Below are 113962 nucleotides of genomic sequence, written 5' to 3' on the forward strand. Positions count from 1 at the left end.
CCGCTCGACTTGCATGTGTTAAGCACGCCGCCAGCGTTCGTCCTGAGCCAGGATCAAACTCTCCAAACAATGTCTGGATTATTCATCCGAGCAAATCCATCAAGAAACAATTCTTGACGAGGTGTTGCATGAAAATCATGCACTGGCTTTTAACACACTGTTGAGTTCTCAAGAAACGGACGCGTACTTCCGGCTCGGACTCAGTTCCCTGAACCCTAGCGCGGAGGCGCTATCTCGCTCGTCTCAACCTTATCAGATCGCTCGTTTCCGTGTCAAATCCTGCGACTTGACTGGAAGCGGTTCGATCTTCCAAGATTGCGTGCCCCGGCTCCGAGGCAACCCTCGTAACTTACCGTGGCATCCGGCTCGTGTCGAATCAACCGATTTTCCGATGATCCACGCACGCCCAGAAGCCGCCCATGCTGAGGCACGCCGAAGCAGCTCTGCCGGGTTGGCTCGTTTGTTTCAAGGGGCTTGCCCTGGGGCCCGTCCGCCTGACCGGCGTCCGGCTCACTCCCGGGGCGAAGTGAAAGATTAGGTCGCGATCCGCGAGACGTCAAATCGCCCCGCGAGGGATCCGGCCGGCCCGCCGTAGATGCGTGATCTCAAAGGACGCCGCTCTCGGTGTCCCGCTGATGCCGAAGGCAGCACAAGCAAGGCCGTTCCGCGCCGGGGCACGTCCGCAATCAGCCGGTCGGAGGTCCGAGGTCTGACGCACTGCTCCGCCCCCAGCCCTGCTCAGTAACCTCACAAGTGGCTGAACGATCACATTCGCCATCTATCCGGCGCCCGGCGCGTATCCTGCCCCGGTGACCACTGCCGCCACACTGGCTCCCCCAGTTCGCCGCCCGGCCGAACGTCTGCGCTCCTCGTCTCCCTGGTGGATGGCGCTGGTGGGCGCGGTGGCCGGGTTCTCCGGGACGGGTTCCGCCACGCTGAACGGCGACGAGCTCGCGACGATCAGCGCCGCCTCGCGTTCACTGTCCGGGATGTTCGAGCTGGCCCGCCACATCGACGGCCATTTCCTGCCCTACTACCTGTTCATGCACTTCTGGGCGAAGGCCGGCACGTCGGAGCTGTGGTTGCGGTTGCCGTCAGCGGTGGCGATCGGGGTGGCGGCGTGGTTCCTGGTCGACCTGGGCCGGCGGTTGCACAGCACGCGGGCGGGGGTGATCGGCGCCGGTGTCTTCGCCGTCCTGCCGTCGGTTTCCTACTACGGGGCGTTCGCCAGGTCGTACGCGTTCGCGGCGGCCGCGGTCGTGCTCTCGTTCTGGGCGCTGCACCGCGCCGTCGAGCGGCCGGGGGCGGCGCGGCGGTGGGTGCTGTACGGGGTGGCGGTGGCGCTCGTGTGCTCCACGCACCTGTTCGCGGTGCTCGTCCTGCCCGCCCAGCTCCTGCTGCTGCGGTGGGCGGTGGCGGTGCGGATGCTGAGCGCGCTGGCCGTCGGATGTGTGCCCGCCGCCGTGCTGGGGTTGATCGGGTACGGGGAACGGCACGCGATCAGCTGGATCCCGGAGCGAGGGCCGGAGGTGTGGCTGAAGTTCCCGAAGATGGCGGCGGGGTCCGCCACGCTCGGGGTCGTGCTGTTCGCGATGGCGCTGGCGGGAGCGGTGGTGATGTGGCGGGCGGCAGGCAAGGGCCAGGGGCAAGGGCAGGGGCAGGGCGACAAGGTGTGGGCGTCGGTGCTGGTGGGCTGGCTGGTGCTGCCTCCGGTGCTGCTGCTCGCGGTGTCGGTGCTGGTCACACCGGCTTACGTGGATCGGTATCTGTTCGTGACCGCTCCCGCGCTGGCGCTGCTGGCCGGGCTGGCGGTGGCGGGGCTGCCCCGGTTCCAGGTGGTGACGGCGGTGCTGGTCGTGGTCGTCGGGTTCGGGCTGGCGTTCTCCGAGCACGCGGAGGTGCGGGAGGAGAACGGGCGGTTCGAGAACATTCCGTGGGCGCTTCGGGTGATCAAGGCCGAGCCCGAGGACGCGATCGTCTACGGGCAGAGCCAGTTGCGCGCGGGGTTCGACTACTACGCCGACTCGCTCATGCCGGTGGACGTGCTGCTGGCGGGGAGCGCGCCTGATCCCGATGGATTCGGTTATCCGGAGGGGTCCGATGTCTCGGGGGCCTTGGAGGGGCGCGAGCGGGTTTGGGTCGTGTGGCGGGGGACGAAGCAGTCGGGGCTGGAGGCGGGCTCCATCGCTCGGGTCGCGGAGGTGGAGAAGGCCGGGTTCGAGCTCAGTGTGGCCAAGCACTCCGGTGATCTGCCCGGGCTGACGGTGGCGTTGTTCACGCGTTCATCAGCCAGCCAGTGAGGCGGCTGACGAACCAGCCAGTGGACCGCTCTCTCCGCTTGGTTTGGCCGCCCCGCATCGTCCAGATGCCCGGGGCCAACGCGAAAGCGGGCCCTCCGCACTACGAAGGACCCGCTCGGCCGAAGACGGTCAGCCGACCGCGACGCCGCCGATCGACTTCTTGCCGCGCCGCAGCACCATGAAGCGCCCGGCCAGCAGGTCGTCGGCCACCGGCACGTACGCCTCGTCGGTGATCTTGCGGTTGTTGAGGTACGCCCCGCCCTCCTTGACCGCCCGCCGGGCAGCCGACTTCGACTCGACCAGCCCGCTGTCGGCCAGCAGGTCGACGAACGAGGCACCGAGGGCGGGCACGGTGGCCTTGGGCACCTCGGCCAGCGCGGCCTCGAGGGTCGAGGCGGGAAGTTCCTCCAGAGCGCCCTGGCCAAACAGCGCCTTGGAGGCGGCCAGCACAGCGTCCAGCTCCTGCCGCCCGTGCAGCAGCTCGGTGAGGTCCTCGGCCAGCGTGCGCTGGGCCTCGCGGGCGAAGGGCCGCTCGGCGACGGCCTTCTCCAACTCCTCGATCTCCTCGCGGGAGCGGAACGTGAACACCTTGAGGTAGTGGATCACGTCGCGGTCGTCGGAGTTGAGGAAGTACTGGTAGAAGGCGTACGGCGAGGTCATGGCGGGGTCGAGCCAGAGCGCGCCGCCCGCCGTCTTGCCGAACTTGGTGCCGTCGGCCTTGGTGATCAGCGGCAGCGTGACGACGTGGACGTGCGCACCCTCGACACGGCGGATCAGGTCGGCGCCGGCGGTGATGTTGCCCCACTGGTCGCTGCCGCCGACCTGGAGGGTGCAGTTGTAGCGGCGGTACAGCTCCAGGAAGTCGTTGGACTGCAGGATCTGGTAGCTGAACTCGGTGTAGCTGAGCCCTTCGCCCGCCAGGCGGGCGGAGACCGACTCCCTGGCCAGCATGCGGTTGACCGGGAAGTGCTTGCCGATGTCGCGCAGGAACTCGATCGCGCTCAGCTCGCCGGTCCAGTCGAGGTTGCTGACCAGGCGGGCCGGGTTGGGGCGCGACTCGTCGAAGTCGAGGAACCTGCCGACCTGGCCGCGCAGGCGCTCCACCCACTCGGCGACGACCTCGGTGGAGTTGAGCGAGCGCTCGGTGTTACGGCCGCTCGGGTCACCGATCAGGCCGGTGGCGCCGCCGACCAGGCCGATCGCGTTGTGACCGGCGAGCTGGAAGCGGCGCAGCGTCAGCAGCGGCACGAAGTGTCCGACGTGCAGGGACGCCGCCGTCGGGTCGAAGCCGCAATAGACCGTGATCGGCGCCTTGGCCATGGACGCGCGCAGCGCGTCGAGGTCGGTGGACTGGGCGATCAGGCCTCGCCACGCGAGGTCGTCAAGGATGTCGGTCACGGTGATCTGGCTTTCCTGTTCGGATGCGGATGCCTTTAGCCTGCCCGATCGGTGCGCATGCGCGCCACTTGGATACGCTGGGTGTCCATGTGGAGGGTCCGTCGCGAGCTGGCCGTTTTCAAGATCTTAGGGGCTCTGGTGTGTGCCGGGCTCGCCGTTTACTGGTGGTTCGAGGGGGATTTCCGGGGTGTGATCCTGGCCGTGCCCGCGGCCGTGCTGGTGGGTGCGATGGGGTTGCGTGACGTGCTCGTCCCCGTACGGCTGGCGGCCGACCCGAGCGGCATCACCGTGGTGCACGGGTTCGCGGGCAGGCGGCACGTGCCGTGGGAGTCGATCTGGGACATCAAGGTCGACGTGCGCAGGCGCTGGGGGCTGCGCAGCGAGATGCTGGAGATCGACACCGGCGACAACCTGCACATCTTCAGCGCTCACGACCTGGGCACCTCCCCCACGGAGGTGGCGGCGGCGCTGCGGCGGCGGGGCACGTGAGCGCGGTACGGCGAGACGGTCTCGTCGCCGTCGATCCAGAACCGCCAGGGCGTGTCCTTGGCCGTCGAGATGCCGGTGCGCGGGCCTGACCTGATCTGGCCGGGGTCGGCGGGCCGGCCTTCGAGCATGGTGGCCGACGCGTGCGGTCTGCCGGCGGGCGAGCCTTCGAGGATGGCGTCGAGGCCGTTGTGCTCGCGCTCCAGGCCGAGCGCGACGGCCAGCCGGGCGGGCCCCCGCGCCAGGTCCCGGAAGGCGACCGGCTTGGCCGCCGTGCGCCGGGCGCGGGCCTCCGCCTCGCCGGCCACCACCTCACCCGCCCGCAGCAGCACGGCCGAGCCCGAGCCGTCGGGCAGGCAGACGAGGTTGGCGCAGAAGTGCATGCCGTAGGTGAAGTACACGTACAGGTGCCCGGGCGGGCCGAACATGACCGCGTTGCGGGGTGTCCTGCCCCGGTACGTGTGCGCCGCCGGGTCCTCGCCTGGGCCGCCGTACGCCTCGACCTCGGTCAGGCGTACGGCGACGGGCCCGTGCACGAGCACGCGCCCGAGCAGGTCGGGCGCCACCTCGTGGGACGGCCGGTCGAAGAAGCCGCGCGGCAGCGGCACCGGGCTCAGCTCGCCGCCGCGCTCGAAGCTCAGCTCCCCGCGGCCCATGCCGCCTGCGCGTCGACCGCCTCGCGCAGCGCGACGAGCTGGTCGCGGACGCGGTCGGGTGCGGTGCCGCCGTGGGCCTTTCTGGCGGCCAGGGCGCCGGGGACGCTGAGCACGTCGCGGACGTCGGGCGTCAGGTGGGAGGAGACCTTGGCCAGCTCGTCGTCGGTCAGCTCGCCGAGGTCCTTGTCGTTGACCTGGCACCACACGACGAGGTGGCCGACGGCCTCGTGCGCGTCGCGGAACGGCACCCCGCGCCGGACGAGCAGCTCGGCCAGGTCGGTGGCCAGGGCGTAACCGTCGGGGGCGGAGGCCTCCATGCGCGCGGTGTTGACCCGCATGGTGGCGACCAGGCCGGCCATCGCGGGCAGGACGAGCAGCAGCGTGTCGACCGCGTCGAACACCGGCTCCTTGTCCTCCTGCAGGTCGCGGTTGTAGGTCAGCGGCAGGCCCTTGAGCGTGGTGAGCAGCGACATCAGGTTGCCGATCAGCCGCCCTGACTTGCCGCGGGCCAGCTCGGCCACGTCGGGGTTCTTCTTCTGCGGCATGATCGACGAGCCGGTGGAGTAGGCGTCGTCCATCTCGATCCAGCGGAACTCCTGCGAGGCCCACAGGACGATCTCCTCGCCCAGCCGCGACAGGTGCACGCCGATCATGGCCGCGTCGAACAGGAACTCGGCGGCGAAGTCGCGGTCGGCGACGGCGTCCATCGAGTTGGGCGCGGCGGCGGCGAAGCCCAGCTCCTCCGCGACGGCCTGCGGGTCGAGCGGCAGCGAGGAGCCCGCGAGGGCGCCGGAGCCGAGCGGGGAGATCGCGGCGCGCTTGTCCCAGTCGGTGATCCGGTCGATGTCGCGCGCGAAGGCGTGCACGTGGGCCAGGAGCTGGTGGCCGAAGGAGACGGGCTGCGCGTGCTGCAGGTGCGTCATGCCGGGCGCGGCCGTCTCGGCGTGCTGCTCGGCCTGGGCCATGAGCGCCGTCTCCAGCTCGACCAGCCGGGAGACGACCGAACGGGCGTGGTCGCGGAGGTACAGGCGCAGGTCGGTGGCGATCTGGTCGTTGCGCGAGCGGCCGGCGCGGAGCTTGCCGCCGAGCGAGCCCAGCCGCTCCAGCAGGCCGCGCTCCAGCGCGGTGTGCACGTCCTCGTCGGCGACCGTCGGCCGGAACTCGCCCGCCTTGCAGGCCTGCTCCAGGTCGTCGAGCGCGCCGATCATGCGCTCGAGCTCCTCGGCGGTCAGCAGCCCCGCTCTGTGCAGCACGCGGGCGTGCGCCCTGGACGCCGCCAGGTCGTACGGCACCAGCCGCCAGTCGAAGTGCACACTCACCGACAGCCGGGCCAGCGCGTCGGACGGGCCGCTCTCGAAGCGTCCGCCCCACAGCCGCATCGGCTTGCCATCACTCACCGTCATCTCCTTCGCGTCCCCCGAGACCATAGTGCAACTCAGCCCTTCCTCGCGTCCCGGGCCGCCGCGATCTTAGCGGGGAGGGAGAACAGCTGGACGAAGCCCTTGGCCAGGGACTGGTCGAAGGTGTCGCCCGTGTCGTAGGTGGCGAGTGAGAAGTCGTACAGGGAGTCGTGCGAGCGGCGCCCTGTCACGGTCGCCCTGCCGCCGTGCAGGGTCATCCTGATGTCGCCGTTGACGTGCTTCTGCGCGTCGGCGATGAGCGCGTCGAGCGCGCTCTTGAGCGGCGAGAACCACAGGCCGTCGTAGACGAGCTCGCTCCAGCGCTGGTCGACGCCGCGCTTGAAGCGGGCCAGGTCGCGCTCGACGGTGACGTTCTCCAGCTCCATGTGGGCGGCGATGAGGGCGATCGCGCCGGGCGCCTCGTACACCTCGCGCGACTTGATGCCCACCAGGCGGTCCTCGACCATGTCGATGCGGCCCACGCCCTGCGCGCCGGCGCGCCGGTTGAGCTCCTCGACGACCTGGTACGGCGTGAGCGAGCGCCCGTCGAGCTTGACGGGGACGCCCTGCTCGAAGGTGATCACGACCTCGTCGGGCTCGCGCTGCTGCGCCGGGTCGGCGGTGTAGGAGTAGACCTCTTCGGTGGGGCCGTTCCAGATGTCCTCCAGGAAGCCGGTCTCGACGGCGCGGCCCCAGAGGTTCTGGTCGATGGAGAACGGGTTCTTCTTCGAGGTCTCGATGGGCAGGCCCTTGGCCTCGGCGTACTCGATGGCCTTGTCGCGTGTCCAGGCGAAGTCCCTGGCGGGGGCGATGACCTGCAGGTCGGGGGCCAGGGCGGCCAGGCCGGCCTCGAAGCGGACCTGGTCGTTGCCCTTGCCGGTGCAGCCGTGGGAGACGATCGTGCCGCCGAACCGCTTGGCCGCCGACACCAGGTGCTTGACGATCAGCGGGCGCGACAGCGAGGAGACCAGCGGGTAGCGGTCCATGTAGAGCGCGTTGGCCTGCAGGGCCGGCACGCAGAAGTCGGCGGCGAACTCCTCCTTGGCGTCCACCACGACAGATTCGACGGCGCCGCAGTCGACGGCGCGCTTCTGGATGACGTCCATCTCCTCGCCGCCCTGGCCGAGGTCCACGGCGACGGCGACGACCTCGGCGTTCATCTTCTCGGCGAGGTACGGGATGGCGACCGAGGTGTCGAGGCCGCCTGAATAGGCGAGCACTACTCTGTCGGGCATTTTCCAATCTCCAAAGTCTTCTAGCTTCGCCGGTCGGCGGCCTTCAGCAGCGCCTCGGCGAGGGCCTGGCCGCCCGCCGGGTCGCGGCTGATCACGAGGATGGTGTCGTCGCCGGCGACCGTGCCGAGGATGGACTCCCAGTCGGCGTGGTCGATGGCTGAGGCGAGGAACTGCGCCGCGCCCGGCGGGGTCCGCACGATGACCAGGTTGGCCGAGGCCTCCGCGCCGACGAGCAGCTCCTCCGCGATGCGGTGCAGGCGGGCGGCGGGGCTCTCGCCGCTGCCCAGCCGGGTGAGCGGGATGCGGCCGCCGCCCTCGCCGGGCAGCGCGTAGACGAGGGAGCCGTCGTCGGCCCGCAGCTTGAGCGCGCCGAGCTCGTCGAGGTCACGCGAGAGCGTGGCCTGGGTGACCTCCACGCCGCTCTCGGCGAGCAGCTTGGCCAGCTCGGGCTGGGAGCGCACGGCCTTCCGCTGCAGCAGGTCGGTGATCTTCGCCTGCCGCGCGGCCTTGGTCATCGGGATCATCATGTGCGGGAGACTAGCCAGTGCAGCAGGGCCTTCTGGGCGTGCAGCCGGTTCTCCGCCTGGTCCCACACCACGCTCTGCGGCCCGTCGAGCACCTCGGGGGTGATCTCGTAGCCTCGGTAGGCGGGCAGGCAGTGCAGCACGACGGCGTCGGGCGCGGCGTGCCGCAGCAGCTCGGAGTTCACCTGGTACGGCATGAGAGCGGCCACCCGTTCCTCCTTGCCGTCCTGGCCCATCGAAACCCACGTGTCGGTGGCGATCACGTGCGCCCCCTGGGCGGCGGCCGCCGGGTCGGACAGCGCCAACACCGAGCCGCCCGTCCTGGCGGCGATGGCCGCGGCCTGGTCGAGGATGACCGCGTCGGGCTGGTAGCCGGGCGGGGCGGCGATGCGCACGTGCATGCCGGCCGTGGCCCCGCCGAGCAGGTAGGAGTGGGCCATGTTGTTGGCGCCGTCGCCGACGTAGGTGAGCGTGAGCCCGGCGGTGCGGCCGAGGTGCTCCTGGACGGTCTGCAGGTCGGCCAGGATCTGGCAGGGGTGGAAGTCGTCGGTGAGCGCGTTGACGACCGGCACCCGCGAGTGCGCGGCCATCTCGTCGATCAGCTCCTGGCCGGTGGTGCGCCAGACGATGGCGGCCACCTGCCGGTCGAGCACCCGGGCGATGTCGGCGGTCGGCTCGCCGCGGCCCATGAGGACCGAGACGTTGTCGACGATCAGCGGCAGGCCGCCGAGCTCGCCGATGCCGGTGTGGAAGGAGACGCGGGTCCTGGCCGACGGCTTGTCGAACAGGACGGCGACGGTCTGCGGGCCCTCGAAGGGGCGGTAGCCGAACCGGTCCTTCTTCATGGCGGCGGCGAGGTCGAGCACCTCCGCCTGCTCGGCGGGGGTCAGATCGTCATCACGCAGGAAATGCCTGGTCACTGGGAAGCCTCCGCCAGGATCGCGGGGAACGCGGCAACGAACGCGTCCACCTCGTCGGCCGTCACGATCAGCGGGGGCGCGATGCGTACGGCGTCGGGCTGCAGGGCGTTGACCAGGAAGCCGGCGTTCGCGGCGGCCTTTTGCACCTCGGCCGAGCGGGGCTCGGCCAGCACGGCGGCCAGCCACAGGCCGCGGCCGCGCACGCCCTTGAGCAGCGGCTCCCGGACGGCCTCCAGCCCGGTACGCAGCCGCGCGGCCACCGACCTGACGTGGTCGAGGTCGAGGGTGTCGAGCACGGCCAGCGCCGCGGCGCACGAGACCGGGTTGCCGCCGAACGTCGAGCCGTGGTCGCCCTTCTCGAACAGCTTGCCCACGTCGCCGAACCCGATGCAGGCGCCGATCGGCAGCCCGCCGCCCAGGCCCTTGGCCAGGGTGAGGATGTCGGGGACGACGCCGTCGGCCTGGTGGGCGAACCAGTGGCCGCTGCGGCCGATGGCCGACTGGATCTCGTCGGCCACCAGCAGCGCGCCGGTCGAGTCGCAGATCTCGCGGGCCGCCTCGAAGTAGCCGTCGGGCGGCGGCACGACGCCGGCCTCGCCCTGGGTGGGCTCGAGGAAGACGGCGATGCAGTCGCCGGTCACGGCTTCCTTGAGCGCGTCGGCGTCGCCGTAGGGGACGAACCGGACGGGCACGGGGAACGGTCCGAACTGGTCGCGGATCGCCTTCTTGCCCGTCAGGGACAGGGCGCCGATCGTGCGGCCGTGGAAACCGTTCTCGGCGGCCACGAAGTAGGAGCGGCCCTCGCGCCTGCCGTACTTGAGCGCGAGCTTGTAGGCCGCCTCGTTGGCCTCGGTGCCGGAGTTGGCGAGGAAGACCCGGACGGGGGCGTCGAGCAGGGCGCGCAGCCGCTCGGCCAGCAGCACCTCGGGCTCGTGCAGGAACAGGTTGCTGGTGTGCGCGATCGTGGCGACCTGCTTGGAGACGGCTTCGACCAGGGCCGGGTGGGCGTGGCCGAGCGAGCTGGTCGCGATGCCGGCGATGAAGTCGAGGTACTGCTTGCCGTCCACGTCCCACACGCGGGAGCCCTCGCCTCGCGCCAGGGCGACCGGGGGGACGCCGTAGTTGGGCATGAAGGCGCTTTCGAACCTTTCGAACAGGCTCATGAGGGCATCACCATCGTTCCGATTCCTTCATTGGTGAAGATCTCCAGCAGCAGGGAGTGCGGCACGCGGCCGTCGAGGACGTGGGCCTGCGGCACCCCGCCCTGCACGGCCGTCAGGCACGCCTCCATCTTCGGCACCATGCCGCTGGACAGTGTGGGCATCATCGCTTCGAGCTCGTCGGCGGTGAGCAGGTCGATCACGTCGGTGTCGTCGGGCCAGCTCGCGTACAGGCCCTCGACGTCGGTCAGCACGATCAGCTTGTGGGCCTGGAGCGCCACGGCCAGCGCGGCGGCGGCGGTGTCGGCGTTGACGTTGTAGATCTCTCCGTCGTCGCCCCTGGCCACGCTGGAGATGACCGGGATGCGGCCGTTGTCGAGCAGGGCGTTCACGGCGCCGGGATCGACCTTGATGATCTCGCCGACCTGGCCGATGTCGACCGGCTGCCCGTCCACGATGGCGTGCTTGCGCACGGCCGTGAACAGGTGGGCGTCCTCGCCGGACATGCCGACCGCGAACGGGCCGTGCCGGTTGACCAGGCCCACGATGTCGCGGTTGACCTGGCCGGTGAGCACCATCCTGACGACCTGCATGGCCTCTGGGGTGGTGACCCGGAGGCCGGCGGTGAACGTGGACGGGATGCCCGCCTTGTCCAGCGCGCTGCTGATCTGCGGGCCGCCGCCGTGCACGACGACCGGGCGCAGGCCGGCCTGGTGCAGGAAGACGACGTCCTCGGCGAAGCCCTCCTTGAGGGCCTCCTCGGTCATGGCGTTGCCGCCGTACTTGATGACGACGGTCGCGCCGTGGAAGCGGGTCAGCCAGGGCAGCGCCTCGATCAGCGCCTCGGCCTTGGTCTGCGCGGTGGTCAGCCTCATGAGGAGTACGCCGAGTTCTCGTGGACGTAGTCGGCCGTCAGGTCGGTGGTGTGCACGGTCGCGGTGTGCGGGCCCGCCGACAGGTCGATGGTGATCGTCACGTCGCGGGGGCGCATGTCCACCTTGGAGCGGTCGTCACCGACCGCGCCGCCGCGGCAGATCCAGATGCCGTTGATGGCCACGTTGAGCCGGTCGGGCTCGAACACCGCGTCGGTGGTGCCGACGGCGGCCAGGACGCGGCCCCAGTTGGGGTCCTCGCCGTGGATGGCGCACTTGAGCAGGTTGGAGCGGGCCACGGAGCGGCCGACCTTGACGGCGTCGTCCTCGGAGGCGGCGCCGACCACCTCGATGGCGATGGCCTTGGAGGCGCCCTCGGCGTCCACCAGGAGCTGCCGGGCCAGGTCGGCGCAGACCTCGATGACCCGCTGCTCGAACTCGGCCAGGTCAGGCTTGACGCCGGCGGCGCCGCTGGCCAGCAGCAGCACGGTGTCGTTGGTGGACATGCAACCGTCGGTGTCGAGCCGGTCGAACGTCACCGACGTGGCCTTGCGCAGCGCGGCGTCGAGCTCCTCGCTGGTCAGGTCGGCGTCGGTGGTGATCACGCAGAGCATGGTGGCCAGGGCGGGGGCGAGCATGCCGGCGCCCTTGGCCATGCCGCCGACCATGTAGCCGGTGCCGCGCTTGAAGGAGATCTTGGAGACGGTGTCGGTGGTGCGGATGGCGTCGGCGGCGGCCAGGCCGCCGTCGCGGGAGAGCTGGCCCGCGGCGGTCTCGACGCCGGACAGCAGCTCGTCCATCGGCAGCCGCTCGCCGATCAGGCCGGTGGAGCAGACCGCGATCTCGCCCGCGGAGTCCTCCAGCGCCTCGGCGACCTTCTCGGCGGTGGCGTGGGTGTCCTGGAAGCCTTCCGGCCCGGTGCAGGCGTTGGCTCCGCCGGAGTTGAGCACCACCGCTCGCAGCCGCCCGCCCGCGAGGACCTGCTGCGACCACAGCACGGGCGCGGCCTTCACGCGGTTGGCGGTGAAGACGCCCGCGGCGGCGCGGCTGGGCCCGTCGTTGACGACGAGGGCCAGGTCGCGGGCGCCGCCGGACTTGATTCCGGCGGCGACACCCGCGGCTCTGAACCCCAGGGGGGCAGTGACACTCATGGAGCAACTCCTGTCGTGGGGAGGCCGAGCTCTTCCGGCAGGCCGAGGGCGAGGTTCACGCTCTGCAGGGCGCCCCCGGCGGTGCCCTTGGTGAGGTTGTCGATGGCGATGACGGCGACCACGCGGTTCGCGCGCGGGTCGAGCGTCACCTGCAGCGCCGCGGTGTTGGCGCCGTACGTCATGGAGGTGGCCGGCCACAGGCCCTCGGGCAGGAGCCGCACGAACGGCTCGTCCTTCAGCGCTACCTCGTAGGCGGCCCGCAGCGACTCACCGGTGACGCCGGGCGCGGCGGGGGCGGAGCAGGTGGCCAGGATGCCGCGGCTCATGGGGGCCAGCGTCGGGGTGAACGACACCCGTACGGGCGTGCCCGCGACGGCCGACAGGCCCTGCTCCATCTCGGGGGTGTGCCGGTGGACGCCGCCCACGCCGTACGCGCTGACCGAGCCCATGACCTCGCTGCCGAGCAGGTTCGGCTTGAGGGACTTGCCGGCGCCGCTGGTGCCGCTGGCGGCCACGACGACCACGTCGGGCCCGGCCAGGCCGGCGGCGAACGCGGGCGCCAGGGCGAGCAGCACGGAGGTCGGGTAGCAGCCGGGCACGGCGATGCGCCTGGCGCCCTTGAGGAGCTCGCGCTGGCCGGGCAGCTCGGGCAGGCCGTAGGGCCAGGTGCCGGCGTGCTCGCCGCCGTAGAACTCCTGCCAGGCGGCCGGGTCGGCGAGCCGGTGGTCGGCCCCGCAGTCGACCACGACCGTCTCCTCGCCCAGTTGCGCGGCGACGGCGGCCGAGTGGCCGTGCGGCAGCGCCAGGAAGACCACGTCGTGGCCGGCGAGCGTGCCGGCCGTGGTGTCCTCGATGACCCGGTCGGCGAGCTGCGGCAGGTGGGGCTGGTGGGCGCCGAGGCGGCTGCCGGCGCTGGAGGCGGCGGTGAGCGCGCCGATCTCGAACTCGGGATGGCCGAGCAGGAGGCGGAGCAGCTCCCCTCCCGCGTAGCCGCTGGCTCCCGCGACCGCTGCTCTCATGCCACCCCTCCCGAATGCATGTTTATGCATCATAGCTCATGACCTTGCTTGTGAAAATAATGCACTCTAGAGGATGAACATGCAAGCCAGAGCGCCCTTGCCGCCCGCATCGTGAGACTTGTCACGTGCAGGTGAGCTCCAAGACGGGGGCGCCAGGATGGAGGCCATGACCGAGTTCTTGTCCGAATCGCCGTCCGGTACACGTGGCAGAGGCCCCGGGCCCTGGGGACGTGGCGTTCTCGTGCTGCTGTGGCTGGGGGTCTGCCTGACGCCGATGGTGCTGGCCACCGGAGAGCTGGAGCTGGCCACGGGGCGGGCGGGCACGCCGGGGACGCTGCGCGTCGTCTCATGTGAGGACCTGGGCGAGGGCCGGTACGACTGCAGGGGGCAGTTCACGCCCGACAACGGGGACGCGGTCGTGGAGGTGGCCGCCTCCCCCGACTCCGAGGCGGGCGACCTGTTGCGGGCCCAGCTCACGCCGGAGGGCGACCGGGCCGTGCCGGCAGGTGCGAAGGGCGTGCTGGCGGCGCTGGCACTGCCGGGAATGGGGCTGGGCGGGCTGGGGTTCCTGCCGTACGTGGTCATGTACTGGCTGGGGGCGCGCAGGGGGCGCCGGGCCGCCGTGACCGGAGGGATCCTGGTCACGGCGGCCGGGGTCGTGCTGATGCTCGCCGGTATGGTGGCGGCCTACTCCTAGCGCCTCCTACCGCAGGAAGGCGGCGGCCACGCCGGCGTCCACCGGGACGTGCAGGCCGGTGGTGTGGCTCAGGTCGCTGGCGGTGAGCGCGAAGACCGCGTTGGCCACGTGCTCGGGCAGGACCTCGCGCTTGAGCAGGGTGCGCTGGGCGTAGAACTCGCCGAGCCTGTCCTCCTCGACCCCGTACACGGCCGCGCGGTTGGCGCCCCAGCCGGAGGCGAAGATGCCGGAGCCGCGCACGACGCCGTCGGGGTTGACGCCGTTCACGCGGATGCCGTGGGCGCCCAGCTCGGCCGCCAGCAGGCGCACCTGGTGGGCCTGGTCGGCCTTGGCGGCGCCGTAGGCGACGTTGTTCGGGCCGGCGAAGACGGAGTTCTTGGAGGAGATGTAGACGATGTCGCCGCCCATGGCCTGGTCGATCATGACCTTGGCCGTCTCGCGGGAGACCAGGAACGAGCCGCGCGCCATCACGTCGTGCTGCAGGTCCCAGTCGGCCAGCGTCGTCTCCAGGAGCGCGCGCGACAGCGACAGGCCGGCGTTGTTGACGACCAGGTCGACGCCGCCGAACGCGAGCACGCCCGCGCGTACCGCGGCGACGATCTGCTCCTCCGACGTGACGTCCACCCCGACCGCCACGGCGACGTCCGGGACGCGGTACGCGCTCGCGCCGATCTCGGCGGCCACCTTCTCCGCCGCGCCCAGGTCGCGGTCGGCCACGATCACGCACGCGCCCTCGGCGGCCAGCCGGCGGGCGGTGGCCGCGCCGATGCCCGAGCCGCCGCCGGTCACCAGCGCGACCCTGGTGGCCAGGGGCTTGGGCTTGGGCATGCGGCGGAGCTTGGCCTCCTCCAGCTCCCAGTACTCGATGCGGAACTTCTCCGACTCGGGGATGGGGGCGTAGGTCGAGACGGACTCGGCGCCGCGCATGACGTTGATGGCGTTGACGTAGAACTCGCCGGCCACGCGGGCGGTCTGCTTGTCCTTGCCGAAGGAGAACATGCCGACGCCCGGCACCAGCACGATCGCCGGGTCCGCGCCCCGGATGGCCGGGGAGTCGGGGGTGGCGTGCCGGTTGTAGTAGGCGGTGTACTCCTCGCGGTAGGCGGCGTGCAGCTCGCGCAGCCGCTCGGCGACCTGCTCCAGGGGCGCGTCCGGCGGCAGGTCCAGCACCAGCGGCGCGACCTTGGTGCGCAGGAAGTGGTCGGGGCAGGACGTGCCCAGCGCGGCGAGCCTCGGGTGCTCGGCGCGGGAGACGAAGTCGAGCACCTCGGGGGTGTCGGTGTAGTGGCCGACCACGCGGATGTCGGTCGAGGCCAGGCCGCGGATCAGCGGGAACAGCGCCGCGGCCCGCTCGTGCCGCTCGGCCTCGGGCAGCGTGTCGTAGATCACCGAGCCGAACGGGTCCTGACGGCCGTGCTCGGCCAGGTACGCCTCCGCGGTGCGGATGATCTCCAGCGAGCGCGCCTCGCACTCCTGCGAGGTGTCGCCCCAGGCCGTGATGCCGTGGCCGCCCAGGACGCAGCCGATGGCCTGCGGGTTCGCCTCCTTGATGGCGGCGATGTCCAGGCCGAGCTGGAAACCGGGCCGGCGCCACGGCACCCACACGACCCTGTCGCCGAAGACGCGCCTGGTCAGCTCCTCGCCGTCGGCGGCGGTGGCGATCGCGATGCCCGCGTCGGGGTGCAGGTGGTCGACGTGGCCGGCCTCGACCAGGCCGTGCATGGCGGTGTCGATGGACGGCGCGGCACCGCCCTTGCCGTGCAGGCAGTAGTCGAAGGCCGCGACCATCTCGTCCTCGCGCTCGACGCCCGGGTAGACGCCCTTGAGCGCGCGCAGCCGGTCGAGGCGGAGCACGGCGAGACCGGCCTGCTTCAGGGTGCCGAGGTCGCCGCCCGAGCCCTTGACCCAGAGCAGCTCGACGTCCTCGCCGGTGACGGGGTCGGGCTCGGTGCCCTTGGCCGAGGTGTTGCCGCCCGCGAAATTGGTGTTACGCGGGTCGGCGCCCAGGCGGTGGGAACGCTCGAGGAGTTCGTTGATGACGTTGGACATGGCGTTGGACATGGTGCTTCAGGCCCCCCAGCCTGCCTGGTTGCCGCCGACGCGCTCGGCGGCGATCTTCTCGAAGTATCCGGACTTGGCGTAGGCGGCCATCGGGTCGGGCGCGAGGCCCTGCTCCTCGCGCAGCTCGGCGAGCAACGGCCGCACGTCGGTGTTGTAGGCGTCCATGAGGACGGCGTTGGCGCCCAGCACGTCGCCCTCGTTCTGCGCGGCGCTCAGCGCGTCGCGGTCCACGAGCAGCGCCTTGGCGGTGGCCTCCTGCACGTTCATGACCGAGCGGATCTGGCCGGGGATCTTGGGCTCGATGTTGTGGCACTGGTCGAGCATGAACGCGACCTCGTCGGTGAACCCGCCGCCCCTGATGACCTCGTACATGATGCGGAAGAGCTGGAACGGGTCCGCCGCGCCCACCATGAGGTCGTCGTCGGCGTAGAAGCGGGAGTTGAAGTCGAAGCCGCCGAGCTTGCCCTCGCGCAGGAGGAAGGCGACGATGAACTCGATGTTGGTGCCCGGGGCGTGGTGGCCGGTGTCCACGACGACCTGTGCCTTGGGGCCGAGCTTGACGCAGTGCGCGTAGGCGGTGCCCCAGTCGGGCACGTCGGTGGCGTAGAAGGCCGGCTCGAACAGCTTGTACTCCAGCAGGAAACGCTGGCCCTCGCCCAGGCGGTCGTAGACCTCGGCCAGCGACTCGGCCAGGCGGTCCTGGCGGGCCCTGATGTCGTCCTGGCCCGGGTAGTTGATGCCGTCGGAGAACCACAGCTTCAGCGTGTCGGAGCCGGTGGCGTCCATGATGTCCACGCACTCGAGCAGGTGGTCGGTGGCCTTGCGGCGCACCCGCGCGTCGGGGTGGGTGACGCTGCCCAGCTTGTAGTCGTCGTCCTGGAAGACGTTGGAGTTGATCGCACCGATCTGCACCCCCGCCTCGCGGGCGTGGCGGGCCAGGTCGGCGTAGTCGTCCACCTTGTCCCACGGGATGTGCAGGGCGACGGTGGGAGCAATCCCGGTGTAGGCGTGCACCTGGGCGGCGTCGGCCAGCTTCTCGTACGGGTCGCGCGGCACGCCCTGCTGGGCGAACACCTTGAACCGCGTGCCGCTGTTGCCGTAGGCCCAGGACGGCGTCTCGATGCGCTGCGACCGCAGCGCGGCCTTGATGTCAGTCATTACTCCCCGATCAATCCAGGTGGAACACTTCGGTCAGCGGGACCATGCCCTCGTCGGGGCGGCCGTCGAGGCCCTCGAAGAACGGCGCCATCTCGGCCTGCCAGCGGGCGTTGACCTCGGTCCCGGCCATCGCCTTCTGTGCGGCCTCGAAGTCCTCGGTCTCCAGGTATCCCACCAGGAGGCCGTCGTCCCTGAGGAAGAGCGAGTAGTTGTGCCAGCCGGTGCGCGACAGCGCCTCTCGCATCTCCGGCCAGACGTCGCGGTGGCGTTCGCGGTACTCCGCCAGCCGCTCTGGGCGGACTTTCAGCAGGAAGCAGACGCGTTGCACTGACACTCCCTTCAAAACGTTTTAATCCGTCGTGCAGGAAACTATGATTACTGGTGCTCGCTGTCAATGGACCAGCGACCCCCGATGCGGCGGCGGAACCCGCTCCGGGGGGTGACACGTTTTAACGCACCTCGCAGGCGGGTGAGCGGTCCTTGGGGAAGCTCGCCGCCCGCCTGCGGCCGGGTCGCGGCGGGTCAGCCGGGGATCACCACCGCGTCGCCGGCCGCGACGGTGACGGTGTCGCCACCGGCGGTCGTGACGGTGGCGTCCTCGGTGGTGTGGTTGACGGCGAACAGGAAGGAGCGCCCGTCCGGGTGCGAGCGCCGGACGACCTCGACCCCCGGCACGCTCGTGGCCTCGGGCGACACCCCCGCCTCGCGGCAGGCCGTGGCGAGGACCTCGGCGAGCGCGGCGTCGTCGAGCAGGGTGGTCAGGTAGTGCGCCGAGCCGTCGCCGAACTCGTTGCGGGTCCAGGCGGGCTCCCCGCTCGCGTACGTGTCGAGCACCTTGGCGGTGGTGACCCGGGCCGCCTCGCTCCACACGCCGCCGGTCGCGCCCGACGCCAGCCGGATCGGCGCGTCGAGGGGGAAGAACTCCTCGACGCTCACCCCGAGCAGGTCCCGCCAGGCGCCCGGGTAGCCGCCCAGCCGGACCCGGTCGTGCTCGTCCACGATCCCGCTGTACGGGCCCACGACCACGACCCCGCCCCGCCGGGCGAACTCCTCCAGGCCGGCCGCCCCCGCGTCGCTCACCAGGTAGAGCTGGGGCACCACGACCAGGCGGTAACCGGTCAGGTCGCCCTCGGGGTGGGCCAGGTCGCAGGTGACGCCGGCCCGCCACAGCGCGGCGTGCCAGCGCTTGGCCTCCTCCACCGGGTCCAGCTCCGAGGTGGGCTGGGCGGGGTGGTCCTGCGCCCACACGCTGGAGTGGTCGAGAAGCAGGGCGACGTCGGCCTTGACCGTGCTGCCCGCCACGCCGGAGAGCCCCGCCAGCTCGGCCCCGAGCGCCACCACCTCGCGCCAGATCTTGGTGTCGGTGCCGGCGTGCGGCACCATCGCCGAGTGCCACTTCTCGGCGCCCGCCCTGGACTGGCGCCACTGGAAGAACATGATCCCGTCCGCGCCCCTGGCCAGGTGCTGGAGGGAGTTGCGGCGCAGCTCGCCGGGGGTCTTGGCGAGGTTGCGCGGCTGCCAGTTGACCGCGCTGGTGGAGTGCTCCATGAGCAGCCACGGCCGGCCGCCGCCCAGCGAGCGGGCGTAGTCGGCGGCGAAGGCCAGGTCGATGTGGCGCTCGCGGCGGGCGCCGATCAGGTAGTGGTCGGTGGAGACCACGTCCAGCTCGGCGGCGAAGGCCCAGCAGTCCATGTCCCAGTGCGCGCCGGCCATCAGGTTGGTGGTGGCGGGCACGTCCGGGGTGAGCTGCTTGAGCAGGTCGCGTTCGGCGACGTACAGCTCGACCAGCGCGTCGGAGCTGAACCTGCGGAAGTCGAGCTGCTGGCCCGGGTTGGGGAAGCTGGGGGTGGCGCGGGGCGGCAGGATCTGCGCCCAGTCGCTGTAGCGCTGGGACCAGAACGCGGTCCCCCACGCCTCGTTGAGCGCGTCGAGCGAGGAGTAGCGCGTGCGCAGCCAGGCGCGGAAGGCGGCGGCCGAGGTGTCGCAGTAGCAGCGGGCGTTGTGGCAGCCGTACTCGTTGTGCACGTGCCACAGGGCCAGCGCCGGGTGGTCGCGGTAGCGCAGCGCCACCTGCTCGGCGATGCGCAGGGCCTTCTCGCGGTAGATGGGCGAGCTGGGGCAGAAGCCCTGCCTGCTGCCGTGGTAGAGGCGCCGCCCGTCGGCGTCCACGGGCAGCGCCTCCGGGTAGGCGTCCGAGAACCACGGCGGCGGGGAGGCGGTGGGGGTGGCGAGGTTGGCGCCGATCCCGTTCTCGGCCAGCAGGTCCATCACCCGGTCGAACCAGCCGAAGTCGAACACGCCCTCGACGGGCTCCAGCGACGACCAGGAGAAGATCCCGACGCTGACCCGGTTGACGCCGGCCTCGCGCATCAGCGCGACGTCCTGCTCCCACGTCTCCTCGGGCCACTGCTCGGGATTCCAGTCGCCGCCGTACGCGATGCCATCCGGCATGAATGTCTGCCTTTCGAGATAACTGTTAGCGCTCACAGTCCGTTACGCCTATGTTTACGGGGGATTAAAACGTTCCGGCCGTATTGCGCACAAGACCCGCGCCGCCTGAGCATGCTGTCCGCCCAGGTCAGCACGGGCGTTTCGGTGGCGGCCCGGGATGCTCCCGTGACTCATGGGGTCGCGGCAGCGAAGAACGTTTCAACGCCGCCGTCGAGCCGGTGGTAGAACGGGCTCTCCGCGGTGATCTCCTCGCGCCGCACCGGGCGGCCGGTGAAGGCGGAGGCGTACAGGCCGGTGACGAACTCCATGGCCCGCCTGGCGTCCGCGCCGGAGGCCGGCGGGCGCTCGCCGCGCTCGTAGGCGTCCAGCAGCAGGCCGAGCTGGGTGGCGTGGCTGCTGGGAACGTCCTCGGGCGGGCTCCACAGCGGCGAGGTGGAGGTCCAGTCGGCGTTGCCGTAGCCGTACAGGTGGCGCAGTTCCACCGTGGCGTCGGCGAAGTCGAAGCGCAGGTAGCTCTCCTCCCGCGGCGACAGCACGCTGGTGACGACCGAGCCCATGGCGCCGTTCTCGAAGCGCACCATGGCCAGCGACACGTCCTCGGTCTCGATCGGCCGGTCCAGCCGCCCGGCCATGGCCGTGATCTCCGCCCAGTCGCCGAACACCGACAACATCAGGTCCATCTGGTGCACGCCGTGCAGCACCGTCGTGCCGCCGCCCTCGGCGGCCCACGTGCCGCGGTACGGCGCCGCGTAGTACTCCTCGCCCCGGTGCCAGGTCGTCTGGCACAGCGCCAGCATCGGGCGGCCCAGCGCCCCGCCCAGCGCGCGCAGGTGCTCGGCGCCGGAGCCGAAGCGCTGCTGGTAGACGACCGACAGGTACGGCCCGCCGGGGCCCTCGGCCGCCGCCATCCGGTCGAGCTCGGCCAGCGAGAGCGCGGCCGGCTTCTCGCACCACACCCACGCGCCCGCCGACAGGGCCGCGACGGCCTGCCCGGCGTGCAGGTACGGCGGCGTGCAGACGATCACCAGGTCGGGCCGCTCGGCGGCGAGCAGCTCCTCCAGGTCCGTGTACACCGCCGCCGCGCCGCCGGCCAGCGATCGGGCCCTGGTCTCGTCCACGTCCGCCACGGCCACCAGCTCGACCCGGTCGCCGTGGGCCCGCAGGGCGGGCATGTGGCTGTGCGCGGCGATGGCGCCGGCCCCTACGATGGCAGCGCGGATCACGAGCGCCCCCCCTTATAGAAACGTTTTACTTCCGGCGCGCGAGGTTAGGCGGCGTCTCACGACGATGTCAACGCGGATTTGCGGTCCCACCGGTGCCGCGACTGGCGCGCTGTCCGTTAGTACGTTTTAATTTAGCTTCATGGCCATGGTCAGCATCAAGGACGTCGCCGCGCACGCCGGCGTCTCCCCGGGCACGGTCTCCAACGTACTGAACCGGCCCGGCAAAGTCGCCCCCGCGACGCGCGAGCGGGTGGAGGCGGCCATCAGCGAGCTGGGGTTCGTCCGTCACGGCTCCGCCTCGACGCTGCGCGCGGGGCACAGCAGGACGATCGGCCTGAGCGTGATCGACATCGGCAACCCGTTCTTCACCGAGGTAGCCGCCGGGGTCGAGGACGTCGTCAGCGAGCTGGGGTACGCCGTGATCCTCGGCAACTCCGCCGGGTCGCAGGACAAGGAGGACCGCAACCTGCGGGTGCTGGCCGAGCACCGGGTGCGCGGCGTGCTGATCACTCCCTCGGGCGAGGACCCCGCCAGGCTCGACCGGCTGCGCGAGCACGGCATCAGCGTGGTGCTGGTGGACCATCCCGCGCACCGGCCCGACCAGTGCGCGGTGGCCGTGGACGACGTCGCGGGCGGCCGGGCCGCCGTGGCGCACCTGCTGTCCAAGGGCGCGCGCACCGTCGCGTACGTGACGGGCCCGCTGACCATCCGCCAGTGCGTGGAGCGGCGCGAGGGCGCCAAGGTCGCGATGCGCGCGGCCGGGCTCGACCCCGACGACCTGCGGGTGGCCGAGGCCGCCACGATGACGGCCCGCGCGGGCGAGAAGGCCGCCGCCGACCTGATCGCCGAGGGCCTGCCCGAGGCCGTCTTCTGCGCCAACGACCTGCTCGCGCTGGGCGTGCTGCGCGCCCTGCTCCGCTCGGGGGTGCGGGTGCCCGAGGAGGTGGCGCTGATGGGGTACGACGACATCGACTTCGCCGCCGCCTCCACCGTGTCGCTCAGCTCGATGCGCCAGCCCACGTACCAGCTCGGCCGCATCGCCACCGAGCTGCTGCTGGACGAGTGCGACAACCCCGACACGCACGCGCACCAGCACATCATGTTCCAGCCGGAGCTCGTCGCCAGGGAGTCCACCCAATGAGCCGCCGTTTCGCCGCCGTCGACCTCGGCGCCTCCAGTGGCCGGGTGATGCTGGCCGACCTGTCCGACGGGCTGAGCCTGACCGAGGCGCACCGCTTCCCGAACGGCCCGGTACGCGTCGCCGACCACCTCTACTGGGACATCCTCGGCCTCTACCGCGAGATCCTCACCGGGTTGCGCGCGGCGGGCCCGGTCTCCTCCATCGGCGTGGACTCGTGGGCGGTGGACTACGCGCTGCTCGACGAGTCGGGCGCCATGCTGGGCAACCCCGTGCACTACCGCGACGACCGCACGGCCGGCGTGGCGGAGCGGGTGGCCGGGACGGTCGGCGCGGAGACCCTGTACGACGTGTCCGGGCTGCAGGTCCTGCCGTTCAACACGGTCTACCAGCTCCTGACGGAGCGGCGGCTCGGCGACGCGGCCACGATGCTGCTCGTCCCCGACCTGATCGGCTACTGGCTGACCGGCGAGCTCGGCGCCGAGGTGACCAACGCCTCCACGACGGGCCTGCTCGACGTGCGCACGCGCGAGTGGGCGTTACCGCTGATCAAGCAGCTCGGCCTGCCGGCGGGCCTCTTCCCGCCGCTGCGGCAGCCCGGTGACCTGGTCGGCGGCCTGCGCAGGGACGTGGCCGGGGAGATCGGCTGGTCGGCGCCCGTCCGCGCGGTCGGCTCGCACGACACCGCCTCGGCGGTGGCCGCGGTGCCCGCCACCGGCTCCGCGTTCGCCTACGTCTCGTGCGGCACCTGGTCGCTGGCCGGGGTGGAGCTGCCCGGCCCGGTGCTCACCCGCGGGAGCCGCGCCGCGAACTTCACCAACGAGGCCGGCATCGACGGCACCGTCCGCTACCTGCGCAACGTCATGGGCCTGTGGCTGCTGCAGGAGTGCCTGCGCGCCTGGCCGGGCGCCGACCTGGGCGACCTGCTGAAGGCCGCGGCGGCCGAGCGGCCGTTCGCCGCCGTGGTGAACCCGGACGAGCCCGCCTTCCTGCCGCCGGGCGACATGCCGGCCAGGATCGCCGCCGAGTGCCGCCGCACCGGCCAGCGCCCGCCCGCCTCCCCCGCCGCGTACGTGCGATGCGTGCTGGAGAGCCTGGCGCTCGGGCACCGGCTGGCCGTGCGGCAGGCGATGGAGCTGTCGGGCCGCGACGTCGAGGTCGTCCACCTGGTGGGCGGCGGCTCGCGCAACGAGCTGCTGTGCCAGTTCACCGCCGACGCCTGCGGGCTGCCGGTGGTGGCGGGGCCCGGGGAGGCCACCACGTTCGGCAACGTGCTGGTGCAGGCGCGGGCGGCCGGGCTGGTGTCGGATCTCGGGGAGATGCGCGCGCTGGTCGCCTCCTCGCAGCCGCTGCGCCGCTACGAGCCGTCCGGCGACCGTGCCGCCTGGGACGAGGCGGCCTCCAGGGCGTTCTGACCTGCCGGTTTTCCCCCGGCCTGTCCAGGGCAGGACTCGGGCCGGGGGCATCGGGGGGTGTCATGGAGTTCGGGTGGCCGCTGCTGCGGCAGCTCACGGGGGCGGACCGGACGGCGCGGGGCCCGGCGGCGAGATCGGCGAAGACGGCCGAGCTGCGGGCGCGTACGGCCACGGCCGACCGGGTGGTGAAGTCGGTGTGCCCGTACTGCGCGGTGGGCTGCGCCCAGAACGTGTTCGTGCGGGACGAGAAGGTCGTCCAGATCGAGGGCGACCCCGACTCCCCCATCAGCCGCGGCCGGCTGTGCCCGAAGGGCGCGGCCAGCCTCCAGCTCACCACCGACTCCCGCCGCCAGTACCAGGCGCTCCACCGGCCGCCGGGCGCGGCCGACTGGCACGAGATCGACCTGGCCACGGCGATGGACATGATCGCCGACCGGATCATCGCGACCCGGCGCGAGACGTGGGAGCAGGAGCGGGACGGCCTGCGCACCGCCAGGACCATGGGCATCGCCAGCCTGGGCGGCGCCACGCTGGACAACGAGGAGAACTACCTCATCAAGAAGCTGCTGACAGCGCTCGGCGTGGTGCAGATCGAGAACCAGGCCCGCGTCTGCCACAGCTCGACCGTGGTGGGGCTCGGCACGTCGTTCGGGCGGGGCGGCGCGACCACGTTCATGCAGGACCTCCAGCACGCCGACTGCGTGATCATCGAGGGCTCCAACTTCGCCGAGGCGCATCCCGTGGGCTTCCAGTGGGTGATGGAGGCCAAGGCGCGCGGCGCGGTGGTCATCCACGTGGATCCGCGCTTCACCCGCACGAGCGCGCTGGCCGACCTGCACGTGCCCATCCGGGCCGGCTCCGACGTGGCCTTCCTCGGCGCGATCATCAACCACGTGCTGGAGAACGAGCTGTACTTCCACGAGTACGTGGTCAACTACACCAACGCGGCCACGATCCTGCGCGAGGACTACCGCGACGCCGAGGACCTGGACGGCCTGTTCTCCGGCTTCGACGCCGAGGGCCGCTCGTACGACGTGGGCTCCTGGCAGTACGAGGGCATGACGACGGTCGCCGCCTCGGGCGAGCGGGACCAGGAGTACCGGAAGCGGGCGGGCGGCTCCCCGCCCGGCCGCTCCGAGGTGCAGGGCGGCACCGGGGCGCCGCTGGACGGCCAGGCGCACCGGGACGAGACGCTGCGCCATCCGCGCTGCGTGCTGCAGGTGCTGCGCCGCCACTACGCCCGCTACACGCCGGAGATGGTCGAGCGGGTGTGCGGGGTGCCGCGGCACCTGTTCGAGGAGGTGTGCCGCCACCTGACGGAGAACTCGGGACCGGACAGGACGGCCGAGTTCGTGTACGCGGTCGGCTGGACCCAGCACAGTGACGGCTCCCAGTTCATCCGGGCGGCCTGCATCCTGCAACTGCTCCTGGGCAACATCGGCCGGCCCGGCGGCGGGATCCAGGCGCTGCGCGGCCACGCCAGCATCCAGGGCTCCAGCGACATCCCGACGCTGTTCAACCTGCTGCCCGGCTACATCCCGATGCCGCACGCGCACGAGAACGAGCGGCTGCGCGACTTCCTGCAGGGCGACGCGCCGCACCGGGGCTTCTGGGCCAACATGCCGGCCTACCTGATCAGCCTGCTCAAGGCGTGGTGGGGCGATTCCGCGCAGCCGGACAACGACTACCGGTTCGGCTGGCTGCCGCGCCTGACAGGCTCGCACAGCACGTACGACACGGTGCTGGCACAGCTCGACGGCACCTGCAAGGGCTACCTGCTGCTCGGCGAGAACCCGGCGGTCGGCTCGGCCAACGCGAGGATGCAGCGGCTGGGCATGGCCAACCTCGACTGGCTGGTCGTGCGCGACCTCAACCTGATCGAGAGCGCCACCTGGTGGAAGGACGGCCCGGAGATCGAGACCGGCGAGCTGAGGACCGCCGACATCCGTACCGAGGTGTTCTTCCTGCCCGCGGCCTGCCACACCGAGAAGGACGGCAGCTTCACCAACACCAACCGGCTGCTGCAGTGGCACCACCGGGCCGTCGAGCCGCAGGGCGACGCCCGCAGCGACCTGTGGTTCATGTACCACCTGGGCCGCATCGTCCGCGAGAAGCTGGCCGGCTCGCAGGACCCGATCGACGCGCCCGTGCTCGACCTGACGTGGGACTACCCGGTGAGCGGCGAGACGGCCGAGCCGTCGGCGGAGGCGGTGCTGGCCGAGATCAACGGCTGGGACGCCGGCGGCCGGCCCCTGTCCGGCTACGCGGAGCTGAAGGACGACGGCTCCACGGCCTGCGGCTGCTGGATCTACTGCGGCGTCCGCAAGGACGGCGTCAACCAGGCCGCCCGCCGCAAGCCCGCCGCCGAGCAGGACTGGATTGCCGCCGAGTGGGCGTGGGCGTGGCCGGCGAACCGGCGCATCCTCTACAACCGCGCCTCGGCCAGGCCCGACGGCAGCCCGTGGAGCGAGCGCAAGCGGCTGGTCTGGTGGGACGCCGAGGCGGGCACGTGGACGGGGCACGACGTGCCCGACTTCGAGGCCGGCAAGAGCCCCGGCTACCGGCCGCCGCCCGACGCCTCGGGGGTGGCGGCGCTGTCGGGGATCGACCCGTTCATCATGCAGGCCGACGGCAAGGGCTGGCTGTTCGCGCCCGCAGGGGTGGTGGACGGGCCGCTGCCCACGCACTACGAGCCGCAGGACTCGCCGGTGGCCAACCCGCTGTACGGGCGGCAGCGCAACCCGGTGCGCAAGCTCTACCCGCACGAGCACAACCGGTACCAGCCGAGCGGGGACGAGCCGGGGGCGTCGGTCTACCCGTACGTGGTGACGACGTACCGGCTGACCGAGCACTTCACAGCGGGCGGCATGAGCCGGTTCACGCCGTACCTGGCGGAGCTGCAGCCGGAGATGTTCTGCGAGGTCTCGCCCGCGCTGGCGGCCGAGCGGGGGCTGGTGCACGGCGACTGGGCGACGATCGTCACCGCACGCAACGCCATCGAGGCCAGGGTGCTGGTCACCGACCGCATCCCGTCGCTGCACCTCGACGGGCGCACGCTGCACCAGATCGGGCTGCCGTTCCACTTCGGCCCGAACGGGCTGGCCAGGGGCGACGCGGCCAACGAGCTGTCGTCGATCTCGCTGGACCCGAACTCGCACATCCAGGAGGTCAAGGCCCTGTCGGCGGACATCCGCCCGGGCCGGCGGCCGCGCGGCCCGGCGCTGCCCGAGCTGGTGCGGGCCTACCAGCGGCGCGCCGGCGTGGGCGCCGACACCGGAATGGAGGCGTGATGGCCTTCGACCTGGACGAGCGGCTCGGCGACAGCGGCCGGGTGGGGTTCTTCACCGACACCAGCATCTGCATCGGCTGCAAGGCGTGCGAGGTGGCGTGCAAGGAGTGGAACCACGTCCCCGACGACGGCCTGACCTTCACCGGCTGGTCGTACGACAACACGATGAAGCTGAGCGCCGACACCTGGCGGCACGTGGCGTTCGTCGAGCAGCGGCGGCCCCTGGGTCACCAGGAGCCCGGGGTGGGCGAGCTGGACTTCCGCTGGCTGATGGCCTCCGACGTGTGCAAGCACTGCACGCACGCGGCCTGCCTGGACGTGTGCCCGACGGGGTCGCTGTTCCGCACCGAGTACGGCACGGTCGTGGTGCAGGAGGACATCTGCAACGGCTGCGGCTACTGCGTGCCCGCGTGCCCGTTCGGGGTGATCGGCAAGCGGGAGACCAGCGGCACGGCGGCCAAGTGCACGATGTGCTACGACCGGCTGGGCGCCGGCGAGGAGCCGGCCTGCGCCAAGACGTGCCCGACCGACTCCATCCAGTTCGGCGACCTGGACGAGCTGCGCGAGCGGGCCGAGCGGCGGCTGGAGCAGGTGCGCGCGGCCGGGGTGGGCTCCGCCCGCCTGTACGGGCACGACCCGGACGACGGCGTGGGCGGGATGGGCGCGTTCTTCCTGCTGCTGGACGAGCCCGAGGTGTACGGCCTGCCGCCCGATCCGGTGGTGACGACCAGGGACCTGCCGTCGATGTGGAGGCACGTGGGGGTGGCGGCGGTGGCCCTGCTCGCCGGGGTGGCGGCGACGGCGTGGAGGCGGCGATGAGCCAGACCGATGTGCGGATGGACGGCTCGCCGGAGCTGCGCGGCGAGCGCCAGGCCACGCCGGGCTCGGCGGGCCGCAGGCGCGAGCGGCTCATGGTGCCCAAGGCCACCTTCGACTCCTACTACGGGCGGCCGGTGCTGAACGAGCCGACCTGGCAGGCGCCCGACATCGCCGGTTACCTGTTCCTGGGCGGCCTGGCGGGCGCGTCGTCCACGCTGGCCGCCGCCGCCGAGCTGACCGGCCGCCCGCGCCTGGCCAGGGCGGCCAAGGTGGGGGCGCTGGGCGCGCTGGGCGGCTCGCTCTACGCGCTGATCCACGACCTGGGCCGCCCCGAGCGCTTCGTGAACATGTTGCGGGTGTTCAAGGTGACCTCGCCGATGAGCGTCGGCACGTGGATCCTCAGCGTGTACGGCCCGCACGCCGGCGCCGCCGCGGCCACCGACGTCACGGGGCTGTTCCCCGGCCTCGGCCGCGCCGCCACCGTGGGTGCCGGGATCGCGGGCCCCGCGGTGGCCACGTACACGGCGGCGCTGATCTGCGACACCGCCGTGCCGGTCTGGCACGAGGCGTACCGGGAGATGCCGTTCCTGTTCGCCGGGTCGGCGGCGGCGTCGGCGGGCGGGCTCGGCATGCTGGCCGCGCCGCTGTCGGAGGCGGGCCCGGCGCGGCGGGCGGCGCTGCTGGGCGCGGCGGTGGAGGTGGCGGCGGCGGCCCGGATGGAGCGGCGGCTGGGGCCGCTGGCCGAGCCGCTCAAGCGCAGCAGGCTGCTGCGGCTCGGCGAGGCGCTGTCGCTGGCCGGCGCGCTGGCCGGGGCGAGCGTGGGCCGGCGCAGCAGGGTCGCGGCCGTCGCGGCGGGCGCCGCCCTGCTGGCCGGGTCGGCCTGCACCAGGTTCGGGATCTTCCGGGCCGGCATGGAGTCGGCCAACGACCCCAAGCACACCGTCCAGCCGCAGCGCAGGCGGCTGGCACAGGCGAGAGCGGAGCGTGACCTGACATGAAGCGCAAGATCGTGGAGTATCTGCCGTTCGTCGGCATCGTGCTGTTCATCTGCACGGCGTCCTGGGTGGCCGGGCGCACGCCTCCTGACCGGTCTCTGGCCCACCGCTGACCTCTCGCGCCGTACGATCAGCAGATGACCGAAAAGACCGAAACCACGCCTGCTTGGCTCGCACCGGAAGAACTGGAATCGGTGCGGGGCCGGATGCCGATCCTCTACATCGACGCCGTGCCGGTGCGCGTCGATGACACCGGCGTGGTCACCCGCGTCGGCCTGCTGCTTCGCATGTTGCCGGACGGCACGGTCAGCCGGGCGTTGGTCTCGGGGCGGGTGCTCCACCACGAGCGGATCCGCGACGCGCTGCTGCGGCACCTGGAGAAGGACCTCGGGCCCGTGGCGCTGCCCCGCATCCCGATCTCCCCGCAGCCGTTCACCGTCGCCGAGTACTTCCCCACGCCCGGCGTCACGCCCTACCACGATCCGCGCCAGCATGCCGTCTCGCTGGCCTACATCGTGCCCGTCGCGGGTGACTGCCGGCCCCGGCAGGACGCGCTCGACCTGGTGTGGTTCACGCCGGAGGAGGCGGCCTCGCCGATGGTGCAGGAGGAGATGGCCGGCGGGCAGGGTGTACTGCTGAAGCAGGCCCTGGCGCACGTCGGCTGCCTGCCCTGAGCCGCCCGCCCCTGAGCCGCCCATCCTGAGCCGCCGGTCCTGAGCGCGGGCCGGCGCCCGCGCCGGGGTCAGGGGCGTTCGGCGCCGTCGCGGAGCCAGCGGTAGAGGGGGTCGCCGGGGCAGGAGGTGTCGTAGCCGTCGCGGTGGCCCTTGACCTCGCGGCCCGCGTCGCCGTGCTCGCGGAGGTACTCGATGGCGTCGACCAGGGCGTTGAGCAGGTCGTCGTTCGGCTCCGTCAGCCCCGAGCTGCCGACCAGGGCGAGCACCGCGTAATGGCCGGAGTTGAGGCCCGCGCCGTTGGCGGCCGGCAGGGCGTGGGGGCCGCGGCCCATGAACGTGCGCCGGTGGGGGCAGCACACCATGTTGTAGCCCAGGTCGATGTACTTCTCGCCGCGGCCCCCCGACATGTGCATGCGCTGGATGTCCTGGACCAGGTCGACGCAGCGGTCGTGGTTGCCGGAGTCGGCGAGGTCGGCGGGCACCTTCCCGCCCGTGTAGTGGATCTTGATGCCCTGGGTGGCGGACAGCCGGACGTAGTCGCTGGTCGGCTTCTTGGCGTGCCACTCCGCACGGGTGACCAGATTCATGTGTTCCTCTCCTCGCAGGAATGTCCTCGCTATCAGAGTGTCAACTTTCGGTAGCGATGTCATCACTCTTCGTCACTAGAGTGAGGTGCCGTCGTGGTGAGGGTTCCATGCGGGGCTTCGGTTAACGCCGGGGAAACAGGGGGCCGGGAACGCTCGGAGCATGTTCCGCCGGGTGTTGCGATATTTCCTGATCCTGACCGCTGTGGTGCTGCTGACCATGGCGTTCCTGCTGGCGATGGAGCGGCCCTGGACGCCGCGCTCCGCTCCCGCCGAGGCGCCGCCCAGGTCCGCCGCCGTGACCACCGCCGTGGCCGCCGACGGCTCGGCGACCGGACACAGCGCGCCGCGGCCGGTCGCCTCGCAGGACAGGGCGTGATCAGCCGGTGATCACTGGCTGGTCAGCGTGATCGGCGCCTCCACGTCCCGGTGGGCCTGGCGGAAGACGTGCGAGCGGCCGCTCGCCCGGAAGCCGGCCCGTGCCGTGATCCGCCCGGTGGACGGCGCGGGGAAGCCGACCGAGATGGCCATCCCGGGGTCCACGCGGGCGACCGTGTGCGCCCGCGCCTTGCGTTTGCCGTCGAGGCCGAGCTCGACCTGGGTCCAGGGCACGGCGGAGCCGTTGTGCAGGGTGACCACGACCTGCCCGCCGGTGAGCTCGGTGCGCAGCCCGTACGGCAGGCGCGGGTCCTCCCCGATCGAGCTGTCGAGCAGCTCCATCAGCTCCTGGGTGATCTGGGGCCTGGCGGCGGCGAGGTCGCGGCGCTCCCCCGGGTCCTTGGTCAGGTCGTACAGCTCGATGCGGCCCTCGGGCCCGGCGCCGGCGATGTTCGGGTCGAACCTGACCAGCTTCCACCGGCCCCGGCGGATAGCCTGGGCCTTGCGCGGCCGGTTCCAGACGAGGTGGGTGTGCCTGGGCGCGCCCTCGCCGGTGAGCAGGCCGCGGAAGGACAGGCCGTCGAGGTTGGCGGGGACGGGCGTGTCCGCCAGGTCGGCCAGCGTCGGCAGGATGTCCCAGGACGCCACGGGCTGCCGCTCCACCCGCGGGCGCAGCCCCGGCGACCAGGCGATCAGCGGCACGCGGATGCCGCCCTCGTACACGTCGCGCTTGTCGGCCCGGTAGGGGCCGTTGGAGTCGAACAGCCAGGGCGTGACGCCCTTCTCCCTGTGCGGCCCGTTGTCGCTGGTGAACAGCACGAGGGTGTCCTTGGCCAGGCCCGCGTCACGCAGGGACCTGATCAGCGCGGCGACGTCGGTGTCAAGCCTGGCCACCTGGGCGGCGTGGCGGCGGTTCGGACCGCTCCACGGCTTGTCCTCGTACTCACCGGCGTCGCCGGGGATGACGCTCGGCGAGTGCGGCAGCGTGCTGGCGAAGTAGAGCAGGAACGGCTGGTCGCCGCCGGCGTTGATGAACTCGACGGCCCGCTGCCTGAACAGGTGCGGCGCGTACTGGCTGCCGTCGAGCTGCACCTTCTGCCCGTTGTGCCAGAGGTACTTGGGGTAGTACTGGTGCGCGTGCCTGTGGCCGATGTAGCCGAAGAACTCGTCGAAGCCGCGCATGTTCGGGTGCGAGGCCTGGCCGGGCTCCTCGGGGCCGAAGCCCCACTTGCCGATGCAGGCGGTGCGGTACCCGGACAGTTGCAGCACCTCGGCGAAGGTGAGGTCCGCGTCGGTGAGCGAGTGCTGCGGCCCGCCCTCCGGGTTCTCCCGCACGGTGCTGTGTCCGGCGTGCAGGCCGGTGAGCAGCGAGCAGCGTGACGGCGCGCAGAGCGGCGCCCCCGCGTACGCGGCCTTGAACTGCACGCCCTCGGCCGCCAGCCGGTCCAGGTTCGGGGTGTGGATCATGCGCTGCCCGTTGCTGCCTATCTCCCCCCAGCCCAGGTCGTCGGCCAGGATGAGCAGGATGTTCGGCCGCCTGGGCAGGCTGCCACGACGTGCGGGGGCCTCGGCCTGCGCGGGCAGTGCGGTCGACACCGCCGCGGGCAGGGCGAGGCCGGCGAAGGTACCGGCGAGTAAAGCTCGGCGCGAAGGCCCGTTGATCACGAACGGCAACATATCGGAGCCTTGGGCGAATGGCGGGCAAATCGCAGGCGAACTCTGTCACAGAGTGGCAACCGATGCGGTGAGCCGCCTGTCAGGCGAGATATTCCCATGTCCGGCAGATGTCGTGCAGCTCAACGGGGATCTCGCCGGGGGTCGGCAGGGGCCGGCCGGCGACGACGGTGCCGCTGCGGATCTTGTCGCGCCAGTCGCCGATACCCTTGACGAAGCCGCCGTGGTCCTTCTTGCCGTACTCCAGCATGACGGGCTCGAACTCCACGCCCAGGAACAGGCAGATCCGGCGGAGCTGGCCCTCGGGGTCGGCGGTCAGCTCCTCGTACCGCACGGTCAGCCCCTCCAGGTGGGTACGGGCCTCCTCCAGGTACTTCATGTAGTTGAGCGTGCGCGGCACGGCCTCGCTCATGGGCCGCTTGACCGGGTCGGCCTCGTGCCAGGACTGCACGATCGACATCGGGTGGCGCAGCAGGAAGATGAAGCGCGCGTCCGGCCAGCAGGTGGCGATGCGCCGCCAGACGAAGACGTTGCTGGGCGTCTTCTCGCACATGATCGTCTTGCCGCTGCGGGTCAGCTCGCGGTGCAGCAGCCGGTCCCACACCAGGTGCTCGATGTCGCTGTGGGTGTGGCCGAGCAGCTCCATGGCCTGGCGTACGGGGTCGGTGCCCAGTCCCACCGTCACCCGCCTGAAGTGCGTCTCGATCGGCGAGTGGATCCGGGAGTGGCTGTTGAGCATGACGCGCAGCAGCGTGGAGCCGGACCGTACGGACGACAGCAGGAAGGCCGGCTCGCGCAGCAGCCGGTCGTGCGCGGGATCGGCGGGCGGGCGGACCTTGTCACCCGGCAGCCGCTGCAACTCCAGCGGAACCTTGGGCGGGGGCGGCGGTTTGGGCGGCTCCTTCCGTAGTTTGCGCGACAGCGTGTATCCCGTCAGGCCCTCAAGGGTGGCGTTGGCCCGGTACCTCCAGTTCATGGGGCTACAAGGTAGGGCCGCCCAGTGAACCGCAGGTGAATCCGGCCTGTGAAGATGTTGCGAGGAAGACAGATCATCCGTGCACAAAGACGCAGAGCAGAACAAAGTTCCGGTCCACCATGGAGCAGTCAAAGTTTCAATCTCTCCATGAGGAGGAGTCATGTCCACGCTCAAGCGTCGAGCCATGCACCTTTCGTTACTCGGCGGCCTCGCCATCGGCGCGCTCGCCGCGCTCCCCGCGACCGGTCACGCGGCGGCGGCGGGCACCTCGTCCGCCTCGGTACGGGCGGTCAGCGGCGGCCTGCTCCAGCTCGACTACACCGGCTCGGCCGACGCCAACAGGGTCCTGATCACGCTGGAGCCGGGCACCGACGTGCTGCGGATCAGCGACTCGGTGACCATCACGCCCGGCGCCGGCTGCGTCCCGGCCCCCGGCGACCTCACCACCGTGCGCTGCTCGGCCGGCATCACGCGGATCCTCGCCCGGCTCGGCGAGGGCGCCGACAGGTTCACCTCGCTCGTCCCGCTGCAGGGCTACGTCGAGGGCGACGGCGGCAACGACGTCTTCCGCCCCGGCCAGTCCAAGGGCACCGTGGGCGCGGCGACCAGCCGGATCCTGTACTCCGGCGGCCCCGGCGAGGACACCGCCGACTACCAGGGCGTGCCGGCCACCGGCCCGAACGGGAACGACGGCGTCCGCGTCAGCCTGGACTTCCGTCACAACGACGGGCGCGAGGCCGACGGCGCCCGCCCCGCCGACGAGGACAACGTCCAGACCGAGAACGTCGTCGGCGGCTCCTTCGGCGACACGCTCACCGGCGACGACCTGAACAACAGGCTCACCGGCGGCAACGGCGTGGACACGCTGTCCGCGGGCCGCGGCAACGACGTGATCGACCTGCGGGACGGCACCAGCGACCTGCGGTCCTCCTGCGGCGAGGGCACCGACGTGGCCGTCGTGGACGCCGGGGCGCGCGACAACGTGAACCTCGACTGCGAGACGGTCCAGCGCCCCTAGGGCCGCTTGACCCGCCGGTCGTGCACCACCGCGTACGTGTTGCGCAGCGCCTCCATCGACGCGTCGTAGGAGGCCTGCGCGACCCCGGTGAACAGGCAGTCCACCACCATGAGCTGGGCGATGCGGCTGCCCAGCGCGCCGGAGCGGAACCTGGTCTCCCGCGCCGCCGTCGTGAGCGTCACGTCGGCGGCGCGGGCCAGCGGCGACTCGCGGAAGTTCGTGATCGCCACGGTCGCGGCCCCGGTCTTGCGCGCGATGGCGAGGAACTCGACGGTGTCCACGGTGGCGCCGCTGTGCGAGACGGCCACCGCCACGCAGCCGGGGTCGAGCGTGGCCGCCGAGGTCCACGCCGAGTGGGAGTCGTGCCAGTTGATCGCGGTGCGGCCGATGCGTGACAGCTTCTGCTGCAGGTCGAGCCCGACCAGCGCGCTCGCCCCCACGCCGAAGGTGTCGATCCGGCGCGCGGCCAGCAGCCGGGCCACCGCCTCGCCCAGCGCCTCCATGTCCAGCATGCGGGCCGTGTCGGCGATGGAGAGCGTCTCGTTCATCGCGACCTTGGAGACGATGCCCTCCAGGCTGTCGTTCCTGTCGATGTCGCCCGACACCTCCGGCAGGCTGGCGGCGGCCAGCTCCTCCCTGGCCACGGCCCTGGTCAGGTCGATGCGGAAGTGTTTGTAGTGGGCGTAGCCCATGCGCTGGTAGAAGCGCACCACGGAGGTCGTCGAGGTCTCGCAGCGGGCGGCCAGCTCGGCGATGGACAGGTTGGCGGCGCTCCCCGGGTCGCCGGCGAACAGCTCGGCGATGCGCCGCTCCGACGGCCGCAGGGCGGGCATGGCCGCGCGGATGCGGATCAGCAGCGTCTCGGCGTCCTCGGTCATCGTCACCCCGTCGCTGGAAAGAAAATACCCCGGTGGTAGGGTCTGCGTAATTTTATGACCTACTGCCCGAAGGAGACCACATGCCCCGTGGCGCCTTCTCCGCGGCCGGCCTCGCCGCCGCGTTGTCCCTCGCCCTCACCGCCTGTTCGTCCTCCTCCGGGCCAGCCCCCAGCAGCAACCCGGCCGGTCAGGGGGGCGGCACGCTGGTGGTCGGCGTGACCTCCGACCCCGACACGCTCTTCCCCTGGAAGGCCACCCAGTTCACGGCCGTCAACGTGCTGCAGAACCTGTACGGCACGCTCACCGAGTTCGACAAGGACCTGAACGTGGTCCCCGGCCTCGCCGAGTCCTGGGAGCCCTCGGACGACGGCAAGAAGCTGACGCTCAAGCTCCGGCAGGGCGTCACGTTCGCCGACGGCAGCGCGTTCGACTCCAAGGACGTCAAGTACTCCCTCGACAAGATCATGGACGAGAAGACGGCGGCCGTCGCCCGGGCGTCGCTGGCGTCGGTGAAGTCCGTCGAGGCCCCCGACGCGAGCACGGTGGTGCTGGAGCTGACCGGCCCCGACGCCGCGCTGCCCGCCAACCTCGCCACGGTCAACATGGCCATGCTCTCCTCCGACGACACCGAGGAGAAGCTGAACGCCACGCCCAACGGCACGGGACCGTTCACGCTGGGCAAGCGGGTGGCCAGCCAGTCGATCACGCTCACCAGGAACGACAAGTACTGGGGCGCGGAGAAGCCGAAGTCCGCCGCCGTCGAGTTCCGGGTGATCCCCGACGAATCGTCCATCGTGTCGGCCATGCAGTCGGGCAACGTGCAGCTCGCGGTCTTCAACGACCCGCTCGTCGCGCAGACCGCCGAGGGCGGCGGCACGATCACCGTGGCCAAGACCCCGCAGCTCAACTACCACGTGCTCCAGCTCAACGCGCAGCGCGGCGAGCTCAAGGACGTCAACGTGCGCCTGGCGATGCAGTGCGCGATTGACCGCAAGCAGGTGCTCGACACCGCCGCGCTCGGCGAGGGCGAGGTGACCGGGCCGATCACCGCCCCGGCGTTCAAGTCGGACCCGAACAGGCGCCCCTGCCCGAACCGCGACCTGGCCAAGGCCGCCGAGTACCTCGGCAAGGCCGGCAAGTCCGGCGGCGTGACGGTCAAGACGATCGTGTCCCAGGGCGAGTACGCCACCTCCGTCAACGAGGCCCAGAACCTCAAGGCCCAGCTCGCCGAGGCGAAGATCAACCTGGAGCTGGAGGTGCTCGAGTCGGGCGCGTTCGTGGACCGCTGGGTGGCGGCCGACTTCGACGCGGCCGTCGCGCTCAACGGCGGGCGGCCCGACCCGGACGGCTCCTACGGCCGCTACTTCACCAGCAAGGGCAACCTGAACAAGGTCGCCGGCTACAGCTCCCCCGAGCTGGACGAGCTGTTCGCGCAGGGCAAGGCGACGACCGACCAGGCCGCGCGCAAGGCGATCTACGACAAGGCCGGCGAGCACCTGGAGGCCAACGCCGCCTGGATCTGGCTGTTCTCGGGCTACACCTACACCGCGACGACGGCGAACGTGACCGGCTTCGTGCCGATGGCCAGCGGTTCGCTGCAGTACCTGCGGACCACCTCCGTCGGATGAGGCTGCTGCGCAACCGGCCGCTGCGGCGCGTGGCGGAGACGATCGGCATCCTGTTCGGGGTGGCCGTGGTCGTCTTCGTCATGCTGCGCGCCCTGCCCGGCGACCAGATCACGGCCGGGCTGGGCACGGAGGCCGCCGCGCTCACCCCGGCTCAGCGGCAGGCCCTCGAGCAGTACTACGGGCTGGACCAGCCGCTGGTCACGCAGTTCTTCTCGTGGCTGGGCAACATGTTCACCGGCAACTTCGGCTACTCGGCCCGCTCCCAGCAGAGCGTGCTGGAGCTGACCCTGCACGCGCTGCCGGTGACGTTCGAGCTGGCCGTGCTGTCGATCGTGCTGGCGCTGCTGATCGGCGTGCCGCTCGGCATGCTGGCCGCCTCCCGGACGAACTCCGCCAGGGACGCCGCCGGCCAGGTCGTGAGCCTGGCGGGGCTGTCGATCCCGGCGTTCCTGCTGGCCACGACGCTGCTGTCGATCTTCGCGGCGTCGTTCGGGTTCAACCCCAACGGGCAGGGCTTCGCCACGCTCGCCGAGGACCCGCTGCTCAACCTGCAGCAGATGCTGCTGCCCGCGCTGGTGCTGGGCTTCGGCATCGCGGCGCCGATCCTGCGCACCACCCGCACCGCCGTCCTGGAGGTGCGCTCGAACGACTTCGTGCGCACCGCCCGCGCCAAGGGCGTGCCGGAGCGGCGGCTCCAGGCGCGGCACGTGCTGGGCAACGCGCTCGTGCCGATCGTGACCATGACCGGGCTGCAGTTCGGCTACCTGCTGGGCGGGGCGGTCGTGGTCGAGCAGATCTTCTCCGTGCCCGGCATCGGGCGGCAGGTGCTGCTGGGCATCCAGCAGAAGGAGTACGCGGTGGTGCAGAGCACGGTGCTGGTGATCGCGCTGGCGTTCGTGCTGGTCAACCTGCTGACCGACCTGCTCTACCGGGTGATCGATCCGCGGGTGAGGGCGTCATGAGGCGCAGTCCCGCGGCGGTGACGGGCATCGTGATCCTGGGGCTGCTGGCGGTCGTGGCGGTGCTGTCGTACCTGGGGCTGCTGCCGTACGACCCGATCGCGCAACATCCGCCGTCCCGGTTCCAGGCCCCGTCGGGCGAGCACCTGTTCGGCACCGACCAGTTCGGGCGGGACGTGTTCTCCCGCGTGGCCTCCGGGGTCGGCAACTCGGCGCTGATCGCGGTGGTCGCGGTGGCGTTCGCGACCGTGGTCGGCACGCTCGGCGGGCTGGTGTCCGGCTTCTACCGCGGCCTGGCCGACGGCGCGATCGGCGGGGTGACGAACGTGCTGTTCGCGTTCCCGCCGCTGCTGCTGGCGCTGTCGCTGGCCTCGGTGCTGGACCGCAACTGGTTCACGATCGCGGTGGCCATCGCCATCGTGTACGTGCCGATCTTCATCCGCGTCACGCGCGGCCCGGTGCTCTCGCTCAGAGAGATCGAGTACGTGAAGGCGGCCGTCTCCACCGGCCAGAGCCGCTGGCAGATCATGCTCCGCCACGTGCTGCCGAACATCACCTCGATCATCGTCGTCCAGGTGGCGCTGTCGCTGTCGTGGGCGGTGCTGACCGAGGCGTCGCTGAGCTTCCTGGGCCTGGGCACCCCGCCGCCGGCGCCGTCGCTCGGCTCGATGATCTTCGAGGCGCGCAGTCTGGTGTTCATCGCGCCGTGGACGCTGATCGCGCCAGGCGTGGTCGTCGTGCTGCTGGTGGTGGGGCTGAACCTGCTCGGCGACGGCCTGCGTGACACTCTCGACCCCCGGAACCGAGGTAGCCGGTGAATCTCTCAGAACTGACCACGGAGTCGGCCGATCCGCGCTTCGCCGGCATCGACACGATGAGCGTGGGCGACCTGGCCGCGACCATGAACGCGGCCGACGCCACAGTGCCCGCCGCCGTGGCCGCGACGCTGCCGAGCATCACGGCGGCGATCGAGGCCACGGCCGCGCGCATGGAGGCCGGCGGCCGGCTCGTCTACGTGGGCGCGGGCACGCCGGGACGGCTGGGCGTGCTGGACGCCTCCGAGTGCCCCCCGACGTTCTCCACGCCGCCCGAGCAGGTCTTCGCGATCATCGCGGGCGGCGAGAGCGCGATCGTCTCCCCCTGCGAGGGGGCCGAGGACGACGAGGAGGCCGGGGCCGCCGCGGTGGACGCCGCCCGGATCGGGCCGCTGGACACCGTGGTGGGCGTGGCCTCCAGCGGGCGCACCCCGTACGTGCTGGCCGCCGTGCGGCGGGCGCGCGAGCTCGGCGCGCTGACCGTGGGGCTGTCGTGCAACGCGGGCACGCCGCTCAGCGCGGCGGCCGAGCACGCCGTCGAGGTGCTGGTCGGGCCCGAGGTGATCAGCGGCTCCACCCGGCTCAAGGCGGGCACGGCGCAGAAGCTGGTGCTCAACATGTTCTCGACGATCGTGATGGTGCGGCTGGGCAAGACGTACGGCAACCTCATGGTCGATGTGAAGGCCAGCAACGGCAAGCTGCGCGAGCGGGCCGTGCGCATGGTGCGGACGATCACCGGGAGCGGGCGCGAGGAGGCGCTGGCGGCCCTGGACGCGAACGGGTTCAACGTCAAGCAGGCGGTCGTGGCCGCCCGCTTCGAGCTGTCGCCGCAGGACGCGGAGGCCCGGCTGGCCGCGGCCGGCGGGCGGCTGCGCGCGGCTCTGGGGGAGCTGTCATGAAGGTTCTCGGGATGATCTCCGGCACCTCGCACGACGGGATCGACGTCGCCGTGGTGGACTTCGAGCTGGTCGGGAGCGTGCTCGAAGGCCGGGTCCTGCACACGGCGAGCACGCCGTACCCGGCGGAGCTGCGGGCGCGGCTGATCGCGGCGATGCCGCCCGCGCCGACGACGCTGGCGGAGGTGTGCGAGCTCGACACGCTCATCGGGCAGAGCTTCGCCGGTGCCGCCGCCGTGGCGATCGAGGCGGGCGGGCCCGTCGACCTGGTCGTCTCGCACGGGCAGACCGTCTACCACTGGGTGGAGGGCGCGCACGCGCTCGGCACCCTGCAGATCGGGCAGCCCGCCTGGATCGCCGAGCGGACCGGCGCGCCCGTGCTGTCCGACGTGCGGATCAGGGACATCACGGCCGGCGGGCACGGGGCGCCGCTGGTGTCCGTGCTGGACGGGCTGCTGCTCGGCGCGTACGAGAGCGGGGCCGGGGCGCTCAACCTGGGCGGCATCGCGAACATGACCGTGGTGCGCGGCGACACCCTGTACGCCTACGACATCGGGCCCGCCAACGCGCTGATCGACGCCGTGGTGACGAGCCGCGGGCTGCATCCGCGCGGGTTCGACGAGGACGGGCGGATCGCCGCGTCCGGGCGGGTCCACGAGCGGCTGCTGGAGGTGCTGCTGGACGAGCCGTACTACCGGCTGGCCGCGCCCAAGAGCACGGGCAAGGAGCTGTTCCACCTGGCGTACGTGGAGTCCGCCCTGGCCAGGGCCGGGGTGACGGTCGGGGTGACGGTCGGGGACGCGGACCTGGTGGCGACGCTGACCGAGCTGACCGTACGCACCGTCGCGCACGACGTGCGGGCCGCCGAGGTCGGCGCGCTGGTCGTCTCGGGCGGCGGATGCCGCAACCCCGTCGTCATGGAGGGGCTGCGGGCCGCGCTGCCCGGCGTGAGCGTGTCGCCGTCCGACGACTTCGGCGCGCCCGCCGACGACAAGGAGGCGATCGCGTTCGCGCTGATCGGCTGGCTCACCGCGCACGGCCTGCCCGGCACGGTGCCCGGCGGGACGGGGGCCGCGAGCGCCCGCATCCTGGGCACGCTGACCCCGGGCGCCGGGCCGCTCGTCCTGCCCGCGCCGGTCACCACCCCGCCACGAGCCCTGAGGCTGGCATGAACGCGCCACCCGGCCTGATCATGGCGGCCCGCACCCCGTGGTTCGACCTCGACGAGTGCACCGGCCACCGGACCGTGCCCGGGGAGGGCGGCGGGGCGGCGCCGATGACCATGGACACCTACCACGACCTCGCCTCGGTGACCAAGGTGGTGGCCACCACCACGATGCTCATCCGCCTGGTGTCCGACCGGCTGGTGGACCTGGACGCGCCGCTGAGCGCGTACCTGCCGAAGTCGTACGAGGCGATCACCGTGCGGGACCTGCTGCTGCACCGCGGCGGCCTGTGGGAGTGGTGGCCGCTCTACATCCAGCCGCAGCTCCCCCCGCCCCGCTACCGCCCCGGCCGCGCCCGCCACTACTCCGACCTCGGCTTCATCCTGCTGGGCAGGATCGTCGCGCAGGTGACGGGGTTGCGCCTGGACCGGGCGCTGGCCGAGCTGGTCACCCGGCCGCTGGGCCTGACCTCCACCACCTACGCCCGCCCGGCGGGCTCGGAGGTGGCCATGAGCGCCCTGGACGACCGGGTCGAGATGACCATGCTCGACACCGGCCGCCCGTACCCGGTGCCCTACCGCAGCGGCGACTTCGCCCGCTGGCGCACCGAGCCGGTGCTCGGTGAGGTCGCCGACGGCAACGCCTACCACGCCCTCGACGGCGTCGCGGGGCACGCGGGCCTGTTCTCGACGGTGCCCGACCTGCTGAAGTACGGCCTGGCCCTGTCCAGGTACGAGGAGTACGACCACCTGTGGCGGCCGGAGGTCGTCCGCGAGTTCCTCTCCCCCGGCCCCGACCAGGAGCAGGCGCTGGGCTTCCGCAGGTACGCGCTGGAGCTGCCCGGCGAGACCGTCACCGTCCTCGGCCACCCCGGCCACGTGGGCTGCGCGGTCGGGTTCGTGCCGGGCCGCGACATCGCGCTGGCGCTGGCGAGCAACCGCCTGCTCGTCGAGGGCACGCCCACGCCCACCGACGACCTCTGGACCGCCCTGCTGCAGGACATCGCACACCGATCGGGGACCGCATGAGCCCGCTCCTGGAGATCCGCGACCTCTCGGTCGCCTTCCGCACCCGCAAGCGGGACGTCACCGTCGTCAGGAACGTCTCGATGGAGATCCAGCCGGGCCAGACGGTCGCCGTGGTGGGCGAGTCGGGCTCCGGCAAGTCGACCACGGCCGCCGCGGTGAACCGGCTGCTGCCCGACAACGGCCGCATCACCGGCGGGCAGGTGCTGTTCGAGGGCCGCGACCTGGCCAGGGCGAGCCGGCGCGAGATGACCGCGATCCGCGGCGCCGGCATCGGGCTGGTGCCGCAGGACCCCATGTCGAACCTCAACCCGCTCATGCGCATCGGCGACCAGATCGCCGAGGCGCTGGAGGTGCACGGCGTGGCCACGGGCAGGGCGGCGCGGGCCCGCGTGGTCGAGCTGCTGGACATGGTGGGCATCCCCGACCCGGAGCGGCGCATCGGGCAGTACCCGCACGAGTTCTCCGGCGGCATGCGGCAGCGGGCGCTGATCGCCATGGGCCTCGCCTGCCGGCCCAGGCTGCTCATCGCCGACGAGCCGACCTCGGCCCTGGACGTGACCGTGCAGCGGCGCATCCTCGACCAGCTCGGGCAGCTCACCGCCGAGATGGGCACGGCCGTCTTCCTCATCACGCACGACCTGGCGCTGGCGGCCGAGCGGGCGGACGTGGTGGCCGTCATGTACCAGGGCGAGATCGTCGAGACCGGCCCGGCGGCCGGGATCCTGTCCGACCCGGCGCACGAGTACACCAGGCGGCTGCTCCGGGCCGTGCCGAGCCTGTCGTCCGTACGCGTCAGCGAGCCGCCCCGGCAGGAGCCCGACCTGGTCGTGGTGGAGGGGCTGCGCAAGGTGTTCCCGATCAGGGGCACCGGGGAGGAGTTCACGGCGGTGGACGGGGTGTCGTTCGCCGTCCCGCGCGGCTGTACCGTCTCGATCGTGGGCGAGTCCGGCTCGGGCAAGTCGACGACCGCGAACCTGCTGCTCGGATTGGACGCGCCGACCGCGGGCGGCATCCGCTTCGACGGCACGGACCTGACCGCGCTGGGCAGGAAGGACCTGTTCGCCTTCCGCCGCCGGGTCCAGCCGGTCTTCCAGAACCCGTACGCCTCGCTCGACCCCCGCTACACGGTGGAGAAGTCGATCACCGAGCCGCTGCGCGTGCACCGCGTCGGCACCGCGGCCGAGCGCCGGAAGGCGGCGGCCGAGCTGCTGGAGAAGGTGGCGCTGCCCGCGTCGCTGGCCGGGCGGCTGCCGCACGAGCTGTCCGGCGGACAGCGCCAGCGGGTGGCCATCGCCCGCGCCCTGGCCCTGTCGCCGGAGCTGGTCGTGCTCGACGAGGCCGTCTCCGCGCTGGACGTGCTGGTGCAGGCGCAGATCCTGGAGCTGCTGGCCGAGCTGCAGCGGGAGCTGGGGCTCAGCTACCTGTTCATCAGCCACGACCTGGCCGTCGTCCGGATGATCTCGCACGCGGTGCACGTCATGCGCGGCGGCCGGATCGTGGAGAGCGGCACCGCGCAGGAGATCTTCGACCATCCCTCCGACGACTACACCCGGGAGTTGCTCGCCGCCATCCCCGGCCGGTCACAGTAGAGATGTGAAGATCCTCCTGGTTCAACCCCCGCACTGGTCCCCCGACGGTCACGCGAACTTCGACGCCGTCGAGGAGCTGCTCGGTTCCTCCTCCGGGGATGTGATGCTGCTGCCCGAGCTGGCGGGCTCCAGCCTGCCCCGCGCCGACTACCTGGCCAGGGTCCGGGCGCTGGCCGAGGGCTCGGGCATGACGGTCGTCGGGGGCTCGCACTACGACGGGCCCGTCAACCGGGGCGCGGTGTTCGACGGGCGGGGCACGTTACTGCTGGAGTACGACAAGGTGCATCCGTACGGGCTGGAGCTGCGCTCCGGCGTGCGCCCCGGCCGGCCGAGCGCGGGCTTCGAGCTGGACGGCCGCCGCCTGCACGTGCTGCTCTGCGCCGACCTGTGGTACTCGGCCGGCCTGGCCGGGCACGACGGGCTCGACGCCGTGCTCGTGCCCGCCTTCTCCGTCACCCGCTGGGACGGCCCCGCCCCGGCCCGGGAGCTGTGGCAGCACATGAGCGTGGCGCGGGCGTACGAGTTCATGACGTACGTGGCGGTCAGCGACTGGCACCACGAGACCACCTACCACGGCCATCCCTGCGCCGGGGTCACCGGCTTCGCCAACCCCTGCCCGCGGACGCCCGCGGGCTTCTTCACCGGCCCGCCGGACGCCCCCGTCTCGCTGCACGAGCTGGACTTCGACCGCCTGGACGCCTTCCGCCGCGACCGCGACGATCGCGGCTTCCGGTAGTAGGGCTGTCCCTACCATCCCTTGGGCCGCGCGCAGGATCGAGCGGGCCGGGGCCCGGCCCGTAGCGTCGTCCCCATGACAACCCTCCGGCACCGCCTCGCCACCGACACCCGTTACACCCTGCTCGGCCTGCCGATGGCCGTCCTGCACTTCGCCGTCGTCGTGGCCGGCATCTCGGCCGGGCTGGGCACCGCGGTCGTGTTCGTCGGCCTGCCGATCCTGGCCGCCACCGCCGCCGCGGCCAGGAACCTGGCCGACTTCGAGCGCGTCGCGCTGCCCGGCGTGCTCGGCCGCCCCGTGGCCCGCCCGCCCTACCGGCCCGCGCCGGCCTGGGCGGGCTGGTTCCGCCGCACGATGAACCCGCTGGCCGGCGGGCAGGCCTTGCTCGACCTGCTGTACGGCATCCTCGCCTTCCCGATCTCGCTGGCCGCCTCCGTCGTCGCCGCCGTCTGGTGGATCGGCACGCTGGCCGGCCTGACCTTCCCCCTGTACGGCTGGATCATCGCCGCCATCCCCGGCGTGGACCGGAGCCTGCCCGAGCTGCTCGGCCTGGGCGGCGGCGACACGATGTTCGTCGTCTTCAACACCGCGATCGGCGTGCTGTTCGCGCTGACGCTGGTCCCGGTGGTGCGCGGCGCGGCCCTGGTCAAGGCGAGCCTGGCCCAGGCCATGCTCACCCGGGCCCCGCTGGGCGCCCCCGCGCGGGTGCCGGCCGGCGTAACGGTGGGATGAGCGGCGCCGTTCCCCGGCTCCCCCCTAAGATGTTGATCATCAGGTCGAGCCAAGGCGGTGCCCGTGCGGTCGTGGTCGGAGCTTCCGGTAGGCCGGGTCGTCCGGCTGGACGCGGACGCCGAGACCGTGGCCCTGAGCATCGACCCGCTGCCGCCGGGCGCGCCCGCCATCCTCACCTACTTACCGGGCGAGCCACGATCGGTCGCCGGCATGGTCGCCTCCGTCCTGCGCGAGCTGGACGAGGCGGCCATCGCGCTGTTCCCGGCCTGGCTGCCCGAGGCCGCCGGGATCGAGGGGCCCGGCGGCGCGCACGTGCCGGCCGTCCGCTCGCTGGCGCTGCGCAGGGCGTCCGCCAGCGAGCACTACGGCCCGTTCCTGGCCGAGCTGGCCGAGCGGGCGCTGACCGGCCGCGCGAGCGTGTTCGGGCCGGAGGTACGCGTGACCGGCCTGGCCAGGGTGCTGGCCGAGAGCTTCGGCAGAACCGGGCTGGCCGTCCTGGTCCGCGTCCCTGACGGGCTCGCCCCGGCCGGCCAGGAGGTGCTCGTCGCGGGCTGCGAGTGGCTGGCTCACCGGGCGGCTGCCGGGGTGTGGCTCACGGGCGCCCCACTCGACGCGGTCGTTCATCGCGCCGCGCATCCGGCTGGATGCCAACACCAACAAGGCGCAGCTCGGGCAGGCCGTGCTCAGGAAGGCGCTGGCGCACTACGGCCGCAGCGGCGCGACGAGCCTCAAGGGGCTGGCCGCGCTGCTGTCCGACCTGCCCGACGGCGTGAGCGAGCTGGCCGGCGCCTCCCGCATCGGCGCGGAGCTCGCCCAGTCGCTGACCGCCGCCATGGACAACGATCCGCTGTTCGGCGGCGCGGGCACGCCGGTGGACCCCGGCCTGCTGGTGACCCCGCCGGCGGGCAAGCGGGCCCGGGTGTCGGTGATCAGCCTGGTCGGGCTGCCCGCACTGGAACAGCGGCAGAGCTTCGTGAGCCAGCTGCAGATGGAGCTGTTCGTCTGGTGCAAGCGGCATCCGGCGCAGGACCGGCCGCTGGGCGCGCTGCTGGTGATGGACGAGGCGCAGACGTTCGCGCCTGCGACCGGCGCCTCGGCCTCGACCCGCAGCACCGTGCTGCTCGCCTCCCAGGCCCGCAAGTACGGTCTCGGCCTCGTCTTCGCCACCCAGGCGCCCAAGGGGCTGCACAACCGCATCCCCGGCAACTCGGCCACCCAGTTCTTCGGCCTGCTCAACGCGCCGATCCAGATCACCGCCGCCAGGGAGATGGCCCGGTCGAAGGGCGGCGACGTACCTGACATCTCGCGGCTGCGCTCGGGCGAGTTCTACCTCGCGCGGGAGGGCGGCACGTTCGCCAGGACGCGGGTGCCCATGTGCCTGTCGTGGCATCCCAGCTCCCCGCTGACGACGGAGGAGGTCATCGAGCGGAGCCGGGTCAGCGAGCCACGCTGGGCGTGAGCTCGTCCGCCACCTGGCGGGTGACGCGCCGGCCCAGGAGGGCCACGAGCTTGCGGGGCCGGCGCGGCATCAGGTGGGCCATCGCGAAGTTGCCACGGCCGGGCACCACGTAGCCGCGGTCGCGGTCGAAGGCCCGCAGGGCGGCCGTGACGACGGACTCCGGGGTGGCGGGCGTGGCGCCGATGGCGGCCTTCCTGGTGCCGATCCGGTCGAAGAAGGCCGTCTCGACCGGGCCGGGCGTGACGGCGAGGACCTTCACGCCGCTGCCGCGCAGCTCGCTCCAGAGGGCCAGGCTGAAGTTGAGCACGAACGTCTTGGACGCGGCGTACGTCGCGAAGTACGGCGCCACGTTGAACCCGGCCGTGGAGCCCACGTTGATCACGCCACCGGAGCCGCGGCGGAGCATCGGCGGCAGGAACGCGTGCGTCAGCCCCACCAGCGACACGACGTTGACCATGAGCTCGTCGTGCTCCCGCTCGGCGGCGATCCGGTCGAAGTGGCCCGCCGTGCCGAAGCCGGCGTTGTTGACGAGCAGGTCGACGGTGAGACCGCGGGCGGCGCTCTCCTCGGCGACCCGGGAGGCGGCGTCGGGCGCGGACAGGTCCTGGACGATGACCTCGGCGCGGACGTCGTGGTGGCGGCGCAGCTCGTCCGCCAGCGCTTCGAGGGCCGGCGCGGACCTGGCGACCAGCGCGAGGTCGTGCCCGCGGGCGGCGAGGCTGCGGGCGAACGCGGCGCCGAGGCCGGAGGACGCGCCGGTGACGAGAGCGGTTCCCTGGGTTGTCATGAGCAAGAAAGTAGCAGATCTACATAGAACTGCAACACTTCGTCTCACTTTTAGGCGGTAGTGTTCCTTCCATGGTGAGAATGCGGGCCGACGCCGAGCGCAGCATGCGCGCGATCATGGCGGCGGCGGAGAACGTGCTGAGCGCCAGCCCGGTGGCCACGATGGAGCAGGTCGCCGAGGCGGCGGGCGTCGCCAGGGCCACCGTCCACCGCAGGTTCGCCAGCAGGGAGGCGCTGATCGAGGCCATGGAGGTGACCGCGTGGCGGGAGATACTCCAGGCGGTGCACGACGCCCGCCCGCACACCGCTCCCCCGCTGGTCGCGCTGCACCAGGCCACCGCCGGCATCCTGCAGATCAAGCCCGCCTGGCGCTTCACGCTGGCCCGGCAGGTGCCGCTCAGCGCCGAGGCGCAGGCCGTGCAGGCGGAGGTGATGTCGCTGTGCGAGGAGGTCTTCGGCAAGCTGCTCGGGCCGGACGCCGACCTCGTCTGGGCCCGGCAGGTCTACCTCGCGCTGCTGGGGGAGGCCGCGCACGGCACTCCCCCAGTGGGTCAGGACCCTGACACGATCGCCGCGAAGGTGATCGACACCCTCATGCACGGCGTTCAGCGCAGGGCGTAGGCGCGGATCACCTCCTGCGTCAGCGTGTTGCCGTTCACGTCGGAGGCGTTCAGCCGCAGCGAGACGAAGCCGGAGCGCGACCGGTCGAGCGTCGTCTCGTAGGCCCCCTCGCCCCTGGCCGGGCGCAGCCGGGCCGGCTTCCAGCTCGCGCCGTCGTCGTACGACACCTCCAGCGACACGCGCTCGATCGCACTCTGCTCGGCCCCCTCCTGGTGGCGCAGGGTCAGGCCGAGCCTGCGGGACCCGGCCCGGTTCGTCAGGTCCACGGGCGCGTCGAAGGCGGCCACCAGCAGCGGGACCACGGCGGTCTCCCGCTGGGAGACGAACGTCCACACGCCCCGCGTGCGGGTGGACAGCTTCGCCCACTCCGACTCGTTCGCCACGTCGTACTCGATCCGGTACGAGGCCTTCTCCGGCGCCAGCGTGCCCGACCCGGAAGGCAGGTAGTTCGTCTGCCAGAGCAGGGTGTCGCCCTGGTAGAGCCGGAAGTCGGTCTTCAGCCCGCGCTCGAACTGGCTGGTGTACGCCTCGCCGTAGTTGCCCCCGGCGTCCACGAAGCCCTGCATCGACAGCCGCAGCTTGTCGCCCTCCCTGCGCACCGGGTTGCGCGGGTTGACGCCGGGCAGCAACGGCTGCTTGAACACGGTGCGGCCGACCCGCTCCCCCGCCTCGTACGAGCGCATCTCCGGTGCAGACACCGCCACCCGCACCGTGTCCTGGTGCGGCCACATGTTGTTGTAGGAGCGCTCCGGCGTGGCCGCGGACGTGCTCCACCGCAGGCCGGGGTCGGGGGTGACGTAGTCGACGCGGGTCCGCGGCGCCTTGGCCATGGGGTGGTTCGTCGAGATCGACATGGTGTCCCAGGGCTCGAACACGTAGCGGGCCTCGTTGGCCGTCATGTCGCCGGCCAGCTGGCTGTGGTAGCCGGTCTCGATCCTGGCCTGCGACCTGGCGCGCACCACGTACGTGAGCGAGTCGCGGACCCTGCCCTGCTCGCGCAGGTACAGGTCGTACACGTACGGGCTGGCCACGATGCCCTTGGCCACGATCGGCACCGGGAGGCGGCGCAGCCGTTCGACCAGCTTCAGCCCCTCCTCGTGGGTCAGCCGCACGGTCGGGACGGCCAGCTTGACCCCGTTGCCGCCGGTGGTGACGTCGGAGCCGGGGCGGTCGCTGTAGACGGCCACCATGGCGGCCCCGGCCGCGGCGGCGGCGTTCGACTGCGTGGAGACCGGCACGCCGTCGGTGCGGCGGATGACGGCGAGCTTGCCGCGCAGGTCGCGGGCCTTGATCTCCTCGGCGCTGCCCCGGCCCGCGTCCACGGCCAGGAGCAGGCGGGTGCCGTCGAGGCGCGGGTACTCGGTGGAGAAGTCGCTGAACTGGACCGGGTCCACGTACTCGGGCGCCAGCTTGAGGCCGAGCGTGGAGAAGGCGATCTCCGGTGCCTTGAGCCGCCAGCGGGTGGCGACCACGAACGTGCCCTTGGTGACCTTCCTGGTCGGCTGGACGAACAGGCGCTCCTCGACCTGCCCGCCGGGCGAGATCGTGGTGCCGCCGCGCAGCGCGGTCCCCTGCTCGCCGGCGCGGTACCACATGAGGGCGGCGGCGGCCCCCGTGTTCCGCTTGGTCTCGTGGTCGGGGGTCTCGACCTTGACCTCGACGGCCTTGCGGGCGTCGAGCACGACCTCGGTGTCCCCGGTGATCTCCATCTCCGGGTCGCCGAGCAGGCTCTCGTTGAGCGGTTTGCCGGTGGCGGTGCTGTCCTGCGTGGCGGGCATGGTGAAGATGTGGCCGAGCACCGAGTACGTGCCCGGCTTGACGAGCAGGCAGGTGCCGGAGCCGTACCTGGCGTCGGTGCAGGGCTGGGCGGGGTCGCCGGGGAGCACGCGGCCGACGAGGGTGCCCTCGTCCAGGTTCAGCACGGTGAAGCCGCCGCGGCCCGGGCGGCCGTCCCTGGCGATGCCGCGGACGCGCAGCTCGACCCGCTTGTCGTCCACGCTCGCGGTCAGCAGCGTGCGGGTGCCCGCGGCCGTCAGCTCCTGGCGCAGCGCCCCCGCCTTGCCCGCCTTGATCGTGACCTTCGCCTCGGCGGTGCCGCCCGCGGGGACGGTGAGCGTGGCCGGCTCGACCGTGAACGCGTCGCCGGCCGCCAGCGGCAGCTCGGCGGAGGTCCGGCCGAGGTTGCGGTAGCCGATGGTGAGCGTCTTCTCCTCGCCCGTGGTGAGCCGGCCGAAGTTGAGCGAGCCCGCCGAGGCGACGACCGAGCCCTTGATCGCGGCGGCCACGTCGATCCTGCCCGCGCCCTGCGCGTCCACCGGGATGTCGCCGCCCGCCCTGGCGGTGGCCATGAGCAGGGACTTCAGCTCGTTGCCCGTGATGCCGGGGCGTGCCTGGCGCAGCAGCGCCGCCGCGCCCGCGACGTGCGGGGTGGCCATGGAGGTGCCGGACATGGCGACCCGGCCGCCGCCCGGCCTGGCGGCGGTGATGTCCACGCCCGGCGCGGTGACGTCGGGCTTGACCGCCTGGTCGGCCAGGATCGGGCCCCTGCTGGAGAAGGGGGCGAGCCGGTCCTGCCCGTCCACCGCGCCGACGGTCAGCGCCGCCGGGGCGTCGCCGGGGGCGCCCACGCACGAGTCGCAGCCGTCGTTGCCCGCGGCCACCACGAACAGCGTGCCGTGCTCCTGGGTGAGCCGGGTGACGGCGTCGGTGAGCGGGCCGCCCGCCTCCGGGCTGCCCAGGCTCAGGTTGACGACCTCGGCGTGCTTCTCGGCGGCCGCCCACTCCATGCCGTCGATGATCCAGGAGAGCTGCCCGTAGCCGTCGGCGCCCAGCACCCGGCCGTTGAGCAGCCGCACGCCGGGCGCCACGCCGGAGGCCGTGCCCGCCACGTGGGTGCCGTGACCGTGCGGGTCGCCGGTGGTGTTCTCGCCGGTGAAGTCGCGCTCGCCGGAGACCTTGCCGGTGAGGTCGGGGTGGGTGGCGTCCACGCCGGTGTCGAGCACGGCCACGGTGGTGCCGGTGCCGTCGTACCCGGCGGCCCACGCCTCGGGCGCGCCGATCTGCGGCACGCTGTCCTCCAGCACCGCTCGCACCTCGCGGTCCAGCCAGACCTTCGCCACGCCCGCCAGCGGCGCGGCGGCCCGCGTCTGCGGTGCCGGGGCGGCCAGCTTGGCCAGCTCCGCCCCGAACGCCGCCGCGTCCGCCGCCGCCACCCGCACGCCCGCACCGCCGATGCTCTCCAGCGCGCGCACCTGCTCGACGGCCGGCAGCGCGGCCCTGGTCGCGTTCGGCGACGCGTACGTGAGGATCAGCGGGATGGCGGCGCCGTAGTCCTGCTCGGCCAGCGCCGTCACGTTGAACAGCTCGGTGTCGAGCCGCTCGGGCACCAGGGACGCGACATCGTCCGGGATGACCGTCACCCCGCGCTCGGTCTCCAGCACCTGGAACGCCGGCACGGACCCGTCGGCCCGGGGCGCGGGGGTGACCGTCACCGTGCTGTGCCCGCCGTCGACGGCCCGCACCTGCACCCGGTCACCGGTGATCAGGGTGATCTCGCCGCCCTCGGCCTCCGGCGTGAACGCCGCCGCCGGAGCGGTGGCGGCGTGCGCGCCGGGAGCCGAGAGCGGCGAGGCCGCCATGACGGCCGCGACGGCCACCACCATCCCCCGCCTTAAGCCACGCATGGACGACCTCCAGAGAATCGGTAAGCACGAATACCGAATTCCTAGCCATCCTGAACTGGCGGTGTCCAGGAAATCGGCGTGGCCACATCCCGACTTGTCGTAAAGCCGCCACACCCGAGTTGGCCAACGAACACGCCCCGCTTACAGTGAGCTGACCATGGACACTGGAATGCTCGACGTTCCCGGCGCCAGGCTCTTCTACGAGGTTCGCGGCTCGGGGCCGGTCCTCCTGGTGATGCTCGGCGGCAGCACGGACCCGGCGATGGCCGCCCCGCTGGCCGAGGTCCTGTCCGATCGCTACACGGTCATCACCTACGACCGGCGCGGCTACTCCCGCAGCCCGCTGTCGGAGCCGTTCGGCGAGCGGCCCGTCGAGCTGCACGCCGACGACGCGCTACGCCTCCTGGAGGCCGCAGGCTCCGCGCCCGCCCACGTCTTCGCCACCCACGCGGGCGCGCTGATCGCGCTCGACCTGCTGGCCCGCCACCCCGATCGGGTACGGCGGCTGGTGGCGCACGAGCCGCCCGTCTGCGAGCTGCTGCCCGACGCCGATCGCTGGAGCCGGTTGACCGACGAGGCTCTCGGCCTCTTCGAACGCGAAGGGGCCGGCGCGGCGATGCGCCGGATCGGCGAGGAGACCGGCCTCATGGCCCCCGGCCCGCCGGATCCCGGCCTCCCGGCATGGGTGCGCGACATGCTGACCAGGATGGCGGCCAACGCCGAGCCGAACCTGCGCTACGAGCTGCGCGCCTTCAGCCGCTACGTGCCCGACGCGGCGGCGCTGCGCGGCGCCCCGCTGGTCGTGGCGTACGGGGCGGACGACAGGGGCACGCTCTTCCACCGGGCCGCGCTGGCCGTGGCGGAGCACCTGGGCAGGCAGGCCGTGGAGCTGCCCGGCGACCACGTCGGCTACCTGCGCTCCCCTGCCGCCTTCGCCGAGGCGCTGCACGCCTGCCTGGCGTGATCAACCGTCGAGGTCTTCGTACGGACGTGCCACCCGTACCGGTGCCGCGCTCAGGGCTGTCCGGCCGGCCTGCGCATCAGCTCGGCGTCGATCCGCGGCTGCACCGGCCCCGACACCGGCGTGACGTTGGCCCGCAGCACCAGCCCGAGCACCAGCGACAGCACCGTCACCGTGGCGCCGATCTGGTCCGCGGTGAACTCCAGGCCGAACCCGGCCACCGCCGTCATGAGCGTGGTCACCGCGCCCGTCAGCGCCGACACCACGATGGGCCGGGTCATGAGGGTGACGACGATCGACACGATGGCGCTGGCGATCGTCGAGATCGCCGCGACCTGCACCTGCGACAGGCCCAGCCCGAACGCGACCAGCAGCGCGACCAGCGCGTTCACCATGAACAGGATGACGGCGGGCTCCTGGCCGAGGATGGTGACCTTCTTCACGACGCCTCCTGCCGACGAAAGGATCCGGTAGCACGAGCGTGAACCCATCCCGGTCAGGAGTCCAGGGTGATGCCCTCGCGGCGCAGGTCCTCGACGATGCCGTCCACCAGGCGGGTGGCGACCGTGTGGTGCAGCCGCCCGTGCTCGCGCAGCTCGCGCACGGCGGGCACCGGGTCGGGGTCGGCGAACAGGCGCTCGTCCGCGTAGTCCACCGGCCGGCCCGTCGGGTCGACGGTCCACCAGGAGGCCTCCAGCGCGATGCCGTTCGGGTCGCTGAAGTAGATCGAGCGCAGGAAGCCGTGGTCGATGACGTCGGTCACCTCGCAGCCGTGCGCCTTGAGCCGGTCGCGCAGCCGCAGCAGCGCGTCCTCGTCGGGCAGGTGGAGTGCCAGGTGGTCGAACTGCGCCGCCTTCGCGTACGGCACCCCGGCCGGCTTGGCGAAGCTGTCGAGCTCCTGGTCGGCGTATTCGAAGAAGGCGACGGTGTTGCCCGTGCCCACCTCGAAGAAGTAGTGCCTGAACGCGGGGACGGCGAGGGTGGTGACGAGGCGGGCGTCGAGCACGCCGTGCCAGAAGCGCACGGTGGCGTCCATGTCCGCGGTCACCAGGGCGAGGTGGTGCACGCCGCGCCAGTGCACCGTTTCCGGGGTCGCAGCCATGCGTCAAACGTACGCCTTTCAACTATCCCCGTTAAGGGACATTGCCCTGGCGGCAACAGGATGCCTAACGTGCTGTTGGCCACTGCCTGACTGATGAGGAGCCCCGCCTGATGCATGACGACCGCAATCTGGTCGAAGCCCGGCTGAAGCGCGTTCTGAACGAGCGGATCCGCCCGGCGATCCATCCCGAGTCCGTCCCCCTGGAAGTGGCCGTCTGGCACGCGCCCGACGAGCCCGTGCCGGTGGCGGAGGGCCTGGCGGCCGAGGCCGAGCCGATCGCGGTGGGCCAGGCGTGGGGCAAGCCGTGGGGGACGAGCTGGTTCACCGTCACCGGCACCGTCCCCAGGGAGTGGAGCGGCCGGATCGTGGAGGCGATCCTGGATCTCGGCTTCGACGCGGACAAGCCGGGCTTCCAGTGCGAGGGCCTGGTGTACCGGCCCGACGGCACGCCGGTGAAGGGGCTCAACCCGCGCAACCAGTGGGTCCGCATCGCTTCGTCCGCGGAGGGCGGTGAGGAGGTGCGGCTGCACGTCGAGGCCGCCTCCAACCCGATCATCCTGGGCCACGACGCGTTCCGGCCGACGGCGATGGGCGACAGGGAGACGGCCGGCGGCGACCCGCTGTACCTGCTGACCCGCATGGACCTGGCCGTCTTCGACAAGACGGTGTGGGAGCTCGTCATGGACCTGGAGGTGCTCGGCGAGCTCATGCTGGAGCTGCCGGTCGACAGCGCCCGCCGCTGGGAGCTGCTGCGTGCCGTGGAGCGGGCGCTGGACGCGGTCGACCTGCAAGATGTCGGCGGCACCGCGGCGGCGGCCAGGGCGGAGCTGGCCGGGGTGCTGGCCTCGCCGGCGGCGCCGTCGGCGCACCGGATCAGCGCGGTCGGGCACGCGCACATCGACTCGGCGTGGTTGTGGCCGCTGCGCGAGACCGTGCGCAAGGTGGCCCGCACGACCTCCAACATGACCGCGCTGCTGGAGGACGAGCCGGACTTCGTGTTCGCGATGTCGCAGGCGCAGCAGTGGGCGTGGGTGAAGGAGCACCGGCCCGAGGTGTGGGCGAAGGTGACCAAGGCGGTGGCGGCGGGCAGGTTCGTCCCGGCGGGCGGCATGTGGGTGGAGTCCGACACGAACATGCCCGGCTCGGAGGCCATGGCCCGGCAGTTCGTGCACGGCAAGCGGTTCTTCATCGACGAGTTCGGCGTGGACAACGAGGAGGTGTGGCTGCCGGACACGTTCGGGTTCGCGGCGGGGCTGCCGCAGATCATCAAGGCGGCCGGGTCGAAGCGGCTGCTCACGCAGAAGATCTCGTGGAGCCAGACGAACACGTTCCCGCACCACACGTTCCTGTGGGAGGGCATCGACGGGACGCGGATCTTCACGCACTTCCCGCCGGTCGACACCTACAACTGCTCGATGCAGGGCAGGGAGCTGGCGCACGCGGCCCGCAACTTCAAGGACAAGGGCGTGGCCCGGCACTCGCTGGCCCCGACAGGCTGGGGCGACGGGGGCGGCGGCACGACGCGGGAGATGGTGGCCAAGGCGGCGAGGGTACGCGACCTGGAGGGCTCTCCGGTGGTCACGTGGGAGACGCCGTCGGAGTTCTTCGCCAAGGCCGAGGCCGAGTACCCGCAGCCGCCCGTGTGGGTCGGCGAGCTCTACCTGGAGCTGCATCGCGCCACGCTGACCAGCCAGGCCAAGACCAAGCAGGGCAACCGGCGCAGCGAGTCGCTGCTGCGGGAGGCCGAGCTGTGGGCCGCCACGGCGGCGGTGCGGGCGGACGCGCCCTACCCGTACGAGCGGCTCGACCGGATCTGGAAGACGGTGCTGCTGCACCAGTTCCACGACATCCTGCCGGGGTCGTCGATCGCGTGGGTGCACCGGGAGGCGCGCAGGACGTACGAGCTGGTGGCGCGGGAGCTGAACGAGATCATCGACGGCGCGCAGCGGGCGCTGGCGGGCGAGGGCCAGGAGGAGCTGATCTTCAACGGCGCCCCGCACGCCCGCCACGGCGTCCCCGCCGGCGGTGCCGCGCCCGCCGGCCACGCGCCGGGAACACGGGCGCGCCCCACGGCGGAGGGCGGCTTCGTGCTGGAGGACGAGCTGCTCAGGGTCGAGATCGACGGGCGCGGGCTGGTCGTGTCGGCCCGGGACCTGCGTGGCGGCAGGGAGGCGATCGCGCCGGGGCGCGCGGCCAACCTGCTCCAGCTCCACCAGGACTTCCCCAACAAGTGGGACGCCTGGGACGTGGACGAGTTCTACCGTCACACGGTCACCGACCTCACCGAGGCCGAGGACGTCCGGCTGGACGGCGACGGCGTGGTGGTCAGGCGCTCGTTCGGAGCGTCGGCGGTGACCCAGCGGCTCACGCTCGCCGGCGGGCGGCTGGAGATCGACACCGAGGTCGACTGGCACGAGACGGAGAAGTTCCTCAAGCTGGCCTTCCCGCTGGACGTGCGCGCCGACCGGTACGCCTCCGAGAGCCAGTACGGCCACTCCTTCCGCGCCACCCACACGAACACCAGCTGGGAGGCCGCCAAGTTCGAGGCCTGCAACCACCGCTTCCTGCACGTGGAGGAGCCGGGCTGGGGCGTGGCGGTGGTCAACGACTCCACCTACGGCCACGACGTGACCCGCGAGGTGGACGAGCACGGCACGACCACGACGCTGCGCGTCTCGCTGCTGCGCGCCCCGCGCTTCCCCGACCCCGAGACCGACCAGGGGACGCACCGCTTCCGGCACGCGCTGGTGCCGGGCGCGGGGATCGGTGACGCGGTGCGCGAGGGGTACTTCATCAACCTGCCCGAGCGCCGCGTCGCCGGCGCCGGCCCGGTGGAGCCGCTGGTCACGGTGGACGACGACGCCGTCGTGGTGACGGCGGTGAAGCTGGCCGACGACGAGAGCGGCGACGTGGTCGTACGCTTCCACGAGTCCAGGGGCGGCCGGGCGAAGGCGACCCTGCGGGCCGGCTTCCCCGTCGCCGAGGTGGTCGCGACGGACCTGCTGGAGCGGCCCACGGGCGAGCCGCAGCGCCAAGGAGGCGAGATCCCGGTGACGCTGCGGCCGTTCGAGCTGGTCACGCTCCGCCTGAAGCGCGCGTGAGGTGAAGGGGCGCGCGTGAACCTACTCGCGCACGCTGCCCTCCGTGAGTCCGGCGCGCCAGAACCGCTGCAGCGCGCCGGACAGCACGATCTGCACGAAGATGCGCCACTCGCCGGCGCGGCCGGAACGGGCCGCGTCGAGCACGTCGTCCGGCACGGTGGCGGCGTGGACCCGCGACAGGCACACGCCGAACGGGCTGACCAGGCTGGGCAGCAGGATCAGGAACGGGGCGAGGAACGCCGCCGCCGCACGCTTGCTCATTCGGCTCTCAGCCCCTTCGTCCTGATCTGCTCGACGGGGCGCCGCTCGGCCGCCTTCAGCGCGTCCACCAGCGTGCTCCTGCCGCCGAGCGCCTCCTCGAAGCGGTCGCTGAGGATCTTCACCGTGTCGTCGAACGTCGGCCACCACACCCAGCCCTTGGGCACCTGGTTCGAGGAGTCGGTGAAGAGCTGGGCCGTCTGGTGCCCGCCGGGGAACGCCGACGGCTTGGTGAGCTGCGGGTTCGACATTCCGGAGATGGCCGCGGGCCAGCCGTAGCCGCTCTTGCTCAGCGTCTCGACGCTGCGCGGGTCACGGTTGATCCACAACGCGAACTCCACCGCCTCCTCGGGGTGCTCGCAGCCGCGCAGCAGCGAGGTGGCCGAGCCGCCGTAGCCGGCCGAGGCCTGGCCGCCCGGCTCCCACTGCGGCAGCGGGGCGGCGCGCCACCTGCCCGCCGACCCGGGGGCGTTCGCCTCCATGATCGCTTCGGCCCACTGCGCGACCGGCACGGCCACGACGCCGCCGGTGTTCAGGTCCTTGTACCAGCTCGGGGTGAACTGCGGCGCGACCTTCACCAGGTCGTCCTTGATCATGTCCTGCCAGAACCGGGCGACCTTGGTGGAGGCCGGGCTGGTCAGCTCGGCGTGCCAGACCTCGTCCTTCGTGTCGATCCACGGGGTGCCGGCCTGCCAGGCCAGGCTGATGAAGGGCGCTGTTGAACAGGTCCACCGCCTTGTCCATGCCGGGGACCCAGGCCCAGAAGGTCAGCCGGACTGTGGCCCGGCTCCGCTTCCGCAGGCGCTGAGCAGCAACATCACCACCGCGGCCAGGCCGAGGAGGGGCCCTCAGACGATGTGGCGGGATTTCAGAAAATACGATTTATCGCCATCGGAAGTCGGATGGAAGGGGAGGCGCCGCGTGAGCTATCCACGGCGAGGCATGCACGGTGAGGTTGTCGAAGATCTCGGCCGCCGGATCGTGAGCGGTGCCCCCGAGGCCGAGGGTCATCTCGACCCCGTCGAGCTGGGTCGCCGTTACCACGTCAGCCATACCGTGGTCAGGGAGGCACTCAAGACGCTGGCGGCCAAGGGGCTGGTCGACGCCCGGCCCAAGCGGGGCACGTTCGTCCGGCCGCGGGGCGACTGGTCGCTGCTGGACCCCGACGTGCTGCGCTGGCGCTTCGAGCAGCGGGGCGACACCGACATGCTGCGCGACCTGGCCGAGGTGCGGGCCGTGGTGGAGCCGGCGGGGGCCCGATTGGCGGCGGCGCGGCGGTCGGAGGAGGACGTGGCCGCGCTGGAGGCGGCGCTGGAGCGGATGGCGGCCACGGTGGCCGACCCCGTGGCGCACACCGAGGCGGACGTGGCCTTCCACCGCCTGCTGCTGGCCGCCTCGCGCAACGAGCTGCTGGAATGCCTGGAAGTGGTGATCGCCGCGGCGCTGTCGGCCCGGGACCGGCTCGTTCACTCGACGGGCGAGCGCCCCGGCTTCGCCGCGACGCACCGGGCGGTGCTCGACGCCGTACGCGACGGAGATCCGGACGCGGCCGAGACCGCCATGCGTGCCCTCCTGACCCAGGCCGAACGGGACGAATCTGACCTCAGCCACTGAGCAGGGCACCCAGGCGGGGCGCGTACGTGGCGTGGAAGACCAGCGAGGCCGCCCCGATCGCCGCGGCGTCGGCCGCGATCGGCGAGGTCTCCACCCTGACCGAGTGCAGCCGCCTGGCCAGCGGCCGCTCCGTCACGGCCCGCGCGATCACCTCCCGGTAGATCTCCCCGACCTCTCTCAGCGCGGGCCCGCCGAGCACGAGCAGATCGATGTCCAGCATGTTCACCACGCTCACGGCGGCGTCGGCCAGCCGCTGCGCCACCCGCTCGATCACCCGGCGGGCCTCGGGCTCCCCGCTCGCCGCCGCCGCGCAGATGGCGGCGTGGTCCGCGCCGTTGCCGAACGCGGCCTCGATGGCGCTCGGGCAGCACACGGCCTCCACGCACCCCCGGTTGCCGCAGTAACACTCGGGCCCCTCCGGCTCCACCGTGATGTGCCCGAACTCGGCGGCGTTGAGCGAGCTGCCCCGGTAGACCTGGTTGTCCAGGATGAGCCCGCCCCCGATCCCGGTGCCGAGGTAGAGGTAGGCGAAGCCGGGAGCCGAGCGCGCGATGCCCGCCCAGCGCTCCCCGATCGCCGCCGCCGTGGCGTCGTTGTCCACCGTCACCGGGAAGCGGGTGTACTCCTGGAGCAGGCCCTTGATCGGCACCCGGTCCCAGCCGGGCAGCCGCGGCGGCGAGACCATCACGCCGTCGGCGTCCAGCGGCCCCGGGCAGGCCAGCCCCACGCCGAGCACCTTGCCGTCGGGCACCCCGGCCTCGCGCAGGATCCTGCGGGCCGCCCTGGCCATCCTGCGGATCACCGCGTCGGGGCTGATCGCCGGGCGCAGGGGCAGGTGCAGCCGGGTGACGGGGTTGCCCGCCAGGTCCGCCAGCACGCAGGAGAGCTCCTGCGGGTCGAAGTGCACGCCGACCGCGTAGCCTGCGCGGGCGTCCACGCGCAGGATCGTGCGCGGCTTGCCGCCGCTCGACGGCGCGGAGCCGTCCTCGACGACCAGCCCCTCCTCCAGCAACCTGCGCACGATCACCGACACGGTCTGGGCGGTGAGCCCGGTCACGGCGGCGATCTGCACCCGGCTGATCCCGCCGGACGCCTGGATGGCCTCCAGCACGACGGCGCGGTTGTAGCTGCCTACCTTGGGCAGGTTCGTGCCCTGCTGCATGTGAGCAATGTCACCACAGAGTGTTGACTTAGTAAATCAAAAAGATTTACGTTTCTCCGCAACCCAAGGAAACAAGGGGAGGCCGTGATGAGACGTAGCCTGGCTGGTTCCCTCATGTTGTTGACAGCGCTGACAGCAGCAGGTTGCGGCGGCGACGCCGCCCAGGAATCCGCGTCCGGAGCCAAGGAGCTCGAAGTCCTCTACAAGGTCGAACCGACGTGGCCGCATCTGGAGAAGATGCTGCGCGACGCCAAGAAGCAGTACGAGACCGCCCACCCCGGTGTCACGATCAAGCTGACCCCGGTGCAGGGCAACAACGAGGCCTACTACACCAAACTGGCGCTGCTCAACCGCTCCCCCGACTCGGCGCCCGACCTCTACTACCACGACACCTTCCAGGTCAACGCGGACGTCGCGGCGGGCAAGCTGGCCCCGCTCGACGACCACCTGGCCAAGTGGCCCGACTGGAACACCCAGTTCCCCGACTCGGTCAAGCAGGCCGCCAAGGGCGCCGACGGCAAGATCTACGGCGTGCCCATCAGCACCGACACGCGCGGCCTCTGGTACCACAAGGACGTCTTCGCCAAGGCCGGCCTGCCCGTCCCGTGGGAGCCGAAGACCTGGAACGACGTCCTGACCGCGGCCCGCGCGATCAAGCAGAAGGTCCCGGACGCCGTCCCGTTCAGCATGTACTCCACGAAGATCCACGGCGAGGCTGCCACCATGCAGGGCTTCGAGATGCTCCTGTACGGCACCCCCGGCGGCACCCTGTACGACGACACGCAGCAGAAGTGGGTGGCCGGCGGCAAGAACTTCACCGACGCCCTGACCTTCATCAACACCATCTACCGCGAGGAGCTCGGCCCCAAGCAGGCCGACGCGCACAACGCCAAGCTCGCCGACAAGGTCAACCTGGAGTGGTTCCCGGCAGGCAAGGTCGGCATCTCGCTCGACGGCGCCTGGACGGCGGCCGCGTGGAAGCCGACCAGCACCAAGCCGTGGCCCGAGTGGAAGGACAAGATCGGCTGGACGGCCATGCCGACGCAGAACGGCGAGGCGCCGGGAGCGGTCAGCATGTCGGGCGGCTGGGTGATGGCCATGAGCTCCTACACCAAGCTCAAGCAGGAGGCGTTCGACTTCATCACGGTGGCCACGAACAAGGAGAACTCGATGACGTACTCCGTGAGCACCGGTGACCTGGCCGTCCGCAAGGACGTCGCGGCCGACCCGAAGTACACCGCCGACAACCCGAGCGTGAAGTTCTGGACCGACCTGGCCGCGGTGACGCACTACCGGCCGGCGTACGAGGCGTACCCGAAGGTGTCTGCGCAGGTCCAGGAGGCGATGGAGGCGGTCACCACCGGCTCGCGCACCCCTGAGGAAGCCACCGCCGCCTACGTCAAGGCGCTGCCCACGGCCGTGGGAGGCGCCGACAAGGTCCTGGCCCGATGACGGTCGCCACAGCACCGTCGCCCGCCGTGACGGGCTCGCCGGCAGGCGGCCCGGCACGGCGGCGGCGGGTCCTGCGCTGGCTGCTCCCGATGGCTCCCGCGCTGGCGCTGCTGGCGCTGTTCCTCGCGGGGCCCATCCTGTGGAGCGTCTACATCGCCTTCACCAACGAGACCCTGACCGGCTCGGCCTCGGTGAACTCGCAGTTCGTGGGCTTGGACAACTTCGTCAGGATGTTCGGCGACCCGAACTTCGTCAACTCCTTCCTGCTCACGTTCGTCTTCGTCATCGGCTCGGCCGTGATCGGCCAGAACACGCTGGGCCTGATCATCGCCCTCCTCCAGCGGGGCCGCGGCCGGGTGACGCGCAGCGTGGTCAACGGCGTGGTCATCGGCGCCTGGGTGATGCCCGAGATCGTCGCGGCCGCCTGCTGGTTCTCGTTCCTGGCCGAGGACGGCACGCTCAACACGGTCCTCGGCATCTCGCAGGAGTGGCTCTACACCGCCCCGATGCTCGCCGTCATCCTGGCCAACGTCTGGCGCGGCACGGCGTTCTCGATGCTGGTGTACTCGGCCGCGCTGTCGGAGGTGCCGCCCGACCTGGTGGAGGCGGCGGCGGTGGACGGGGCGAGCCCGGCCCGGCGGCTGCTGCACATCACGCTGCCGCTGATCCGCCGCTCGATCATGTCGAACCTCATGCTGATCACGCTCCAGACGCTGGCCGGCTTCGGCCTCATCTACGCCCTGACCGGCGGCGGCCCGGGCACGGCCAGCCAGACCACCCCGCTCTACATGTACGAGCAGGCCTTCCGCTACTTCGAGATCGGCTACGGCTCGGCCATCGCGCTGGTCATGCTGATCATCGGCGCCCTGTTCTCGCTGGTCTACCTGCGTCTGATCAAGGTGGAGGACACATGACCGAGCTGGTCGAGGGCATCGGGGAGCACAGCACGTCGCTCATGAGGCCGGCGAAGGAGGCCTCATGACCCGCATCGCCGCCAGAGGCGCGGCCCTGCTGTCGCTCCTGGTCATCACGCTGGCCTTCCTGGGCCCGTTCCTGTGGGTGCTGATCGCCTCGGTGCAGCCGGAGGCCTCCCTCTCCGCCGCCCCGACGCTCACGTTCTCCCTGGACAACTTCAAGGCCGTGCTCACCTGGGAGACGATCATCCTGCCGCTGATCAACTCGATCGTCATCTCGGGGTCCACGGCCCTGCTCACGGTCCTGGTGGCGGGGCTGGCCGCGTACCCGCTGTCGCGCTACCAGCTCCGCTACCGCCGCCACTTCATGCTGACCCTGCTGTTCACGACGGGCCTGCCGGTGACGGCGATCCTCGTCCCCGTCTACGCGATGTTCTTCCGGTTCAACCTGTACGGCTCCGTCCCCGCGATGGTGCTGTTCCTGACGGCCAGCTCGCTGCCGTTCTCGATCTGGATGATGAAGAACTTCATGGACGGGGTGCCGGTCAGCCTGGAGGAGGCCGCCTGGGTGGACGGCGCGGGCTGGGTGCAGTCGCTGCGGGCCGTGGTGGGGCCGCTGATGGCGCCGGGGATCGCGGTGGTGGCCATCTTCGTGTTCGTGGGGCAGTGGGGGAACTTCTTCGCGCCGTTCGTCCTGCTGGACACGCCGGAGAAGCAGCCCGCCGCCGTCACCATCTACACGTTCTTCTCGCAGTACGGGCAGGTGGCGTACGGGCAGCTCGCCGCGTTCTCGATCCTGTACACGGCGCCGGCGGTGGTCCTGTACGTGGCGGTCAACAAGTACCTGGCGGGGTCGTTCAACTTCGGCGGCTCGGTGAAGGGCTGACCGTCGCCGAGCGGCCCCGCCCCGGGTCCAGATCCGGAGGAACGCGGGTCCTTGCCCGCGTGCGAGATGGCAGGTCACTGTTCCGGGCGGAGAGAATCCCCTGGGGCGGGTGCCGATGCCGGGCGGGCAGGCGGGCAGGCCCCAGGGGATCCCCGATCAGGCGCAGGTGTAGCCCGAAGGCGTCTGCGTGTCGCCGCTCGGCCGGGTGACCTGGAAGCCGAACGTGGTGCTGCCGTTCGGCGCCAGGTTGCCGTTGTAGCCGGCGTTCCTGGCGGTGATGGTCTGGCCGCTGACGGTCAGGGTGGCGTTCCACGACCCGGCGAGCGTGTGGCCGGCGGGCAGGGTGAACGTGACGGTCCAGCCGCTGATGGCCGACGAGCCGCCGTTGGTGACGGTGACGGGCTGGACGACGTAGCCGTTGTTCCACTGGTTCTGCACGGTGCCGGCCGCGGTGCAGCCGCCGCCCACCGGGCCGGACTGCGTGGTGAACGTGGCCGTCGCCGAGTTGGCGGACAGGTTGCCCGCCCCGTCACGGGCGCGGACGTACACCTGGTACTGGGTGTTGGGGGTCAGCCCGGTGAGGTTGATCGAGTTGGTGGTGCTCTGCCCGAGCTGCGTGTCCGTCGTCCCCTGCTCGCGGTAGACGTTGTAGCCGGCCAGGCCGCTGCCGCCGCTGTCGGTGGAGGCGGTCCACGTCAGCGTGGCGGAGTTGGACGTCACGTTGCTCGAGGTGGGCGTGCCCGGCGTGGTCGGCGGGGTGGGGTCGGTGGTGGTGCCGCCCGCCAGCGCGTCGTGCACGGCGGTGTAGGACGGCTTCTGCTGGTAGTTCTCGTCGTAGATCAGCGCGGCGCCCTCGCCGGAGAACGTGTCCGGCACCCAGGAGTACTTGTCGGTGAACCCCCAGATCGTCACCCCTGCGCAGGCGGTGACGGCGTTGCAGGCGTTGATCACGTTGCGGTAGTAGGTGGCCTGGGTGGTGTCCTTGCTGGAGCTCCTGGGCATCTGCATGCGCACGTCCAGCTCGGTGACCCGGACCTGGACGCCGAGGTCGGCGAAGCGCTGCATGTTCTGCTGGATGTCGCTGGGGAAGCCGTACTGGATGGCCAGGTGGCCCTGGAAGCCCACGCAGTCCACCGGGACGCCCTGCTGGCGCAGCGACGAGACCAGGTTGTACATGGCGGTGCTCTTGGCGTTGATGCCCTCGACGTTGTAGTCGTTGATGCACAGCCGGGCGTTGGGGTCGGCGGCGCGGGCGGCGCGGAAGGCGTCGGCGACGAAGCTCTGGCCGAGCGTGTTGTACCAGAACGAGCTGCGCCAGCCGCCGTTGTCGTCGAAGATCTCGTTCACCACGTCCCACGACACCACGGTGGCGTTGTCGGCGTAGCGGCCGACGAGCTGGCTGATGTGGTTCTGCATCGCCGTACGCATCGCGCTGGCGCCCAGTCCCTGCACCCAGCCGGGGGTCTGGCTGTGCCACACCAGGGTGTGGCCGTGGACCTGCTGGTTGTTCTGCGTGGCGAAGTTGACGATGGCGTCGGCGCCGGAGAAGTTGAACTGGCCCTGGCTGGGCTGGACGGTGTCCCACTTCATCACGTTCTCGGCGGTCACCTGGTTGAACTCGGTGGCCGCGATGTTGCGGTAGGAGGTCTCATTGGACAGCGGGCTGGTGGCGAGCGCCGCACCGATGAACTTGCTCCTGGCGGCGGCGTGCGTGCGCAGCGGCGCTGACGCTTCCGCCGAGGTGGCGGGCAGGAGGAAGGCTGCGAACATCCCCACTAACGTGAGGATTCGCAGGAGCGAGGACGAATGCACGGACATCTACCTCCGGAGGCAGGCACTCGATTCCGAAAGTTTCGGCCCGGTTCAGGCCGCATCGCAGACGGTATTGACATGCGCGTGAGCGGTCAATGGCACGCTCACAGTGTCGCTAAAGCAGCAGTTGGAAAGCAGAAACTATCGGTACGTCAATGAAACTTTCACGCCGACCGGGCGCCCGCGGCACCCTCTAGCGCGACGTACCTACCGGTCGGTACCGTGAAATCTCCGGAATAATCGTCCATTGCGGGAGTTCTGCGTATGTCTCTTTCGCACGCCCAGGTCCAGGCCCAGCTCACCGCCCCCGGCCAGCTCTTCGAGATGGAAGAGATCGGCGACAACGGCGTACGCACGTGGAAGCACGCTCCCGGCCACTTCCGCGCCCTGCTGGAGATGAGCAGGTTCCACGGCGAGAAGGTCTTCCTGGTCTACGAGGACGAGCACATCACGTTCGAGGAGCACTTCCGCCGCGCCGCCACCCTCGCCAACCGCCTGGTCGAGGAGTACGGCGTGGGCAAGGGCGACCGGGTGGCCGTGGCGATGCGCAACTACCCCGAGTGGGTCGTCGCGTTCTCGGCCACGCTGGCGGCGGGGGCGATCGCCGTACCGCTCAACGCCTGGTGGACGGAGGCGGAGCTGGCCTACGGCGTGAGCGACTCCGGAGCCAAGGTGCTGATCGCCGACGGCGAGCGCGCCGTCCGGCTGGCCTCGACGGGCGTGCCGATGATCGTCACCAGGGGCGAGGTGCCGCCGGGGGCGCGCGCGCTCGACGAGGTCCTGGGCGAGGTCATGGCCGACGTGAAGCTCCCCGACGTCGAGCTGGCCCCGGACGACCCGGCCACGATCTTCTACACCTCGGGCACGACCGGCAGCCCCAAGGGCGCGCTGGGCAGCCACCGCAACATCGGCCAGTCCCCCATGACGGTCGCCTACGGCCTCATGCGCGCGGTCGCCATGGCCGGCAAGGACGTCGGCGCGGCGGCCGGCACCCGCAGGATCACGCTCCTGACCGTCCCGCTCTTCCACGTCACCGGCTGCTTCTCGGCCATGACCACGACGATGTTCAGCGGCGGCGGCCTGGTGCTGATGTACAAGTGGGACCCCGAGCAGGCCCTGCGCCTCATCGAGCGGGAACGGGTCACCGCCATGATCGGCGTGCCCACCAACGCCTGGCAGCTCATGTCCCACCCCGACTTCGGCAAGTACGACCTGTCGTCCCTGTCCACCCTCGGCTACGGCGGCGCCCCCGCCCCGCCCAAGCTGCTGGAGCGCATCACCACCAACCTGCCCAACCGCGCCCCCTCCAACGGCTACGGCATGACCGAGACCTCCGCCCTGGCCATCGGCAACGGCGGCGCCGACTACCAGGCCAAGCCCGACAGCATCGGCCTGCCGTCGCCGGTGGTGGACGTGCGCGTGGTGGACCCGATGGGCGACGAGCTGGCGCCCGGCGAGGTCGGCGAGTTGTGCGTACGCGGCCCGAACGTCATCCTCGGCTACTGGAACAAGCCGGAGGCGACCGCGCAGACGTTCGTCGGCGGCTGGCTGCACACCGGCGACCTGGCCAAGATCGACGACGAGGGCTTCGTGTACATCGTGGACCGCGCCAAGGACATGGTGATCAGGGGCGGCGAGAACGTCTACTGCGCCGAGGTGGAGGCGGCCCTGTTCGAGCATCCGGCCGTGGACGACGCCGCCGTCATCGGCGTGCCGCACGACGAGCTGGGCGAGGAGGTCGGGGCGGTCATCCGGCTGGCCCCCGGCAAGACGGTCACGGCCGGGGAGCTGCAGACCTTCCTGGCGGAGCGCATCGCCAAGTTCAAGATCCCGGTACACGTCTGGTTCCGCGAGGGCGAGCTGCCCCGCAACCCCGGCGGCAAGATCCTCAAGACGCACCTGCGCCGGGAGGTCCTCGGCAGCTGACGGACGGCTGATCATCTCCCTGGGGGAACGCCGGGCCTGGGCGCCCCGTCCCCCAGGGGTGCCGGTGCACCCCTGGCGTTCCTGGCTGATCGCGTGTTGCACCTGGCGGCGTCCGGAGCTGGGCCTGGTGGGCGCCCGCCCCCTGCCGGCCAAGCCCCCGGCCTCCTGTGACGGCCCTCACACGACCCGCGTTTCCCCTGCTCGGCGCGGGAATCGCCGCCCCTCATTACCTGGCGCGTAATCGCGGCCCCTACCCCCGGCCTGACATCTTTCAGGTGTCCGAACGACAAGGCCACTCCGAAGGAGCCCGATATGACCGCCGTGACCGTCACCACCGACCGGATGAAGTTCCTGCGCATGGCGCTGGCCGCCGACGCCGTCGTCACGGGCGGCAACGGGCTGGTCTACCTCGCCTTCGCCGGCCCGGTCGGCACCCTGCTCGGCCCGGACACCGGCCTGCTGCGCGGCATCGGCGTCTTCCTCCTCGTGTACGGCGCCGCCGTCGGCTTCCTGGCCACCCGCCGCGACATCAGCCCCGCCGGCACCAAGGCCGTCATCGCCCTGAACGTCATCTGGACCCTCGCCAGCATCGCCGCCGTCGTCACCGGCGCGGCCGGCTTCACCACGATCGGCGCCATCTGGGCCATCGCCCAGGCCCTGGTGGTCGCCGGATTCGCCGAGCTCCAGATCACCGGCCTGCGCAAGAGCCGCACGAACTGACGGCCTGCGCAACAGCCGCACGAACCCACCCCACAAGGAGACATCACCATGAACCTCGTCGACCGCTACATCGCCTGCTGGAACGAGACCGACCCCGAGGCCCGCGCCAAGGCCGTGGCCGCGCTCTGGACCGAGGACGCCACCTACACCGACCCGCTCGCCGACGTCGCCGGCCACACCGGGATCGCCGCGGTGATCGAGGGCGCGCAGGGCATGTTCCCCGGCCTGGTCTTCACCCCCGGCGAGGTCTTCGACACCCACCACCACATCGCCCGCTTCACCTGGCACCTGGGGCCGGAGGGCGGGGAGCCGGTCGCGGTCGGGTTCGACGTGGTCGAGCTGGCCGAAGACGGCAGGATCAGCAAGGTGCTCGGCTTCCTGGACAAGGTCCCCGCCGCCTGAACCCCGGCTCGTGACGGCCCTCCGGACATCCGGAGGGCCGTTCCCGTGCCCGCGAAAACGATTTGCCCAACGCTCCGACGCTGACCGACAATTGCACCTCGTGCTACCTGCCGTGAAACGCCTACTCCGCCACCTGTCGCTCGACCTGAGCCCGCTGCGCGACTCCCGCGACTACCGGCTGCTCTTCGGCTCCGGCGTCATCACGATGTTCGGCACGTTCATCACCATGGTGGCGGTGCCGGTCCAGATGAAGCAGCTGACGGACTCCCCGCTGGCGGTCGGCCTGGTCAGCCTGGCGGAGTTCGTGCCGATGGTGGTGTGCGGCCTGTGGGGCGGGGCCATCGCCGACGCGCTCGACCGCCGCAAGGTCATCGTGCTGAGCGAGCTGGGCCTGATGGGCACCTCCGCGGTCCTCATGGTCAACGCGATGCTGCCCGAGCCGCAGATCTGGGTCCTGTACGTGATCGGCGCCATCACCACCGGCATCGCCTCCCTGCAACGCCCGAGCCTGGAGGCCGTGCTCCAGCAGGTGGTCAAGCACGAGCAGCAGAGCGCCGCCGCCATGCTGTCGAGCCTGCGCTGGAACTTCGGCGCCATCGTCGCCCCCGCGCTCGGCGGCGTGCTGGTGACGTGGAGCACCGCCGCCGCGTACGCCGTCGACACGCTGACCTTCGTGGTGTCGCTGGCCCTGCTCTGGCGCGTCCGCGCGATCCCGCCCGCCGAGGACGCCGCGCCACCCTCCCTGCAGTCGCTGCTCGACGGCGTACGGTACGCGATGCGCCGCAGCGACCTGATGGGCACCTACCTCGTCGACATCGCCGCCATGGTCTTCGCGATGGGCACGACGCTGTTCCCGTTCCTGGCCGACGAGCTGAGAGCACCGCACGCGGTCGGGCTGCTGTACTCGGCCGCCGCGGTCGGCGCCCTGATCGCCTCGCTCACCGGCCGCTGGACGGCGCGGGTGCAACGCCAGGGCCTCGGCGTGATCGTCGCGGCCGTGGTCTGGGGTGTGGGCGTGGCCCTGTCCGGCCTGGCCCCGAACGTGTGGCTGGTCTTCGCCTGCATCGCGCTCGCCGGCGCCGCCGACATGATCAGCGGCATCTTCCGCATGACCATGTGGAACCAGACCATCCCGCCCGAGTACCGCGGCCGCCTGGCCGGCATCGAGCTGCTCTCCTACGCCAGCGGCCCCATGCTGGGCAACGCCCGCGCCGGCCTGATGGCCGACCTGGGCGGCGTCCGCTTCTCCCTCACCAGCGGCGGCGTCCTGTGCGTGGCCGCCGTCGCGGCCCTGGCCGCCGCCCTGCCGAAGTTCCGCCGGTACGACGCCAGGACGGACGAGCACGCGCTGTCGGAGAAGGCCCGCCGGGAGGCGGCGGCAGCGGCCGAGGCCACAGCCTGACACCCGCGCGAGCTCACCGCCCGCCCCGCCGGACACCCGCGCGAGCTCACGGTCTCGTACCCGCGGACACCCGCGCGAGCTCACCGCCCGCTCAGGCTCTCCCCTCCGCCTTGGCGAACGCCCGCAACGCCTCGGCATCGGAGTACACGCTGGTCACGTACTCCCCCACCCACTCCTCGATCCCCTCGAACGTGCTCCCGGCCCGCAGCCGCTCCGCCACCCGCGTGGCGTCGAGCGGCGTGCACCGCAACGTCACCGCGCCGCTCTCCCCGTCGAGCAACGCCCAGTGCGCCCCGTACGTCCCGTACGGCATCCCCACAGACCCGGGATTCACCACCCGCACCCGATCGACCAGCCGCACGAACGGCATGTGCGTGTTCCCCACCACCACGGTTTCGGCCCGCTCACCGGCCAGCACCTCGCCCCACCGCTCCAGCGAGCTGTCGACCAGGATCACCTCCTCGTCGCTGCGCGCCGTCGCATGCACGAACAGGGTCGTCCCCAGCCGCCCGAGCTCCAGCACCTGCCGCGCCGGCAACCCGGCCAGCAACTCGACCTGGCCGTCACGCAGCTGCCCCGCCGCCCACCGGGAGGACGCGTACGGGCTGACCTTCCCTCCGGCCGCCTCCACCAGCTCCCGATCGGCGTTACCGCTCACCCACAGGGCCCGCTCCCCCAGCGAGACCAGCAGGTCGAGCGTCTCCACCGGCATCGGCCCCGCGGCCATGTCCCCGGTCAGCACGACCAGATCGGCCCCGGCCACGTCGGGCTCGGCCAGCACGGCCTCCAGCGCGGGCAGCACCCCATGAATGTCGGAAAGCACGGCAACTCGCATGCCCCCACACTCCCGCGCGAGCCCCGGCGCCGGGCCCGTGTTCGCTGCCCGGCGAACCCCTCAGCCCGCCTCACGCCACCCGTCGTACCGCTCGACCAGCTCATCCACCTTGCCCAGCGCCTCGTGGTCCAGCCCCTCGACCACGACCAGCCACTGGGCGTCCTCGGCGTCGTCCTCCCCGGCCAGCGTCTCCCGCACCACCCGCGGCACACCCAGCCCGGGAAACCACTCCCCGAGCGTCTCGGCGACCTCTTCGGCGTCGTCCCTCTCGCCGAAAACGAGCAACTGAGTCATAGAACGGCCTTCTTAACTTCCCATCCGTGTCTTGACGTTCACGAGGCGTGAGCACAATAGATTGGTAGCGTTGAACCATGACTGCCGAAGCGGTGATCGTTACGATGACGCCTCCCTCGCTCCCCGACTGGGTGTTTCCGCCTCCGCAGGGCTTCGTCGCCGAAGACCTCGATCACCTTCCGGATTTGCCTGCGCACACAGAGTTGATTGATGGAAGCTTGGTCTTCGTGAGTCCCCAGCGACGCTTCCACGAGACCGTCATTCACCGGTTGCACAACGCACTGGAAGCCCTCGTGCCCGCAGATCACGACGTAGTCTCGCATATGACCGTCAAGCTCGGTCCGCGGCAACGCCCAGAGCCCGACCTCCTCGTTCTGGGCCCCCATGCTCCCGTGGACCCGGGCGTCACCTGCTACGACGCCGCTGACGTCATGATCGTGGTCGAAGTGGTCTCGCCGGAGTCAGAGCTGCGGGACAGGTATCGCAAGCCTGTCCTCTACGCCGAGGCGGGGATTCCTCATTTCTGGCGCATCGAGGAGATCCACGAGAAGCCGGCGATCTTTGTATTCGAACTCGACCCGGCCACGAAGTCCTACGCCCCCGCCGGCGTCCACCATGACTGGCTGAAGCTGACGGTTCCGTTCGACATCGACATCGACCTCTCCACGCTGCTCAGGCTCCGCACCCGCTGAGGGGCCGGCACGGCACCCGCCGCACCGGCCCCCAACAGGCGTTCATCCGCGAAGCTGAGCCCCCACGCGATCGGCCGCCATCGCCACCGCCGCGTCCCGCGCCGCCGTCGTCTCCTCGACGGTCAGCGTACGGTCGGCGGCCCTGAACCGCATCGAGTAGGCGAGCGACTTGTTCCCCTCGCCCACCTGCTCCCCGGCGTACACGTCGAACAGCCGGATCGACTCCAGCAGCTCCCCTGCCCCGTCGCGCAGCGCGGCCTCCACATCGGCGACCGGCGTGAAGTCGGGCACGATCAGCGCGACGTCCTGCGTGGCCACCGGATACGCGGACACCGGGGGCGTCTGCGCCGGCCCCGGCATGACGGCCTCCAGCCGCGACAGCTCCAGCTCCATCGCCGCCGTACGCGCCGGCAGCCCGTACGCCTCGATCACCCGCGGGTGCAGCTCACCGGCATGCCCCACCAGCGTGTCGCCCACGTACAGGGCGGCGCACCGGCCGGGGTGCCAGGGCTCGTGCTGGTCGGCGCTGATGGACAGCTCCACCCGCGCTTCGGCCGCCACCAGCCGGGCGGCCTGCACAGCGTCGGCCCAGGAGGCCGCGCGCCCGCCGCCCCACCAGCCGGACCGCTCGAACTCGCCGGCCAGCACCACCGCGACCCGCAGCGGCTGGTCGGGCAGCGCCGCCTCGATGGAGGCGACCTCCTCGGCGGTCGGCCGCCGCTCGACGCCGAGCACGGGCGCCGCCTCCGGCGCGCCCGGGCGAGGCCGGTAGACCGAGCCCGTCTCGAACAGCGCCACGTCGGTGAAGCCGCGCCCGACGTTGCGGACGAGGGTCTTGAGCAGCCCCGGCAGCAGCGTGGTGCGCATCAGCGGCTCGTCCTCGGACAGCGGGTTGGCCAGCCGCACGGCCGCGCGCCGCGCGTCGTCGCCGGGCAGCAGCAGCCGGTCGAAGTCGTCGCCGCTGATGAACGGGTAGCTGAGCACCTCGACGTAGCCGCCCTCGGCCAGCGCCCTGCCGGCCCGCCTGCGCAGCCGCTGGCCCTCGGTGAGCCCGGCGCCGGCCGGGGCGGAGGGCAGCACCGACGGGAGGCTCTCGTAGCCCTCCAGCCGGATGACCTCCTCGGCCAGGTCGTTGGGGTCGGTGAGGTCGGGCCGCCAGGACGGCGGCGTCACCGTGATCATGTCGTCGCCGGTGACGGCCAGCCTGGCCGCCAGCGCGCCGCCGGTCACGACCCCGGTGGGGGCCACGCCGCCCTTGCGCACGGCGGGGTCGTCGCCGTCGGTCACCACGCAGCCGACCTGCTCCAGCCGGGCGACCACGGTGTCCTTGGAGTACTCGACGCCGGCGACCCGGCTCGGGTAGCCGGCCGGGATCGCGATGCGCGCGGGCTCCACCTCGACCTCGGCGTGCGTGACACCGGGCCGCACGGTGGCGCCGCCCAGCTCGGCCAGCAGCTGCACCGCCCGCCACGAGGCGACGAGCGGCAGCTCGCGGTCCACGCCGCGCTCGAACCGCTTGGACGCCTCGGACACGAGCCCGTGCCGGCGCGACTCGCGGGAGATGCCGGTCGCGGAGAAGTGCGCGGCCTCGATGACGATGTCGGTGGAGGCGCCGGAGATCTCGGTCTCCAGGCCGCCCATCGTGCCGGCCATCGAGATCGGCCCCGACTGGTCGGTGATGAGGATGTCGTCGGGGTCGAGCTCGCGCACCACGTGGTCGAGCGTCTCCAGCCGCTCGCCGGCCACGGCCCTGCGCACGACGATCTCGCCGCGCAGCTTGGCCCGGTCGAACGCGTGCAGCGGCTGCCCCAGCTCCAGCATCAGGTAGTTGGTGATGTCGACGGCCAGCGACACGGGACGCATGCCGGCCCGCGTGAGGCGCACGCGCATCCAGAGCGGGCTCTGGGCGTCCGGGTCGAAGCCGCTCACCTCGCGCAGCACGAACCGGTCGCACGCCGTCGGGTCGGCGATCGAGGCGGGCCACGCGGGCGCGCTGTCGGCGGGCAGCTCAACGTCGGCGGGGTCGCGGAAGTCCACCCCGAACGCGGTCGCCGCCTCGCGGGCCACGCCGCGGATCGACAGGGCGTAGCCGATGTCGGGCGTGATCTCCAGCTCGATCACGTCGTCGCGCAGCCCGAGCAGCTCGACCACGTCGGTGCCGATCGGCGTGCCGGCGGGCAGCACCATGATGCCGTTGTGGTCGTCGCCCAGGCCGAGCTCGCGCTCGGAGCAGATCATGCCCTCGGACATGCGCCCGTACGTCTTGCGCGCCCCGACCTCGAACCCGCCGGGCAGCACGCCGCCGGGCAGCACGACGGGCACGCGGTCGCCGGCGACGAAGTTGGTCGCGCCGCAGACGATCTCGCGCGGCGTCGCCTCCCCCACCTCGACCTTGCAGTGCCTGATCGGCTTCTTGAAGCCGGTCAGCTCCTCGATCTCGAGTACCTCGCCGACCACGACGTTCTTGACGTCGTACCCGTGCGAGGTGATCGACTCCAGCTTGAGCCCGGCCGCGGTCAGCTTGTCGGCCACCTCGTGCGCGGTGACCGCCGGGAGATCGACGTACTCCCGCAGCCAGGAGAGCGGGACCTTCATCAGATCTCCATTCCGAACGGGAGGGTGAAGCGGATGTCGCCCTCGACCATGTCGCGCATGTCCTCGGCGTTGTGGCGGAACATCAGCGTGCGCTCGATGCCCATGCCGAACGCGAACCCGGAGTAACGCGTGGGGTCCACGCCGCACGCGATGAGCACGCGCGGGTTGACCATGCCGCAGCCGCCCCACTCGATCCAGCCCTCCGACTTGCACGTGCGGCAGGGCGGGTTGCCCGGCACGGCCGAGGCGCCGCGGCAGACGAAGCACTTGAGGTCCATCTCGGCGGACGGCTCGGTGAACGGGAAGTAGTTGGGCCGGAAGCGGGTCGTGATGCCCTTGCCGAACATCACCTCGGCGAACCGGTCGAGCGTGCCCTTGAGGTGCGCCATCGTCAGGCCCTCGTCGACGGCCAGGCCCTCGGTCTGGTGGAAGACCGGGGTGTGGGTGGCGTCGAGCTCGTCGGTGCGGAACGTCTTGCCCGGCGAGATCACGTACACCGGCAGCTCGCGCTGGAGCAGCGCGCGGATCTGCACCGGCGAGGTCTGCGTGCGCAGCACCATGCCGGACTCGGTGGACCCGACGAAGAACGTGTCGTGGTCGGAGCGGGCCGGGTGGTCCTTGGCGATGTTGAGCGCGTCGAAGTTGAACCACTCGCCTTCGAGCTCGGGACCCTCGGCCACCTCGTAGCCCATCGCGACGAACGCGTCGGCGATGCGTTCCTGCAGCGTGGTCAGCGGGTGGCGGGCGCCGCGCGGGCGACGGTCCCACGGCAGGGTGACGTCGACGGTCTCCTCGACGAGCACCCGCGCGTCGCGCTCGGCCTCGAGCTCGGCCTGGCGCGCGGCCAGGGCCTCGTTGATCGCCTTGCGGGCGCCGCCGACCCGCTTGCCCGCCTCGGCGCGGGCCGCCGGGGGCAGGGCCCCGATCTCGCGGTTGGCCAGGGCGATCGGCGAGCGGTCACCCGCGTGCGCCAGCCTGGCCTGCTTGAGTGCGTCGAGGTCGCCGGCCGCCTTGATCGCCGCGATGGCGTCGGCCTCCATCCGGGACAACTCGTCGGCATGCAACGGTGTCACCTCGACGGGATCGTAGTCAGACAAGAGTGGGCTCCGTATCCAGGGCTTGAGCGGAAAAGAGTCTAGTGGGACCCGCCCACCGGGCCCGAACTCGACGACCTAGACGCTGGCGAAGTCGGGCGTGCCGGTGGGCACGGTAAATCGGAACTCCGCCCCTCCCTCGGGCGCGCGCTGCACCGTGATCGTGCCGCCATGCGCCTCGACCAGGCCCTTCACGATGAACAGGCCCAGCCCGGTGCCGCCGCGGCGGCGGCTGTTGCCGCCCCGCCAGAACTGCCTGAAGACGCGCGGAGCCAGCTCGGGCTCGATGCCCTCGCCCTCATCGCGCACCGACACGGCAACTCCCCATCCGACGGACTCGATCTCGATTGTGACAGTGCCACGCCCATGGCGCAGCGCGTTTTCCACCAGATTACCCAGGATCTGGTCGACTTTGTCCTGGTCGAGCCACATCTCCGGCAGGTCGTCGCCCACGACGAGCCGGAACCGGTCCTCCGCCTCTCCGGCGGCCACCCGGCCCGCGATGAGCCTGCGCGCCCTGGCGGGCAGGTCGACGACCTGGCGGCGCACCTCCAGCCGCCCGGACTCGATGCGCGAGACGTCGAGCAGCTCGGTGATGAGCCGGGTGACGCGGTCGGCGTCGTTGTTGACCGTCTCGAGCATGACGCGCTTCTGCTCGTCGGTGAAGCGGGTCCACTTGGCCAGCAGCGTCGCGGTGAAGCCCTTGACGCTGGTCAGCGGGGAGCGCAGCTCGTGGGCCACGGTCGAGACCAGGTCGGCGCGGCTGCGTTCCAGCCGGGCGCGGGCCCCGCCGTCGCGCAGGGTGATCGTGACGCGCTCGACCTCGCCGGCGCGCTCGGGCTCGCGCACGAGCCTGGCCGCCACGTACAGCTCCTGCCCACCGGGCAGGTGCAGCGGCCGCTCCGGGGCCCGGCTCCTGGTGCGCAGCCCGCCCTCGGGGTCGAGCGCCTTCCACCAGTCGCGCCCGTCGTGGTCGCGGAACGGGAACACGTCGCTCATGTGCCGGCCGACCGCGCGCTCCATCGCGACGCCGGTGAGCCGCGAGGCGGCCCGGTTGACGGCCAGGACGCACCCATATCGGTCGGTCACGATGAGGCCGTCGGGAAGATCGTCGATGGCTATCGTGCACGCGGCGGCCACTACTCGCCCGTCGGTGTCTGCGCCGTGCACGACCTCGCCTCCTCCGCCTACAACGCCGACAATAGCGGGTTTCCCGCCACCTAGGGCACCCGCTGAGCCCTCGCCGAGGAGTAAAGGCATACCGCCGCGGCGGTGGCCAGGTTCAGGCTTTCAGCCTGTCCGTAGATGGGCACTCTGACCACATCGTCCGCCTCGGCGAGTATCTCCTCCGGCAGTCCCCAGGCCTCGTTGCCGAAGATCCACGCGGTGGGTCCCGAAAGATCCACATCGTCGAGCGTGTGCTTGCCCGCGCCGTCGGCCGCCAGCACGCGCAGGCCCCGCTCCCTCAGTTGACGCACGGCGGCGCCCACCGGTGCACCGATCGTGACGGGGAGATGGAAGAGGCTGCCGACGCTCGCGCGCACGCACTTGCCGTTGTACGGGTCCACGGAGGCGTCGGTGAAGATCACCGAGTCGGCCCCGGCGGCGTCGGCGGCCCGCATCACGGTGCCCGCGTTGCCCGGGTCGCGTACGTGCGCGAGCATCGCGACCAGCCGCGGCTCGCCGCTCAGCGCCTCCTCCAGCGGCACGTGCACGAGCCGGCAGACGGCCACCAGCCCCTGCGGCGTCACGGTCTGGGAGAGCTCGGACATGACCTCGCCGCTGGCCCGGTGCACGGGCACGCCCCGGCGCGCGGCCTCGGTGACGATCTCGGGGTGGCGCAGCTCGGCCTCGGCCGTGGTGAACAGCTCCAGCGTCACGTCGTCGAGCCTGAGCGCCTCGCGCACCGCCTGCGGCCCCTCGGCCAGGAACTTCCTGTCCTGCTCGCGGAAGGCGCGCTTGGTGAGCCGCCTGGCGGCCTTCACCCGCGGCGACCTGACGTTGGTCAGCTCGGACCCGGCCAAAACTTCCCCCACTCGTACAGACGGCAACCGTTCAGACAGCAACAAAGGGCCCACCGGCATCGGTGGGCCCCTCGGTCAGATCGACCGCTTCAGCTCGCGGCCGGAGCGTTCACGTTCGCCGGAAGCGCCTTCTTGGCGGCCTCGACGAGCGTGGCGAAGGTCTGGCTGTCGTTCACCGCGAGGTCGGCCAGGATCTTCCTGTCGACCTCGATGTTGGCCAGACGCAGACCCTGGATCAGGCGGTTGTAGGTCATGCCGTTCTGACGAGCGGCGGCGTTGATGCGCTGGATCCACAGACGACGGAAGGCGCCCTTGCGGTCCTTGCGGTCCCGGTAGGCGTACGTCATCGAGTGGAGCATCTGCTCCTTGGCCTTGCGGTAGAGACGCGACCGCTGGCCACGGTAACCGCTCGCCCTCTCGAGGACGACCCTGCGCTTCTTCTTGGCGTTGAGCGCCCGCTTCACGCGTGCCATGTTTCTTCTCCCCGGGGAAAGTTCGCGCTACTTGGCGAGCAGCTTCTTGATCTTCTTGGAATCGGCGTCGGAAAGGACGACCTCGTTCTTGAGACGGCGCGTCAGAGTGGACGACTTCCACTCGTTGTAGTGCGCGCGGTTGGCACGGCGACGCTTGATCTTGCCGGTGCCGGTGAGCCGGAACCGCTTCTTCGCACCGCTGTGCGTCTTCATCTTCGGCATGTCGCCGTCTCTCCTCGTTTCGGTCGTGCCGGTGGCCGGGCCGGTGCTGGCCGACCCGGTCGCGGCGTCTAACGTCTGCCGGTGGCTGCTGGGGTGCCTGTAAGGCTAACCCCAACCGCGGGTCACTCTTCCGGTACGGAAGGCTCCTCGCCGCCACGCTGTGCCTTGGCTGCGGCCTTTTCGGCCTTTGCCTCGGCCTTCTTCTTGTGCGGACCGATCACCATGATCATGTTACGACCGTCCTGCTTGGCGTGGGACTCCACGAAGCCGAGCTCCTGGACGTCGTCCGCCAGCCGCTGCAGCAGCCGGAAGCCGAGCTCCGGCCGGGACTGCTCGCGTCCGCGGAACATGATCGTGACTTTGACCTTGTCCCCCGCCTTGAGGAACCGCACCACGTGACCCTTCTTGGTCTCGTAGTCGTGCGGGTCGATCTTCGGCCGGAGCTTGATCTCCTTGATGATCGTGTGCGCCTGATTCTTGCGCGCCTCGCGCGCCTTCATCGCGGACTCGTACTTGAACTTGCCGTAGTCCATGAGCTTGCACACGGGCGGTCGAGCCGTGGCCGCGACCTCGACGAGGTCGAGGTCGGCCTCCTGGGCGAGCTTCAGGGCGTCGTGAATCGAGACGATGCCTACCTGCTCGCCGTTCGGGCCCACGAGGCGAACCTCGGGAACTCGGATACGCTCGTTGATGCGGGGCTCAGTGCTGATGGGGCCTCCTAGGTTTGCGATCCCTACGTGCTCGTCGTATCGGAGCTTGACGCATTCCCCCGAATGCGAAAAGCCCCGCACGTCGCGCATGCGGGGCCACTGAGCTCTGTGGCTTTCGTGGCCTCGAGCTCCCCGGAGTAGTCCGGCGTGATCCTGGACCCGGCCGCCTTTCGGTGACTCGGGTGGGAGGGAGACCTCCGCTTGCGCGTCCAGCAATGCATGCCGGACCGATCAGAGAGCTACATTACCACAACGCTGAGGCTTGCTCGAATCATCCCCGCTGGCGGGAACCCCTGCACTAGGCTTCTGTCCAGGAAACTAGTCAGAAAGAGGCTATATGACCGCAGAACGGGCCGAAACGGCCACATGGCAGGTTCAAGAAGCCAAGCAGCGCTTCAGCGAGGTTCTCAGACGGGCCCACGATGAGGGACCTCAGGTCGTCAGCAAGCATGGAAGGAATATCGCGGTCATCCTCGACATGGACGAGTACCGCAGGCTCACGAGCACCGAGCCGGAGCCGGACTTCAAGGAGTTCCTGCTCAGCGCCCCTGACTGGCCCGACGACCTGGAGATCCCGCGCAGCAGGGAGCTTCCGCGAGAAGTGGACCTCGGCTGGTGAGCGTCGGTTACGTTCTCGACACCAACATCATCTCGGAGGTGCGGAAGCCGCACGGCAACTCGGACGTCAAGGCGTGGGTGGCGTCCTCGCTCGGGCCGACGCTCTACCTCAGCGTCATGTCGATCGGTGAGATCCGCTGGGGCATCGAACAGCGCAGGCGTCGCGACCCCCAGCAGGCGCTGATCCTCGAACGCTGGCTGGCACGGCTGTATGCCTCCTTCGGGAGCAGGATCGTCCCCGTCACCGAGGACATCGCCGAAGAATGGGGACGCCTGTGCAACCAGCGGCCACGGGGAGCCTCTGACATGCTGATCGCCGCCACGGCCAAGGTCCACGGCTGGAGCGTGGTCACCCGCAACGTGAAGGACTTCGCGGACACGGGCGTGATCGTGATCAACCCGTTCGAACTGCTCGCCTGAGGATCTCGGCCTCCCCAGCGGCACGCATGGCCTCCACCGGCACCTCCGCGAAGCCGGTCATCAGCTGAACCTGCCGCACCGCCTGGTGCAGCAACATCTCGAACCCCCCGACCACGATTCCGCCCGCGGCCGTGACAGCCGCCGCCGCGTCGGTCGGCCACGGTGAGTAGATCACGTCGAAGAGCGCCGGCACCCGCGCCAGCCGGCTCGCGAACGCGTCGGCCGCCCGGCCCGGCAGCGTGGACACCACGAGGTCCACCCCGGTGAACGCGTCGAGCTTGTCGAACGTCTCCACCGCCAGCGCCACCCCCAGCCGCTCGGCCACCGCCGCGGTCTCCCCCGCCCGCGCGCGATCGCGCACCAGCAAGGTGGCCGAGTACAGCCCGAGGTTGCGCAGCGCCGCCAGCGCGGAGGCCGCCGTGGCGCCGCCGCCCAGGATGGTCGCCGAGCGCGGCGCCGGCACCCCCGCCGAGGCCAGCGCCTGCTCGATGCCGTAGACGTCGGTGTTGTCGCCGTGGCGCCGCCCGTCGCGGAAGACCACGGTGTTGGCCCCGCCGACCTCGACGGCCAGCTCGGAGACCGTGTCCAGCAGGGGCAGCACGGCCCGCTTGAGCGGCATCGTGAGCGACAGGCCCGCCCAGGCGTCGTCACCGGCGCCCGCCTGCCCGCGTACGGGCCTCAGCTCAGCCAGCAGCCCCGGCAGCCGCGCCTCGTCGCACTCGAACGCCTCATAGCTCCACCCGTCGAGCCGCATCGCCTGGTAGGCGGCCCTGTGCAGGTAAGGCGAGAGCGAATGGCCGATGGGCGACCCCATCACCGCAGCCCGCATCCCCCACTCCTTCCGAACGGGACGACCCTATCGCCCCGGCCCGCCAGCACGGGCCGGGGCGGGCGCGGGTCAGCCTCCGTTCGCCCGGAGCTTGGCCTCGAGCTGGCGGAACTCGGCCTCCGTCGTGGCGAACTCGGTGACGTTGCTCTTGGGGTCGGTGGCGACGAAGTAGAGCCAGCTCCCCTTGGCAGGGTTCAGCGCCGCCTCGATGGCGTGGTCGCCGGGGTTGGTGATGGCTCCGGGCGGCAGACCGTCGACGTAGTACGTGTTGTACGGGTGCCTGGTCTCCGTCTCGGCGAAGGTCGCCTTGGTGCGGAACTTGCCCAGGGCGTACATCGTCGTGCTGTCCATCTGCAGCTTCATCGGGAGTGCGAGCCGGTTGTAGATGACCCGGGCGATCTTCGCCATGTCCTGCGTCCGGCCGGCCTCGGCCTGCACGATGCTCGCGATGACGATGATCTCCTGCGGCTTGAAGCCGAGCGCCTTGGCGCCGCTTTCCAGGTCCACCGTCTCGGCCGTCTGGTTGAACCGCTTGACCATCGCCGCCAGCATCTCCTTGGGCGTGGTCTTGGGCTGGAACTCGTACGTGGCGGGGAAGGCGTACCCCTCGAGGTTGCCCTTGGCGTACGACGGCAGGTCCAGATCCTCGGCGTCCTTGGCCGCGGCCTGGAACTCCTTGATCGGCTTGCCTGTCTCCTCGGCCAGCTTGACGAGCGTCTGCGACAGCCGCAGCCCCTCCTCCAGCGTCACCTTGGCGAGCAGCCGGTTGGCCGGGACGAGCATCGCGGCGGCGCTGGCGGCCGACATCTTCTTGCGCAGCTTGTACTCGCCGGGCTGCAGGGAGGCGCTCATGTTCGCGTTGGAGATGGCGTTGGTGAACGCCCTGGCGCTGGCGACGACCCCCTGCCGCTCCAGCTCCTGCGCCACCTCCGAGGCGCTCTGACCCGGCTTGATCTCGACGACGACCTCGCCGGTCCCCTGACCGGTGAAGTCGTCGGGCACGAGAGCGTCGTTGAGCCACATGTAGCCGTAGTAGCCGCCGCCGCCGATGATGCCCGCCAGGACGACGAACGCGAGCAGCGGTGCGATGAATCTGCCCCGGTTGCGGCGGCGGCGCCGCCTGCGGCTGCCACGTCGGCCGGAATTCCGGGAGCGGCGCCGGGACGAGCCTTCGTCGTCCTCGGCGCCGAGCAGGGTGTTCAGGTCGAGATCGTTCATAGGTGCGCTGGCCAATCTCCCGGTACCGCCGGTCGGGCGTCAAGCGGAACTGCCCGACCGGCTGGTGTCACCGAGCGAAACTGGGGGAGCCGCCGTGCGCACTGCACCGCACGACGGGGATCACTCTGGGTAGCCATGCTAGGGGACGGAAAGAGGACACACGCCCCACTTTGGGACCTTTGTGCGGGAAGGTAGGGGGTCCCATCGAACATCAGCTCGCCCCGAGGTTCTTGTTCAACTCTTCCCGGTATCTCACGAACTCGCTCTCTTTGCTGGTGAATTTGGTGATTCTATGCGCTGGATCCGTCGTTACAAACCACCGCCAATCACCTTCGGCAGGGTTCAGGGCCGCCATCAGCGCCTTCTCGCCAGGATTGGCGATGGGCCCGGGAGGCAGTCCTTTGTGGCGATAGGTGTTGTAGGGGGAGTTCACCTTGGTGTCACGCTCCGTGACCTTCAGTGTCCTTCTGTTCTGCGCGTACAGGACCGTGCTGTCGATCTCCAGCGGCATGTTCCTCGCCAGCCGGTTGTAGATCACCCGCGAGATCTTCGGATAGTCCGCGTCGGTGCCGCCCTCGGCCTGGATCAGGCTGGCCACCGTGACGACCTGCAGCGGCGTCAGGTTCACCCGCGGCGCCTGCTCCTCCAGGCCCACGTGCCGCGCCGCGGCGGCGAAGCGCTCGGCCATGGCCGCCAGCACGTCCACGGCCGTGTCGCCGGGCTCGATCTCGTACGTGGCCGGGAACAGGAACCCCTCCAGGCCGTTGGCGTACTCGGGCAGGCCGACGAGGGCCGTGTCCACGCCCTTGAGCGCCTGCAGTGACAGCCCGGCCTGCTTGGACAGGCGGGTCAGCACCTCCGACACCCGCATGCCCTCGGGCACGGTCACCCGCCGCACGATCCTGGCGGCCGGGCTGAGCAGCAGGTCGAGCGCCGCCCCCGCCGCCATGCCCTTGCGCAGCCGGTAGTGGCCGGGCCGCAGGCGGTCGCTGACCGCGCGGTCCTCCGTCACGTTCACGAACGACCGCGCGCTGGCCACCACCCCGGCGTCGGCCAGCGCCGAGCCGATCGCCTCCGCGCTGGAGCCCGGCGCGATCCGCACGGTCACCGCGCCGCTGCCGGGCCCGTCGAAGTCGTCGGGGCTCAGGTACGGCTTGAGCACCGCGATGGCCCCCGCGCCCAGGGCCAGCACCCCGGCCAGCAGGCCCGCGGAGAGCAGGCCCACCTTGCGCACGGCCCGCCGGCGGGACGCCGGCAGCGGGATGACCTCCGCGTCGGCGGCGGCCTGCCCGGCCTCGGGCTCCGGCTGCCCCGGCGCGGCCTGGCGGGCTCCTTCGCCCGCCCCCGGCCCGCTCTCCGGCCACTGGCCGTCCGGCGACCCGCCCTCCGGCGACCCGGTCTCCGATGAACGGCCTTCCCTTGGCCGGCCCTCTCCCGACCGCCCCTCCGAGGCCCGGCCCTCTGCCGGCCGGTCCTCCGAGGAGCGGAACGGGATCACGTCGCCGAGGTCGTCCTCGTCCCCAGGTGTCCCGTTCACGAGATCACCTCACGACCGGCGGCGGGCGCACGCCCCGCCTCGCCCGTCCGGTGCGTCCCAGCGGGACGGACCCCCGTCGTCCGCCCGCTCATGAGGCAGGTCCGTCGGCCGCTGTGGGCGGTTCGACGGGCCTGCCTGGTGGTCTTTCCGTGGCGCGCTCGGAGTCGAGCGCGTCCTGCAGCAGCACGACGGCCGCCGCCTGGTCGACGACGCCCCGCTGCTTCTTGGCCCGCACGCCGCTGGCCCGCAGCCCCTGCTGCGCCGCGACCGTCGTCAGCCGCTCGTCGAACAGCCGCACGGGCGTGGGCGCCAGCTTCGCCGCCAGCTTGGCGGCGAACTCGCGCGCCAGCCCCGCGGCCTGCCCCTCGCGCCCCGACAGAGAGGTGGGCAGCCCCACCACGACCTCGATCGCCTCGTGCTCCGCGACGATCGCGGCGATGCGGTCGAGGTCGCCCTTGCCCCGCCTGACGGTCTCGACCGGCGTGGCCAGCAGCCCGCTGGGGTCGCTGCGGGCCACGCCGACACGTACGGAGCCGACGTCCACGCCGATCCGTGAACCGAACCTCATGTCAGCCGAGCTGCCCAGAAATCGCCTCTTCGACCAGGCGCAGCGCGTCGCCGATCGCCTCCGGCCGCGTGCCACCGCCCTGTGCGACATCGTCCTTGCCGCCACCGCCACCCCCAAGAGCCTTGGCGGCGACGCCGACCAGCTGTCCGGCCTTGAGCCCCCGCTCGCGCCCCGCCTCGTTGACCGCGGCAACCACCACCGGCCGGTCGGAGGGGGCACCGGCGATCACGACGACCGCCGGCCTGTCGGCCGGGAACCTGCCACGCACATCAAGCGCGAGCTTACGCAGGTCATCGGCGCCGGTTCCATCAGGCGCGCGGTGTGTCACCACGGAGACACCCTGGAGGTCGCGAGCCTGGGACACCAGCTCGCCCGCCGCCTGGAGCACCTGGGCCGAGCGGAGCTTCTCCAGCTCCTTCTCCGCCGTGCGCAGCCGGGTGACGATGCCGTCGATGCGCTCGGGCAGCTCCTCGCGGCGCGCCTTGAGCTGCTCGGTGAGCTGCGCGACCAGCACGCTCTCGCGCGCCAGGAAGCGGAAGGCGTCGAGGCCGACGAGCGCCTCGACGCGGCGCACGCCCGCGCCGACCGACTGCTCGCCGAGCACCTTGACCAGGCCGAGCTGGCCGGAGCTGTGGACGTGGGTGCCGCCGCACAGCTCGCGCGAGTAGTCGCCGATCTCGACCACGCGGACCTCGTCGCCGTACTTCTCGCCGAACATCGCCAGCGCGCCCATCGCCCTGGCCTCCGCCTGCGAGGTGTAGAACGCGTTGACCTTGAGGTCGTTGACGAGCACGGCGTTGACCTCGTCCTCGACGTCACGCAGCACGCTCGGCGGCACCGCGCCCGCGGAGGTGAAGTCGAAGCGGAAGCGGCCGGGAGAGTTCTCCGAGCCGGCCTGCGCCGCCGTCTCGCCGAGCGCGTTCTTGAAGCCGCGGTGGACGAGGTGGGTGGCGCTGTGGCTGCGCGAGATCGCGCGGCGGCGCTCGATGTCGATCTCCGCCTGCGCCTCGTCGCCGACCTTGAGCTCGCCGGTGCGGATCTTGCCGCGGTGCACGACGAGGCCGGCCAGCGGCGTCTGCACGTCGACCACCTCGACCTCGGCGCCGCTGGTGCGGATCACGCCCTGGTCGGCGAGCTGGCCGCCGCCCTCGGCGTAGAACGGGGTGCGCTGCAGCACGACCTCGACCGTGGTGCCCGCGCCCGCCGCGGGGACGGGCAGGCCGTCCACGAGGATGCCGACCACGCTGGTGTCGGCCTCGGTCTGGTCGTAGCCGAGGAACTCCACCCGGCCCGCCGTCTCCAGGAGCTGCCCGAACACCGAGATGTCGGCGTTGCCGGTCTTCTTCGCCGCGGCGTCGGCCTTCGCCATCTGCCGCTGCTCCTTCATGAGGCGGCGGAAGCCCTCCTCGTCGACCTGGAGCCCCTGCTCGGCCGCCATCTCCAGCGTCAGGTCGATCGGGAAGCCGTAGGTGTCGTGCAGCTTGAACGCCTGGTCGCCGGAGATCGTGGTGCCGGACTTGCGCTTGGTCTCCTCGACCGCCACGTCGAAGATCGCCGTGCCGGTGCGCAGCGTGCCCAGGAACGACGCCTCCTCGGCGTCGATGACCGAGTGGATCTGCGGCGCGTCCGTCCTGAGCTCGGGGTACTGCTCCCCCATGACGTTGATCGCGACGTCGGTCAGCTCGTGCATGTAGCGCTCGTCGCCCGAGCCGAGCAGCCGCAGGTTGCGGATCGAGCGGCGCAGGATGCGGCGCAGCACGTAGCCGCGGCCCTCGTTGCTCGGCAGGACGCCGTCGGCGACCAGCATGGTGCCGGTGCGGACGTGGTCGGCGATCACGCGCAGGCTGACGTCGGCGCGGTGGTCGCGGCCGTAGCGGGTCTTGGTGAGGTCGGCCGCCCTGTCGAGGATCTTGTAGGTGGTGTCGATCTCGTAGATGTTGTCGACGCCCTGCAGGATCGCCGCCATGCGCTCCAGGCCCATGCCGGTGTCGATGTTCCTGCTCGGCAGCTCGCCCGCGATGTCGAAGTCGACCTTGGAGCGGACCTGGCTGAGCTGGTACTGCATGAACACGAGGTTCCACACCTCGAGGTAGCGGTCCTCGTCGGCGACGGGGCCGCCCTCCTTGCCGTACTCGGGGCCGCGGTCGTAGTAGATCTCCGAGCAGGGGCCGCCGGGGCCGGGCACGCCCATGTGCCAGTAGTTGTCCTCCAGGCCGCGGCGCTGGATGCGGTGCTCGGGCAGGCCGACCTTGTCACGCCAGATCTCGAACGCCTCGTCGTCGTCGTGGTAGACCGTCGCCCACAGCTTGTCCTCCGGGAAGCCGAAGCCCCCGTCGGACTCGGACTTGGTCAGCAGGTCCCACGCGAACGGGATCACTTCCGCCTTGAAGTAGTCGCCGATCGAGAAGTTGCCCAGCATCTGGAAGAACGTCGCGTGCCGGGTCGTCTTGCCGACCTCGTCGATGTCGGGGGTGCGCACGCACTTCTGCGCGGTGGCCAGCCGTGGCGCCGGAGGCTTTCGCTGCCCCAGGAAGTACGGCTTGAACGGTGCCATACCCGCGTTGACCAGGAGAAGCGTCGGGTCCTCAGCGATCAGGCTGGCCGAGGGCACTACCTTGTGCCCACGCTCCTCGAAGAAGCGCAGGAAGCGGCGCGCGATCTCTGCCGACTCCATGGTGGCCATCCTTTGCTGTAGTCAGTTGTTTTCTAGCGTTGGTCGCCGTCTTCGGCGACGCCGGCGCAGCACGTGCCGGCACCGGCGCCGGCCTCTCGGCAGGCGCCGTCACCTGCGGTCGCCGTCAGCAGCGGGTCACCGATTCCGGTGGCCGCCGCCTTCAGCGGCTGCTGTCCTCAGCGTTGTCGAGCCCGAAGCGCGCTCGCAACTCCGTTTCGCGCTCCGCGGCCTCGCCGAACGCGTCGGAAGTAAAGTCTCTCACTCTCCGGAGCATCCCCGCCGCGCCGTCGGCGGTCCTGCGCGCGACGTGGTCGGGGTGCAGCGCCTGCAGCCTGCGCATCACCCAGAAGGCCAGGAACGCGCCGAGCGACAGGTAGAACAGCCTTCTTATCATCGCACTCGTCCCTGCTTGGGCTGTCTCGCGCGGGGCCGGGGCCGGTTGACGCGGCGGGCCTCGATGGCGCGGCGCACGCCGTAGCCGAGCGAGGACACCTTGATCAGCGGGCCGGTGAAGATGGTCTGCGTGACCGCGCTCAGCTTGGCCGCGTGCCCGCTGACCTGCTTGACGTCCTTGGCGATGGCCTCCACCGCGACCAGTTGCCTGTTGGTCTCGTTGACCGTGACGCTCATGTCGTCGAGCAGCGGCGCGAGGCGGTTGTTCAGGTCGGAGACCGCCTTGGTGGTCTCGGTGAGCAGCCTCGCGAGCTTGACGAGCACCATGGCCATGACGCAGACCAGGACCACCCAGCCCGTGGCCGCGATCAGCCCGGCTACCTCTCCAGCGGTAAGCATCCGCTCATCTCCCTCGTACGCTGGGCCGGAACGGCAAGACCCTATCGCGTTCGAGTGACAACGTTAGTGGCGAGCGCGACCCCGATCAGGCCGCCACGTCGGCCCCTGGCACTTCCGTGACCGCGCGCATGAGCCCCCGTGCCGCCCTGATCTCCGGCGCCACCAGCCGTTCCGGCAGCGCCATGGCCGCCGAACGCAGCCCCTTGAGCGCCACGTCCGCCGCGTACCCGGCCGCCCGGTTGCCGCGGCAGCCGTACATCTGCCTGGCCCACGGGGGCAGCGTCGCGAACGCCAGCGCGCCCACGGCGGGCAGCGAGCCGAGTGCCAGCGGCGGCTCGACGAACGCCAGCCTGAGCGACAGCTGCGGGCTGAGGCTGCGGCGCAGCGCGTCGCGCGCCTCGTCGGTGGCCGACAGGTACGGGCGCATGCCGTCGAGGTAGTCGTCCAGCTCCCCCGTGTCGCGGGGGACGTCCCCGAGGCCGACGAGGCGGGCGCTGCGGCACTGCTCGGCCACGTACGCGTCGCGCTCGGCCGCGGTGAGCCGGACGCCTGAGCGCCTGGCCACCTCCAGGTGCGAGCAGACCTCCACGCAGTGCACCCAGCGCAGGTTCTCCTCCTCGTTCACCCGGAACAGGGTGCCGGTGTCGGTGTCGAGGCCGATCAGGCGGGCGTGCACCCGGCGCGCCCGCTCGGCCGCGTGCTCGGCCTGCTCCCGGGTGCCGAACGTGCGCACGGCGATGTAGTCGAGCTGCCGCCGCAGCCGGTCGCGGGCCACCTCCGGGTCGTCGAGCAGGCAGTTCTGGGCGATGCCGCGGATGGTGCGGGGGTGCAGGGACTGGAGCTGGAAGGCTCGTACGGCGGCCGGCCAGCCCGGCGTCTCGGTGTGCACGCGCCAGGTGATCGACCGGGGGCCGAAAAGGCCTCCGCCGGGGGTAACCGTTGCCTTCACATGGTGGTGATTCCCCGCGATCGCTTGCTTAGTACGATTTTGCACGATTCGACGGCGAAGCGTTACGGGGGTGGGACGCGTACCGGCCGGGCTACGTGAGCGGGAGCCGGGGGTGAGCGCGGACGGTCCTGGCTACGTGAGCGGGAGGCGGGCGTAGGCGCGGACCGGGACGCGGCCGACGCCCAGGAGGCGCGGGGGCGCGGCCGTGAACAGCGCGCCGGTCGGCGGGAGCCGCTCCAGCCCCGTCAGCCTCTCGACGACGGGGACGCCCGCGCCGAGCAGCGCCTCGCGCGCGGGGCGGGCCTCGTGCGCGCAGTCGTCGAGCCCGTCGGCGTCGGTGCCGACCAGCACCGCGCCGTGCTGCACCAGCCAGGCGGCCGCGTCGGCGGCCAGGCAGTGGCCCTCGCGTACGCCGGTGTGCAGGAGCACGGCGTGGCCGCGTACGTCGAAGGGGGCCAGCGAGCCGACCCCGATGGGGCTGCGCCGCGCGCCCGTCACCCGCACGACCACGGCGGGGAGGTCCACCGCCTTGACCAGCTCGACGGCGGCCAGGTCGCCACCCGGGGCCTCCAGGTAGGTGCCGCCCTCCTGCGGGAGGTGGTTGAGCTCGACCAGCCTCCCCTGCCCGTCGCCGGTGGCCGGCTGCCGGGTGTGGCGCGGGTCGGACGGGCCGCCCCTGGTGCCCTTGTGCGGCTCGGAGAAGATCCGCACGTTGGTGAGCTTCACGGTGTCGGTCATGAGCAGGCCCAGCGACGCCACGAACAGCGCCGCGATGTCGGCCTCTGAGGTGTCCGGGCCGGGCAGGTCCACCCGGAAGCCGTGAACGGTGAGATCTCCGCCGTTGCTGAAGGCGATCGCGGCGTCGAAGGAGGCGCGGTACTCGGTCATATCCTGATCAACCTACCGCGCCCCGCACCACCGCCCGGGCACCGCCACCACCCCCGCGGCGCATGGCGAGCGCGGCCCCTGAGGCGGGACGATGGGGTGGCGGGCGGGTGGTCAGGACGGCTTGCGGAGGAAGTCGCGGATCTTCGCCCACCGCTCGGCCACCGGCGCCTCGGCCCCGTGCCGGGTCGGCTCGTAGTAGCGCCGCTCCCGCACCTGCTCCGGCGCGTACTCCTGGCGTACCAGCCCGTGCTCGAAGTCGTGCGGGTACTTGTACCCGTCCCCATGCCCGAGCTTGGCCGCCCCCGGGTAGTGGGCGTCGCGCAGATGCCCGGGCACCTGCCCGATCAGCCCCTTGCGCACGTCGCCGATCGCCGCGCCGATGGCCTTGACGACGGCGTTGGACTTGGGCGCCATGGCGCAGTGGATGACGGCGTGCGCGAGGTTGATCTGCCCCTCGGGCAGGCCGATGAGCTGCACCGCCTGCGCCGCCGCCACGGCCGTCTGCAGGCAGGTGGGGTCGGCCATGCCCACGTCCTCGGAGGCGAAGATGACGATGCGGCGGGCGATGAAACGCGGGTCCTCGCCGGCCTCGATCATGCGGGCCAGGTAGTGGAGCGCGGCGTCGGCGTCGGAGCCGCGCATCGACTTGATGAACGCGCTGATCACGTCGTAGTGCTGGTCGCCTTGGCGGTCGTAGCGGACGGCGGCCTTGTCGACGGCCTTCTCCACCACCTCGACCGTGATGTCGTCGGCCAGCAGCGCCGCCGCCTCCAGGTACGTCAGGGACCGCCGCGCGTCGCCGCCCGCTAGGCGGACGAGATGTTCCAGGGCCTCGGGGGCGAGGGTGGCGCGACCGGCCAGGCCCCGCGGGTCGGACACGGCACGCTGGAGGACGGCGCGCACGTCGTCGTCCGACAGGGACTCCAGCGTGAGCAGCAGCGAGCGTGACAGCAGCGGCGAGATGACCGAGAAGAACGGGTTCTCGGTGGTGGCGCCGATGAAGGTGACCCAGCGGTTCTCCACGGCGGGCAGCAGGGCGTCCTGCTGGGCCTTGTTGAAGCGGTGCACCTCGTCCACGAACAGCACCGTCTGCCGGCCCGTCATGCCGAGCTCGCGGCGCGCGTTGTCGATGGCGGCGCGTACGTCCTTGACGCCCGCCGACACGGCGGAGACCTCGACGAAGCGGCGCTTGGTGACGTTGGAGACGACGTAGGCGAGCGTGGTCTTCCCGGTGCCCGGCGGCCCCCAGAGGAACAGCGACATGGGAGCCTCGCTCTCGACCAGGCGCCGCAGCGGGGTGCCGGAGCCGAGCAGGTGCCGCTGGCCGATCACCTCGTCGAGCGTGCGCGGGCGCATGCGCACCGCGAGAGGCTGCGGGGTGGCCTCCTCAGCCGCCGAATCGAACAGGCTATCCACAACGCGAGATTACACGCTGCGGCGCACCCGCCGGTCCGCGTCGCGTCCACGCATCCCGCCGCTCCACGTCACGACCGCGCACCGCAGCCGGCCCGTGTCAGGACCGCGCACCGCGGCCGCGCGTCACGGCCGCGCACCGCAGCAGGCCCGCGTCACGACCACACCGCTCTGGCGCCCGAGTCGCCCGCCTGGAAGACGTAGTAGCCGGAGACGGCCGCCAGCACCACCGTCAGCACCGAGAGGATCATCGTGACGGGGCGGCCGAAGCGGTCGCGGCCGACGGAGTCGCGGGCGGGGCGGGTGGCGTACACGAGCAGCAGGGCCGCGACGCTCAGCCCGAGCACCGACATCAGCAGCGGGGTGGCGAAGCTCTGGTGGGTGGAGATGCGTGCGGCCATCTCGCCCTCCGCCGTGCCGAAGCGGGCCGCCTTGAGGCTCTCGCCGCTCTGCCTGGCCGAGAAGACCGCCGCCGGCACCGCCAGCGAGAGCAGGACCACCGCCCACGCGACGTTCGCCCGCCAGCGCGGCAGCAGCGCGTAGGCCACCGCGACCGCGGCGAGCAGCGGGGTCAGCACCACGGCGAAGTGAATGATCAGGGCGTGCGCCGGCAGGCCCAGGATCTGGTCGAACATGGGGCGCCTCCTTAGTGCTCATTTCAACTACGTACGCGGACACCATAAGGTTCGCGATCACAACAGTCGCAGGTGCGGCTTTCGCCACTTACGTCCGTCACATATCGGGGGCCGGTAGCATTCGCGGAGTTGTTTGGTCATGCGTTGGCAAAGACGAGAGGACATAGCGGTGAGCGGCGACGACCGCCAGAACGAAGAGGACCGCCAGAAAGAGCTGGCGCGGGAGCACAAGGAACGGCAGGCGAAGCGCGCGGCCGAGCAGAGCGCCAAGGCAAGGCGGAACACCTTCATCGGCGCGGCTGTGGCCGTCGTCGTGGTCGCGGGCGGCATCTTCGCCGCGACCACCCTGGTGGGCAACGACGGCGCGAGCAACGCAGCGGCCGAGAGCACGCCCTCGGCCTCCGCCTCCGCGTCGGCCTCGCCGTCAGCCACGTTGCCGACGGCGCTCCCGAGCAGCACGCCACAGGCGGCGAAGAACATCACCTGCACGTACAAGCGGGACAAGTCGGTCCCGCACAAGTTCGTCGGGCTTCCTCCGAAGAAGCCCAACCTGAAGCTCTCGACGATGACGGTGAAGACCAACCACGGTGACATCGTCATCGACGTGGACCCGAACGCCACCCCGTGCTCGGTCAACTCGATGGCCTTCCTGGCCAAGAAGGGCTTCTACGAGGGCAACAAGTGCCACCGCCTGGCCAAGCCGGAGACCTCCGGCCTGTACCTGCTGCAGTGCGGCGACCCCCAGGCCAAGGCCGACGGCAAGAACAAGACCGACGGCCAGGGCAACGCCGGGTACGTCTTCGGGGACGAGGCCGTGGACGTCATGCCGTACAGCAAGGGCGTGGTCTTCCTGACCCAGCCGCTGGACGCTGCGGGGCAGAACAGCAGCCAGTTCGCCATCTCGCTCTCGGACGAGAACACCCAGCTCGAGCAGGTGTACTCGGTGCTGGGCGTGGTGAAGTCCGGCCTTGAGATCATCGAGAAGGTCGCCGAGGGCGGCGTCATCGTCAACCCGGACGACATCACGGGCGACGGCGGCTCCACCGCGCCGAAGATCCCGATCATCATCAAGAAGGTCACCCTGAAGTAGGGGACCTCACGCGAAAGGGCCGGGGCGCTGCCGCCCCGGCCCTTTCTGCTTGACCGCTACGCCTCGGTCTTGGGCTGGGCGTCCACGCCCGCCTCCTTGCGCTGGTCGGCCGTGATCGGCGTCGGCGCGCCCGTGAGCGGGTCGAAGCCGGAGGCCGTCTTCGGGAACGCGATCACGTCGCGGATCGAGTCACCGCCGGACAGCAGCATGCAGATCCGGTCCCAGCCGTAGGCGATGCCGCCGTGCGGGGGCGGGCCGTACTTGAACGCCTCCAGCAGGAAGCCGAACTTGCTCTCCGCCTCCTCCTTGGAGATGCCGAGCACGTCAAACACGCGCTGCTGCATCTCGGCCCGGTGGATACGGATGGAGCCGCCGCCGATCTCCATGCCGTTGCAGACCATGTCGTAGGCGTAGGCCAGCGCCTCGCCCGGGTGGTCCTGGAAGTTGTCGGCCCACTCCGGCTTCGGGCCGGTGAACGGGTGGTGCACGGCCGTCCAGCCGCCCTCGCCGTCCTCCTCGAACATGGGGGCGTCGACGACCCACAGGAACGACCACAGCGACTCGTCGATGAGGTCGCAGCGCCGGCCGATCTCCAGGCGGGCCGCGCCGAGCAGGTCGCGGGCGGCGTTCCTGGCGCCGGCGGCGAAGAAGATCGCGTCGCCCGGCTCGGCGCCCACCTTGGCGGCCAGGCCGGACAGCTCCTCCTCCGACAGGTTCTTGGCGACCGGGCCGCCGAGCGTGCCGTCCTCCTGGACGAGCACGTACGCCAGGCCCTTGGCGCCGCGCGAGCGGGCCCATTCCTGCCAGCCGTCGAGCTCCTTGCGGGTCTGGGAGGCCCCGCCGGGCATGACCACGGCACCGACGTAGTCGGCCTGGAAGACGCGGAACGAGGTGTCGGCGAAGTACTCCGTCATCTCGACCAGCTCCTGGCCGAAGCGCAGGTCAGGCTTGTCGGAGCCGTAGCGGGCCATGGCGTCGGCGTACGTCATGCGCGGCAGCGGGGTCGGCAGCTCGTAGCCGGCGATCTCCTTCCACAGCCGGCCGATCAGCTTCTCGCCGACCTCGATGACGTCCTCCTGGTCCACGAAGGACATCTCGACGTCGATCTGGGTGAACTCCGGCTGCCGGTCGGCCCGCAGGTCCTCGTCGCGGTAGCACTTGGCGAGCTGGTAGTAACGCTCGAGCCCGGCCACCTGCAGGAGCTGCTTGAACAGCTGCGGCGACTGCGGCAGCGCGTACCAGTTGCCGGGCTGCAGGCGCACCGGCACCAGGAAGTCTCGGGCGCCCTCGGGCGTGGAGCGGGTCAGCGTGGGCGTCTCGACGTAGACGAAGCCGAGCTCGTGCATCACCTCGTTGGCCAGGTAGGTGGCCTTGGAGCGGGTGCGCATCGCGCCGGCCACCTGCTGGCGGCGGATGTCGAGGTAGCGGTACTTCAGCCGCGCCTCCTCCGACACCCCCACGTTGCCCTCGATCGGGAACGGCAGCGGCGCGGACTCGCTCAGCACCTCGACCCGCTCGGCCACCACCTCGATCGCGCCCGTCGGCAGGTCGGGGTTCTCGTTGCCCTCGGGGCGCACCCTGACCTGGCCGATGACCTGCACGCAGTACTCGGCGCGCAGGTCGTGGGCGTGGTCCTCCTCGCGGAAGACCACCTGCGCCGAGCCGGAGGCGTCGCGCAGGTCGATGAAGACGACGCCGCCGTGGTCACGGCGGCGGGCCACCCATCCTGCGAGCGTCACCTGCTGCCCGGCGTGCTCCTCACGGAGCGACCCGGCGGTATGCGTGCGGATCACTGCACTTTCCCTTCATACGGATAGGAGGAGAAGGGCGGCGGCGATCCGGCGCGCGCTGACCTGCGGATCACAACACCTTTCCCTTCAAGACGTCGACGACCTGGCCCAGCGGCACCTCGCTCTGCTCGGCGGTGGCCAGGTCCTTCACCTGCACGGCCCCGGCCGCGAGGTCGCGCTCGCCCAGGATCAGCGCGAAGCGGGCGCCGGAACGGTCGGCCCCCTTCATCGCCCCCTTGAGCCCCTTGCCGCCGAAAGCCATGTCGGCGGCGACACCGGCCGCGCGCAGCTCGCTCAGGAGCTTGAACATCGCCCGCGCCGCCTCGTCGCCCAGCGCCACACCGTACACCTCGCAGCGGGCGGGGACGTCGAGACTCACGCCTTCGCGCTCCAGGGCGATGACGGTGCGGTCGAGGCCGAGGCCGAAGCCGATGCCGGGCAGGCGCGGCCCGCCGATGGCCTCCGACAGCCCGTCGTAGCGGCCGCCGCCGCCGATGCCCGACTGGGCGCCCAGCAGCGGGTGGTCGAACTCGAACGTGGTGCGCGTGTAGTAGTCGAGGCCGCGTACCAGCCGGGGCTGGTCCTCCCACGGGATGTCCAGGTCGGCCAGGAGCTGCTTGACGCGGTCGTGGTAGGCCTTGCAGTCGGGGCACAGGTGGTCGCCGATGAGGGGCGCGTCCTCGAGCTGCGCGCGCACCTCCGGGCGGCGGTCGTCGAGCACCCGCAGCGGGTTGATCTCGATGCGGGCGCGGGTGGCCTCGTCGAGGTCGAGCCCGCGCAGGAACTCCTGCAGCCTGGCCCGGTAGACCGGGCGGCACTCGGCGCAGCCCAGCGAGTTGAGCAGCAGCCGGACCTGGGTGAGGCCGAGCGAGGTGTACCAGCTCCAGGCCAGCGCGATGGTCTCGGCGTCGACCGCAGGGTCCTCGCTGCCGATGGCCTCCAGGTCGAGCTGGTAGAACTGGCGGTAGCGGCCCTCCTGCGGCGCCTCGGCGCGGAAGACCGGCCCGTCCGTCCACACCTTGACCGGGAGCTGGCCGCGGTGCAGGCCGTACTCCAGGACCGCGCGCAGCACGCCCGCGGTGAACTCCGGGCGCAGCGTCAGCGACCTGCCGCCGCGGTCGGTGAAGGTGTACATCTCCTTGCTGACGACGTCGGTCGACTCGCCGACGCCGCGGGCGAAAAGCTGCGTGTCCTCGAAGACCGCGGTCTCCAGGTAGGAGTAGCCGGCACGCCTGGCCGTCTCCGCGAACGCCCCGCGGATCGCGTAGAACGTCGACGCCTGCGGTGGGACGTACTCCTTGACGCCTTTGGGTGCTTGGAAAGTCATTAGATCCCTCGTGTGGGACCGGCGTGCGGCGCTGCTTCCTTGAGGTACGGATTGGTCGCGCGCTCGCGGCCGATCGTGGTCTGTGGTCCGTGGCCCGGCAGGACGACCGTATCGTCAGGCAGCGGCAGACACTTGGTAGCCAGGCTGCGCAGAATCGTCGGGTAGTCGCCGCCGGGGAGGTCGGAGCGGCCGATGGAGCCGGCGAACAGCAGGTCGCCCGAGAACATGATCTCGTCGCCGGGCAGCCGGAAGCTCACCGACCCCCTGGTATGGCCGGGCGTGTGGTCGACCACGAGCTCGAGGCCCGCGAGCTGGAGCACGGCGCCGTCGGACAGCTCCCGCACGTCGTCGGGCTCGCTCAGCGTGATGCCGCCGAACAGCGAGGCGCTGGTGTCGGACCAGCCCGCGGCGGGGTCGCTCAGCAGGTGGCGGTCGTCGGGGTGGATCCACGCGGGCACGTCGCGCGCGCCGCACACGGGGGCCACCGACCAGACGTGGTCGAGGTGGCCGTGGGTGAGCAGGACCGCGACGGGCTTGAGCCGGTGCTCGCGCAGCAGCTCGTCGACGCCCTCGGTCGCGTCCTGACCTGGATCGACGATCACGCACTCCTCGCCGGCCGCGGGCGCGACGACGTAACAATTGGTCTGGAAGGCCCCTGCGGGGAAGCCTGCGATGAGCATCTGCCTCAGGTGATCTCGTCGAAAAGCCAATGGGAATGTAACCGAAGGGTACCGGTGCGGGTCGCCGGGCTGCGAATCATTACCCGTTGGCCGATACGATTCGCCCACCTCAGTTGATTGACTATGGGAGGCAAAGCGGTGGCCACGGGGAAGGACCGGCAGAAGCAGCTGGCGCGCGAGCACTACGAGCGGCAGATGCAGCGCCGCATCGAGCGCGAGCAGAAGGCCAAGCGCACGGCGATCATCGGCTCCACCGTGGGCGTCGTGATCGTGGTCGGAGGCATCGTGGCCGCGGTCGCGCTGCTGGGCGGCAACGACACGGGCACCGAGGCGGCGACCTCGCCGTCGGCCTCGGCCACACCCGCCGACACCGCCCAGGCGTCGGCGAGCACGGGGCCCAAGCCGTACGACGCCAAGACCGGCACGTGCGACTACGTCAAGGACACCGGCGGCGGCACGGTCAAGGACGTCGGCATGCCGCCGGCGAAGGTCAAGACCGAGCCGGCCACGAAGACGATGACGTTCAAGACGAACCTGGGCGACATCGTGGTCGAGCTGAACAACGCCAAGGCGCCGTGCACGACGAACTCGCTGGAGTTCCTGGCGGAGAAGAACTACTACGACGGCAGCAAGTGCCACCGGCTCGGCGGCGACCAGTTCCCGATGCTGCAGTGCGGTGACCCGACGGCCAAGGCCGACGGCAAGAACCAGACCGACGGCCAGGGTGGCCCCGGCTACGTCATGGCCGAGGAGAACCTGCAGGGAGCCCAGTACAAGCGCGGCGTGATGGCCATGGCCAAAACGCAGGCCCCGGGCAGCACGGGCAGCCAGTTCTTCCTGGTTTACGGCGACATCGGGCTCACCCCGGATTACACACCGGTGGGTACGATCACCAAGGGGCTCGACATCCTGGACAAGGTGAACAAAGCAGGCAACATCCCTAGCGCCATGGGAGATGGGACTGGAGCACCGAAGCAAACCGTCGAAATCAAAGACGTGACAATCGCCGGCAAGAGCTGACGTAATACAAACTAGGGACGAAGTAGTCCCGAAGGGTCTGATGGATAGTGCGGGAGGACACGGTGAGCACCGACCCGTGGGGCCGGGTAGACGACGACGGCACCGTCTACGTGCGTACGGCTGAGGGAGAGCGGGCCGTCGGCTCCTGGCAGGCCGGTGAACCCGAAGAGGCACTGGCCTACTTCCATCGCAAGTACGACGAGCTGGCCGGTCAGGTGCAGCTGCTCGAACAGCGTGTCAGGGGCACCGATCTGGCTCCGGCGCAGGCCGAGGCGAGCATCACCAAGCTGCGCGAGGCCGTCTCCGAAGCGCACGCCATCGGCGACCTGGACGCGCTGACCCGGCGGCTGGACGGCCTGACCGAGCTCGTCGCGCAGCGCCGCGAGGAGGTCAAGGCCGCTCGCGAGCACGCGCGGGCCGAGGCCAGGGTGGTCAAGGAGCGGATCGTCGGCGAGGCCGAGCGCATCGCGGAGGAGACCACCCACTGGAAGTCGGGTGGTGAGCGGCTGCGCCAGCTCGTCGAGGAGTGGAAGGCCGCCGACCGGATCGACCGGGTCACCGAGGCCGCGCTGTGGAAGCGGCTGTCGGCCGCGCGCACGGCGTTCGCCAAGCGGCGCAAGCAGTACTTCGCGGGCCTGGACGAGCAGCGCGAGGGTGTTCGCGCGGCCAAGGAGCGCATCGTCGCCGAGGCCGAGGCGATCGCCGACTCGACCGACTGGGGCCAGACGGCGGCGATCTACCGCGAGCTGATGCAGCAGTGGAAGAACGCGGGCCGGGCCTCCCGCGAGGCCGAGGACGAGCTGTGGGCGCGCTTCAAGGCCGCCCAGGACCAGTTCTTCCAGGCCCGTTCGGCGGTGTTCGCCGAGCGTGACGCCTCGCTGGCCGCCAACGCGGAGGTCAAGGAGGTGCTGCTGGCCGAGGCCGAGAAGCTCCTGCCGATCACCGACGTGCGCACGGCCAGGGCGACGCTGCGGCACATCCTGGAGCGCTGGGAGGCCGCCGGGCCCGTGCCGCGCGAGCAGCGCGACCGGCTGGAGGGCGGGCTGCGCAAGGTCGACGAGGCCGTACGCAAGGCCGAGGACGCCGAGTGGAAGCGGTCCAACCCCGAGGCCAGGGCCCGCGCCCAGAGCACGGTGGACCAGCTGCGCACCTCGATCGAGCAGCTCGAGAAGCGGCTGTCCAAGGCGCAGGCCGCCGGGCGCGCGAAGGACGTCAAGGAGGCCGAGGAGGCCCTGATCGCCCGCCGTTCGTGGCTGGCGGAGGCCGAGCGCACGCTCACCGAGTTCAGCTAGGGGTTCAGCTAGGGGTTCAGCAAGGAGGCCGGCCAGGCCTCTCCCCCGGGCCGCCGTCGCCGATCGGGCGGCGCGCGACGGGGCCCGGGATCTAGGCTGGCGGGCATGGACCCCGTCGCGGCCGCGCGTGCCTTCGTCGAAGAGCTCTTCCCCGGCGCCCTGTACGCCTTCGTCGGCGGCAGCGTGCTCACCGAGCGCCGCACCAGCACCTCCGACCTCGACGTGGTGGTGGTGCTCGACGGCCTGGCGGCCCCGTACCGGGAGACGCTGCGCTGGCGCGAGTGGCCGGTGGAGCTGTTCGCGCACAGCGAGACCAGCCTGGCCGTCTACATCGACAACGGTTTCGAGCAGCGGCGGCCGGTCCTGGCGCGCATCTGCGCCGAGGGCGCGGTGGTGACCGACAGGACGGGCGGCAGGGCCAGCGACCTGCAGGGCGAGCTGGCCGACCGCCTCGCTGACGGCCCTTCCGGGCTGACGGACGGCCAGGCCGACCGCTTCAGGTACGTGCTGTCCGACCTGCTGGACGACCTGTCGGGCGCGAGCGACCCCGGCGAGCGGGCGTTCATCGGCTGGGAGGTCGTCCAGGCGACCGCGCGGACGGCGCTGGGCGTGGGGCGGGCGTGGCAGGGCAACGGCAAGTGGCTGCTGCGCGAGCTGCGCGCCCACGACGCCAGGCTGGCCGATGAGCTGCTCGCCGCCCGCGACGACCCGGCCAGGCTGGCCGCGGTGGCCACGGACGTCCTTGAGCGGGCCGGAGGACGCCTCTGGGAGGGTTACCGGGCGCAGGGGGACCCCTTCCACCAGCCGCTGCGCCACGTGCCCTCACAGGCCCTCTCCGGCGAAACGGCGCAGAGCGGCGGAATGAGGAGGCTGGCCGCCGTCAGCGGCGCCACGGCCGGCTCGTCGCGGCTGTGGATGGGGCAGACCCACGTCGCCCCCGCCACCCGCTCCACCGACCACCACCACGGCGCCTCCGAGACGGCCATCTACGTGGTCAGCGGCACGCCGTCGTTCGTGTTCCTGGAGGACGGGCGGGAGAGGCGCATCGACGCCAGGCCCGGCGACTACGTGTTCGTGCCGCCGTACGTGCCGCACCGCGAGGAGAACCCCGACCCGTCACAGGAGGCCGTCGTGGTGATCGCGCGCAGCACGCAGGAGGCCATCGTGGTCAACCTGCCCGACCTGCGCCAGCACTAGCCGCCCGCGCCGCTCACCCGGTAGACGTCGAACACGCCCTGGATGCTGCGCACGGCCTTGAGCACGTGGCCCAGGTGCTTCGGGTCGCCCATCTCGAAGGTGAACTTGCTGATCGCCACCCGGTCGCGCGACGTCGTCACCGAGGCGCTGAGGATGTTGACGTGCTGGTCCGACAGCGTACGGGTGACGTCCGACAGCAGCCGCGGCCGGTCGAGCGCCTCCACCTGGATGGCCACCAGGAACACGCTGTCGTCGCTCGGCGACCAGCTCACCTCCACCAGGCGGTCCGGCTGCGACTTGAGCTGCTGCACGTTGGTGCAGTCGGCCCGGTGCACCGACACGCCGTGGCCCCGGGTGACGAAACCGACGATCTCGTCGCCGGGCACCGGGGTGCAGCACTTCGACAGGCGTACCCAGACGTCGGCGTCGCCCGCCACCACCACGCCGGCGCCGCCACCGCCGCGGGGACGGCCGCGCAGCCGGGTCGGCAGCGAGGTCTCGGCGATGTCCTCCTCGGCGCTGTCGACGCCGCCGATCGAGGCCACCAGCTTCTGCACGACCGCCTGGGCCGCGATGTGCCCCTCGCCGACGGCCGCGTACAGGGCGGACACGTCGGGGTAGCGCAGGTCGCGGGCCAGCGCCAGCAGCGCCTCGCCGGACATCAGCCGCTGCAGCGGCAGGCCCTGCTTGCGCATGGCCCGGCCGATGGCCTCCTTGCCCGCCTCGATCGCGGTCTCGCGGCGCTCCTTGGAGAACCACTGCCGGATCTTGTTGCGGGCCCGGCCCGACTTGACGAACTTCAGCCAGTCGCGCGACGGCCCCGCGTCCGGCGACTTGGAGGTGAAGATCTCCACCGTGTCGCCGTTGCCGAGCCGCGACTCCAGGGGCACCAGCCGCCCGTTGACCCGGGCCCCGATGCAGCGATGCCCCACTTCCGTGTGCACCGCGTACGCGAAGTCGACCGGCGTGGCGCCCTCGGGCAGGGCGATGACCTGGCCCTTCGGGGTGAACACGTAGACCTCGGAGACCGACAGGTCGAACCGCAGCGACTCCAGGAACTCGCCCGGGTCGGAGGTCTCCTTCTGCCAGTCGAGGAGCTGGCGCAGCCAGGCCATGTCGCTGCCCGGCTTGACCTTGCCCGTGGGGCCGGGGGCGCCGACCTCCTCCTTGTACTTCCAGTGCGCGGCCACGCCGTACTCGGCCCTGTGGTGCATCGCGTGGGTGCGGATCTGCAGCTCCACCGGCTTGCCCTCGGGACCTATCACCGTGGTGTGCAGCGACTGGTACATGTTGAACTTGGGCATCGCGATGTAGTCCTTGAAGCGCCCCGGCACCGGGTTCCACCTGGCGTGGATGGTGCCGAGCGCGGCATAGCAGTCGCGCACGCTGTCGACCAGCACGCGGATGCCCACAAGGTCGTAGATGTCGTCGAACGCGACATCCCTGGCGATCATCTTCTGGTAGACCGAGTAGTAGTGCTTCGGCCGGCCCTTCACCACCGCGCGGATCTTCGCCTCGCGCAGGTCGCCGTGGACCTTCTCGATGACCTCCTGCAGGAACAGGTCGCGGCGCGGCGCCCGCTCCGACACCATGCGGGCGATCTCGTCGTACCGCTTGGGGTAGAGCATGGCGAACGCGAGGTCCTCCAGCTCCCACTTGATCGTGTTCATGCCCAGGCGGTGGGCCAGCGGGGCGAAGATCTCCAGCGTCTCGCGCGACTTCTGGTGGCGCTTGTGCTCCGGCAGGTAGCGCATGGTGCGCATGTTGTGCAGGCGGTCGGCCAGCTTGATGATCAGTACGCGGATGTCGCGCGACATGGCCACGACCATCTTGCGCACGGTCTCGGCCTGCGCGGCGTCGCCGAACTTGACCTTGTCGAGCTTGGTGACGCCGTCGACCAGGGACCCGATCGTGTCGCCGAAGTCGCCGCGCAGCTCGTCGAGGCTGTAGGCGGTGTCCTCGACCGTGTCGTGCAGCAGGGCCGCGCACAGCGTCTCGTCGTCGGTGCCCAGCTCGGCCAGGATCGTCGCCACGGCCAGCGGGTGCGTGATGTACGGATCGCCCGACTTCCGCTTCTGGTCACGGTGGTGGTAGGCGGCCACGTCGTAGGCGCGCTCGATCAGCCGCAGATCGGCCTTGGGATGGGTGGCCCTGACCGTGCGGAACAGCGGCTCCAGCACCGGATTCATGGCCCCACCCCCAAACCGCCGTCGACGCACCGCGGGCACGCCGGGCGCCTCGGCGCTGCCAGAATCGGTTACGTCGGGCACGACCACATCACGGGGCACTCAGACTCCTCCCGCACTGACTCCCCACGCAAAGCTCCTCACGTTTCGAGTCCAGATCCCCCCAGTGTATCCAGGTGGCGAACGTGGACCGTCGCGGGCCGGGCTCAGACGATCACGAGGGAGTGCAAGTCCACCCCCGTCAGCCGCTCACGTCCCTTGAGAAAGGCCAGCTCCATCAGCACGGCGATGCCGACGACCTCGGCTCCGGCCCTCTCCACCAGCTCCACGGCCGCCTTCGCGGTGCCTCCCGTGGCCAGCACATCATCGACGATGAGCGCCCGGTCACCGGGCGCGAACGCGTCACGGTGCACCTCGATGGTCGCGGAGCCGTACTCCAGATCGTAGGACTCTTCCAGCGTCGCGGCGGGCAGTTTCCCCTTCTTGCGCACCGGGACGAACCCCGCCGCCGCCCGGTAGGCCACCGGCGCGGCCAGGATGAAGCCTCGCGCCTCGATGCCCACGATCTTGTCCACCTGGTGGAGCCCGGCCAGCTCGTCCACCACGGCCGCCATCGCGACCGGGTCGGCCAGCAGCGGGGTGATGTCCTTGAACATGACCCCGGGCTTGGGGTAGTCGGGCACATCCCTGATCCGGTCCAGGATCAGCGTGCTCAGCTCGGTCATTGGCGTTTCCCTCGCATCTCTCCACCGGCCGTCTGCCGGGGTCCATGATGGTGCATTCCGGCACCCGCGCGTACCTGGCCCTGTCCGGCCACGGCCGCACGCGAACGGCGCCCCCGCCCCGTTGCGGGGCGAGGGCGCCGTACGTGTGCAGGCCGGGGACCTGCGGCGGCTAACCCTTGGCTACCGCCGCGCTTTTGGAGCCCTTCGACCCCTTGCCGCCACCTCCCGTGGAGGCCAGGCGCCTGGCGATGGCCTGGTACTTCGGCTCGCGCTCCTTCAGCGTCACCAGCAGCGGCGTGGCGACGCACAGCGACGAGTACGTACCGACGATCATGCCGACGAACAGCGACAGCGACAGGTCCTTCAGCGTGCCCGCGCCGAGCACCGTGGTGCCGATGAACAGGATCGCCGCCACCGGCAGGATCGCGACCAGCGAGGTGTTCAGCGACCGGATCAGCGTGTGGTTGAGCGCGTTGTTGGCGGCCATCGAGTACGTCTGCTTGGACGTGTGCCCCAGCTTGGCCGTGACCTCCTTGATCATGTCGAACACCACGACCGCGTCGTAGAGCGAGTAACCGAGGATGGTCAGGAAGCCCAGCAGCGTCGCGGGCGTGACCTCGAAGCCCGACCAGGCGTAGATGCCGGCCGTGATGACGAGGTCGTGGATGAGCGCGACGATGGCGGCCAGCGCCATCTTCGGCTCGAACGCCATCGACAGGTACAGGATGATCGCCAGCATGAACACGGCCAGGCCGATCCACGCCTTCTGCGACACCTCACCGCCCCAGGACGGGCCGATGGCCTGGATGCTGACCTGATCGACCGGGACGTTGAAGTCCTTGGCGATCGCGCTCTGCACCTGGACCCTGGTGTCCTCCGACAGGCTCTCCGTGGTCGCCCGCCAGCCGTCGGTGCCGGCCTGCTGGACGATCACCTGGTGCACGCCCTCGTCGAGGACCGACTCACGGACCTCCTGCACGGAGGTCTGGGTGGCCTTGAACGAGAAGATCGTGCCGCCCTTGAACTCGACGCCGAGGTTGAGGCCGTTGACCAGCAGACCGGCCAGCGAGATGGCCAGCAGCAGGCCGGACAGGCTGTACCACAACCGCCACTTGCCGACGAAGTCGACGTCGATCTCGCCGCGGTAGAGGCGACGCGCAAGTCCCATCTCAGGCCTCCTGCGGAGTGGTCGTGCGGCCGGTGGACGACACTTCGCTCATGCGCTCGGCGTCGAGACCCGACAGCGGGTGCCCCTTGGCGAAGAACTTCATCCTTGCCAGCAGGGCGATGAACGGCTTGGTGAACAGGAACACCACCACGATGTCGATCAGCGTGGTCAGGCCCATCGCGAACGCGAACCCGGCCACACCGCCCACCGCCAGGAAGTACAGCACGATGGCGGCGATGAACATGACGGCGTCGGCGATCAGGATCGTGCGCCGGGCACGAACCCAGGCCACCTCGACGGCCGCGCGAAGCGTCCGCCGACCTTCCTTCATCTCATCACGAATACGTTCGAAGTACACGATGAAGGAGTCGGCGGTGATACCGATCGAGACCACCAAACCGATGATGTGCGGCAGCGAGAGCCGGAAGCCGGCGTTGTGGCCGAGCACGACCACCGAGGTGTACGTGATGATCGTGGCCACCACGAGGCTCAGCACCGCCACGATGCCCAGGCCCCGGTAGTAGAGCAGGCAGTAGAGCACCACGAGCCCCAGCCCGATGATGCCGGCGATCAGGCCGCCCTCCAGCTGGTCCTGGCCCAGGGTCGAGGAGACCGTGTCGACCGAGCTGCGGTTGAACTTCAGCGGCAGCGCGCCGTACTTGAGCTGGTCGGCCAGGTTGGTGGCGCTGAGCTGGTCGAAGCCGCCGGTGATCTCGGCCCGGCCGCCGGGGATCGGGCTCTGGATGACCGGGGCGGTGATGACGACGCCGTCGAGCACGACCGCGACCATGTTGCGCGGCTCGGGCGAGTTGTAGGCGGTGGTGGTGAGCTTGCCCCACTCGCCGGCGCCCTTGCTCTTGAAGTCGAGCTGGACGACCCACTCGGTGGTGCCCTGGCGGACGCCCGCCGAGGCCGTGTCGATGTCGGTGCCGACGACCTTGGCGACGTCGAGGACGTACTTGTAGCTGCCGTCGGTCTCGCAGGCCGCGTACTGCTTGGCCGGGTCGTCCTGGACGCCCTGGCCGCGGTTGGCGGGGTTGGCGCAGTCGAGCTTGTTGAACTGCTGGAGCACCGCCGGGTCGATGCCCGTGGTGTCGATGCCGGCGTTGGGGTCCTGCGCGGGAGGCGTGCTCGGCTGGGCGCTCGGGCTGGCCTTGGCCGTCGGGGAGGTCTTGGCCTCCTGCCCCTTCTTGCCGCCCTGCTCCTGGTTCTTGCCGTCCTGGCCGGTCTGAGTCTTGCTGTCCTGGCCCGTCTGGGTCTTACCGTCCTGGGCCGTCTGGGTCTTGCCGTCCTGGCCCGTCTGGCCGGTCTTCTGCGTCGTGGCCGGCTTGGCCGACGGGTCCGCGGAGCCCTGGGCCGGGGCCGAGGCCGCCGGCGTCGGGGCGGTCAGCGCCGACGACAGCGCCTTGCCCGTCGGGGAGGCGCTCGGCGTCGTGATCGACTGCGAGGACGACGGCTGGGTGGACGGCTGGGCCGTCGGGGACGTGGAGGGGTTGGCCGACGGGCTGGCCGACCCCGAGGGCGTGCTGCCCGGCGTCGGCGCGTTGGTGGCCAGATCCTGCGGGGCCTGCGTGGCCGCCACGGCGAGCACCTGGCGGAAGCGCAGCTCCGCAGTGGTCGCGACCAGCTTGATGGCCTCGTTCTGACCGACGCCCGGGATGGAGATGATGATGTTGTCGCCGGACTTGGCGACCTCGGCGTCGGAGATTCCGGTGCCGTTGACCCGGTCGCGGATGATGTTGACCGCGCGGTCGAGGATCTCCTCAGGCGGCGACGCGTTGTTCTGGGTCACGGGAGTCAGAGTCACCGTGGTGCCGCCCGCGAGGTCGAGTCCCAGCTTCGGCGTGTACGCCTGCTGCAGGAACATCGTCCCGCCCAGGGCGAGGATGAGCGCCAGAAGCACGAGGAGCGTACGCCCCGGTCGGCTGTGGCGGCTGGTCGGTCGGGCCACTGGTCGTCAGTTCTTTCGGATAGAGGTTTGTCGCAGAGCTTAGTCAGGACTGCTTGGTACTGGAGCCCTGGTCGCCGTCGCGCTCTACGGTGGCCTCGGACCCCTTCTTGCCCTCTTCATCGAGTTCGACCTGGTCAGCGGCCGACTCGTCGTCACTGACCGGGGCGTCGCCGGGAGCGACGACCCGGCCGATCGCGGCCTTCACCCAGCGGGTCTCGATGCCCGGCGCGACCTCGAGAACGACGTCCTCGTTGTCGACCGTCACGACGGTACCGAACAAACCCGTCGTGGTCATGACCCGGGTGCCGGGCGTCAGCGAGTTCTGCATCTGGATCGCCTCTTGCTGGCGCTTGCGCTGGGGGCGGATCAGCAGGAAGTAGAACACCACCACCAGAAGGATCAGCGGCAGGATGCTTCCGAGTTGTCCCATGTCCATTAGGGGCGACCTTCCATTGTCGTACAAGAAGTTGACACCGGCCTCGCGCCGGAAATTCCGTGCGTTGCGTCGGGCCGCGCCGCTCAGCCCGTCAGCCTACACAGCCAGCCAAGCCACGGAGTGTAGGCGCTTGTTGCGAAACGCGGCAACGAGGCAGCGTTCCGGCGCGCGGGGAAGTTCCCATAATGAAACGGTTGCAACCGATCTGTGATCACTCGAAAAGTGACGCTCCGAACGCATCTGGTGGTGGTGTCATCCCCAGGTGAACCCACGCCGCCGCCGTGGCGACCCGGCCGCGCGGGGTCCTGGCCAGCAGACCTTGCCGTACGAGGAACGGCTCGGCCACCACCTCGACCGTCTCCGGCTCCTCCCCCACGGCCACCGCCAGGGTGGACAGGCCGACCGGGCCGCCGCCGAACTTCTTCAGCAGCACGCCGAGCACCGCCCGGTCGAGCCGGTCGAGCCCCTCGCCGTCGACCTCGTACAGGTTCAGCGCCGCCGCGGCGATGTCGCGGTTGATCACGCCGTCGGCCCGCACGTCGGCGAAGTCGCGCACGCGCCTCAGCAGCCGGTTCGCGATTCGCGGCGTGCCCCGGGACCGCCGCGCGATCTCGTGCGCGCCGTCGTCCGGCAGGCCCACCCCGAGCAGCTTGGCCGAGCGGCGCAGCACCTGCTCCAGCTCGGCGGTCTCGTAGAAGTCCATGTGGGCGGTGAACCCGAACCGGTCACGCAGCGGCGCCGGCAGCAGCCCCGCCCGCGTGGTGGCGCCGACCAGCGTGAACGGCGCGATGTCGAGCGGGATGGCGGTGGCACCCGGGCCCTTGCCGACGACGATGTCGACCCGGAAGTCCTCCATCGCGAGATACAGCATCTCCTCGGCCGGCCTGGCCATCCGGTGGATCTCGTCGATGAACAGCACCTCGCCCTCGGCCAGCGTGGACAGGATCGCCGCCAGATCGCCGGCACGCTCCAGCGCCGGGCCCGAAGTGATCCTCAGCGGGGCGTTCAGCTCCGCTGCGATGATCATGGCCAGGGTCGTCTTGCCGAGGCCGGGGGAGCCGCTCATGAGCACGTGGTCGGGCGGGCTCTGCCTGCGCAGGGCGCTCTCCAGCACCAGCGACAGCTGCTCGCGCACGCGGCCCTGGCCGATGAACTCGCTGAGGCGCTTGGGCCGGAGCGCGGCCTCGATCTGCAGGTCGTCGCCCCCGGCCGTGGACGAAAGGATCTCCTCCCGCTCAAGTCCCACGCCCGCACCTCCTCTCCCTGCGCTCTCCGGTCTGCATTCGGACGTCGGTGAGTGATCGGCGGTCGCGTGCGGCGGTCACCGCGCGGTGCACGACCACCGGTGCGCGGCAAGGCGGCGCGAACGCCGGCACTTCGCCAAGCGGTCCGGACGGCGGCGCTTCGCCGCGCGGCGCTTCGCGATGCCGCGGGAACGCCGGTGCTTCGCGAGGCGGGGCTACCGCCGGTGCGCCGCGAGGCGGGGTGATCGCCGGTCCCGTGGTGGGGGCTGTGGACGCCGGCGCCTGATGGGCCGAGGGGGCGGAGCCGCCATGGCGGGGGTGCCGCGCTCCTGGGTCCGAAGATGTCACCCTGCGGCCCGCATCCCTCACCCCGGTGCCGCGCGCGACACCGGCGCCCCTGCCGCGCACATCGCCGGCCGTCACGGGCGGGGCGGACGCGGGGAGGGCGGGGGTCATCGGATGCTCAGGGAACGGAGGGCGGCCTTCAGGAGGGCGGCCACCTGGGGCTGGCGGCCGGCGGCGATCTCGGCCTCGGCGTCCGGCTCCACGACGGCGACCGCCTCGTCGGCGTCCTTGCTGGAGTAGCCCAGCCCCACCAACCCGGAGTGGACCTGCTCCCGCCACACCGCCACCCGCCGCTCCCCGTTGAGTGCGGCGTTGACGGCCTCCTCCGGCGTGCCGAGCCGGTCCTTCAGCTCCAGGATGATGCGCTGCGCCCCCTTCTGCCCGATCCCCGGCACCTGCGTGAGCGCCTTGACGTCGGCGCTGGCCACCGCGACCCGGAGCGTGTTGGGCGTGTGCACGGCGAGCATCGCCAGGGCCAGCTTGGGGCCGACGCCGCTGGCGGTCTGGAGGAGCTCGAACACGGCGCGCTCGTCGTCGGTGGCGAAGCCGTACAGGGTGAGTGACTCCTCGCGCACCACCAGCGAGGTGGCCAGGCGCGCCTGCTCGCCCATCCTGAGGGTCGCGAGGGTGCCAGGGGTGCAGTGGGTGAGGATGCCTACGCCGCCCACCTCGATCACGGCGCCGTCCGGCGCTATCGCGGTCACCTTGCCCGCCACCGACGCGATCACAACCGTCCTCCTGTCATCGGCCCCGCCACGATTCGGCTTCCATCACCGGCTCCTGTCATAGCGCACTTCGCGCCGTGGAGCCCACTCACGCCGCGCTCCACGGCCCACAACGCATCCTGCGTGGCTGTTCCTCGCGCCCACGCGCTGCGACCGCTCCAGGCGGCTCTGGCTTGCCGTGCCGAACGCGTGGGCCCCGATCGCCGCTGCCGATCGCCGCTGCCGATCGCCTCGCCGCCTGAGCGCACGACCACGCGACCCAGCGGGCCGGCTCGGCCCGTGTGGCGGCCTCTGCGGCTCGGGCCGGTGTGGGCGCTTGAGGTGGGGTCGGCCAGTGTGGGCGCTTGGGGTGAGATCGGCCCGTGTGGCCCTCGGGTGGGCTTGGCAGTGGTCCTGCATCGTGTGGTGGAGGTCGGGTCGTGCCAGATCGTGTCGCGCGGTCGCGCAGTCTCGGCCGCGGTCGCGCGGTCGCGCGGTCACGGCCGCGGTCGCGCATTCGCGCGGTCGTGCATTCGCGCGGTTGCGGCGCGCGGTCGAGCAGTCTCGGCCGCAGTCGCGCAGTCGCGCGGTCACGCAGTCGCCTGGCGCAGGGGGCGTGGCTCGTCTCGAAGGGCGCGGGCGCGGCTGTGGGCTCACGTCGCACACTGTGCGGCTCAGCCCGGCGCCGCTCTGCACCGCGGAGCCCGGCTCCGTGCCGCCGGGCGCCGGCGCGGCGCCGAGAGGTGGGCGGGGTGCGTGGCCGCGTGTCATCGGGCGGGGTTTCTGCGCGGGGCGCGGGCCAGGGCCTCTGCGAGGCGGTGTTGGGCGCCGCCGCGCCAGACGTGGCAGATGGCCAGGGCGAGGGCGTCGGCGGCGTCCGCGGGTTTGGGCATTTCGGCGAGGCGCAGCAGGCGGGTGACCATGGCGCCGATCTGCTTCTTGTCGGCCGTGCCGCTGCCCGTGATCGCGGCCTTGACCTCCGACGGGGTGTGCAGGGCCACCGGGAGGCCGCGTCTGGCCGCGCAGAGGACCGCGATGCCCGCCGCCTGGGCCGTGCCCATCACCGTGCGTACGTTGTGCTGGCTGAAGACGCGCTCCACCGCCACCGCGTCGGGCCGCACCTCGTCGAGCCAGCGCTCGATGCCCGCCTCGATGCCGACGAGCCGGGCGCCGAGCTCCTCGTCGGCCCCGGTGCGCACCACCCCGACGGCCACCAGGCTCAGCGGTGCGCCCGGGCGCCCCTCGACAGCACCGAGGCCGCACCGGGTCAGCCCTGGATCGACGCCCATCACCCGCACCGGCCCCACCCTCCCGTCGCCGAACATCTGTTCGGCATGAGACTTTACTCCGGCCGGGGTGGGCGTGCAGCGGGATGCGAGGGTCAGAAGTAGTCGAGCATGTACGGCTTGGCGGCGAAGGCCGCGTCGAGCGCCTGGTCGTAGCCGTCATGTCCGGACATGAGACCGGCGAGGCGAAGGGTTCGGGTGGGGATTCCGGCGTACAGGGCGGAGAAGCCGTTCACCGAGAGCGTGACGCCGGGCTCCTCGACCGGTGTGGCCGTGCCGGATCCGCCGGAGACGTCCAGCCGCCACGTGCCCCCGCCCCTGATCGGGTCGTCGACGGTGACGACGGCCTCGCAGGCCGCGTTCGCCGGGTAACCCCTCCGCTCGACGGCCGCGGCCACGTCCAGCACCCTGAACATCCACCTCACCTGCTGGACGCGCTCCCGCGTACGCTCAGGCAGCAGCCACAGCACCGGGTCGTCCGGCGCCACGGAGGCGACGACCTCGCGGGCGATCGTGGACGCGCTGCCGACCATCGACCACAGGGCCCGCAGGGTCTCGGGCGAGGCGGCGACGAGGTTCTCGACCTCGATGTCGTCGCCCTTCCACCGGTAGATGGCGTAGCCGTCGTCGGCCAGGTAGAGGAAGTCGTCCTCGTCGGCGAGCCACACGTTCCACGTGTCCTCGTCCCAGGAGACAGGTCCGCTGGAACGGGCCGCGCCGTGCACGCGGTGCAGCACCGACATCAGCTCCGCGGCGTCGCCCGGTCCCATCCTGCGCAGCTTGACCTGCCCCGGCGGGCGGATGCCGCGCAGCGACTCGGCCTGCAGGCGCACGTTGTGCTGGGCACCGGCGTGCTCGAAGCCGACCCCGCGGTAGATGGCCGTGGTGGCCGGGTAGAGCGCGGAGACGGCGTCGCCGAGCTCGACGGCGCGGCCGATGACCGCGCGCATGATCCGGGTGCCGAGGCCGCGCCCGCGGTCCTCCGGGCTGACGGTGACGCCCGCGACGCCCGCCATCGGCTGCGGCTTGCCGTGCCACCACTGCGTGAACCTGCGCAGGCGCGCCGCCGCCGCCAGCCGCGTGCCGTCGAACACGCCCAGGTAACGCCCCTCCCCCAGCGCCGGGAGCACCGCCTTGCGCCACTTCTCCCTGTCGTCGGCCGACAGCGGGCCGAAGGAGCGCTTACGCAGGTCGAGAACGTCGTCGAGGTCTTCGGTAGTCAGGTCGCGAATCTCCACAAGCGGCCACCCTACGCAGGCGGTGTGCGAACGTGCGAGCTGTTTGTCCGGATGGCGAGCCTGTCGAGATACAGGAGCTGGGCGGCCACGAGGGCGGCCAGCACGACGGCGACCACGGCCAGCGGCGTGGCGGCGCCCACGTCGGGCGTGGTCGCGGTGTAGCCGGCGAGCTGGTTCACCTGCGCGACCGGGGTGGTGAACAGGTCCGGCTTCTGGACGACCAGCATCGGCCAGAGCAGGTCGTGGGCGTTCATGAGGGCGACGGCGCCGGCGAGGATGCCCGCCATGGGGAGCGACGGCAACAGCACGCCGCCGAAGAAGTCACCGCCCGCCCGCTCGGCCAGGCCCTTGCACAGGAGCGTGAGCACGAGCAGCGCGGGGACGCTGATCAGGAGGGGCGGGATGAGCGCGGGGAAGGAGTCGATGAGGCCGAGGTTGTGGACGTTCTGCCAGTTGGCGACGGCGAGCGGGCCCGGGCCGGCGAACAGCCAGGGGGCGAAGAGCAGCAGCAGCCACTCGCTGGCCCGGCCGAGCGGGCGCAGGCCGCCGATGCCGAGCGCCGCCAGGTAGGCCACGCCGACCGAGACGACGGCTCCCGCGACGGCGGGGACCCAGGTGTTGATCTGGGCGGTGAGGGTTCCGGCCGGGGTGGCGGGCGAGGCCAGCACGCCGTCCATCCAGGGCCAGGTGAGGACGAGGGCGATCGCGACGACGAGCACGAGCGCGACGACGCCGGCCACCGCCATCCCGGCGGACGCGGGCGGCGCCGGAGGCGGGGCGCCCGTCTTGTCCCGAACCGGGACCGGGACCGGGGCTCCGGCCTCCTGCGCGGCCGGGGCACCCGTCCCGTGCGACTGCGGGGAGCCCGTCCCCTGCGGATGCGGGGCGCCCGTCCCGTGCGGGTGCGGCATGCCTGTCCCCTGCGGATGCGGGATGCCGGTCCCGTACGGGTGCGGGGTGCCCGTCCCTTGCGGGTACGGGGTGCCGATCTCGTCCTGGGACGTGGTGCGCGGCGCCAGCGTGATGCGGAGCCGGGCCGCCACCGCGACGACCGTGGCGACGATCCCCAGCACGCCGAGGATCACCCCCGTGAGGGCCGCGACGGACGCCCCAGGGCCGAACTCGGCCAGCCGGAAGGCGTAGTCGTACTGCAGCCCCGCGAGCGTCTCTGTGGCCCGCTGAGGGCCTCCTCTCGTGAGCACCAGCCCGAACGAGAACGTCTGCAGCCCCACGGCGACCACGGCGAGCGCGACCAGCACCGCGACGACGAGCGTCGCGGGGCCTGGGGTGCCGCCGCGCAGGGCGGGCAGGAACGCGATCACGGCCAGCGCGCACACGACGCCGAACGTGGCCGCCGCGACGATCAGCCGGAACGTTCCCGGCGCCGTCGCGGGCTCACGCAGCCCCTCGGCCAGCGTCACCAGGCCGGACGCGTGCGGCATCGCCCCCCGCAGCCAGGCGCCCGCGACCGCCACCGGCGAGAAGGCGACGACGGCCAGCGAGAGCACGACCCGCCCGGCCCGCCGCGGCCAGGTGCCGGCCCGGTCGAGCGCCAGCGCCAGCAGCGGCCCCACCACCACGGCCACCAGCAGCGGGATCACCGTCAGCGAGAGCGTGAACCCCAGCGCCCGCCAGAAGTCGCCCCCGCCCAGCAGCTCGCTGTAGTTCGCCGTCCCCACGTAGGCGCTCTCCCGCAGGACGCCGCCGCTCTGGAAGCTGAGCCAGATCGTCTGCGCGGTCGGCAGCACCAGGGTGATGAGCGCGCCGAGCAGCGCAGGCACGGCGAGCAGCCAGCCGAGGGCGGGTGGGACGTTGGCCTGAGGAGGGGTGGGGGAAGTCACGTCGCCAGACCCTACGCTGCCGCGGGCCCCTCTCGCACGCGAAGAAACGCGTTGCGCGGGCGTGGTGACGATGCGGCCCGGTATGCGCCGATCCGGGCACGAAAACGGACGGGCCCGACGGTAGCCGGGCCCTCGCGATCGCGTCCGTACGCTAGTCGAGCGCCGCCAGCACCTCGTCGGAGACGTCGAAGTTGGCGAAGACGTTCTGCACGTCGTCGCTGTCCTCCAGCGCGTCGATGAGGCGGAACACCTTCTTGGCGCCCTCCTCGTCGAGCGGCACGCTCATCGTCGGCAGGAAGCTCGACTCGGCCGAGTCGTAGTCGATGCCGGCGTCCTGCAGCGCCTTGCGCACCGGCACCAGGTCGCCGGCCTCGGAGACGACCTCGAAGGTGTCGCCCAGGTCGTTGACCTCCTCGGCGCCCGCGTCGAGCACGGCCATCAGCACGGTGTCCTCGTCGAGCCCGTCGGCCTTGGGCACGATCACGACGCCCTTGCGGTTGAACATGTACGAGACGGACCCGGGGTCGGCCAGCGAGCCGCCGTTGCGGGTGAGCGCGACGCGCACCTCGGAGGCGGCGCGGTTGCGGTTGTCGGTGAGGCACTCGATGAGCACCGCGACGCCGCCGGGCGCGTAACCCTCGTACATGATCGTCTGCCAGTCGGCGCCACCCGCCTCCAGGCCGCCGCCCCGCTTGCGTGCCCGCTCGATGTTGTCGTTGGGCACGGAGTTCTTCTTGGCCTTGAAGATGGCGTCGAAGAGGGTGGGGTTGGCGTCCGGGTCAGGGCCACCGGTCCGTGCCGCCACTTCGATGTTCTTGATGAGCTTGGCGAACAGCTTGCCGCGCTTGGCGTCGAGCGCGGCCTTCTTGTGCTTCGTCGTCGCCCATTTGGAGTGGCCGGACATTACCTAGAGCTCCCTCACCATGTCTACGAAGTAACGGTGCACGCGTACGTCCCCGGTGAGCTCGGGATGGAACGACGTAGCGAGCAACGGCCCTTGACGGACCGCGACGATCCTATCCCCAGGCTCGCACCTGCCCAGCACTTCGACGTCCGCGCCGATGGATTCCACCCAGGGAGCCCGGATGAAGACCGCGTGCACCCGGTCCCCGGCGAAGTCGAGGTCGGACTCGAAGGAGTCGACCTGGCGGCCGAAGGCGTTGCGCCTGACCACCATGTCGATGCCGCCGATGGTCTGCTGCCCGGCGATGCCGTCCTCGATCCGGTCGGCCAGCATGATCATGCCGGCGCAGGAGCCGTAGGCGGGCATGCCCTCCTTGACGCGCAGGCGCAGCGGCTGCAGCATGTCGAAGGTCTCGGCGAGCTTCCACATCGTGGTCGACTCGCCGCCGGGGATGACCAGGGCGTCGACCGCGTCCAGCTCGGCGGGACGGCGCACGGCGGCGGCCGTGGCGCCTGCCTCCTGGAGCATGCGCACATGCTCGCGCACGTCTCCCTGAAGGGCGAGCACACCGATCGTGGGCACAGTCGATCCTTTCGTCCGGGTGTACGGGTTCCGAACATTCAACACCAGGATGGCCGGACATCTTCCTATCGGGGGGATCGCGTGCAGCGTACGGGGCGCGTGCCTAGAGGGTCACCTCGATGTGTGCGGGCTTGTGGTCCGACAGGGTGACGCCGCGCTCGACGTGGCAGCGCCGCACGCTGCCCTTGGGGGCGAAGAGGTAGTCGAGCTTCTTGCCCTGCCTGGTCCAGCCCCCGGTACGCCGCCCGCCCCGCTGGTCGCACTCCTGGTAGACGCGGTAGAAGGGGGCGACGGCCCGGCGTCCGGCGGCGCTGCCGTAGCCGCTGTCGGGCGGTGAGACGTTCAGGTCGCCGCCGACGACGCTGCGGTATCCGGGCTTGGCGGAGATCTCCAGCAGGCGTTCGAGCTGCTTGGTGCGGTAGGGGGCGCCCGGCTGGCGGTCGTCGTAGTCGGAGCCGGAGGACAGGTGGGTGCCGCAGGCGCGTACCTTCCTGGCGGGCAGGTCGGCGCAGATGGCGGCCCGCTTGACGTACCAGGGCGGGGCGGGCAGCGGGTGGATCTCGAACGCGACCGCGTCGCCCGCCACCGCGACCGCGATGCTCTGCGCGCCGCGCGGGCGGCCGAGCAGGTCGGGATGGCAGGCGTACGGCGTGCCGTCCTGGCCGGTCAGGCCCCAGGAGCCGATCGTCCAGCGCCGGCCGGTGCGCCGTTCGAGCCAGAGCTCGAGCGTGCCCGTCGCGCCCGTGCAGAACTCCTGCAGGAAGATCACGCCGGCACGGCGGGCGAGCGCCTGCTTGCCGATGTGCTCGGCCAGCTCGACGGCGCCGGCGCGGTACAGGCGGCAGTCGGAGTTGGTCCCCGTGCAGACGTTCCAGGTCATCGCGGACAGGTGCGCCTGCGGCGCGGGAAGCATGCTCGCCAGGAGCAGCAGGACATGTCCCACCATGGAGAGATATGTAATCACATGGTGGCCGCGACCTCGGCGGTGTCGCGCATCGTGTGGCCGGCGTCCACGCGGGACAGGGCGCGCAGATGGTGGCGCCGGGTGTAGAGGATGGCCATGCCGGCGACGCAGCAGAGCGCGCCCAGCACGTACGGCACCGCCACCCCGACCTCC

General features: G+C 71.4%; 103 protein-coding genes, 1 rRNA gene and 1 pseudogene (1 of these 105 cut by a window edge). 39 read left to right on the forward strand and 66 right to left on the reverse strand.

Translation table 11 applies throughout. The annotated features are described in order from the left end of the window. Nucleotides 1-69 (reverse strand): 16S ribosomal RNA (locus AB0I79_RS22745); the annotation flags it as partial. Between the two features lie 740 nt (nt 70-809). Between AB0I79_RS22745 and AB0I79_RS22750 the strand changes: the two genes are divergently transcribed. Beyond that, entirely contained in the window at nt 810-2300 is a 1491-nt protein-coding gene (locus AB0I79_RS22750; protein ID WP_357875980.1) for a glycosyltransferase family 39 protein, read from the forward strand. Between the two features lie 129 nt (nt 2301-2429). Here AB0I79_RS22750 and tyrS read toward each other — a convergent pair whose 3' ends face one another. After that, nucleotides 2430-3698: a tyrosine--tRNA ligase gene (tyrS, locus tag AB0I79_RS22755; protein WP_357875982.1), complete on the reverse strand. Its 1269-nt coding sequence runs from the start codon at nt 3696-3698 to the stop codon at nt 2430-2432. A gap of 87 nt (nt 3699-3785) precedes the next feature. Between tyrS and AB0I79_RS22760 the strand changes: the two genes are divergently transcribed. Beyond that, nucleotides 3786-4187 carry a PH domain-containing protein gene (locus AB0I79_RS22760; RefSeq protein ID WP_357875984.1) on the forward strand — a complete coding sequence of 134 codons (402 nt, stop codon included), beginning with the start codon at nt 3786-3788 and terminating at the stop codon, nt 4185-4187. On the opposite strand, the gene AB0I79_RS22765 is transcribed toward AB0I79_RS22760, so the two are convergent. Genes AB0I79_RS22765 through argC form a run of 9 tightly spaced genes read right to left on the reverse strand, consistent with a single transcriptional unit; the run spans nt 4127 to nt 13121 of the window. Beyond that, nucleotides 4127-4840, reverse strand: coding sequence for a DNA-3-methyladenine glycosylase (locus AB0I79_RS22765; protein ID WP_357875986.1), 714 nt, complete (start codon nt 4838-4840; stop codon nt 4127-4129). The genes AB0I79_RS22760 and AB0I79_RS22765 overlap by 61 nt on opposite strands. Next, a complete protein-coding gene (gene argH / locus AB0I79_RS22770; RefSeq protein ID WP_357875988.1) occupies nt 4822-6243 on the reverse strand; it encodes an argininosuccinate lyase in 1422 nt (473 codons plus the stop codon). Before argH ends, AB0I79_RS22765 begins: the two co-directional genes overlap by 19 nt. A gap of 32 nt (nt 6244-6275) precedes the next feature. Continuing rightward, nucleotides 6276-7475 (reverse strand): argininosuccinate synthase, encoded by a 1200-nt coding sequence (locus AB0I79_RS22775; RefSeq protein ID WP_357875990.1) that lies wholly within the window; start codon nt 7473-7475, stop codon nt 6276-6278. Nucleotides 7476-7495: 20 nt separating this feature from the next. Then, nucleotides 7496-8002, reverse strand: a complete 507-nt coding sequence (locus tag AB0I79_RS22780) for an arginine repressor (protein WP_357875992.1) — start codon at nt 8000-8002, stop codon at nt 7496-7498. Continuing rightward, nucleotides 7999-8919, reverse strand: coding sequence for an ornithine carbamoyltransferase (gene argF, locus AB0I79_RS22785; RefSeq protein ID WP_357875994.1), 921 nt, complete (start codon nt 8917-8919; stop codon nt 7999-8001). Before argF ends, AB0I79_RS22780 begins: the two co-directional genes overlap by 4 nt. Then, a complete protein-coding gene (locus tag AB0I79_RS22790; RefSeq protein WP_357875996.1) occupies nt 8916-10082 on the reverse strand; it encodes an acetylornithine transaminase in 1167 nt (388 codons plus the stop codon). Before AB0I79_RS22790 ends, argF begins: the two co-directional genes overlap by 4 nt. Then, entirely contained in the window at nt 10079-10954 is an 876-nt protein-coding gene (gene argB, locus AB0I79_RS22795) for an acetylglutamate kinase (protein ID WP_357875998.1), read from the reverse strand. The genes AB0I79_RS22790 and argB overlap by 4 nt, the downstream gene beginning before the upstream one ends. Continuing rightward, nucleotides 10951-12102 carry a bifunctional glutamate N-acetyltransferase/amino-acid acetyltransferase ArgJ gene (argJ, locus tag AB0I79_RS22800; RefSeq protein WP_357876000.1) on the reverse strand — a complete coding sequence of 384 codons (1152 nt, stop codon included), beginning with the start codon at nt 12100-12102 and terminating at the stop codon, nt 10951-10953. The genes argB and argJ overlap by 4 nt, the downstream gene beginning before the upstream one ends. Beyond that, nucleotides 12099-13121 (reverse strand): N-acetyl-gamma-glutamyl-phosphate reductase, encoded by a 1023-nt coding sequence (gene argC / locus AB0I79_RS22805; RefSeq protein WP_357876002.1) that lies wholly within the window; start codon nt 13119-13121, stop codon nt 12099-12101. Before argC ends, argJ begins: the two co-directional genes overlap by 4 nt. Nucleotides 13122-13362: 241 nt before the next feature. Between argC and AB0I79_RS22810 the strand changes: the two genes are divergently transcribed. Further along, the gene (locus tag AB0I79_RS22810) at nt 13363-13818 is read left to right on the forward strand and encodes a hypothetical protein (protein ID WP_357876004.1); all 456 of its coding nucleotides are present in this window, start codon (nt 13363-13365) and stop codon (nt 13816-13818) included. 6 nt (nt 13819-13824) lie between these two features. Here the strand turns inward: AB0I79_RS22810 and AB0I79_RS22815 are convergent, their stop codons facing one another. From AB0I79_RS22815 to AB0I79_RS22835, 5 genes are all read right to left on the reverse strand, one after another. Continuing rightward, nucleotides 13825-15867 (reverse strand): bifunctional aldolase/short-chain dehydrogenase, encoded by a 2043-nt coding sequence (locus tag AB0I79_RS22815; RefSeq protein ID WP_357876006.1) that lies wholly within the window; start codon nt 15865-15867, stop codon nt 13825-13827. 18 nt (nt 15868-15885) lie between these two features. Continuing rightward, nucleotides 15886-17037, reverse strand: coding sequence for an L-rhamnose isomerase (gene rhaI / locus AB0I79_RS22820; protein ID WP_357876008.1), 1152 nt, complete (start codon nt 17035-17037; stop codon nt 15886-15888). A 10-nt stretch (nt 17038-17047) separates the two neighbouring features. Continuing rightward, the gene (locus tag AB0I79_RS22825) at nt 17048-17365 is read right to left on the reverse strand and encodes an L-rhamnose mutarotase (protein ID WP_357876010.1); all 318 of its coding nucleotides are present in this window, start codon (nt 17363-17365) and stop codon (nt 17048-17050) included. Between the two features lie 194 nt (nt 17366-17559). Further along, on the reverse strand, nt 17560-19488 hold the full coding sequence (locus AB0I79_RS22830) for a beta-galactosidase (RefSeq protein ID WP_357876012.1): 1929 nt from the start codon (nt 19486-19488) through the stop codon (nt 17560-17562). Between the two features lie 170 nt (nt 19489-19658). Next, nucleotides 19659-20711: a Gfo/Idh/MocA family oxidoreductase gene (locus AB0I79_RS22835; RefSeq protein ID WP_357876014.1), complete on the reverse strand. Its 1053-nt coding sequence runs from the start codon at nt 20709-20711 to the stop codon at nt 19659-19661. A gap of 139 nt (nt 20712-20850) precedes the next feature. On the opposite strand from AB0I79_RS22835, the gene AB0I79_RS22840 reads away from it, so the two are divergent. The 6 genes from AB0I79_RS22840 to AB0I79_RS22865 all read left to right on the forward strand — a co-directional run bounded on the left by AB0I79_RS22840 (nt 20851) and on the right by AB0I79_RS22865 (nt 29041). Continuing rightward, entirely contained in the window at nt 20851-21852 is a 1002-nt protein-coding gene (locus AB0I79_RS22840) for a LacI family DNA-binding transcriptional regulator (RefSeq protein WP_357876016.1), read from the forward strand. Continuing rightward, nucleotides 21849-23264 carry a rhamnulokinase family protein gene (locus AB0I79_RS22845; protein WP_357876018.1) on the forward strand — a complete coding sequence of 472 codons (1416 nt, stop codon included), beginning with the start codon at nt 21849-21851 and terminating at the stop codon, nt 23262-23264. The genes AB0I79_RS22840 and AB0I79_RS22845 overlap by 4 nt, the downstream gene beginning before the upstream one ends. Nucleotides 23265-23326: 62 nt before the next feature. After that, a complete protein-coding gene (fdh, locus tag AB0I79_RS22850) occupies nt 23327-26554 on the forward strand; it encodes a formate dehydrogenase (RefSeq protein ID WP_357876019.1) in 3228 nt (1075 codons plus the stop codon). Next, entirely contained in the window at nt 26554-27372 is an 819-nt protein-coding gene (locus AB0I79_RS22855; protein ID WP_357876021.1) for a 4Fe-4S dicluster domain-containing protein, read from the forward strand. Before fdh ends, AB0I79_RS22855 begins: the two co-directional genes overlap by 1 nt. Continuing rightward, the gene (gene nrfD, locus AB0I79_RS22860; RefSeq protein WP_357876023.1) at nt 27369-28370 is read left to right on the forward strand and encodes an NrfD/PsrC family molybdoenzyme membrane anchor subunit; all 1002 of its coding nucleotides are present in this window, start codon (nt 27369-27371) and stop codon (nt 28368-28370) included. Before AB0I79_RS22855 ends, nrfD begins: the two co-directional genes overlap by 4 nt. 134 nt (nt 28371-28504) lie before the next feature. Beyond that, complete coding sequence (locus AB0I79_RS22865; RefSeq protein ID WP_357876025.1) at nt 28505-29041, forward strand: NUDIX hydrolase family protein; 537 nt, start codon at nt 28505-28507, stop codon at nt 29039-29041. Between the two features lie 68 nt (nt 29042-29109). Here the strand turns inward: AB0I79_RS22865 and AB0I79_RS22870 are convergent, their stop codons facing one another. Then, a complete protein-coding gene (locus AB0I79_RS22870) occupies nt 29110-29628 on the reverse strand; it encodes a peptidoglycan recognition family protein (protein WP_357876026.1) in 519 nt (172 codons plus the stop codon). Between the two features lie 160 nt (nt 29629-29788). On the opposite strand from AB0I79_RS22870, the gene AB0I79_RS22875 reads away from it, so the two are divergent. Next, nucleotides 29789-30004 carry a hypothetical protein gene (locus AB0I79_RS22875; RefSeq protein WP_357876028.1) on the forward strand — a complete coding sequence of 72 codons (216 nt, stop codon included), beginning with the start codon at nt 29789-29791 and terminating at the stop codon, nt 30002-30004. Between the two features lie 11 nt (nt 30005-30015). Here AB0I79_RS22875 and AB0I79_RS22880 read toward each other — a convergent pair whose 3' ends face one another. After that, nucleotides 30016-31668, reverse strand: coding sequence for an arylsulfatase (locus AB0I79_RS22880; RefSeq protein WP_357876030.1), 1653 nt, complete (start codon nt 31666-31668; stop codon nt 30016-30018). A 91-nt stretch (nt 31669-31759) separates the two neighbouring features. Next, nucleotides 31760-32653, reverse strand: a complete 894-nt coding sequence (locus tag AB0I79_RS22885) for a sulfotransferase (RefSeq protein ID WP_357876032.1) — start codon at nt 32651-32653, stop codon at nt 31760-31762. Between the two features lie 184 nt (nt 32654-32837). Between AB0I79_RS22885 and AB0I79_RS22890 the strand changes: the two genes are divergently transcribed. After that, nucleotides 32838-33671, forward strand: a complete 834-nt coding sequence (locus tag AB0I79_RS22890) for a hypothetical protein (protein WP_357876034.1) — start codon at nt 32838-32840, stop codon at nt 33669-33671. Here the strand turns inward: AB0I79_RS22890 and AB0I79_RS22895 are convergent. Then, a complete protein-coding gene (locus tag AB0I79_RS22895; RefSeq protein ID WP_357876036.1) occupies nt 33668-34549 on the reverse strand; it encodes a MurR/RpiR family transcriptional regulator in 882 nt (293 codons plus the stop codon). The two genes, AB0I79_RS22890 and AB0I79_RS22895, sit on opposite strands and share 4 nt — an antisense overlap. Nucleotides 34550-34629: 80 nt before the next feature. Between AB0I79_RS22895 and AB0I79_RS22900 the strand changes: the two genes are divergently transcribed. The 9 genes from AB0I79_RS22900 to AB0I79_RS22940 all read left to right on the forward strand — a co-directional run bounded on the left by AB0I79_RS22900 (nt 34630) and on the right by AB0I79_RS22940 (nt 44098). Continuing rightward, the gene (locus AB0I79_RS22900) at nt 34630-36177 is read left to right on the forward strand and encodes an ABC transporter substrate-binding protein (RefSeq protein WP_357876038.1); all 1548 of its coding nucleotides are present in this window, start codon (nt 34630-34632) and stop codon (nt 36175-36177) included. After that, nucleotides 36174-37139, forward strand: a complete 966-nt coding sequence (locus AB0I79_RS22905) for an ABC transporter permease (RefSeq protein ID WP_357876040.1) — start codon at nt 36174-36176, stop codon at nt 37137-37139. Before AB0I79_RS22900 ends, AB0I79_RS22905 begins: the two co-directional genes overlap by 4 nt. After that, nucleotides 37136-37954: an ABC transporter permease gene (locus tag AB0I79_RS22910; protein ID WP_357876042.1), complete on the forward strand. Its 819-nt coding sequence runs from the start codon at nt 37136-37138 to the stop codon at nt 37952-37954. The genes AB0I79_RS22905 and AB0I79_RS22910 overlap by 4 nt, the downstream gene beginning before the upstream one ends. Continuing rightward, nucleotides 37951-38850, forward strand: coding sequence for an N-acetylmuramic acid 6-phosphate etherase (gene murQ, locus AB0I79_RS22915; RefSeq protein ID WP_357876044.1), 900 nt, complete (start codon nt 37951-37953; stop codon nt 38848-38850). The genes AB0I79_RS22910 and murQ overlap by 4 nt, the downstream gene beginning before the upstream one ends. Further along, a complete protein-coding gene (locus AB0I79_RS22920) occupies nt 38847-40019 on the forward strand; it encodes an anhydro-N-acetylmuramic acid kinase (protein WP_357876046.1) in 1173 nt (390 codons plus the stop codon). Before murQ ends, AB0I79_RS22920 begins: the two co-directional genes overlap by 4 nt. Further along, the gene (locus tag AB0I79_RS22925) at nt 40016-41041 is read left to right on the forward strand and encodes a serine hydrolase domain-containing protein (protein WP_357876048.1); all 1026 of its coding nucleotides are present in this window, start codon (nt 40016-40018) and stop codon (nt 41039-41041) included. The genes AB0I79_RS22920 and AB0I79_RS22925 overlap by 4 nt, the downstream gene beginning before the upstream one ends. Beyond that, on the forward strand, nt 41038-42630 hold the full coding sequence (locus AB0I79_RS22930) for an ABC transporter ATP-binding protein (RefSeq protein ID WP_357876050.1): 1593 nt from the start codon (nt 41038-41040) through the stop codon (nt 42628-42630). Before AB0I79_RS22925 ends, AB0I79_RS22930 begins: the two co-directional genes overlap by 4 nt. Before the next feature lie 4 nt (nt 42631-42634). Further along, nucleotides 42635-43366, forward strand: a complete 732-nt coding sequence (locus AB0I79_RS22935; RefSeq protein WP_357876052.1) for a carbon-nitrogen hydrolase family protein — start codon at nt 42635-42637, stop codon at nt 43364-43366. A gap of 75 nt (nt 43367-43441) precedes the next feature. Continuing rightward, nucleotides 43442-44098 (forward strand): sensor domain-containing protein, encoded by a 657-nt coding sequence (locus AB0I79_RS22940; RefSeq protein WP_357876054.1) that lies wholly within the window; start codon nt 43442-43444, stop codon nt 44096-44098. Nucleotides 44099-44278: 180 nt separating this feature from the next. Here AB0I79_RS22940 and AB0I79_RS22945 read toward each other — a convergent pair whose 3' ends face one another. Continuing rightward, complete coding sequence (locus tag AB0I79_RS22945) at nt 44279-44722, reverse strand: hypothetical protein (protein ID WP_357876055.1); 444 nt, start codon at nt 44720-44722, stop codon at nt 44279-44281. A 55-nt stretch (nt 44723-44777) separates the two neighbouring features. Between AB0I79_RS22945 and AB0I79_RS22950 the strand changes: the two genes are divergently transcribed. Further along, nucleotides 44778-45557 (forward strand): zonular occludens toxin domain-containing protein, encoded by a 780-nt coding sequence (locus AB0I79_RS22950; protein WP_357876056.1) that lies wholly within the window; start codon nt 44778-44780, stop codon nt 45555-45557. On the opposite strand, the gene AB0I79_RS22955 is transcribed toward AB0I79_RS22950, so the two are convergent. Continuing rightward, entirely contained in the window at nt 45535-46344 is an 810-nt protein-coding gene (locus tag AB0I79_RS22955) for an SDR family oxidoreductase (RefSeq protein WP_357876058.1), read from the reverse strand. The genes AB0I79_RS22950 and AB0I79_RS22955 overlap by 23 nt on opposite strands. Nucleotides 46345-46415: 71 nt before the next feature. Between AB0I79_RS22955 and AB0I79_RS22960 the strand changes: the two genes are divergently transcribed. After that, nucleotides 46416-46964: a helix-turn-helix domain-containing protein gene (locus tag AB0I79_RS22960; RefSeq protein ID WP_357876060.1), complete on the forward strand. Its 549-nt coding sequence runs from the start codon at nt 46416-46418 to the stop codon at nt 46962-46964. Here the strand turns inward: AB0I79_RS22960 and AB0I79_RS22965 are convergent. Then, a complete protein-coding gene (locus tag AB0I79_RS22965) occupies nt 46949-50647 on the reverse strand; it encodes a S8 family serine peptidase (protein ID WP_357876062.1) in 3699 nt (1232 codons plus the stop codon). The genes AB0I79_RS22960 and AB0I79_RS22965 overlap by 16 nt on opposite strands. 157 nt (nt 50648-50804) lie before the next feature. On the opposite strand from AB0I79_RS22965, the gene AB0I79_RS22970 reads away from it, so the two are divergent. Further along, a complete protein-coding gene (locus AB0I79_RS22970; RefSeq protein ID WP_357876063.1) occupies nt 50805-51611 on the forward strand; it encodes an alpha/beta hydrolase in 807 nt (268 codons plus the stop codon). Between the two features lie 50 nt (nt 51612-51661). On the opposite strand, the gene AB0I79_RS22975 is transcribed toward AB0I79_RS22970, so the two are convergent. Together AB0I79_RS22975 and AB0I79_RS22980 are read right to left on the reverse strand one after the other, a co-directional pair. Then, a complete protein-coding gene (locus AB0I79_RS22975; protein WP_357876065.1) occupies nt 51662-52051 on the reverse strand; it encodes a hypothetical protein in 390 nt (129 codons plus the stop codon). Nucleotides 52052-52104: 53 nt separating this feature from the next. After that, on the reverse strand, nt 52105-52710 hold the full coding sequence (locus tag AB0I79_RS22980; protein WP_357876067.1) for a VOC family protein: 606 nt from the start codon (nt 52708-52710) through the stop codon (nt 52105-52107). Between the two features lie 110 nt (nt 52711-52820). On the opposite strand from AB0I79_RS22980, the gene AB0I79_RS22985 reads away from it, so the two are divergent. Further along, nucleotides 52821-55811: a glycoside hydrolase family 38 C-terminal domain-containing protein gene (locus tag AB0I79_RS22985; RefSeq protein ID WP_357876069.1), complete on the forward strand. Its 2991-nt coding sequence runs from the start codon at nt 52821-52823 to the stop codon at nt 55809-55811. Nucleotides 55812-55832: 21 nt separating this feature from the next. Here AB0I79_RS22985 and AB0I79_RS22990 read toward each other — a convergent pair whose 3' ends face one another. Beyond that, nucleotides 55833-56072 carry a hypothetical protein gene (locus AB0I79_RS22990; protein WP_357876071.1) on the reverse strand — a complete coding sequence of 80 codons (240 nt, stop codon included), beginning with the start codon at nt 56070-56072 and terminating at the stop codon, nt 55833-55835. Further along, nucleotides 56069-56779, reverse strand: a pseudogene (locus tag AB0I79_RS22995) (extracellular solute-binding protein); the annotation flags it as partial. The pseudogene AB0I79_RS22995 and the gene AB0I79_RS22990, both read right to left, overlap by 4 nt. A gap of 232 nt (nt 56780-57011) precedes the next feature. On the opposite strand from AB0I79_RS22995, the gene AB0I79_RS23000 reads away from it, so the two are divergent. Then, on the forward strand, nt 57012-57683 hold the full coding sequence (locus tag AB0I79_RS23000; RefSeq protein ID WP_357876073.1) for an FCD domain-containing protein: 672 nt from the start codon (nt 57012-57014) through the stop codon (nt 57681-57683). Here the strand turns inward: AB0I79_RS23000 and AB0I79_RS23005 are convergent. After that, nucleotides 57673-58845 (reverse strand): ROK family transcriptional regulator, encoded by a 1173-nt coding sequence (locus tag AB0I79_RS23005; protein ID WP_357876075.1) that lies wholly within the window; start codon nt 58843-58845, stop codon nt 57673-57675. The genes AB0I79_RS23000 and AB0I79_RS23005 overlap by 11 nt on opposite strands. 87 nt (nt 58846-58932) lie before the next feature. Between AB0I79_RS23005 and AB0I79_RS23010 the strand changes: the two genes are divergently transcribed. From AB0I79_RS23010 to AB0I79_RS23020, 3 genes are all read left to right on the forward strand, one after another. Then, nucleotides 58933-60297, forward strand: coding sequence for an extracellular solute-binding protein (locus AB0I79_RS23010; RefSeq protein ID WP_357876077.1), 1365 nt, complete (start codon nt 58933-58935; stop codon nt 60295-60297). Continuing rightward, a complete protein-coding gene (locus AB0I79_RS23015) occupies nt 60294-61211 on the forward strand; it encodes a sugar ABC transporter permease (protein ID WP_357876079.1) in 918 nt (305 codons plus the stop codon). Before AB0I79_RS23010 ends, AB0I79_RS23015 begins: the two co-directional genes overlap by 4 nt. 64 nt (nt 61212-61275) lie before the next feature. Further along, nucleotides 61276-62097, forward strand: a complete 822-nt coding sequence (locus tag AB0I79_RS23020) for a carbohydrate ABC transporter permease (protein ID WP_357876081.1) — start codon at nt 61276-61278, stop codon at nt 62095-62097. Nucleotides 62098-62253: 156 nt separating this feature from the next. Here the strand turns inward: AB0I79_RS23020 and AB0I79_RS23025 are convergent, their stop codons facing one another. After that, nucleotides 62254-63867 (reverse strand): endo-1,4-beta-xylanase, encoded by a 1614-nt coding sequence (locus AB0I79_RS23025; RefSeq protein WP_357876083.1) that lies wholly within the window; start codon nt 63865-63867, stop codon nt 62254-62256. A gap of 306 nt (nt 63868-64173) precedes the next feature. Between AB0I79_RS23025 and AB0I79_RS23030 the strand changes: the two genes are divergently transcribed. The 4 genes from AB0I79_RS23030 to AB0I79_RS23045 all read left to right on the forward strand — a co-directional run bounded on the left by AB0I79_RS23030 (nt 64174) and on the right by AB0I79_RS23045 (nt 68359). Beyond that, complete coding sequence (locus AB0I79_RS23030; RefSeq protein ID WP_357876085.1) at nt 64174-65835, forward strand: class I adenylate-forming enzyme family protein; 1662 nt, start codon at nt 64174-64176, stop codon at nt 65833-65835. 312 nt (nt 65836-66147) lie between these two features. Further along, the gene (locus AB0I79_RS23035) at nt 66148-66555 is read left to right on the forward strand and encodes a hypothetical protein (RefSeq protein ID WP_357876087.1); all 408 of its coding nucleotides are present in this window, start codon (nt 66148-66150) and stop codon (nt 66553-66555) included. Nucleotides 66556-66603: 48 nt separating this feature from the next. Continuing rightward, nucleotides 66604-66957, forward strand: coding sequence for a nuclear transport factor 2 family protein (locus AB0I79_RS23040; RefSeq protein ID WP_357876089.1), 354 nt, complete (start codon nt 66604-66606; stop codon nt 66955-66957). Nucleotides 66958-67069: 112 nt separating this feature from the next. Further along, the gene (locus AB0I79_RS23045; protein WP_357876091.1) at nt 67070-68359 is read left to right on the forward strand and encodes an MFS transporter; all 1290 of its coding nucleotides are present in this window, start codon (nt 67070-67072) and stop codon (nt 68357-68359) included. A 91-nt stretch (nt 68360-68450) separates the two neighbouring features. Here AB0I79_RS23045 and AB0I79_RS23050 read toward each other — a convergent pair whose 3' ends face one another. Both AB0I79_RS23050 and AB0I79_RS23055 read right to left on the reverse strand, forming a co-directional pair. After that, nucleotides 68451-69194 carry a metallophosphoesterase family protein gene (locus AB0I79_RS23050; RefSeq protein ID WP_357876093.1) on the reverse strand — a complete coding sequence of 248 codons (744 nt, stop codon included), beginning with the start codon at nt 69192-69194 and terminating at the stop codon, nt 68451-68453. Between the two features lie 60 nt (nt 69195-69254). Beyond that, nucleotides 69255-69488, reverse strand: a complete 234-nt coding sequence (locus AB0I79_RS23055) for a hypothetical protein (RefSeq protein ID WP_357876095.1) — start codon at nt 69486-69488, stop codon at nt 69255-69257. Between the two features lie 77 nt (nt 69489-69565). Here AB0I79_RS23055 and AB0I79_RS23060 point away from each other — a divergent pair, with 77 nt between their 5' ends. After that, a complete protein-coding gene (locus AB0I79_RS23060; protein ID WP_357876097.1) occupies nt 69566-70180 on the forward strand; it encodes a Uma2 family endonuclease in 615 nt (204 codons plus the stop codon). A gap of 42 nt (nt 70181-70222) precedes the next feature. Here AB0I79_RS23060 and AB0I79_RS23065 read toward each other — a convergent pair whose 3' ends face one another. The 7 genes from AB0I79_RS23065 to infC all read right to left on the reverse strand — a co-directional run bounded on the left by AB0I79_RS23065 (nt 70223) and on the right by infC (nt 77298). Then, on the reverse strand, nt 70223-72775 hold the full coding sequence (locus AB0I79_RS23065) for a phenylalanine--tRNA ligase subunit beta (RefSeq protein WP_357876099.1): 2553 nt from the start codon (nt 72773-72775) through the stop codon (nt 70223-70225). Then, nucleotides 72775-73815 (reverse strand): phenylalanine--tRNA ligase subunit alpha, encoded by a 1041-nt coding sequence (gene pheS / locus AB0I79_RS23070; protein ID WP_357876589.1) that lies wholly within the window; start codon nt 73813-73815, stop codon nt 72775-72777. Before pheS ends, AB0I79_RS23065 begins: the two co-directional genes overlap by 1 nt. Nucleotides 73816-73947: 132 nt before the next feature. After that, nucleotides 73948-75039 (reverse strand): ATP-binding protein, encoded by a 1092-nt coding sequence (locus tag AB0I79_RS23075; RefSeq protein ID WP_357876101.1) that lies wholly within the window; start codon nt 75037-75039, stop codon nt 73948-73950. Nucleotides 75040-75089: 50 nt separating this feature from the next. After that, nucleotides 75090-75893, reverse strand: coding sequence for an RNA methyltransferase (locus tag AB0I79_RS23080; protein WP_357876591.1), 804 nt, complete (start codon nt 75891-75893; stop codon nt 75090-75092). A gap of 89 nt (nt 75894-75982) precedes the next feature. Beyond that, the gene (rplT, locus tag AB0I79_RS23085) at nt 75983-76366 is read right to left on the reverse strand and encodes a 50S ribosomal protein L20 (RefSeq protein ID WP_043622113.1); all 384 of its coding nucleotides are present in this window, start codon (nt 76364-76366) and stop codon (nt 75983-75985) included. Nucleotides 76367-76393: 27 nt separating this feature from the next. Continuing rightward, nucleotides 76394-76588 carry a 50S ribosomal protein L35 gene (rpmI, locus tag AB0I79_RS23090; RefSeq protein WP_043622108.1) on the reverse strand — a complete coding sequence of 65 codons (195 nt, stop codon included), beginning with the start codon at nt 76586-76588 and terminating at the stop codon, nt 76394-76396. Nucleotides 76589-76710: 122 nt separating this feature from the next. Then, on the reverse strand, nt 76711-77298 hold the full coding sequence (gene infC, locus AB0I79_RS23095) for a translation initiation factor IF-3 (RefSeq protein WP_308210958.1): 588 nt from the start codon (nt 77296-77298) through the stop codon (nt 76711-76713). A 337-nt stretch (nt 77299-77635) separates the two neighbouring features. On the opposite strand from infC, the gene AB0I79_RS23100 reads away from it, so the two are divergent. Then, on the forward strand, nt 77636-77917 hold the full coding sequence (locus tag AB0I79_RS23100; protein WP_357876103.1) for a type II toxin-antitoxin system Phd/YefM family antitoxin: 282 nt from the start codon (nt 77636-77638) through the stop codon (nt 77915-77917). Then, nucleotides 77914-78336, forward strand: coding sequence for a type II toxin-antitoxin system VapC family toxin (locus AB0I79_RS23105; RefSeq protein WP_357876105.1), 423 nt, complete (start codon nt 77914-77916; stop codon nt 78334-78336). The genes AB0I79_RS23100 and AB0I79_RS23105 overlap by 4 nt, the downstream gene beginning before the upstream one ends. Here AB0I79_RS23105 and AB0I79_RS23110 read toward each other — a convergent pair. The 11 genes from AB0I79_RS23110 to AB0I79_RS23160 all read right to left on the reverse strand — a co-directional run bounded on the left by AB0I79_RS23110 (nt 78311) and on the right by AB0I79_RS23160 (nt 89839). After that, nucleotides 78311-79165, reverse strand: a complete 855-nt coding sequence (locus AB0I79_RS23110; protein ID WP_357876107.1) for a shikimate dehydrogenase — start codon at nt 79163-79165, stop codon at nt 78311-78313. The two genes, AB0I79_RS23105 and AB0I79_RS23110, sit on opposite strands and share 26 nt — an antisense overlap. A gap of 69 nt (nt 79166-79234) precedes the next feature. Continuing rightward, a complete protein-coding gene (gene mltG, locus AB0I79_RS23115) occupies nt 79235-80383 on the reverse strand; it encodes an endolytic transglycosylase MltG (RefSeq protein ID WP_357876109.1) in 1149 nt (382 codons plus the stop codon). A gap of 211 nt (nt 80384-80594) precedes the next feature. Then, complete coding sequence (gene mltG / locus AB0I79_RS23120; RefSeq protein ID WP_357876110.1) at nt 80595-81920, reverse strand: endolytic transglycosylase MltG; 1326 nt, start codon at nt 81918-81920, stop codon at nt 80595-80597. A gap of 88 nt (nt 81921-82008) precedes the next feature. Beyond that, nucleotides 82009-82488, reverse strand: a complete 480-nt coding sequence (ruvX, locus tag AB0I79_RS23125) for a Holliday junction resolvase RuvX (RefSeq protein WP_357876112.1) — start codon at nt 82486-82488, stop codon at nt 82009-82011. A gap of 1 nt (nt 82489) precedes the next feature. Continuing rightward, nucleotides 82490-85162, reverse strand: coding sequence for an alanine--tRNA ligase (gene alaS / locus AB0I79_RS23130; protein WP_357876114.1), 2673 nt, complete (start codon nt 85160-85162; stop codon nt 82490-82492). A 160-nt stretch (nt 85163-85322) separates the two neighbouring features. After that, complete coding sequence (locus AB0I79_RS23135) at nt 85323-85556, reverse strand: hypothetical protein (RefSeq protein WP_185103257.1); 234 nt, start codon at nt 85554-85556, stop codon at nt 85323-85325. Next, nucleotides 85553-85954, reverse strand: coding sequence for a DUF948 domain-containing protein (locus AB0I79_RS23140; RefSeq protein WP_357876116.1), 402 nt, complete (start codon nt 85952-85954; stop codon nt 85553-85555). The genes AB0I79_RS23135 and AB0I79_RS23140 overlap by 4 nt, the downstream gene beginning before the upstream one ends. A gap of 85 nt (nt 85955-86039) precedes the next feature. After that, nucleotides 86040-86843, reverse strand: coding sequence for an oxygenase MpaB family protein (locus tag AB0I79_RS23145; protein WP_357876118.1), 804 nt, complete (start codon nt 86841-86843; stop codon nt 86040-86042). A 192-nt stretch (nt 86844-87035) separates the two neighbouring features. Next, nucleotides 87036-87791 carry a cyclase family protein gene (locus AB0I79_RS23150; protein WP_357876120.1) on the reverse strand — a complete coding sequence of 252 codons (756 nt, stop codon included), beginning with the start codon at nt 87789-87791 and terminating at the stop codon, nt 87036-87038. Nucleotides 87792-87902: 111 nt separating this feature from the next. Next, nucleotides 87903-89207 (reverse strand): replication-associated recombination protein A, encoded by a 1305-nt coding sequence (locus AB0I79_RS23155; RefSeq protein ID WP_357876122.1) that lies wholly within the window; start codon nt 89205-89207, stop codon nt 87903-87905. Nucleotides 89208-89359: 152 nt separating this feature from the next. Next, nucleotides 89360-89839 carry a DUF2231 domain-containing protein gene (locus AB0I79_RS23160; protein WP_357876124.1) on the reverse strand — a complete coding sequence of 160 codons (480 nt, stop codon included), beginning with the start codon at nt 89837-89839 and terminating at the stop codon, nt 89360-89362. A 169-nt stretch (nt 89840-90008) separates the two neighbouring features. Here AB0I79_RS23160 and AB0I79_RS23165 point away from each other — a divergent pair, with 169 nt between their 5' ends. After that, nucleotides 90009-90929 carry a peptidylprolyl isomerase gene (locus tag AB0I79_RS23165; protein WP_357876125.1) on the forward strand — a complete coding sequence of 307 codons (921 nt, stop codon included), beginning with the start codon at nt 90009-90011 and terminating at the stop codon, nt 90927-90929. A gap of 56 nt (nt 90930-90985) precedes the next feature. Here AB0I79_RS23165 and aspS read toward each other — a convergent pair whose 3' ends face one another. The 3 genes from aspS to AB0I79_RS23180 all read right to left on the reverse strand — a co-directional run bounded on the left by aspS (nt 90986) and on the right by AB0I79_RS23180 (nt 94726). Next, the gene (gene aspS / locus AB0I79_RS23170; RefSeq protein ID WP_357876127.1) at nt 90986-92722 is read right to left on the reverse strand and encodes an aspartate--tRNA ligase; all 1737 of its coding nucleotides are present in this window, start codon (nt 92720-92722) and stop codon (nt 90986-90988) included. A gap of 67 nt (nt 92723-92789) precedes the next feature. Further along, nucleotides 92790-94046, reverse strand: a complete 1257-nt coding sequence (hisS, locus tag AB0I79_RS23175; protein ID WP_357876129.1) for a histidine--tRNA ligase — start codon at nt 94044-94046, stop codon at nt 92790-92792. Next, nucleotides 94046-94726, reverse strand: a complete 681-nt coding sequence (locus AB0I79_RS23180; RefSeq protein ID WP_253741785.1) for an MBL fold metallo-hydrolase — start codon at nt 94724-94726, stop codon at nt 94046-94048. The genes hisS and AB0I79_RS23180 overlap by 1 nt, the downstream gene beginning before the upstream one ends. 138 nt (nt 94727-94864) lie before the next feature. Between AB0I79_RS23180 and AB0I79_RS23185 the strand changes: the two genes are divergently transcribed. From AB0I79_RS23185 to AB0I79_RS23195, 3 genes are all read left to right on the forward strand, one after another. Beyond that, nucleotides 94865-95746: a peptidylprolyl isomerase gene (locus AB0I79_RS23185; protein ID WP_357876131.1), complete on the forward strand. Its 882-nt coding sequence runs from the start codon at nt 94865-94867 to the stop codon at nt 95744-95746. Nucleotides 95747-95808: 62 nt separating this feature from the next. Then, on the forward strand, nt 95809-97038 hold the full coding sequence (locus AB0I79_RS23190; RefSeq protein ID WP_357876133.1) for a DUF349 domain-containing protein: 1230 nt from the start codon (nt 95809-95811) through the stop codon (nt 97036-97038). Nucleotides 97039-97143: 105 nt separating this feature from the next. Next, nucleotides 97144-98235 carry a cupin domain-containing protein gene (locus AB0I79_RS23195; protein ID WP_357876135.1) on the forward strand — a complete coding sequence of 364 codons (1092 nt, stop codon included), beginning with the start codon at nt 97144-97146 and terminating at the stop codon, nt 98233-98235. Here the strand turns inward: AB0I79_RS23195 and AB0I79_RS23200 are convergent. The 14 genes from AB0I79_RS23200 to AB0I79_RS23265 form a co-directional block, all read right to left on the reverse strand. Then, entirely contained in the window at nt 98232-100424 is a 2193-nt protein-coding gene (locus AB0I79_RS23200; RefSeq protein WP_225267040.1) for a bifunctional (p)ppGpp synthetase/guanosine-3',5'-bis(diphosphate) 3'-pyrophosphohydrolase, read from the reverse strand. The two genes, AB0I79_RS23195 and AB0I79_RS23200, sit on opposite strands and share 4 nt — an antisense overlap. A 203-nt stretch (nt 100425-100627) precedes the next feature. Continuing rightward, the gene (locus AB0I79_RS23205; RefSeq protein WP_357876137.1) at nt 100628-101146 is read right to left on the reverse strand and encodes an adenine phosphoribosyltransferase; all 519 of its coding nucleotides are present in this window, start codon (nt 101144-101146) and stop codon (nt 100628-100630) included. A 169-nt stretch (nt 101147-101315) separates the two neighbouring features. Beyond that, the gene (gene secF, locus AB0I79_RS23210; protein WP_357876139.1) at nt 101316-102314 is read right to left on the reverse strand and encodes a protein translocase subunit SecF; all 999 of its coding nucleotides are present in this window, start codon (nt 102312-102314) and stop codon (nt 101316-101318) included. 1 nt (nt 102315) lies between these two features. Further along, entirely contained in the window at nt 102316-104217 is a 1902-nt protein-coding gene (gene secD, locus AB0I79_RS23215; protein WP_357876141.1) for a protein translocase subunit SecD, read from the reverse strand. A gap of 91 nt (nt 104218-104308) precedes the next feature. After that, complete coding sequence (yajC, locus tag AB0I79_RS23220; protein ID WP_357876143.1) at nt 104309-104701, reverse strand: preprotein translocase subunit YajC; 393 nt, start codon at nt 104699-104701, stop codon at nt 104309-104311. 211 nt (nt 104702-104912) lie between these two features. Then, nucleotides 104913-105947, reverse strand: coding sequence for a Holliday junction branch migration DNA helicase RuvB (ruvB, locus tag AB0I79_RS23225; RefSeq protein ID WP_357876145.1), 1035 nt, complete (start codon nt 105945-105947; stop codon nt 104913-104915). A 450-nt stretch (nt 105948-106397) separates the two neighbouring features. Then, a complete protein-coding gene (ruvA, locus tag AB0I79_RS23230; protein ID WP_357876147.1) occupies nt 106398-107018 on the reverse strand; it encodes a Holliday junction branch migration protein RuvA in 621 nt (206 codons plus the stop codon). 743 nt (nt 107019-107761) lie between these two features. Continuing rightward, a complete protein-coding gene (gene ruvC / locus AB0I79_RS23235; protein WP_357876593.1) occupies nt 107762-108292 on the reverse strand; it encodes a crossover junction endodeoxyribonuclease RuvC in 531 nt (176 codons plus the stop codon). Nucleotides 108293-108375: 83 nt separating this feature from the next. Continuing rightward, nucleotides 108376-109518 carry a GNAT family N-acetyltransferase gene (locus tag AB0I79_RS23240; RefSeq protein ID WP_357876149.1) on the reverse strand — a complete coding sequence of 381 codons (1143 nt, stop codon included), beginning with the start codon at nt 109516-109518 and terminating at the stop codon, nt 108376-108378. Between the two features lie 11 nt (nt 109519-109529). Next, nucleotides 109530-111359 carry a sugar ABC transporter permease gene (locus tag AB0I79_RS23245; RefSeq protein WP_357876151.1) on the reverse strand — a complete coding sequence of 610 codons (1830 nt, stop codon included), beginning with the start codon at nt 111357-111359 and terminating at the stop codon, nt 109530-109532. Nucleotides 111360-111510: 151 nt separating this feature from the next. Continuing rightward, nucleotides 111511-112263 (reverse strand): YebC/PmpR family DNA-binding transcriptional regulator, encoded by a 753-nt coding sequence (locus AB0I79_RS23250; RefSeq protein WP_225267051.1) that lies wholly within the window; start codon nt 112261-112263, stop codon nt 111511-111513. A 3-nt stretch (nt 112264-112266) separates the two neighbouring features. Continuing rightward, nucleotides 112267-112845, reverse strand: coding sequence for a pyridoxal 5'-phosphate synthase glutaminase subunit PdxT (gene pdxT / locus AB0I79_RS23255; protein WP_357876153.1), 579 nt, complete (start codon nt 112843-112845; stop codon nt 112267-112269). Nucleotides 112846-112948: 103 nt separating this feature from the next. Beyond that, nucleotides 112949-113791 (reverse strand): endonuclease/exonuclease/phosphatase family protein, encoded by an 843-nt coding sequence (locus tag AB0I79_RS23260; RefSeq protein WP_357876155.1) that lies wholly within the window; start codon nt 113789-113791, stop codon nt 112949-112951. A 14-nt stretch (nt 113792-113805) separates the two neighbouring features. Beyond that, nucleotides 113806-113962, reverse strand: partial view of an MFS transporter gene (locus AB0I79_RS23265; RefSeq protein WP_357876157.1) — the end only. 1022 nt of this gene lie beyond the right edge of the window; 157 of the gene's 1179 nt are visible here — the last part of the coding sequence; the start codon falls outside the window, past its right edge; it ends in the stop codon at nt 113806-113808.

The organism is Nonomuraea sp. NPDC050202 (genome assembly GCF_040656115.1).
Lineage (GTDB): Bacteria > Actinomycetota > Actinomycetes > Streptosporangiales > Streptosporangiaceae > Nonomuraea.

Coding starts and splice junctions, on each gene's coding strand:
- AB0I79_RS22760 (WP_357875984.1), top strand. CDS start 3,786: ATGTGGAGGGTCCGTCGCGAGCTGGCCGTTTTCAAGATCTTAGGGGCT.
- AB0I79_RS22765 (WP_357875986.1), bottom strand. CDS start 4,840: ATGGGCCGCGGGGAGCTGAGCTTCGAGCGCGGCGGCGAGCTGAGCCCG.
- argH (WP_357875988.1), bottom strand. CDS start 6,243: ATGACGGTGAGTGATGGCAAGCCGATGCGGCTGTGGGGCGGACGCTTC.
- AB0I79_RS22775 (WP_357875990.1), bottom strand. CDS start 7,475: ATGCCCGACAGAGTAGTGCTCGCCTATTCAGGCGGCCTCGACACCTCG.
- AB0I79_RS22780 (WP_357875992.1), bottom strand. CDS start 8,002: ATGATGATCCCGATGACCAAGGCCGCGCGGCAGGCGAAGATCACCGAC.
- AB0I79_RS22790 (WP_357875996.1), bottom strand. CDS start 10,082: ATGAGCCTGTTCGAAAGGTTCGAAAGCGCCTTCATGCCCAACTACGGC.
- argB (WP_357875998.1), bottom strand. CDS start 10,954: ATGAGGCTGACCACCGCGCAGACCAAGGCCGAGGCGCTGATCGAGGCG.
- argJ (WP_357876000.1), bottom strand. CDS start 12,102: ATGAGTGTCACTGCCCCCCTGGGGTTCAGAGCCGCGGGTGTCGCCGCC.
- argC (WP_357876002.1), bottom strand. CDS start 13,121: ATGAGAGCAGCGGTCGCGGGAGCCAGCGGCTACGCGGGAGGGGAGCTG.
- AB0I79_RS22815 (WP_357876006.1), bottom strand. CDS start 15,867: ATGTCCAACGTCATCAACGAACTCCTCGAGCGTTCCCACCGCCTGGGC.
- rhaI (WP_357876008.1), bottom strand. CDS start 17,037: ATGACTGACATCAAGGCCGCGCTGCGGTCGCAGCGCATCGAGACGCCG.
- AB0I79_RS22830 (WP_357876012.1), bottom strand. CDS start 19,488: ATGCCGGATGGCATCGCGTACGGCGGCGACTGGAATCCCGAGCAGTGG.
- AB0I79_RS22840 (WP_357876016.1), top strand. CDS start 20,851: ATGGCCATGGTCAGCATCAAGGACGTCGCCGCGCACGCCGGCGTCTCC.
- AB0I79_RS22845 (WP_357876018.1), top strand. CDS start 21,849: ATGAGCCGCCGTTTCGCCGCCGTCGACCTCGGCGCCTCCAGTGGCCGG.
- fdh (WP_357876019.1), top strand. CDS start 23,327: ATGGAGTTCGGGTGGCCGCTGCTGCGGCAGCTCACGGGGGCGGACCGG.
- AB0I79_RS22855 (WP_357876021.1), top strand. CDS start 26,554: ATGGCCTTCGACCTGGACGAGCGGCTCGGCGACAGCGGCCGGGTGGGG.
- nrfD (WP_357876023.1), top strand. CDS start 27,369: ATGAGCCAGACCGATGTGCGGATGGACGGCTCGCCGGAGCTGCGCGGC.
- AB0I79_RS22865 (WP_357876025.1), top strand. CDS start 28,505: ATGACCGAAAAGACCGAAACCACGCCTGCTTGGCTCGCACCGGAAGAA.
- AB0I79_RS22870 (WP_357876026.1), bottom strand. CDS start 29,628: ATGAATCTGGTCACCCGTGCGGAGTGGCACGCCAAGAAGCCGACCAGC.
- AB0I79_RS22875 (WP_357876028.1), top strand. CDS start 29,789: ATGTTCCGCCGGGTGTTGCGATATTTCCTGATCCTGACCGCTGTGGTG.
- AB0I79_RS22885 (WP_357876032.1), bottom strand. CDS start 32,653: ATGAACTGGAGGTACCGGGCCAACGCCACCCTTGAGGGCCTGACGGGA.
- AB0I79_RS22890 (WP_357876034.1), top strand. CDS start 32,838: ATGCACCTTTCGTTACTCGGCGGCCTCGCCATCGGCGCGCTCGCCGCG.
- AB0I79_RS22895 (WP_357876036.1), bottom strand. CDS start 34,549: ATGACCGAGGACGCCGAGACGCTGCTGATCCGCATCCGCGCGGCCATG.
- AB0I79_RS22900 (WP_357876038.1), top strand. CDS start 34,630: ATGCCCCGTGGCGCCTTCTCCGCGGCCGGCCTCGCCGCCGCGTTGTCC.
- AB0I79_RS22905 (WP_357876040.1), top strand. CDS start 36,174: ATGAGGCTGCTGCGCAACCGGCCGCTGCGGCGCGTGGCGGAGACGATC.
- AB0I79_RS22910 (WP_357876042.1), top strand. CDS start 37,136: ATGAGGCGCAGTCCCGCGGCGGTGACGGGCATCGTGATCCTGGGGCTG.
- AB0I79_RS22920 (WP_357876046.1), top strand. CDS start 38,847: ATGAAGGTTCTCGGGATGATCTCCGGCACCTCGCACGACGGGATCGAC.
- AB0I79_RS22925 (WP_357876048.1), top strand. CDS start 40,016: ATGAACGCGCCACCCGGCCTGATCATGGCGGCCCGCACCCCGTGGTTC.
- AB0I79_RS22930 (WP_357876050.1), top strand. CDS start 41,038: ATGAGCCCGCTCCTGGAGATCCGCGACCTCTCGGTCGCCTTCCGCACC.
- AB0I79_RS22940 (WP_357876054.1), top strand. CDS start 43,442: ATGACAACCCTCCGGCACCGCCTCGCCACCGACACCCGTTACACCCTG.
- AB0I79_RS22945 (WP_357876055.1), bottom strand. CDS start 44,722: ATGAACGACCGCGTCGAGTGGGGCGCCCGTGAGCCACACCCCGGCAGC.
- AB0I79_RS22955 (WP_357876058.1), bottom strand. CDS start 46,344: ATGACAACCCAGGGAACCGCTCTCGTCACCGGCGCGTCCTCCGGCCTC.
- AB0I79_RS22960 (WP_357876060.1), top strand. CDS start 46,416: ATGGTGAGAATGCGGGCCGACGCCGAGCGCAGCATGCGCGCGATCATG.
- AB0I79_RS22965 (WP_357876062.1), bottom strand. CDS start 50,647: ATGCGTGGCTTAAGGCGGGGGATGGTGGTGGCCGTCGCGGCCGTCATG.
- AB0I79_RS22970 (WP_357876063.1), top strand. CDS start 50,805: ATGGACACTGGAATGCTCGACGTTCCCGGCGCCAGGCTCTTCTACGAG.
- AB0I79_RS22980 (WP_357876067.1), bottom strand. CDS start 52,710: ATGGCTGCGACCCCGGAAACGGTGCACTGGCGCGGCGTGCACCACCTC.
- AB0I79_RS22985 (WP_357876069.1), top strand. CDS start 52,821: ATGCATGACGACCGCAATCTGGTCGAAGCCCGGCTGAAGCGCGTTCTG.
- AB0I79_RS22990 (WP_357876071.1), bottom strand. CDS start 56,072: ATGAGCAAGCGTGCGGCGGCGGCGTTCCTCGCCCCGTTCCTGATCCTG.
- AB0I79_RS23000 (WP_357876073.1), top strand. CDS start 57,012: ATGCACGGTGAGGTTGTCGAAGATCTCGGCCGCCGGATCGTGAGCGGT.
- AB0I79_RS23005 (WP_357876075.1), bottom strand. CDS start 58,845: ATGCAGCAGGGCACGAACCTGCCCAAGGTAGGCAGCTACAACCGCGCC.
- AB0I79_RS23010 (WP_357876077.1), top strand. CDS start 58,933: ATGAGACGTAGCCTGGCTGGTTCCCTCATGTTGTTGACAGCGCTGACA.
- AB0I79_RS23015 (WP_357876079.1), top strand. CDS start 60,294: ATGACGGTCGCCACAGCACCGTCGCCCGCCGTGACGGGCTCGCCGGCA.
- AB0I79_RS23020 (WP_357876081.1), top strand. CDS start 61,276: ATGACCCGCATCGCCGCCAGAGGCGCGGCCCTGCTGTCGCTCCTGGTC.
- AB0I79_RS23025 (WP_357876083.1), bottom strand. CDS start 63,867: ATGTTCGCAGCCTTCCTCCTGCCCGCCACCTCGGCGGAAGCGTCAGCG.
- AB0I79_RS23030 (WP_357876085.1), top strand. CDS start 64,174: ATGTCTCTTTCGCACGCCCAGGTCCAGGCCCAGCTCACCGCCCCCGGC.
- AB0I79_RS23035 (WP_357876087.1), top strand. CDS start 66,148: ATGACCGCCGTGACCGTCACCACCGACCGGATGAAGTTCCTGCGCATG.
- AB0I79_RS23040 (WP_357876089.1), top strand. CDS start 66,604: ATGAACCTCGTCGACCGCTACATCGCCTGCTGGAACGAGACCGACCCC.
- AB0I79_RS23050 (WP_357876093.1), bottom strand. CDS start 69,194: ATGCGAGTTGCCGTGCTTTCCGACATTCATGGGGTGCTGCCCGCGCTG.
- AB0I79_RS23055 (WP_357876095.1), bottom strand. CDS start 69,488: ATGACTCAGTTGCTCGTTTTCGGCGAGAGGGACGACGCCGAAGAGGTC.
- AB0I79_RS23060 (WP_357876097.1), top strand. CDS start 69,566: ATGACTGCCGAAGCGGTGATCGTTACGATGACGCCTCCCTCGCTCCCC.
- AB0I79_RS23065 (WP_357876099.1), bottom strand. CDS start 72,775: ATGAAGGTCCCGCTCTCCTGGCTGCGGGAGTACGTCGATCTCCCGGCG.
- pheS (WP_357876589.1), bottom strand. CDS start 73,815: ATGGAGGCCGACGCCATCGCGGCGATCAAGGCGGCCGGCGACCTCGAC.
- rplT (WP_043622113.1), bottom strand. CDS start 76,366: ATGGCACGCGTGAAGCGGGCGCTCAACGCCAAGAAGAAGCGCAGGGTC.
- rpmI (WP_043622108.1), bottom strand. CDS start 76,588: ATGCCGAAGATGAAGACGCACAGCGGTGCGAAGAAGCGGTTCCGGCTC.
- AB0I79_RS23100 (WP_357876103.1), top strand. CDS start 77,636: ATGACCGCAGAACGGGCCGAAACGGCCACATGGCAGGTTCAAGAAGCC.
- AB0I79_RS23110 (WP_357876107.1), bottom strand. CDS start 79,165: ATGCGGGCTGCGGTGATGGGGTCGCCCATCGGCCATTCGCTCTCGCCT.
- mltG (WP_357876109.1), bottom strand. CDS start 80,383: ATGAACGATCTCGACCTGAACACCCTGCTCGGCGCCGAGGACGACGAA.
- ruvX (WP_357876112.1), bottom strand. CDS start 82,488: ATGAGGTTCGGTTCACGGATCGGCGTGGACGTCGGCTCCGTACGTGTC.
- alaS (WP_357876114.1), bottom strand. CDS start 85,162: ATGGAGTCGGCAGAGATCGCGCGCCGCTTCCTGCGCTTCTTCGAGGAG.
- AB0I79_RS23135 (WP_185103257.1), bottom strand. CDS start 85,556: ATGATAAGAAGGCTGTTCTACCTGTCGCTCGGCGCGTTCCTGGCCTTC.
- AB0I79_RS23140 (WP_357876116.1), bottom strand. CDS start 85,954: ATGCTTACCGCTGGAGAGGTAGCCGGGCTGATCGCGGCCACGGGCTGG.
- AB0I79_RS23150 (WP_357876120.1), bottom strand. CDS start 87,791: ATGACCGAGTACCGCGCCTCCTTCGACGCCGCGATCGCCTTCAGCAAC.
- AB0I79_RS23160 (WP_357876124.1), bottom strand. CDS start 89,839: ATGTTCGACCAGATCCTGGGCCTGCCGGCGCACGCCCTGATCATTCAC.
- hisS (WP_357876129.1), bottom strand. CDS start 94,046: ATGACTTTCCAAGCACCCAAAGGCGTCAAGGAGTACGTCCCACCGCAG.
- AB0I79_RS23180 (WP_253741785.1), bottom strand. CDS start 94,726: ATGCTCATCGCAGGCTTCCCCGCAGGGGCCTTCCAGACCAATTGTTAC.
- AB0I79_RS23195 (WP_357876135.1), top strand. CDS start 97,144: ATGGACCCCGTCGCGGCCGCGCGTGCCTTCGTCGAAGAGCTCTTCCCC.
- AB0I79_RS23200 (WP_225267040.1), bottom strand. CDS start 100,424: ATGAATCCGGTGCTGGAGCCGCTGTTCCGCACGGTCAGGGCCACCCAT.
- AB0I79_RS23205 (WP_357876137.1), bottom strand. CDS start 101,146: ATGACCGAGCTGAGCACGCTGATCCTGGACCGGATCAGGGATGTGCCC.
- secF (WP_357876139.1), bottom strand. CDS start 102,314: ATGGGACTTGCGCGTCGCCTCTACCGCGGCGAGATCGACGTCGACTTC.
- yajC (WP_357876143.1), bottom strand. CDS start 104,701: ATGGACATGGGACAACTCGGAAGCATCCTGCCGCTGATCCTTCTGGTG.
- AB0I79_RS23250 (WP_225267051.1), bottom strand. CDS start 112,263: ATGTCCGGCCACTCCAAATGGGCGACGACGAAGCACAAGAAGGCCGCG.
- AB0I79_RS23260 (WP_357876155.1), bottom strand. CDS start 113,791: ATGGTGGGACATGTCCTGCTGCTCCTGGCGAGCATGCTTCCCGCGCCG.